Here is a 92,437-nt window from a genome sequence, read left to right as displayed (position 1 = left end):
ATGGCAGACGCGCTCGACTCAAAATCGAGTGGGAAACCGTGGAGGTTCGAGTCCTCTCGCCGGTATACATTAAGCAACAAGACTCCAAGGATATCTATCCTTGGAGTCTTTGCTTTTTAACAGGTTATAACAGGCTATAACCAGCTTTCCTTACTCCGTATAGTTCAAATACTTCATGAAGAAGGAGAGAGTTTGCTCATTGATCGTATGCTGAGTTTCCCGTATGTCGAAATGGCCATTGATCCAGGAGAGTATCGGGAATATCAGATAGAAGTCGCTAAATGTTAAATGATCTGCATGGGGAATGACGAGCTCTTGTCCTCCACTGCGAAGAGCCTGTTGCTTTCGAACGGGAATTTGCTGAAGAAGCCTATATTGGTCGCGTGTTAATCCGTTTGCAGCAAGCACGCTGTCTGAAGGATTGGATAGAAGATCACTGCTCTTAATGGGTGGATCAGAACTCATAAGTAAGAAGGGCCTCGGCAGCCCATGACTTAGATCTCCCGTACCAAAAAAAGTCCCGTCCATATTGATGGCGGCTCGTATCCTAGGATCCACAAGCATAGTCTGGGCTGCATTCGCTCCACCAAAGGAATGGCCGAGCATTCCGATTCGCTGTAAGTCCAGTTTCCCTCCAAACATTTTCTGTGAATCGTACCGATTAAGCTGCTCCAGCTTGTCTATAACGAACTCGGTATCTTTGACCCAAATGCGGCTAATGATCTCATCCCATGCGTTTAGATCGGCATAGTGAGGCAGATTAGGATCAACACCAATATATTTACCTCCGGGGAACACGGTTGTTAATGATCCGTTCGTATGTTCCACAGAGACTACAATGAATCCATGGCTCGCAAGTTCAGTAGTCTGAAAGGTATTCGTATAACGACCGCCAGGGAATCCGTGTGAGAACAGAATGACCGGATAGTTAGTTTTTCGCGCAGAAATAGGTGCCTTCAGATAGGCTGGAGTTTGAACAAGGCCAATGTAATCAAACAGGAATTTGGGAATGGAATAGGTCTTGCTTAGTCCCTCGGCAAGATCGTTCAGGTCGGGAGAGTAGGAAGCATGTGGTCTACCTGCTGTATGATCAGCCGGGTACCATACCTGGATATTCAGTTCTCGATTCCGTGAGGAGTCTGTCCAGTGATATTGAATAGTTCCGACTGCGTAAGACCCCGTGGGTGCCTCGAATCTAAAGACAGGTAAAGCGAGAGGAGGAAGCAGGGTGATTAAACAGCTAATGCCCAGTAGAACGGATTTTCCAATTGCTCGAAGTTTATATTTCTCCGTAGCGACGTTATCTTTAGGTGTATGATTGCCCCTGAATAAAATGTTGATCGCATATAATACCAACCCTATTGTAAGGATATAATTAGGCACCATCTGCCATCTGTAGCTCTCAAACATAATTTGCAGAAGTGCCATAATTAACGAAGTTGCTGCGGATAATACAGACATGGACGTATTTCTGAAACGTCTAAGTATCATAACAGCAAGAAAAAACAAGTTACAGCTAACGGATATCAGTTCAAGCAGTCGCATCAGATGCCTCCTTCAGGCTTTTATAGTTCTGATTATGCACTCCGAATATAAACAGCACTTAAACGAACTCAAGCCTGCGTAGAGTCTGCTGTATATTACCTCAACTCCAAGGTCACAATAAGTAATAAAGCGAGTAAGAAGGGGATTGTCGTGAACATCTTTCGAATTAAGAAGCATTTTAAGAGACGCTGGAAAAGATGGAGAAGGGCGATATGGACCATTTCGGCATGCAGTATTGTAGCTTTGTTGGCTTGGTTGGGCGTACCCCTTTCAGATAAATTAGAGGCTGCGATGACCCGGGAAGAACCGGCTGTTCTTGAGACATTGGCTGATCTTCAAACCGCATATGATCAGGTGCCGTCCAAGGAGTTCAGGCAAGCCATTAATGAGGCGGATCAGGTGAGAATGGTTCATCTGAATAAAATATATACATGCGGGGAAGAGAGCCAGGTTCTGGGGAAGATGAGAGGCAAGGAAATTATCGAGCTGCAGAACAAGCATCCGGATTGGACTGGACATATAGATACTGGGGGAGAAGTATGGTTCGATCACCATATTGAGGACCTGTCTGATATATGTAAGAGATCGGGCTATATTGGCTTGGATGCTAAAGGAAACCTCAGCCTATTTGAAGGACCGCCGAAGGATGAGAAGGTTATGCGTACTTTTTTTCAACTGGATATTGAATCCATGGAAAGTGCCCTTCCGGAGGATGTCGTCAATCAGATCAGACAAGGTATCCGAATTCAGGATGTTGAGGAATATAACAGTGTATTGTCTACTTTCAGCGACTATGCCGCAACGGATTCACAGAAGGCGATGAAGTTAAACTAAATAACTGTTATTTAAAGCAGAACAGTGAAGAGACGCGATCAGCGTCTCTTTTTGTGTTTTAGCTGAATCGGATATCAACTTTTTCCGCTATACTGCTCTATCTTTTGTTATAATAGAGTGAATACATATGTTCGCTTTATGAACTATAGGAGAGATTGCATTTGCGTATTTTAGGTATAGACCCCGGAATTGCGATTGTCGGTTTCGGTTTTATTGATAAGCAGGGAAGCCGGTGTATCCCGGTTCAGTATGGGTGTATTCAGACAGAGAAGAACACGCCGGAAGAAGAAAGACTGCTGCATGTATATGAGGGAATCGGGCAGCTCATGGACAAGTACAAGCCGGATGCGGTGGCACTGGAGAAGCTGTTCTTCAATCGAAATGTGACCACGGCTATGTCGGTCAGTCAGGCTAGAGGTGTGCTTGTGCTGGCAGCCATACAGAGAGGACTCCCAATCGGGGAGTATACACCGATGCAGGTGAAGCAGGCCATTGTCGGTTACGGCAAAGCTGAGAAGAAGCAGGTCCAGGAGATGACGAAAATCTTCTTGAAGCTTCAGGCTGTTCCCAAGCCGGATGACGTTGCAGATGCTTTGGCGATTGCCATTTGCCATGCGCATTCCAGCACATTAAATTCCAAGATAAACGAGGTATTGCGTTCATGATAGATTATTTAAAAGGGCACATTGTCCACTATGAAACAGAGTACGTTGTAATAGATGTGCAGAATATAGGCTACCGCGTGTTCTGTCCCAACCCGTATGCTTTTGCCAAAAGTGAAGAGGTCGTTACAGCTTATATTCATCACCACGTACGGGAGGATGCCATTCTGCTGTTTGGATTCCCTACCCGGGAGGAGCAGAAGCTGTTCCGCAAGTTAATTGAAGTGTCGGGAATAGGACCACGTGTGGCACTGGGTATCCTTGCTGGGGGTACGCCTGACAGTGTAGTAGCAGCGATATATCAAGAGAACATAACATTCCTTACTAAGCTTCCCGGAATCGGCAAGAAGACGGCGCAGCGTATCATTCTTGATCTGAAGGACAAGCTGGACGGGATTGCGAATACCCCATTATTTGTTCAGGTTGATAGCGAGCAGCATGATCTGTTCAATCCGGTCTCTACGGGCTGGCATGAAGCCAAAGAAGGGTTGAAAGCTCTAGGTTATACGGATGCAGAGCTGGACAAAGTATGGCAGAACCTGAAAGACGGAATTGTACCGGATGAGCCGGTGGACTCCGTAATGAAGAAAGCACTCAGAATGCTGTATGCGGGCTAAGTAAGGACAGATAGGGGGATTACACTGATGGATGACCGCATTATTTCGGCCAATCTAATGATGGAAGACCAGGCGGTTGAATTGAGCCTTCGTCCCCGTTATTTAGCTGAATATATTGGGCAGGACCAAGTTAAGGAAAATTTAAAAATATATATTGAAGCCGCCAAGATGCGAAAAGAAGCACTGGACCATGTGCTGCTCTATGGCCCTCCGGGTCTTGGAAAGACAACCTTGGCGAATATTATCGCCAATGAACTGGGTGTCAACCTGCGGACCACCTCTGGCCCAGCAATTGAGCGGCCAGGTGATCTTGCTGCCCTGCTGACAAATCTGCAGGAAGGGGATGTCCTGTTCATCGATGAGATACACCGTCTCCACCGGACCGTTGAGGAAGTGTTATACCCGGCCATGGAGGATTTTGCACTGGATATCATGATAGGCAAAGGGCCCAGTGCCCGTTCGGTTCGCCTGGATCTTCCCCCGTTCACCTTAATAGGAGCAACGACTCGGGCTGGGCTCTTGTCCGCGCCGCTTAGAGACCGTTTCGGAGTGGTCAGCAGGCTCGAATTCTACAACGTGGACCAGCTTAGCTACATTGTGAGCAGGGGAGCAGATATCCTTGGAATTGAAATCCTAGGAAATGCCGCGGAGGAAGTTGCCCTCAGATCAAGAGGAACCCCGCGTATCGCTAATCGTCTGCTAAAAAGAGTACGGGATTACGCGCAGGTACGTGGAGACGGTATAATCACAGCGGATATTGCCAATGAGGCACTTAAAATGCTGCAGGTAGACCCTATGGGGCTCGACTTGATTGACCACAAGATGCTAAAAGCTATGATTACCAGCTTCCGGGGAGGTCCTGTTGGTCTGGATACCATCGCCGCTACGATTGGGGAAGAGAGCCAGACGATTGAAGATGTGTATGAGCCGTATCTGCTGCAGATCGGTTTTCTCCAGCGGACTCCGCGTGGCCGGATGGTTACCGCCGCCGCCTATGCTCATCTTGGACTGCCTGTACCTGAGAAGATGTAATAAATGGATGGGAACACATCCGTGAGGGAGGATTACCATGGAGCAATCACGTAACAAGAGCAAGCTGCTAAAAGTAGGAAAAATTTTACTAGCAGGCGTACTTTTTCTCGGTCTGATCCAACCATCTGCTTATGCCGCATCATCCACTCCGGACACGGTCCGTGTTGCTTTGTTTGTGGACGCAGGCAGTACTTATAAATCCACTGTACCAGCAGTAACCTTCATATCCTCATCGGCCTGGATAGCTGCTCCTAAAGGAGACGGGGGATCTTGGGTTAATCTTGCAGCGGGTGAGAAGGCTAGATTCAGTCTGGACGGATTCAAAGTCAAGGTTATGGAGACCGCAGATTGGAAAAAGGCATCGGATGCAGCGAAGAAGCTTCAGTCCACGGCCGATAAGCCGTTGATCTTCGCTGTCAGCCTATCTGGAACTACATTGTACCAAGTATATACTGGACCTTATCTTTCCGCTTCTGAAGCTCAGAAGGCGGCAGCAAGGACTGGACAGACACTTGGTCTAAGCGGTGCAGGAGCTCCAGTGGCCAAGGGGGGAATGTATCTCTCGGCAGGAGCTTTCGGGAGCCAGCAGGAAGCGGACAAGATAAGGGAGCAAATAGAGTCACAAGGAACTGATGCTGTTGTCGTGATGACAGCTCCATCTATATTTGAAGTATGGACTGGAGATACTTCAACTTCTGAAGAACTCGATCAAGTGGAAACCCAGCTGCTTGCCAGTGTTCCGGGATTATCTCTCCAGCCAGCCAAGCAGACACGCACGAGCGTTATTATTCGGTCTGACGTTACGTTGAATTTATCATCCCCAGCTCCAGTCAAGCACTTCTTGGTGAACGGAACTGAGCCCTTATTGTGGATTCAAGGAAGTGATCCAGCATCAGGCAGCATTCAGCTGGTGGAGCGTTCTTCACACAAATATAGAGGCGGCTTTGAACTCAGTCGTGTGAACGGGCAGTTGGCTGTGGTCAATGAGCTGCCTCTTGATAAATACCTGTACTCTGTTGTCGGAGGAGAGGTCTATTCATCCTGGCCTCAGGAAGCCCTTAAAGCCCAAGCTGTGGCTGCCAGAACGTATGCTTTGTATCAGGGGGCTGCTAAGTTTAAGGTGGCCGGGCTTGTAGATACGACGCTAAGTCAGGCCTATAACGGGGTTGAAAAAGAGGCTGCCAGTATTATAAAAGCGGTTGACAGCACTTCAGGTGAAGTCCTAAAAAGCAACGGGAAGCTGATAGAAGGTCTGTTCTCTTCCAACAGCGGCGGGATGGCGGCCGATTCTACCGAGGTGTGGAAAAATATCGACCCTACTTATAAAGCTGTAAAGAGTGACGAGGACACAGCCGCGCAGGCTGGACTCAAAATGTGGTATCACGTTCTTCTCGCAAATGGCAGGACGGGGTATATTCGTGAGGATAATACGAAGCTAACGGGGACTCAGAACCCGGCTGGATTGCCTTATCTGACCGTGACAGCAAATGATACGAATGTAAGAGCCCTACCGGTAATCCAATCTGGAGAGACACCCGTATCCAAAATGAACCCTGGCGATCAAGCCATTGTTCTAGAGAAGGTGAATCAGTCGAATGAATACGCCTGGATCAAAGGTCCGTTTACCTCGGATCAATTAATTCAGTCTCTCAAAGGCAGAACTTCGACATCGGTTACTTCGCCTATATTGTCACTTGAGGTGGCCCAGCGTGGCCCTTCCGGACGTGCCATCCAAGTAAAGGCTAATGGTCAGGTTCTGGATGTGAAATATCCGGATCTGTACCGCTCAGCACTGGGCAGCTTGCCTAGTACGCTGTTTGATATTACAGCAACCGGAAGGTATACTGTACTAGGTGCCGGGAATCTAACGGGTACAGGCACCGCGCAAGCGGGTACCAAGGTTCTATCCGCATCAGGAACACAAAGCCTAAGTGGAGGTAATATGGTTGTTCTCGGCGCTTCGAATGAAGCTAGGGTCGTAGATGAGAGCAATGCGTTTATGTTCACCGGTCGTGGTAACGGTCATGGAATCGGGTTGTCTCAATGGGGCGCCAAAGGAATGGCTGATGCCGGCAAAGATTACAAAGCTATTTTGCAGCGTTATTACCAAAATGTGACTATAACGAAGGAATGAAGCAGCATCATGAACGTAGACTTGTATGATTTTGAATTGCCAGAGGAGCTTATAGCCCAGACGCCTTTACTGGAAAGGACGTCTTCACGGCTGCTTACTCTGAACAAGAAGGATGGAAGCACGGAGGATCATATTTTCTCCGATATTGTAGATTATCTGAACCCTGGGGATACACTGGTGCTTAATGACACACGGGTAATCCCGGCAAGGCTCTTTGGGGTAAAGGAAGATACCGGAGCCAAGGCAGAAGTTCTACTGCTTAAGAGCTTAGGGGAAGATCAGTGGGAAGTTCTTGTTAAGCCTGGTAAAAGACTGAAAAAGGGCTCCGTCATCGTATTTGGTGATGAGCTTAAGGCAACAATTATAGAAGAGGGCGAGCTGGGCGGACGAGTTATGAAGTTCTCTTACGAGGGAATATTTAATGAAATCCTGGATCGCTTGGGTCAAATGCCTCTTCCGCCCTATATCAAAGAAAAGCTTGAGGATAAAGAGCGCTACCAGACGGTATATGCTCGTCACGAAGGTTCAGCTGCTGCTCCTACAGCGGGTCTTCACTTCACAGAGGAGCTGCTAGACCAGATTCGGGCCAAGGGAGTTTCAATTGCCTTTGTAACTCTGCACGTGGGATTGGGAACTTTCAGACCTATGTCTGTTGACCGTGTTGAAGATCATGTTATGCATGAAGAGTATTATATTCTTCCACAGGAAACAGCAGACATCTTGAATGAAACCCGCGCTCATGGCGGTAGAGTGATTGCGGTAGGAACCACCTCTGCCAGAACGCTGGAGACCGTAGGCCAGATTTGTGGGGACGGACCCATTGTGAAGAGCAGCGGCTGGACGCAAATTTTCATCTACCCTGGCTACAAGTATGGTCTTGTAGACGCCTTAATTACGAATTTCCATCTTCCTAAGTCAACGCTGGTTATGCTGGTGAGTGCACTGGCAGGGAGAGACAATATATTAAACGCATACCGGGAAGCGGTGGAGAAGAAATACCGATTCTTCAGCTTCGGTGATGCGATGTTTATTTACTAAGCCTTAGAGGATGGTTGATGATATTGACAGCAGCTGTAACCTACGAACACATTAAGACATGTAAGCAATCCGGTGCGAGACTGGGACGAGTTCATACTCCCCACGGAATTATAGAGACACCTACCTTTATGCCTGTAGGAACTCAGGCTACGGTGAAGACGATGAGTCCTGAAGAGCTTAAGGAGATGGATGCCAAGATTATTCTCAGCAACACCTATCATCTATTCCTTCGCCCTGGACATGAGATCATTCGTGAAGCCGGTGGACTTCATAAATTCATGAATTGGGACCGTGCTATTCTGACGGACAGCGGTGGATTCCAAGTCTTCTCCTTGAGTGAAATGAGAAAGATTACGGAAGAAGGGGTTCATTTCCGTTCCCATCTCAGCGGCGAGAAGCTGTTCCTTTCTCCCGAAGTAGCTATGGAAATTCAGAACGCCCTGGGTTCCGATATCATGATGGCCTTCGATGAATGTGCTCCTTATCCGGCAGAGTATGATTATGTGAAGAAATCTCTCGAACGGACTTCCCGTTGGGCTGAGCGATGTCTGGAAAGTCACGCAAGACCACATGACCAAGCCTTGTTCGCCATCGTTCAGGGGGGAATGTATGAGGATCTGCGAAGACAGAGTGCTGCCGATTTGACTTCCCTGGATTTTCCGGGGTATGCTATTGGTGGACTGAGTGTAGGTGAGCCCAAACACCTAATGTATGAGGTGCTGAACTATACAGTACCGCTGCTTCCCGAGAACAAACCTAGGTACTTAATGGGTGTTGGCTCGCCGGATGCGCTTATTGAAGGCTCAATTCGGGGAATTGATATGTTCGATTGTGTGCTTCCTACCCGGATTGCACGCAATGGCACAACCATGACGAGTCAGGGCCGGCTTGTTGTTCGTAATGCCAAGTATGCCAATGATTTTGGACCTTTGGATCCAGAATGCAGCTGTTATACTTGCCGAAATTATTCTCGTGCCTATTTGCGTCATCTTATCAAAGCGGATGAGACTTTCGGGCTCCGGTTGACGACGTATCATAATCTACACTTCCTGCTCGATCTTATGAAGAACGTGCGTCAAGCAATTATGGATGATCGACTGCTTGACTTCCGGGATGAATTCTTCGAACAGTATGGTCTGTTAGACAACGACAAAGGCTTCTAAAGGGGATTTTCATCAGAGAAGAAAGGGGGGAATATAAATGTTTCATTATGCAGCTGCCGCCGCAGCGCCAGGGTCGGATTTGTACAGCATTATCATTCCGTTTGTTCTGATGTTTGTTGTGTTCTACTTCCTGTTGATTCGTCCACAGAAGAAGAAGCAAAATACCAGAAAAAACATGCTTAGTGCTTTGAAGAAGGGCGATAGAATCGTAACCATCGGAGGTTTGCACGGTACGATTACCGAGCTTACAGATGATACGGTCGTGCTAAAAGTGAACGATGTAACGAAGCTTACATTTGAACGAAGCGCAATCAGCCACAGTATCAGTACAGCCGATACGACTGGATCTGCCAGCTAATACATAAATGAGCCTGCTCTAAATAGAGCAGGCTCATTTTTATGGAGTACGGATAAATTGAAATGTGATTTATATTGAGGATTCCATATTCAAAGGCAATCTTGCTGGCTGCGCCGAGCGCTGAGCCCATCTTACCGCCAAGGTTGTGGCTATTGTAGCTAAGACCAGTCCCCCAATCATATCCGTAAGCCAATGAATACCCATATAGAAAATGGCAAAGACAATGATAAAGGCACTCACGCAAGCTGCAAATGCCCAACGGCGATTGCCCGAACGAACGGCGAGAATAGCCATCGAGACAGAAATAGACGTATGCAGGCTTGGGAAACAGTTGTTTATCCCAGATAATGGCCGGTAGGCCGCATCAAAGTTAGGGAAAACTTCATACATATAAAATTCGGCACCCGATGGAGCATAAGACCATACTTCACTAATTGGAAAGAACAGGTAGAAAGGGATGGCTACCAGATAATTTATAATGACTGTGTAACATACCGCATGAACAAAAACAGTATTCTTGCCGCTCGCATAAATTCCTAGTGAAGCAATAAGAAGCGCCTGAAAAACAACAACATAAAAAAAGGCAGTGACTTCAGTTATCCAATGAGCATGGAAAAACTGTTGGAAATACTGAACAAAATGTCCCTCTATAGCAAGAAACCAAGGTGTGAAATCTGTGGTTGTTCCCAATTCAGCTTCCCATTTAAGCTCAAAACTGTTAACGAGCAGGACGCCGACCATTAAGGCAAACAAGACTAGAAATTTTCTCGAAAATATAAGCTCACGTATAAACGCATACGCCGCTACAAACGGATTTTTCGCGGAACCAAACCAGATTAGCAGTATAGCCACACCAGCTGTGAACAGCGAAACGGTTGTCATGGAGTGATAAAGCAAAGCCGACTTTTCCCCCTTATATTTAACACGGATTACATCAGTTTAACATATTTCGGGGTAATCAGAAATAATCCTGAGTCTACCAACCGTTTCGGGAATTTTGTATTATTTGTGTAAATTGACACCCATGACTCCCCCAACCATCCCAATAAGGGAGGCGGGTATGAGCATTACAAAGTCGTTCAGAGTGAATTGGGAGTCGAGAGCCAAGAAACTGATTAGCAGTACAATAACGCAATACAGAAAACCAACCAGCCCCCCTTGATACCATCCCTTTCGGCTTGATCTTTTGCCAGCAGCAATGCCTCCAAATCCAATGGATAAGGCATGAATCAGATAGGTGTATACAGCCAGGTTCTCCTCTGGCATTTGACTAATATGAAGGAATAAAGACAGAATCAATGCCCCAATCATCATCCATAAGAAACCATACCAGAGACCGGATACGGTCGGGTGAGAGATACGAAAAGGAAGCATACGGCGCTTGTACTCCATGAATAGATCCTCCTTAGATCAAGCTTTGATATTTCATTCTATGGTCAAGCCTAATCTGTTATTACCAAGAGGTTAAGGTTATTTGATTATTCTGTAAAAACCACCGCTATTTAAAGAATTTATATCTGCATCAGCCGGAAGGGTAGGGGAAGAATACTTGTACTTGGATATCCGAAAAAACAAGCTGGATAGGGAGGAAATGACGTGCCTGCACAAATCAAATATGCCTCGCTGCCTTTACCCTTGATTATGAATGGCAAAGTAATGGATAAAAACCTGGAGCAGATTAGCCAAACCCGTTTTTGGCTAAAAAATCAAATTCAGTTCCGAGGGCTAAAGCACTTTAAGGAAATCAATCTGTGTACGCTGGATCATAAAGGCCGAATGTACATTGTAACGGGTGAATAAGTGCATTTTACAAATCTGAAATAGATAATGATCAGGTAAACCACTTTCCAATATAAGGCACCCTCTGTAAATCACTGCGGTCAACAAGTCCGAGCAAAGCTGTAAGGAGGAGATAGAGGATTCCCCCAAGTGCAGCGGATGCCGTAAACTTTAGCCATATCTGAGATCCTAGAGAGACTTCATGATAGATGAGGCTGACCGCTCCCGCCATAATGATCATCACTCCGGCTATTTTAAAGAAATCGAGCCAAGGTACATGATATTTGAGAGCAACTGCCACAGTGACCGCATGAAGAAGCGTGACGATAATAATATTGACGATAATCGCAATGATGGCTCCATAGATGCCAAGTGCCGGATTTGATGCCAGATAAAGGATCAAGCCTATTTTTACGACTGCACCAATTAGGGTATTCGTTAATGCTCTTCCGGGTTGATCTAAAGCCTGAAGAGCAGCCTGAAGCGGTCCCTGTAAATAAATCAGCAGCGCAAATGGGGCCATCAGCTTTAACATACCGGCGATTTCACTATTCTTATATAGCAGAACGCACAAGGGTTCTGCCATTACATACATAATTACAGCAAAGGGAGCTCCTGATACTAAGGCGAGCTTGATGGATTGATGCAGTCTTTTGTGAATGGTCCGCATATCTCCACGGGCTTGAGCTTCTGCAAGAGAAGGAACCAAAGATACGGCCAGAGAGGAAGTCAGGGCTCCAGGCAGCAATAATAGCGGGATAACCATCCCCTGGAGAGCTCCGTATTGAGCGGTTGCAATTGCTGTAGCTATTCCAGCCATGGCCAAACTTTGAGCAGTGGTAATGGATTCAAGCAGGTAAGAGAGTGAGCCGACGAGCCGCCCACCTGTCACTGGCAAAGCGATCCCGAGAATCCGTCTTAAGGTTCTTCGGGTTGAATTGGGATGATTGGACTGTATCGGCTCTACCGGGATTTCAGGATGCTCATTTCGATTAAGACGCTTCAATCTTCTCATCTGCCACAGCAGCACCAGCATGCCAACGATTTCACCCGCTACAACGCCAAGCATGGCCCCTGCTGCTCCATAGGCGACACCCATAGGAAATAATAAATAGGAGAACCACAATACACATAGAATACGTGTTAATGTCTCCATAATGGATGAGGTGGCCGATGGAATCATATCCTGCTTGCCCTGGAAATACCCCCGATAGACTGAAGATACAGCGATAATAACGATCATGGGGCTCATACTGATAAAGGTATGGTATACCCGGCTGTCCGGCAAAATGTTCTGGGTAATCCAAGAGGCTCCGAACAGGCATAAGAAGGTGAACACAAACCCCGCACTTATCGAGAAAATAAGACTCGTCCGGAGAATGATCCTGGATCGTTCTGGCTGTCCTGCCGATTCTGCTTCAGCTACAAGCTTACTTATTGCAAGCGGTATTCCACCCGAGATGATCGTGACTATAACCAGGAAGAATGGATACCCCAACTGGTATAACCCAACACCTTCAGCCCCAATGATACGCGGCAGAATGATGCGGGGGATGAAACCAAGAATACGATTGATTAGACCCGCTGCAAGTAGAATCATTGTCCCATGGATAAAAGATTGCTTATTCACATTTCTCCCTCTTCCCCCATGTGTCTTCTCCTAAACATGTATATAGACATGCTCTAACCTATCCATATGCTGGAGCTGTCCGGGTTCATGACACCGTTTCGCAAAAATCAGAATACAGCTTATACGTCCAGAATCAGGATATCCCCAAAATGCCTGGACTTGTCAGGCAGGAATTAGTAAGATGAAGTGGAATGTAATAGAGATGAAAGCTGCAGAGATGTGGTTAAGAAGGAGGACTCCCATGGACGAAGAAGATATCACCGAAGCACAGCTGATCCAGTCTATTGAGCAGCTTTGCCGGAGCAAAGCGGAGGAATTCCATTTGATTGGCTATGAGCACGTTACCCATTCGGACATCTGGGATTGTATCAGTTCAAAATATGAGAAGTCAGGCATCCCGCCACTTCACCAGCTTGTGAATGACATCATGTCACTGAAAGCGACACAATTTATGAATTTTTTAACGCTTTCCGCCTATCGTGGATCCCGTTTTGATTAATGGGATTTTTTTTGTCCGACAATATTTGATAAATTGACGGTCTTTTACCACGTGATATAATAGGAATATTGAGAATGAAAGGGGAACAAAGAACGGGATGAAAAGAATCATCACATTCCTAGTCGTTGTGGTTGTGACCACGGCGGTTATGGTTGGGACAACCCCCAATTTGCTTAAAGACATTAACCTTGGCCTAGATTTAAAGGGAGGCTTCGAGATCCTGTATGAAGCTACACCGATCGAAGCTGGTGGCAAGGTAACGAAGGATGCTTTGCAAGAGACCGCTAAGAGCATTGAGAAACGGGCGAATAAGCTCGGAACAAGTGAACCTGACGTTACGACAGAAGGGACGAACCGCATTCGTCTGAAGATGCCTGGTGTAACCGACGAGAAGGTTGTTCGTGAAAAAATGCAAGAACCTGCAACACTAACGTTCCGAAGCAAGGATGGAACAGAGAAGAGTGCAGATCAATACAACAAAATTGAATTGTACGGAAATGAGTTCGCCGAGAATGGTGCCTCTTACCATCCGGACCAATTGAACACATTTTATGAAGTAAGTATTAAAGTTAAAGATAAGTCGAAGCTCGCAGATATCACGAAGCGTCTCCTTAATAAGGAGCTTGCAATCTTCATGGACGATACGCTGCTCTATGCTCCAGTAGTACGAGCTGTGCTCTCTGACGGAACGGCTTCCATCAGCGGAGGATATACGAAGGAGCAGGCCAAGGATTTGAGTGACAAGATCAATCTGGGTGCGCTGCCGCTCAAATTGACAGAGAAATATTCACAAAGTGTCGGTGCTACGCTGGGTAAATTGTCGCTGGATCAAACTTTGCAAGCGGGTATCATTGGCTCGCTGATCATTCTGGCGTTCATGATTCTGGTGTACCGGATTCCTGGATTGGTCGCAAGCTTTACCTTGATTGTGTACACCTGGTTGCTAATTGCATTCTTCTATTTTGCAGGTGTAACGCTAACCCTGCCGGGTATTGCGGCATTTATCCTGGGTATAGGTATGGCTGTAGATGCCAACATCATCACTGACGAGCGGATTAAAGAAGAGCTTAGAAGCGGGAAAAGCATTCTGTCCGCAGTGAAAGCCGGCAGCAGAATCTCCTTCCGTACCGTTATGGATGCTCACGTAACCACCTTTATCGCGGCTGCAGTTATGTTTGGTCTAGGTACGGGTGCTGTTAAAGGCTTTGCTTTTGTCCTGATGCTCGATTTAATTGTAAGTATTATTACGAACATTTTCTTCTCCCGATATCTCCTGCATCTTCTGGTTAAGGGGAACATTATCAAGAGCCCGAGAATGCTTGGTGTAAAGGAGAGTGAAATCAGTGCGCTCTAAATGGAATTATGACTTCGTTAAAGCAAGTAAGTATTTCTATATTTTTTCCATCGTACTAACGATTGCCGGTATTATCAGCCTCTCCTTATTCAAACTGAATTATGGCGTAGACTTCCGTTCTGGTTCTAATGTGGACGTTAAGGTCTCCAAAGACGTGACTAAACAGGATATCGAGAAGGTGCTTGCAGAGACCAAGCTCAATCAGAAGGATGTTCAGATCACACCTGGCAGCGGACGCGTGAATATTCGTTTCCCTGAGGTGCTGACTTCTAACCAAGAGTCTGATCTTAAAGCGGCACTGGTAAAAGATATCGACAAGAACGCTTCGGCCGAAGTCAACACGGTTGATCCGGAAATGGCTCGTGAACTTCAGCAGAACGCGATCTACGCGGTATTGCTGGCGAGCTTAGGTATCATTGTATATGTCACGATCCGCTTTGAATGGCGGTTTGCGGTTGCTGCGATTGTTGCGCTGCTGCATGATGCTTTTCTGGTCATCAGTATATTCTCGATCCTTCGCCTGGAGGTTAATCTAACCTTCATCATTGCGGTGCTGACTATTGTTGGTTATTCCATTAACGATACCGTCGTTATATTTGACCGTGTTCGTGAGAATATGCGTTTTGCCAAAATCAAAACCCATACGGATTTGCATGATGTCGTGAACAAGAGTATTTCTCAAACCATGACGCGTTCAATCAATACCGTATTTACCGTGTTTATTGCCTCTGTATGTTTGCTTATCTTCGGAAGTGAGTCGATCCGTATGTTCTCACTTGCCATGGTAATCGGACTTTTGTGCGGTGCTTATTCATCTATCTTTATTGCGAGCCCACTCTGGTATGGTCTTAAAGGCTTGCAGAAGAATGTTAAATCCAAACCGTCCAAAACAACGACTTAATCAAATGATCCGCCAGAGCATGAGAGAAGGCCGCGTCTGCGTGTGACGCGGCTTTCTGCTCTCTCGCGGTCATGTCAGTGACCCAGGAGGGGGATTCTATGACTAGCAAGTATGCCGCTCATTCCGAAGCTGCTGCATGGACCGGAATCATAAACAATTTTACATTGGCTATATTTAAAGGTGTAGTGGGACTGTTATGTGATAGTAAAGCTTTAATAGGGGACGCGCTTTACTCAGCTTCTGAAGCGGCTGAAGGGTTGTCTGGGAAGATCCAGCTGCCAGGATTCAAAGAACGCAGCATTCAGAGGGGACGGTATTTGAAATCGTCTAACGAGGGGGATCCGCTCCTCACCATTATTTTCACTGTTTTTCTACTAATGGGTGCCTTACAAATGGCCATTTCAGCCATTAAAGAAATGTCGAGCGGAGATGTTGCGGCTCCGGACTATATGTCTGGAGTAACTGTAGTTATAGCTGTAGCACTCAAAGAGGCCGTATTTCAGTATCAGTCCCGTCAGTCTAAGAAATATGAGGAAGAACCAAGCAGTGCGTTTGTGGAGACTCGCCGTTTCTCTTTGTACTCTTCCATTGTCCTGCTGATTGGCGTGTTCGGATCTATGGCTGGTGGCGCCCTTGATATTGAGGGTTTATTGTATCTCGATCCGGCTGCCGGGCTTTTAATTGCCTGTTTTGTGTTGTGGAAAGGCTATCGTATGGTTACGTCATCAATCTATGGAACCTTGATACAGGAGCTCCAGGATGAGGATGCAGCTAGTTTCATTGAAACCGTACAGCGGGTGCATGGAGTCATTATGGTCGAGGATCTTCGGGCACATGAGCATGGCCACTACGTTGCTGTTGAAGCCAAAATATGTGTGAATCCCCGGATCACGGTTATGGAAGCAAAGGATATTGCTACCCGGGCTAAAGTTCTGCTGATGCATCGCTTTACTCATGTGAGTGATGTGAATATCCACGTTATTCCCTATGATCCGGTCTATCCGTACAAATCGAACCATGAGAATTCTAATACAGACATACCTACCTTGCTTCAATAGCAATTCCGGTTTGTTGTAAGGAAGGGGAGTTATGATGTGATCAAATCCAAATACAATTGGAAATGTCTGCAGTCGGAGCGGCAGAAGGCAGAGCAGCTTGCATCGGATATGAACATATCAGTTGTTTTTGCGGAGCTGCTTCTTCGCCGTGGATTGGTTGATCCAGAATCGGCAGACAAGTTCATACGCGGGAGCCTGGGCGAACTGCATGATCCTTTTCTGTTAAGCGGAATGCAAGAGGCTGTTCCGCGGATTCTTCGTGCCATCGAGTCGAAGGAGCATATTCTTATCTATGGAGATTATGACGCAGATGGCGTCTCGTCTACTTCGCTAATGATCCGGTTAATGCGCCACCTTGGTGCCTCTTTCGACTACTACATTCCCCATCGTTCCAAAGAAGGGTACGGATTGCATATTCATGCTGTCGATGAAGCCAAGCGAAATGGAGTTTCTCTGATCATTACGGTAGATACCGGTATAAGTGCAGTGAACCAGATCGAACATGCTAATGCGCTCGGGATGGATGTGATTGTTACCGATCACCACGAGCCGCCCGCTCAGCTTCCGGAGGCCTATGCTCTCATTAATCCGAAGCTGCCAACCTGTCCATATCCCTTTAAGGGGCTGGCTGGAGTAGGTGTAGCTTATAAGCTGGCTTCCGCTCTTATCCGGCAAGTACCGGAAGATTGGCTTCAATTGGTTGCCTTAGGAACCATAGCGGATCTGATGCCGTTAGTGGATGAGAACCGCGTCTTGGTCAGCAGGGGACTGCAGTCTATGACGGAGCAGCCTATAATCGGCGCAGCTGCATTGTTGAGGGTAGCCGGTGGAAAAGAAAGTTCGGTAAACTCAACAACGGTAGGTTTCAGTATGGCGCCACGGATTAATGCGAGCGGCAGGCTCAGTCATGCCAAGCGCGCAGTGAGCCTACTCACAACAGAAGACCATGATGAGGCCGAAGAAATTGCAACCGAACTGGACCTTCTAAATCGGGAACGACAGCAGATGGTAGAGAATATGGTGCAGGAAGCTGTCAGGCGCCTGGACGATGATATTCAGAACGGAAAGAAAATTCCTGACGTCATAGTTATCGCAGGTGAAGGCTGGAATGTGGGAGTGGTGGGAATTGTGGCTTCCAAAATTCTGGAACGCTATTATCGTCCAACGATTATTCTAGGTATTCATCCCGAGACGGGAGAATGTAAGGGCTCTGCTCGTTCAATCCCTGGGTTCGATCTCTATGAAGCTCTCACTGAATGTGCAGACCTCCTGGACCATTACGGGGGACATACGGCAGCAGCTGGAATGTCGCTTCATAAAGATTCGCTAAAGGCTTTCGATCAGCGTTTGAATGAGTATGCGGCAGGCATTCTGAACGAGGAGCACTTCATTCCGGTTATTACAGCTGATCTGGAATGTACATTGGATGAAATCTCGATACCCTTGATTAGAGAGCTTGAGATCATGGCACCTTTCGGCATGGATAATCCAAGCCCTCGGATGGTTATTCGGGGTGCGGCTCTTGTAGAGAGCCGCAAGATGGGAAGAGAGAGCAATCATTTGAAGCTTAGCTTAAGGCAAAATGGGGCTGTTATAGAAGCAATTGCCTTTGGGAAGGGCCATCTTGCAGATTTTCTGACAGAGAGTGCCCGTATTGACCTTGTTGTTGAGGCCGGAGTTAACGAATGGAATGGTTCAGTTAAACCTCAGTTGATGATTCAGGATTTAGCTGTTTCTCATTTACAGGTCTTTGACTTCAGGTCATCTCCATCACCACTGGGTATTATTGATGAATTTGCTAAGAAGTTGGAGAGACTGAAATCCGGGCAATCTGCAGGGAGTGCTGCTTTATGCAGGCAGGCATCCGCGGATCGCTACCGCAGTAATTTGGAGGATTCTATCCTTTGGGTATATGATAAAGACGCTGGATTAATCCAGCCTCATGGATATTCCGATAATAATAAAGAAGCTGCCTCGATCACCAGCTTGTTCATGCTGGAGCTTCCGGAAACTACGGAGCAACTTGATTCCGTATTTGCTTCTTTTCCACAGCTTGAGCGTGTTATATTAGTTCATGGACATCAAGACAAGTATGAACGGATTGAGATTCCAACACGAGACAGCTTCAAGCAGGTATATGCCATGATTCGTGCATTTGCATCTGCAGCCATGACGGAGGAGCAGCTTCTAAACCGCTTGGCCCGCCAAACAGGAATGTCTAACCGAATGCTTAGACTTACACTGGAAGTATTTGAAGATCTCCAATTTTTAAGCAGGGATAATGGCAAAATTGTGCTTAATCCTAATCCGTTCAAACAGCCGCTGGATAGTTCGCTTCGATATAGAACAATAGGTTCAATGGCCGAAATGGAACACATGCTGTTACATGGGAAATCCGCTCAAGTGGCAGAATGGATAATAGCTAGAAATGCTGCTGGGGTTTCTTGATCCATGCTTGTGCAAGCTGCCTACAATTTAGATTGGTTAAGACTAGAAGGAGAGATTAGAATGAGTTTCAAAGATTATATCCGAGTGATTCCGGACTTCCCGCAACCGGGGATCAGCTTTAAAGATATCACCACCTTGTTGAATGACGGGGACAAATATCGTCAAGCGATTGATGAACTAAAGAAAATGGTCGCCCATATGAAAATTGATCTGATTGCCGGTCCGGAAGCTCGTGGATTCGTTGTAGGTGCACCGCTTGCTTATGCTTTGGGTGTTGGTTTTGTACCTATTCGCAAGAGCGGCAAGCTCCCCTCGGATACGATAGAGATTGAATATGATCTGGAATATGGCAAGGACCGTCTGGCCATGCACAGTGATGCCATCAAGCCAGGTCAGAATGTTCTGATTGCTGATGATCTACTGGCTACAGGTGGCACAATCTCTACTTCTGTTCAGCTGGTCAAGCAGCTCGGAGGTAACATTGCAGGGGCCGCATTCCTGATCGAACTTGCAGATTTGAACGGACGTGCGAAGCTTCCAGGAGTCGATATTGTATCCCTGGTTACTTATTAATTATTGAGTTGCGGAAGGCGTAACTTTCCCGGGAAATATCCCAGCCGTAAAGGTAGACCATCCGCAAGTCTGATCTGCAAAGAGAGCCCGACTAAAGCTATTGCTTTTAGTCGGGCTCTCTTTAAGTTGTTTAATAAGTCTTAATGTGAAGCTTCTTCCTTGTCGTTTGACAGTCCTAAGACTTCAATCAGCTTGAAGAACAGGGAGAACAGGATTCCCACTATGGTGGCCAGTGCCATTCCTTTTAGTTCAACGGTTCCAATTGTAAGCTTGGTGCCGCTGATTCCGATTACAAGAATCACGGTAGCAAGAATCATATTAGTTGCTTTAGAGAAGTCGACTTTCTGTTCGACGAAGATGCGGAGACCTGAAGCCGCAATCACGCCAAAGAGCAGCATGGAGACCCCGCCCATAACAGGTGTAGGGATGTTGGCGATAACAGCCGAGAACTTCCCTGAGAAGGAGAGCAGGATTGCAAAGATTGAAGCTCCTCCAATGACATAAATCGAGTACACTCTGGTCAGAGCCATAACACCAATGTTCTCACCATAGGTGGTATTTGGAGTTGAGCCTACGAAACCGGACAGAATGGTCGAGATCCCGTTGCCGAGCAGCGAACGATGAAGTCCTGGATCCTTGGACAAATCCTTGCCCACGATATTGCTGGTCACTAGAAGGTGACCTATATGCTCTACAATAACAACCAGCGCTACAGGAACTATAGTTATAATCGCTGAGAGATCAAAGTGAGGGGTAGTTACCTTAGGGAAGGATAACCAGTGCGCCTCTGCTATAGCGTTCGTGTTCACTCTTCCCAGAGCGTAGGCGAGCAAATAGCCTGTTACAATACCGATCAGAATGTGAATGATTTTGGGGAATCCTCTGAACAATACAGCCCCAATGATGGTTACTCCCAAGGTTACGAGGGAGAGGAGAATTGATATCATGTCGGGTATCCAGGGCTTGGTAGGATCCGGATTGATAATGCCCGCCATGCCTGCGGCTACCGGAACAAGCTCGAGACCAATAATCGCGACAATAGCTCCCATGGCCGCCGGAGGGAATACCACATTAATCCAGGAGGTTCCAGCATATTTCACCAGCAGACCTACCAGGACGAAGATGATGCCTGTAATAATAAAAGCACCTAGTGCCATACTGTATCCTTCTCCGGGATGTGCCCCAAGGACTACCAGAACTGGAGAGATAAAGGCAAAGCTTGAACCCAGATAGGCAGGAATTCTGCCTTTACAGATAAGAATGTACAGCAGGGTTCCAATCCCGTTCATCAGCAGGATCATACCCGGGTCTACGTGGAACAGATTGGGCACAAGCACGGTGCTGCCGAACATGGCGAACAAATGCTGCAGGCTCAGTAAGACCCCTGGCCCAAAAGGTACTTTCTCATTCACTTGTATTTCGCGCTGCAAAATTAAAGTCACTCCTCTTTTTTAGCTTATGTGGGATGAACTAAAGAGCAAGAAGACGATCACGGAGTCTTTAGTCCAATTCACATAGTCTGTGCATCTTTAATAGATTAATGACATCATCGACATTTTACAACAACAAATATCAAGAAATTCCCTCCTTTCTAGCAAATTACCTGCCGTATTGATGGCTCAAGAGTTGACGTGGTACCTCCCAAGCGTCATAATTATAGAAAATAAAAATAGGGATACGGCTTCTTGAAGAGGCGTATGCCTTGTTACCAGGAAAGGAAACGAATAAGATTCAATGGGCATTGAGCGATTACTCGAAAAGGCATCTGCCTACATTAACGAACAGGATATGATCTGTATCAGGGAAGCCTATGATTTCGCTGAACAAGCCCATCACGGACAAGTGCGGAAATCCGGCGAACCTTATATACTGCATCCGCTGGCGGTTGCAGAAATTGTCGTGGGCATGCAGATGGACTCCTTGTCCATTATCGCAGCTCTGCTTCATGACGTCGTGGAGGATACTACCGTATCTCTTAAGGAGATCAAGGAGAAGTTCGGCAGCGACTGTGCCATGCTCGTGGACGGCCTGACGAAGCTTGAACGAATCCGGTTTCAATCCAAGGAAGAGCAGCAAAATGAAAACTACCGCAAAATGTTCATCGCGATGGCACAGGATATCCGGGTCATCGTTATTAAGCTTGCTGACCGGCTGCATAATATGCGGACGCTTAAGTATCAATCTGAGGAGAGCCAGCGCAGAATCGCCTATGAGACGCTGGAGATCTTTTGCCCGATTGCACACAGACTTGGTATTTCGGCTATCAAATGGGAGATGGAGGATATTTGCTTAAGATATCTAAATCCCCAGCAGTATTATCGTATCGCTAATTTGATGCATAAGAAGCGCGCAGAACGCGAGGAATATATTGAGAATGTAATCTCACGAATCTCAGAAAAGCTGGCTGAAATGGGAATCTCGGCGGACCTCTCCGGCCGTCCCAAGCACCTGTACAGTGTATATAAGAAAATGTCCACGAAGAACAAGCAGTTCAACGAGATCTACGATCTGCTTGCAATTCGTATTATTGTAGATAATATCAAGGATTGCTACGCTACATTGGGAATTATTCATACCTTGTGGAAGCCGATGCCCGGCAGGTTCAAGGATTATATTGCCATGCCGAAGGCGAACATGTACCAATCTCTTCATACTACGGTGGTTGGACCTACTGGAGAACCGACAGAGGTTCAAATCCGCACCTATGAAATGCACAGAACTGCAGAATTCGGGATCGCGGCGCACTGGGCTTACAAAGAGGGATCCGAGAATGCGGGACCTCAAAAGATGCCGTTCTTCAGAGAGATCCTCGAGCTCCAGCACGAAGCCAAGGATGCTTCTGAGTTCGTCGAGTCGCTCAAGATGGACTTCTTCTCAGATCTAGTCTTTGTGTTTACACCGCAGGGGGAAGTTATTGAGCTTCCAGCCGGATCTGTGCCGCTCGACTTCGCTTACCGGATTCATACCGAGGTAGGGAACAGAACGATAGGAGCCAAGGTGAACAGCCGCATCGTTCCACTTGACCACAAGCTGAAGACCGGGGACATTGTAGAAATTCTGACTTCTAAGCACTCCTACGGACCGAGTCAGGACTGGCTCAAGATTGCCCAGTCTTCTCATGCACGGAGCAAAATCAAGCAGTGGTTCAAGAAAGAGAAGCGGGAAGAGAACGTAGAGAAGGGCCGGGAAGCGGTCGAGCGTGAATTGAAGCGTGCAGGTGTTGACCCATCCCAGTATATGTCGGATGACAAACTGATGGAGGCAGCCAAGAAATTTGCCTTCAACGATGTGGAAGATATGCTCTCTGCTGTTGGTTTTGGCGGACTTACTGCCTCACAGGTATGTACCAAGGTAACTGAGAAGCTCCGTAAGGAGCAGGAAGAGGCCGGCATTATCCAGCTGACTTCGGAAGTCAAGGAAATGAAGGCCCCATCTGCGGAGAAGAAGCGGCCGACGAACGGGGTTACCGTAAAAGGAATAGATAATCTGCTCGTCCGGTTCGCCAGATGCTGCAATCCGGTTCCGGGCGACGATATCGTTGGGTATATTACTCGCGGCCGAGGCGTTTCGGTTCACCGGACCGACTGCCCGAATATTCCTTCTCAAGAGGACGGGGAGGAAGCCGCAAGGGTGATCGAGGTCGAGTGGGAAGAATCCATTGAGGCCAACTACAGTGTGGACATCGAGATTACCGGGCACAGCCGCCGTGGATTGTTGAATGAAGTACTGCAGGCTGTATCGGAGAGCAAGACGAATATGTCTGCCGTGTCCGGACGTTCGGACAAGAACAAGATGGATTTGATTCACATGACGATTCTGATCCGCAATACAGAGCATTTACAATCCGTAGTCGATAAAATTAAGCGGATCAAGGATGTTTATACCGTTCACCGGATTATGCAATAAAGGGGCAGCTTAAGACATGAAAGTGGTCATACAGAGATGCAAGCAGGCTCAGGTTAAGGTTCAAGAAGAAGTAGTCGGCGCGATCGGCGCGGGGCTCATGCTGCTGGTCGGCATCACACATGAGGACACAGAGAAGGATGCGACGTATCTGGCGGATAAGATTGCGGGGCTCCGGATTTTTGAAGATGATGATGAGAAAATGAATTTGAGCGTCCAGGACATCAGCGGGAGCATTCTCTCTGTCTCGCAATTCACACTTTATGGAGACTGCCGTAAAGGCAAGCGTCCCAACTTCATGGCTGCTGCCCGGCCTGAGACGGCTGAGGTGCTCTATGATCGGTTCAATGAGCTGCTAAGGGCTAAAGGCCTTGAAGTACAGACAGGCCAATTTGGAGCCGATATGGACGTGGAGCTGACCAACTGGGGACCAGTAACCATAATCTTGGACAGCCCTCAAGCCTAAGTAGCTCTATAAGTGCAAAGTTGTTCATGGATTCAACCGCAGTTCCTTCGGGAGAGGCGGTTTTTTTATAGGTTATGTTAAACTTCATAAGAACATTTCTTTGTAAAAAATTAATAAGTGAGGTGTTATACATGAATGTTAAACGGGGTTCAACCAACTTCTTAAGGGCGGTTATTGTTCTGGCAGGAATTGCAGTGCTTGCTTTGTGTATATTCTTAGTACCCCATATGGCAAATTTTGCAGCAAAATTGTATCCAAATTTTGTCCCGATGGAATATCTCGTTTTCATTGTGATGTATGGAGCGGCTGTGCCTTTTTACTTTGCTCTCTATCAGAGTTTTAATCTTTTACGGTACATTGATGAGAACACAGCGTTCTCGGAATTATCTGTAAAGATGTTAAAGAACATAAAGTACTGTGCTATTACAATCAGTAGTTTGTATGTATTAGGATTGCCGCTCTTTCATTTTATAGCGAAGAAAGTTGACCCACCTATTGCAATAATGGGACTCATCATCATTTTTGCTTCGTTGGTAATCGCCGTATTTGCTGCTGTCCTCCAACGGCTTCTACAAGAAGCAATTAACATGATATCAGAAAATAATTTAACAATAGCCCAATGAACCGCCTTTTCTCCAAGGCGGTTTTCTTATGGTCAAATAACAACATTAAAATTTAGCATAGCTTACTTATAAAGATTAACAAGGACTTTAGCTCGAACAGCAAGCCTCTCTTGTTATAAATGACAGCCAATCGGGTAATAACAAGCGAAGGACAGTCACGGAAAGGAGATTGACATACCCATGAGCAAAGTAGCTTTTTTACTGGCCAATGCGTTTGAAGATTCCGAAATGCAGGTTCCTTATGACGAAGTTAAGAAAGCCGGACATGAGGTTGAAATTATAGGATTGAAAGCTGGAGAGACACTGAAAGGCAAGCAGGGACAAGCAGAATATACAACCGATAAATCGATCTCTGACGTTAGCGCGGCGGATTACGATGCGGTTGTTATTCCCGGTGGTTCTTCTCCAGAGAATCTCCGTTTGGACTCAAATGTTCTCAGCTTTGTTAAGAAGGCAGATGAGGCCAAGAAACCGATCGCAGCCATCTGTCACGGACCTCAAATTTTGATCAGTGCCGGGCTTGCCAAAGGACGGACGTTAACCTCGTACCCACCACTCAAGGATGATGTGGTTAATGCGGGAGCTAATTTTGAGGATAAGGAAGTTGTCGTGGATGGGAACTTCATTTCCTCACGTACCCCTAAAGATGAACCTGCTTTTGTTCGGGAAATACTAAGAAAATTATCGTAATCTAGGAGCTAAAGCCTCACCATCCAAATGTGACAAAGGAGAGATTAATATGAGTAAACATATCCAAGCGTATTTTGAGACGGAAAGCCAGGCTGAAGGGGCTAAGACAAGTCTGCTCTCTTTCGAAACAGAGCATTTGGAGACTGGGGTCCTGGAAAATACATTGACAAGCAATAACAATCTGCTCGGCCCCGTGATAGCTTCGAATAGTCTGGGAACATCGATTGTCGGAGGTGCGGTTCTGGGCAGCGGAGCATATGGAGCTTCCGGCTTCACAGGTACGAATGGTCCTCAGGCCATTATCCCACTTGCTGCCCTAAGCGATGAGGCGAATAATCGAACAGATAACGGCTATATGGATACAGAGAATGATGAGCATCAGCGTGACCGCAGGGAAGATGGCCAAGTCTCATCTAACTATAACTATGATGATCTGAAATATGTGCTTAGTGCTACGGTTAAAGAGACAGAAGTGGACAGTGTTATTAACAAGCTTCGCTCCCAAGGAGCCTATGTGGAACTGCTTGATTAATCAAGAGCCTAGGTAAAAATTTAGCGGCAAGACGGTTCTAAGAGAATTAGACAGCTTGTCGTGTAGATAATTAAAGACGCCTTCAAATGATATTCCGTCATAAGACCGGAATGATTTTGAAGGTGTTTTTTACGACACCAGGATTATGTTTAAAGTTACAAGTCAGCAAGGTTAATCATACAAATAAAACGCTTTCTTTTATGTAACATAACTGTAATCTGCACTTCATGATTCCTTAACATTGGCTGTCTATAATAAAAGCATGACCCCCTTTTAATATATCATGACTGGACCTGCGGCGATGCCGACAGGTTTTTTTCTTTCCTAGAGTCTTGACTTTGTGGTCTGTGTTTCTTACAATGATAAAAACTTCTATGTATCACTAACCATACTTTAACTTCTATGACGGGACAAAGTAATCCAGCTCCAAGCCCACAGAGAGGAATTCCAGAACCTTTATTGTGAAATATTCACTTGATGAGGTCCGGCTGTAAGAATTCCGGTGATGACTGTATGAAAAGACCTCCCAGAGAATCGACAGCGAACCATGAACCATCTTAGTAGCTGAAGACGTAGGCGGGCGTTAACCGTATAAAGCGGATAATGGCATGTAACTTTCTTGTAATCAGGCTTTGATTAGAAAGTTGACTGCGGTTGTTCGGAATGTGGGTGGCACCACGAGTGATGGATATCCAGTCTCTCGTCCCTGTTGTTATAACAGGGGTGGGAGACTTTTATTTTTTACACGGACTTTGAGATATGCTGATTACTCAGCGGGCTTGCTCATCCGTTATTACGATAATAAAGTGGAGGATAAACCATGGGCTTTCAAAAACCAACAGGTACCCAGGATCTGCTGCCTGGCGTAGTGGAGCGGTGGCAGTTCATTGAAGAAAAAGCTAGAGATCTATGCCGGCGCTTTAATTACCAAGAGATCCGCACACCTATATTCGAGCAGACCTCGCTTTTCGAACGCGGTGTTGGCGAGACCACAGACATAGTCGAAAAAGAAATGTATACCTTCCTCGATAAAGGAGATCGCAGTATGACGCTCCGACCTGAGGGAACAGCAGGGGTCGTTCGTTCTTATGTGGAGAACAAGCTGTACGGGGAACCCGATGTAAGCAAGCTTTATTACATTGGTCCCATGTTCCGTTATGAGCGTCCTCAGGCCGGCCGCCAGCGCCAGTTCCATCAGTTCGGGATTGAAGCCATTGGTGCGATTGATCCTGCAATCGATGCGGAAGTGATCTCGCTGGGATATGAGCTGTGCAGAGAACTGGGGCTGCAGGGCGTCACAGTTGAGATTAACTCGGTCGGCAATCCATCAAGCCGCGCGGATTACCGCGAGAAGCTGATTGCTTTTCTGACACCTATGAGGGAAAGCCTCTGTAAGGATTGTCAATCCAGAATCGACCGTAACCCAATGCGGGTGCTCGATTGCAAGGTAGATCAAGACAAATTCACGAACGCACCTTCTATTCTGGACAGCCTTGATGAAGAATGTCTGAGCCATTTTGAACGTGTAAAGGCCTATTTGACCGAGATGGGGGTAGATTACAGCATTAACCACCGTCTGGTACGCGGGCTCGATTATTACACCCTGACTGCGTTTGAGTATAAAGCCCAAGGTATTGGGGCTATTGATACGGTTGGCGGCGGCGGACGTTACAATGGCCTGGTCGCTGAGGTGGGAGGACCAGATCAGCCAGGAGTAGGCTTGGCCATTGGTCTGGAGCGCATTCAGCTGATTCTTGAGAATCAGAACATCCAGATTCAAGGCATCAAGCCGCTGGATGTGTATCTTGTTGCCCTTGGTGAGGAGGCCGACAAAGAAATCACCAAGCAGCTGTTCAAGCTTCGCCAAGCGGGCATATCTGCTGAGCGGGACTATCTGGGCCGCAAAATGAAAGCTCAGTTCAAATCAGCTGACCGTATGCAGGCCCGTTATACCGCCATTCTTGGGGATGACGAACTGGCCCGTGGTGAGATCGCGGTTAAATTCATGGAGACCGGCGAGCAGCGCACGGTAAAGCTGGAGGATCTGGCGAACGAGCTCAAGTAGGAGTAAGAATGAAGAGAACACTGTCGAGTATCTCCCGTAAGGCAAGGGTCTCAGCTTCGTAGCATTAACATGCTCGTCGCAGTGACCCGTGCCAGAGGGGGAGCACTTGCTCGGTGCATCACTACTATAAAGCATTACCGCCTCCCAGCGAATCCCGCGGGAGAGAGTTCCACTCGCGAAGTGGCACTAAATAGCTCGCACAGGAGCCCCAGCAAATCCCGCAGGGAGAGCGCACCACGCACGAAGTAGAACTCAAAACTGCAGCATCAACGTAGAGCGGGTCCCAACGGGACGGCAAGCGGCTATTACGTCAACATATACACCAGTGCACCAAATTATCACTATCCGCCAACGTTTTATTCGTATCCAAGTACGAACTAAGCCAAGCGGGTCCCGTTAGGGACGACAAGCGAATCCATGCTCCCCCTATCCAAGAAACCGCCCCACCTGGCTCCCTCATCAAAATTCAGGGTGTCCAGAGGGCAGAGCCCTTGGGGCCCTCCCTATTAGGGAGGGTTTGGGAGGGTCAACCACTCAAGGAGGAATATACAAGTGAAAAGAACACATCAAAGCGGCTCTCTGAGCAACGCGAACATTGGAGAAACAGTAACACTGAACGGATGGGTGCAGACTCGCCGTGACCTTGGAGGCGTGCTCTTCATCGACCTTCGTGACCGTAGCGGGATTGTACAGGTCGTGTTTAACCCAGCATACTCCGGAGAAGCTCTCCAGATTGCTGACCGCGTCCGCAGTGAATATGTCATTGCCGTTCAAGGTAAAGTTGTCAAGCGTGCTGCCGAGACCGTCAATCCGAACCTGCCTACAGGTGAAATCGAAGTACAGGTTACTGAAATCGAAGTACTTAACGCAGCCAAAACACCTCCGTTCTTCATCGAAGATGGGGTGGAAGTAGATGAATCCGTTCGTCTGAAATACCGTTATTTGGACCTGCGCCGTCCGGAAATGCAAAAAACGCTATGGATTCGTTCCAAAGCAGCCAAGGTATTCCGTGACTTCCTGGATAATGAGGAGTTCATTGAAGTAGAAACACCGATTCTGACCAAGAGCTCACCTGAAGGCGCAAGAGACTATCTGGTGCCAAGCCGTGTGCACGCCGGGGAGTTCTTTGCACTTCCGCAATCTCCACAGCTGTACAAGCAGCTGCTAATGGTATCTGGACTGGAGCGTTATTACCAAATCGCTCGTTGTTTCCGTGATGAGGATCTCCGCGCAGACCGTCAGCCTGAATTTACTCAAGTAGACATCGAGACTTCCTTCCTGACTCAGGATGAGCTGCTGGGCATGATGGAGCAGCTGGTGGTTCGTGTGTTCAAAGAGACGATCAATGTCGATATTGAAGCACCTTTCCAGCGTCTTAGCTATGCAGATGCCATGGGCAAATACGGCTCGGACAAGCCAGACCTGCGCTTTGATATGGAGCTTATTCAGGTAAGTGATATTGTAGCTACAAGCGGCGTTAAAGTATTTGCTTCCGTCATCGAAAAAGGTGGCGAGGTTAAAGTTCTTAACGCAAAAGGCTGTGGAACCTGGAGTCGTAAAGAAATTGACGATCTTGGACCGTTCGCTGCGCGCTACGGTGCCAAAGGTCTTGCCTGGATTCAAGTCAAAGACGGCGAGTTCAAAGGGCCTATCGTGAAGTTCTTTACACCAGAAGAGATCGAAGCCGTTAAGGAGCGTACAGGAGCTGAAGAGGGAGACCTGCTGCTGTTCTCTGCGGATACGAAGAAAGTGGTTGCTGACGTGCTCGGGAACCTTCGTCTCAAAATCGGACGCCAGCTGGGTCTGATCGATGACAGCAAATTCAAATTTGCATGGGTTGTAGACTTCCCGCTTCTTGGCTGGGATGAAGAGCAGAAGCGTTATGTCGCTGAGCACCATCCGTTCACAAGTCCGCGCGAAGAGGATATCGCCCTTATGGATACAGATCCGGGTAAAATTCTTGCCCAGGCGTATGACCTTGTGCTTAATGGTTATGAAGTGGGCGGCGGTTCCATGCGTATCTACAAACGTGAGATTCAGGAAAAAATGTTCAGAGCACTGGGCATTTCCCCAGAAGAAGCACAGGATAAATTCGGATACCTGCTTGATGCATTCGAATACGGAACTCCTCCACACGGGGGAATGGCCTTTGGCTTCGACCGTCTTATTATGCTCTTAACTGGCCGTACGAACCTGCGTGAGACTATTGCCTTCCCGAAAACAGCAAGTGCTACGGATCTGCTGATGAACGCTCCTTCCGAAGTGGATGCAGCACAGATCGATCAGCTTCACATCAAGCTGGCCAAAAAGCCGGTAGAAGAGAAGAAATAAATAATAATTTAACTTATCCCCCGGGTGATCTCTTTATCATTCGGGGTTTTTTGTATGGGCTTTGGGGAATTACAAAAAAGTAATTGACAATTATTTATCTCAGTGATTTAATCTAATTAATTGATGTAACGTTTAATCAAGTTAGGAGCCAACATGAACAATAAAGTATCAATCAAGGACATTGCCAGAATTGCAAACGTATCCATCGCAACCGTGTCGAATGTCATCAACGGAACAGGGAGGGTATCTGCCAAGACGATCAGCAGAGTGAATCAAGTCATACAAGAGCAGCAATATGTGCCGAGCGCTTCGGCGCGCAGCTTGAAGGACAAGAACTCACACCTCATTGCGATTGTTGTTCCTTTTATCGAGAAGGGGATGCTGCAGGATAATCTGTTTTATTGGGAGCTTGTTCGCGGTGTAGAGAATGGAGCTAGGCATCATGAAGTGCAGGTGATTCTGGTAGGTATTGAAGATGACGAAGACTTCTCATTTGTACGTCAACGCCACTTGGACGGAATGATCGTAGTTGGTGGATATGAGCAGTCAGACGCATACCGCAAAATATTAGAGACGGGAATCCCTTGCGTTTTTCTGGATAGCCATTTAACTAATCCTGATTTGTATCAAATAGATCTGGATGATGAGGTTGGAGGATATTTGGGGACCAAACACTTAATTGGACTCGGCCACGAAGCAATTGGTGTGCTTACCGGAAAGCTGGAAGAGGGCGGGGTTAACTATCTCCGATACCAGGGCTATTTGCGGGCTATGAAAGAATCCGGCATAGAGAGCGATCCGAATCTTATATTTGAGCAGGCATCCTCCATACAAGGCGGATATCAGGCGGCACAGAAGATAGTTGGATTTAAGGAGAGCATTAGCGCGATTTTTGCCTTTTCCGATGTTACCGCTATGGGTCTGATCCGGGGTCTGCATGATATCGGACTCCATGTCCCGAATGATATTTCAGTCGTTGGCTTCGATGATATCTTTTATGCACATTACATGATTCCTTCATTGACCACAATCAAGCAGGATGTTGTGAGTAAGGGGCAGATCGCGGTATCGATGCTTTTGGATCAAATTAAGGGTAACGAATCATCTATGAAACGGAGTGTCGTGCTTCCGGTAAGTCTCACAGTTCGCCAAAGCACGATTCCATACAAAAAATATAGTTAACCTATATTTTTTTGCTAGATGATTAAACGATTAATCAAAATTCAAATTCTAAATTCCATGAAGGAGGTGATCCATTCGTCTGGATTCTTAAATACAAAGAGAATTTCATAAAAGTAGTATGATTAAATGTTTCATCTTATAATCGATCATTTGAAGGGTGGTTATTTAATGAAGACAAAGAAATGGAGTTTCCTATTATTATCTATCATTCTTGTGTTTAGTTTGGCAGGCTGTTCAGGGAATGAGAATGGCGGTAACCCCGTGAAGCAAACGAGTCAGACAGAACAGACCGCAGTAACTGCCGAAGGGCAGGAAGAACTGACCCCCGAACCGGGAGCCAAGCTGCTGGTATGGGATGGCAAGGACGGGGTTCCTTTTCTGAACGAAATAGCTAAGGAATTTAGCGATAAATACAAAGTACCGGTGCAGGTTCAGGAGCAGGGTGCACCCGAGCAGATGAAAAAAATGAAAACAGACGGTCCAGCAGGGCTTGGTGCTGATGTTCTGGTGCTTCCGCATGATAATTTGAGTGAGGCCGTGGCCGGCGGATTTGTACTCCCGAATGATTTCTATGAGGCCCAGACTCGGGAGGAATTTCAAGAAACAGCGGTGAACGCGGTGACCAAGGATGGCATTCTGTACGGTTATCCAAGAAATATGGAGACCTATGCCTTGTACTACAATAAGAAACTGGTAAAAGAAAGTGATTTGGCCAGCTGGGATGATATCATCAGCTTCTCTAAGAAATTTACAGATGTCAAAAATAAAAAATACGGATTTATGATGCAGCTGAACAATTTGTATTATGCATTTCCATTCTTCTCCGGCTTCAAAGCGTATATTTTTGGCAAAGACAATACCGACCCGAATGATATTGGTCTGAACAGCCCGGAAGCGGTTGAAGCGATGAAATATTATCAATCCATGCGCGAAATCCTGCCTATGGAAGCTGCTGATGCAACTACGGATGTGAAAACGGCCTTGTTCCAGGAAGGCAAGCTGGCGATCAACCTGGATGGGGTATGGAACATCGGCAACTTCTCTAAATTGCCTTTTGAAGTTGGCATGATCCCTCTGCCTAAATTCCCGAACGGAGAGATTCCTAAGACCTTTGCTGGTGTCAAAGCCTATTATGTAAGTGCTTACTCCAAGTATCCGAATGCAGCTAAGTTATTCGCAAGATATGTTACAACCCAGGAAGCTCTGCTCAAGAACTTTGAGAAGACCGGATTTATTCCTGCTCGCAAGGGCATGGAGAATGAGCCTGCGATCAAGGCAAATCCAATGGTAACCGGAGCGATAGAACAATTCAAACATTCCGTAGCTATGCCGACCTTGTTCGAGATGCAGCAGGTGTGGGCTCCAATGGCTAATGCGCTGGAACTCATTTGGAAAGGAAATGATGCAAAGGCTACGCTGGATAATGCAGTTAACAGCATGAAGGAAGGGATGAAGACGCTGCATAAATAATGTCCTTTATTTCAGAATGACGTCATTCGGGGTTCATTTTCCTTCGGATGACGTCCCCACTTTTAGCCATACGGGAGATGAGGCATAATGATCCAGCATCGAAAATGGGCGATGGTTTTATCGCTAATTGGGATGGGACTTGGACAAATTTATAATCGCCAGTTAATAAAGGGAGTTCTATTATTTATAGTACATTTGGTTGCCCTCCGTGTTGCGCTGTATGTTCCAAGGGCGATCTGGGGGATTACAACGCTTGGAGAACGGGCGGATCACCTGGAGAAGGTGGGGAGATTGTATGTCAATGTACGGGGGGACCATTCTATCTTTCTTATGATTGAAGGTATGGTTGTATTTCTGGCCGCCCTCGTACTGCTCGTTGTCTATGTAATGAACGTTCGGGATGCTTATGTTGTAGGCAAGCTGCGTGAGAGCGGCACTGCAGCACCGAATTTCAAAGCTACCTGCCAGCGTATCACCGGCAAGCATTTTCCGCATCTGGTCATTTCCATGCCTATCCTGCTGGTAATTTTCTTCACGGTAATGCCGATTTTGTTCATGATTTTCCTTGCGTTCACGAATTATTCGTCCCCGAATTACCTGCCGCCAGCAAAGCTTGTGAATTGGATTGGTTTTGGTGGTTTCAAAGACATTTTTACGATAAAAGCTTGGAACCACACGTTCTTCGGTGTTGTATTATGGACCGCAGTCTGGACAATCTGCGCTACGCTAACCACGTTTATCGGGGGCTTTGGTGTAGCCTTGATGGTGCAAAAACGGGGAATCCGGCTTAAGGGATTTTGGCGGACGTTATTCATTATCCCCTACGCCATTCCACAGTTCATTTCTCTGCTTATCATGCGCAATATGTTCAACGGGGAATTTGGACCGATCAATCAATACTTGAATTACTTTGGCCTGAGCGATCTGCCTTGGCTGACGGATCCGTTCTGGGCCAAGTTAACCGTGATTATGGTGAACGTTTGGATCGGCTTTCCAATCACGATGCTTATGGTTATCGGTATTCTTTCTACAATATCACGAGATTATTACGAAGCTGCTCAAATTGATGGAGCGACCTCGTTCCAGCAATTCAGAGCGATTACACTACCAACGGTCATGTTCTCATTTGGCCCGCTGCTGGTCATGTCCTTTGCAGGGAATATCAACAACTTCAATTTGATCTATCTATTGACTAACGGAAACCCGGCAAATCCGGATTATCAGTCTGCCGGAGATACAGATATTCTGATTACCTGGTTGTACAAATTGACGATTGATACCGGTAAATACAATTTTGCGTCCATTATCGGGATTTTCATCTTCATCCTTGTGGCATCCTTTGCCATTGTGAACATTCGAAGAACCAAAGCCTTCAAGGAGGATGAGATTAACATATGAGAACAGGAGCCAAAGTAAAGAGCCAGATTGGAAATCTAGCTTGTTATGTGGGGCTGATCCTGGTTGGTTTAGCCTGTATTTACCCTGCTTTATGGGTAGTCATGTCTTCCTTCAGGCCCGGAACCGCATTGTACAGTGAACAATTGATCCCTACAACTTTTACGCTTCAGCATTATAAAGAATTGTTCGATACGTATCCCTTTGCCCAGTGGTTTGTCAATACACTTAAAGTTGCTTTCTTCACCATGATCTTCAGCACCTGCCTAGTTACTATCACGGGTTATGTATTCTCCAAATTTAGATTCAGAGGGCGCAAGAACCTGATGCTTAGTCTGCTGGTAATCGGGATGTTTCCTGGCTTTATGAGTATGATTGCGGTGTATATTCTGCTGATGCAGCTCCACCTGCTTGACACGCACTTCTCGTTAATTCTTGTCTATTCGGCGGGAGCGCCAATGGGCTTTCTATATGTAAAAAGTTACTTCGATACGATTCCCCAAAGTTTAATTGATGCTGCACGGATTGATGGTGCCGGACATTTCACGGTATTTCGAAGCATCATGCTTCCACTGTCCAAGCCGATGCTGGTCTTTATTGCTCTAACCTCGTTCACGGGCGGCTTTGTTGATTTTATATTTGCCAATATGGTGTTAAGTACACCGGAGAAACAGACCCTTGCGGTTGGACTCTTCAAAATCGTACAAGGTAAATTTGCAACAGAATTTACGCTGTTTGCTGCCGGTTGCGTTCTGGTAGCCGTTCCGCTCACCCTATTGTTTGTTGTCTTGCAGAGATTCTTGGTGGAGGGGCTGACGGCAGGAGCCGAGAAGGGCTGACCGAGCCGGGAGTTCTGAGCAGCAATATGAAAAGGAGCTGGAGAGATCTGATGTTAAAAGAAGCGGTATATCATAGACCCGGAGATTGCTGGGCTTATGGATATGATGGGCAAACGGTTCATTTGCGCCTACGGACGCGAAGAGGGGACCGGCTTACGGTAGAGGTGCTGTACGGGGATAAATGTAAACCATGGATTCACATGCAAAAAGCCGAAATGAAGCACTTGTCCAGTGATGAGTTATTTGACTATTGGCAGGCAGAGGTACATCCGAAGTATGGAAGGTTGTCCTACGGTTTCCTCCTGACGGAAGGCAGTGAGAGCGTATGGTTCACGGAGAGAGGGTTCCTCAAAAGCCCGCCAACAGAGCACCTGGGGCTGTTCGAATTCCCATACCTGCACCCCGTTGATATTCATACGCCGCCGGAGTGGGTGAAGGAATCGGTATTCTATCAAATCTTTCCTGAGAGATTTGCCAACGGGGATGTGAGCAATGACCCGGAACAGACGGAAGTGTGGGGAGGCAAGCCAGAGTATCATAACTTCTTCGGAGGGGATTTACAGGGTGTACGCGATCATCTGGACCACTTAACAGAGCTGGGTGTTAACGTGATTTATTTTACCCCCATATTTGAATCACCGACCAATCATAAATACGATACACAGGATTATTACCGGATCGATCCGCATTTTGGGACAAAAGAAACACTGCGAGATTTGGTCAAAGACTGCCACGCCAGGGGAATTCGCGTCATACTGGACGGCGTATTCAATCATTCCGGGTTTACCTTTCCATACTTTCAGGATGTGTTAGAGAAGGGCAGGGAATCAAGGTATTATGATTGGTTCCATATACAGGAATGGCCGCTGCAGGTCATTGAGGGAATACCTACCTACAAGACTTTTGCATTTGAGAGAACGATGCCCAAACTCAATACGGCGAATCCGGAGGTCAAGGATTATTTTCTTAAGCTGGGGCGGTACTGGATTGAGGAGACCGATATCGACGGGTGGCGTCTGGATGTTGCCAACGAGGTGGATCATGCCTTCTGGCGGGATTTCCGCAAAGTGGTCAAGGAAGTCAAACCAGATGCCTATATTCTGGGGGAAGTGTGGCATGACGGAATGAGCTGGCTGCTCGGGGATCAGTTTGACGGTGTGATGAATTATCCGCTATGTAATGCGATTCTCGATTTCTTCGTATTTGAACATGATGATGCTTATTCCTTCGCAGCCAAAGTCGGCGGTTATATAGCCCGCTATCCCAAGCAAGTAACTGAGGCATCGTTCAATCATCTGGATACCCATGATACAGTACGGCTGCTAACGCTGTGCAAGGACGACATCCGCAGGATGAAGCTGGCAGCGACCTTCCAGCTCACACACATCGGAGCTCCAAGCATTTATTACGGAGATGAGATCGGCCTTGCCGGAGAGTTTGATCCAGATAATCGCCGGCCGATGATCTGGGATCGGGAGAAGATGAACCGGGAATTGTTTGAATTTTACCGGACTATGATTGCTTTGCGCCGGGAGCACGCTGCTCTATTTAATGGATCATTTCAAATTCAAAGTGCCGAGAAGGGTTCCAGGGTTCTTGTCTATGAGCGGCAGCACGAAGATGAACACTTGATTGTCGCGATGAATACGGGATCTGAGCAAGCGAATGTCCAAGTATCTTTTGCGGAAGGACGATGGGTTGATGTCTTCAGTGGTGAGAAGCAGCTAATGGATGGAATCTGTGAGCAGATCCTGGCTGCCTATGAATTCAAAGTCTGGTTGAATCAATAGACAAATAAGGAGAGTGGAGAGGCGCATGCACACCAGTGAGGAAATTCATCCGGATCAAATCGGAATAGAGGATACACAGGCATACCGGAGTCTGGGTCCCATGACCGGCAGCAGTTCTCATGAATCGGGTGCGAGTTTTACGGTCTGTGGAAAAGGAGGGAATCTCAGCTTCTGGAGAGTCTCGCCTCAAGTACTGAGAGTGGCCTGTTCGCTGCATGGAGATTCGGCTCAAATGGTCCCGTCTCAGGCGCTGCTTCCGCAGCGTTCACTGGAAGGCTTTGATATTAAGGATCATCAGCGGGAATTGATTATTCGTACAGGGGAATTTCATGTGGTCCTGGATAAAGAGACGTTATCTATTCAGATTAGGCACGGATCAGATCTGGACTGCGGAAACTATTCATTCAGTTATACTGAATCACGTCTGCGCTGCCGGGGAGGTATGAAGGAGGAAGCTGCCATCTTCGGGCTGGGAGAAACGACGGGGTATTTGAACAAGCGTGGTGACCGCTATACGATGTGGAACTCGGATATCCTTGATCCGCATGTGCCGGACATGGAATCACTTTATCAGTCGATTCCGCTGCTGATCCATCATACCGGGCAGAGCTCGCTGGGTCTGTTCATCGATCATCCCGGAAGAATGACGGTCGATATGCGGGAGTCCGGCGATAACTACGACGTAGAGACGATAGATGGCGAGATGGACTTATATATTATTGCGGGCGAGGGTCTCCGCGAGGTAGTGAGTTCTTATACCGCCTTGACGGGACGAATGCAAATACCTCCACTGTGGTCGCTGGGCTACCAGCAGTCCAGATTCAGCTACATGAATCAGGACGAAGTGCTTGAGCTGGCCAGAACGTTCCGGGCAAAGGAGATTCCGTGTGATGTCATCTATCTGGATATCCACTATATGGATAATTACAAAGTATTCTCATTTGATCCCGAGCAGTTCCCTGATCCAGAAGGGATGATGAACGAGCTTGCGCAAATGGGGCTGCGTGTTGTTCCGGTCGTCAATCCCGGTGTCAAGATAGATGAAGGCTATAAGGTATATGAAGAAGGGGTAGCGGAGCGGCACTTCTGCCAGCTTCCGGACGGAGAATTGTATCGTGGTCATGTGTGGCCGGGTCCAAGTATGTTCCCAGATTTTACAGAAGAGCGCACCCGGGAATGGTGGGGGGCTCTGCACCAGTTCTACGTGGATCATGGGATCAGCGGGATCTGGAATGACATGAATGAGCCAAGTGTCTTTAATTCTCCGACGAAGACCATGGATGAAGAAGTTCTTCACGGGAACAACGGCCAGCCGAGAACTCACGGAGAATTACACAATCTATACGGAATGCTCATGTGTAAGGCGACGAAGGAAGGTCTGGATACACTGCTGCAGGGTGAGAGGTCCTTTGTCTTGACACGTGCGGGATACGCCGGAATTCAGCGATATGCAGCCGTGTGGACCGGGGATAATCGCAGCTATTGGCAGCACATGGAGATGTTCATGGCGATGGGAATGAATTTGGGGTTATCAGGTGTCGCCTTTTGTGGGGCGGATGTCGGAGGATTTATGCATCATGCTTCGGGAGAGCTGCTGGTCAGATGGACACAGCTGGGGGCATTTACCCCCTTCTTCCGGAATCATAGCGCTATTGAATCGAGAAAACAGGAGCCTTGGTCTTTCGGTGAGCAGGTAGAGGAAATTTGCCGGAAATTTATCGAACTGAGATATTCTTTGCTTCCTTACATGTACACCTTGTTCCATGAAGCAGCCGAGACCGGACTCCCGGTCATGCGGCCTCTGGTGCTTGAATATCCGCAGGACAGACAGACGTTCAACCTATCAGATCAATTCCTGCTTGGAGGTCAATTGCTTGTTGCCCCGATCTGCAGACCAGGGGCAGAACACCGGTCCGTCTATTTGCCGGAAGGGGTTTGGTACGATTACTGGACTGGGTCCAGACACGAGGGAGGCTACCACCATTTAGCACACGCTGCAATAGACAGAATTCCACTCTTCGTGAAATCCGGTGCGGTCATTCCGATGACGAGCGGATTACAGCATACCGAAGGGGCGGTTTGGACAAATCTAAATGTTCATATCTATGGTAAGGGAATTGGGACTGATCCCGGGCAATCGGTTACGGGGGAATATACACTGTACGAAGATGATGGGATCACACACGCATATGAGGCAGGCGAATTCAGCCGCCTGAAGGTTGATTTTCTGGAAAGTAACGGTGTGATGGAGATCAGCGCAGGTTACGATTATGCGGCTATCTCGGGCTCAGGGAATGAACGGGAGATATTGTTCACCATTCATCAATTATCCTTCATTCCAGAGAAGATCGAAGGATTGAACGAGGCACGGAGTCTCTCGCATCTTGAGGTGCAGACGGCGGGATGGTATTATGACAGACAGGGCAATCATCTGTTTGTTAAAGTGCCGTTAATGGCCGGGCACGGAGTAAAGGTCTCTGTCTTAGGATGATACCCTGCCATGATTCATTTTCCGGAAGGAGTAATGGGTCCAATGTATATGGGGGGTTGAAGATACATGCTTAATCAATTTTCACGAACAGAGCTGGCAATCGGTCCGGAGGGCTTAGAGATTCTGAAGAACAGTACAGTTGCTGTTCTGGGTATCGGGGGCGTAGGTTCGATCGCTGTCGAGTCGCTGGCTCGGGCGGGGGTAGGACGGATCATTCTAATCGATAAGGATGTCGTAGACATCACGAACGTGAACCGTCAGATTCATGCACTGACCACTACGGTGGGCCAAAGCAAGGTGGATTTGATGTGTGAGCGCGTTAAGCTGATTAATCCGGAATGTGAGACGGTAGCGCTCAATATGTTTTACACGGAAGAGACGTACGAAGAGCTGTTCAAATACAAGTTGGATTATGTGCTTGACGCTTCGGACACGATTATTTATAAAATCCATTTGATCAAGGAGTGCCGCGAGCGCGGTATTCCGATCATCTCAAGCATGGGCGCGGCTAACCGGATGGACCCGACGAAGTTCCAGGTTGCGGATATTTCGAAGACCCATATGGATCCGATGGCCCGAGTTATTCGCGGCAAGCTGCGCGAGATCGGCATCAAGAAAGGCGTTAAGGTAGTGTTCTCCACAGAACCTCCGGTAAAACCTCGGGGAGATGTGATTGAGCGAATAGTCCCTGAGAATGCGCCGGATCGCCGCAAAGCCAAGCAGCCGCCTGCCAGCATCTCGTTTGTTCCGCCAGTGGTTGGACTAATTATGACTAGTGTAGCGGTTCGGGAAATGTTGGAGACAGGCAGGAAATAAGCGATGAATGAACCACTTGCGCGCAAGCTGAGGTTACCCGCACAGGGAGAGCTGCTCATACTTAACCCGCCTGATGGCTACCTGCAGGATTTAGAACTGAATAATCAAGTTACAGAGTATGCAGAACTAAAGGCACAAAGCTGTGACTTTGTTCAGGTCTTTGTTCACTCTGTCCAAGAAGTGGATGAGCTTGCACCCACCGCAATTCGCGCGATCAAAGATGACGGACTGCTCTGGTTCTGTTACCCGAAAGGCGGAGCTAAAGCGGGAACAGACCTGAACCGGGACAAGGGCTGGGACACGGTCCAAGATTTGGGATACGAGGGCGTCTCGCTCATTGCGATTGATGACAAGTGGTCAGCCATGCGTTATCGTCCCGTGGGAGCTGGAAGCTCCGCACCGAGAAAGAAACGGAATGTTGGAACTCCGGTGCAGAAGGTGGACAAAGCTTCACCGGGACCTGAGATCATCCCGGCTGATTTACTAACGCTGCTGGATCAATCTGCTCAGGCCGCTGCATTTTTTGCTGGCCTTGCTCCTTCACATCGCAAAGCTTATATTCAGTGGATTGAGGAGGCAAAGCGGCCAGAGACGCGTGATGCGAGAGTTCGCAAGACCATTGAGAAATTAACACAGGGCCAGAAAAGGCCCTAAATAAGTTGAATTTAGCAGGCTGAAATTGGGACGACCGTTCCCCTGGACATATCCGGGGGGCGGTTGTTTTTCATTTCACTTTTCGCCAAAGGCTTGTTCATGATCGCTTTTTCGTGGGCTGAGTGGTATACTTAAACTCCTTTTTTACAAAATTTATCTTAGGAGGTAACTGAAATGGAAGATTTTCAAAGTGCCTATCAAGAAGAGAAGGCGCGGCTGGACCGCACCTTGGACACGATAGACAAGGAACTGAATAGATTGCGCGGCATCCCTATGTATACGGGACATGACTATACCGAGCAGGTGCTGGAAGCGGGGCGGGATACTCAGCGAAGACAGCTGGCCCAGTCGGGGCAGGAGCCGTATTTCGGAAGGCTTGATTTCGAAGAGCAGGGCGGAACAAGGACCCCCCTGTACATAGGTAAGGTAGGCGTAGGCGGAGATACCGCACAGCCCATGGTCATTGACTGGCGAGCTCCGGTAGCCAGCTTGTTCTATTCTTTTACCGGGGGGGATTCGGCCTCTTATGAGGCGCCGGAAGGGCTGATCGAAGGACTCGTCTACCTGAAGCGCAACATCGTGATTCGCAAGCAGATCCTTGAACGGGTGGTCGATACGTTTAACTCGGAAGAAGAAGGACCTGCTGTGTCGGATGAATTCCTGCTCTATCGGCTGGGAGAGAACAAGGACAATAAGCTTAGGGACATTGTCTCCACAATTCAGGCTGAGCAGGATCAGATTATTCGTGCGGGCAGGAACAGCGCGCTGATCATCCAGGGTGTGGCAGGGAGCGGGAAGACGACTGTTGCTCTCCATCGGCTGGCTTACCTGCTGTACCAATACAAAGAGCAGATTTCCGCGGAGAAAATGATTATTTTTGCGCCTAACCGCATGTTCATCAATTACATTTCCGAAGTGCTTCCTGAGCTTGGAGTGGGAGACATCCAGCAGAATACATTCAGTGATTGGGCTTCCAAGGTACTGGGTCTGGATGAAGCTCCGAGTGACGGGCCTGAAGCTTTGACGGAGTGGTTCGATCATACCGTGAAGAGCAGGTTGGATGATAGCGAGCTTCCAGGAAGGTTTAAAGGTTCTCTTTTATTTCGAGATCAACTTGACCGGTTCGTGGAGCAGCTGGAATCAGCTTGTCTTCCTGAAGAGGATTTCATGCCTTGGGATGGTGCGAAGCTTCCATTAAGAACGATTAGGGAATGGTACGAACAAGAATATAAGCCTTACCCTATAGCAAGGCGTAAAGACCGGGTGCTTGCCCGTATTCACCGCTGGGTCGAGATGGAGCTGAAGAAGTCCCCATCAGCAGCAGCGCTCAAGGAACGTAAGTCCAAAGCTTCCCAAAGAGAGAAGGCTTACGCCAAGAAATGGCCGGATCTCTCTCCGCTGGCCCTGTATAAAGCTTTTATGGGAGTCAAGAAAATGCAGGGTCTTAAGTTTGAAGATATCGTAGCTGAGATACCTAAATCCATTCTCAAAATGACGCAGGCCAATCTCAAGAAGAATGTGATCAAGGAAGAGGATCTCCCAGCACTTCTGTATCTGTTCACCCGCGTGGATGAGATTGATGGAAACCTTCGGTTCGACCATGTTGTGATCGATGAAGCCCAGGACTTTTCTCCTTTCCAGATCGCGGTACTGGACCGGTTCTGCAAAGGTCATTCCTTTACGATCCTTGGCGATTTATCACAGGGTATCCACTATTACAAAGGCATTCGGGAATGGGCCGAGATGCAGGTGCTGTTCAAGCCGGATGAGACGGCCTATTTCGCGCTTACCCGGAGCTACAGGTCCACGATGGAGATTATCACTTTTGCAAATGATATCTTGAGACATGGCGTAGGAACCGATCTTCTGGCTGTACCTGTATTCCGGAGTGCGGAACCGGTTCGGATTATCCAGGCTGCAGGAGCTGAACGCCTCTCTACAATTAGAAAAGCCTTGGACCGAATCCAAGACGGACCTTATAGGACGGCCGCATTGCTCACCCGGAATTTAGGCGATGCGCAGCAGCTTCATGCTGAACTCAGTGGGCTAGGGTACGAACTGAACTTGATTGACGGCCGAAAAAGTGAGTACGAGGGAGGAATATCTGTACTTCCTGTATATCTGTCCAAAGGGCTGGAGTTCGATGCGGTCATCGTAACCGATGTCGATGAAGATCATTATGGAGAGCGGGACGCCAAGCTGCTGTATGTAGGCTCGACCCGGGCGCTGCATGAGTTATGGCTGCTGGCCGGAGAGACTCTGCCTGCTTATGTTACAGCAAATGACCCTGAAATCGCGGTTACTGTGTGGCCGGAGAAGTAGATGAAGTAAGGGCCTTCCCCAGAGGATGTAGGATAACATCCCTTAAGGAAGGCCCTTTATTATATTGCTTCATGGCTCAGGAACGGTAAGAGGAATTCAGCGTTCCGGCACTGCTGAACCCGCCATTCACAGCCTGTTTCTGTTCCGAATGTCTGGCTGCTGAGCGCATTTTGGTAATGATTTTACGAATACTGTCTATGGATAAATGATAAGCTGACGCCAGCTCGGTTGCTGAGAGCCCACCGCAGTACGATTTGAAGATTTCTTCATTTCGACGTGCGATCAGCTTGCGTGATCCGCTGACTTCGCCCCATGGGGCCCGTTTGCTTTCCAGCTTGGGCACATATACGAGTTCGCCCTGAATATAATGCTGCAATTCCTTCAGCAGCCTAGGGGGAAGCACATCCTTCCCGTTTCTGTAATTCACGTTCAATTTCCTCCTTAAATCGTTGTCCGTCCGCGTCATTCTTAGCGATAAAAGTCACCATTGCCGTGATCCTCCTTTCGTATTTTAAATTCATCATTGTTATAGGTTCTTATATGTGAGGTATGTCTAAGATCCAAGTGAGACAGTAATTATGCCTGAACAACCGGGAAACTTCGGATGGCACACAACAATTGAATCATTTTCAGCACCTCTTTCCAGAGTTATGTAATTTATATTAAGAATAACTTATAGTCGATCGTAAAAACAACACTTCATGTTTGAGCAAAATAGGAATCCATAACCTTGCAGCCTGTAATAATCAAAAGGGAGGCCATACGGCCCCCCGGTTTGTGGTTCCCGCTTACGCGGAAGCCACCTCGTTCACTGTGATCAATTCGATCAGCCCCCTTTCCCAGCTGTTTTTGTCGGCCCGACACCTATATTAACTCATATCCTAAGCTGGGAATAAAGTGAAAGAATAGTTATAAATGTTCTTTACGGTGTCCTATCCCTGCTGATGAACAAACATCAGTTCGGAAAATGGGCTGCATTATGATAAAATTATAGAGAAAATAGGGACTCGCAAGTCACGCAAGTTACGTAAGGAAGTGAGCATTTATGGATTTATTCTCATATGGAAGGGAAACGGACCCGGGAACGCGGCTTCTGGCCGACCGGATGCGTCCGACCACACTTGATGAATATATTGGTCAAGAACATATTGTAGGCCAGGGCAAGCTGCTCAGAAGAGCTATTGAGGCTGACCAGGTCTCTTCCATTCTGCTGTATGGTCCTCCAGGCTGCGGGAAGACTACCTTAGCCCATATTATCTCGAACCAGACCCAGGGAGAATTTGTGAGGCTGAATGCGGTAGATGCTTCAGTCAAGGATGTTAGGGCTGTTATCGAGAAGGCACAGACGGACAAGTCTATGTATGGTACGAAGACGATTCTATTCCTTGACGAGGTACACCGTTTCAACAGCTCAAGGCAGGACGCGCTGTTGCCCGCTGTCGAGAAGGGCACAATCATCTTCATTGGAGCTACGACGGAGAATCCGTTTCACTATGTGAACGGTGCCTTGCTCAGCCGCTCGACCCTGTTCCAGCTTGAGCCGCTGACCAAGGAACATTCGCTGATTGCTATGAAGAGAGCGCTGTCTGATTCGGAAAAGGGCCTTGGCTATATGAAGCTGCAGGTGGATGAGGAAGCGCTGGAGCACATTGCCTGGGTGTCTAACGGCGACATCCGCAGGGCGCTCAATGCGCTGGAGCTGGCTGCACTGACGACCCCGCCGCAGGCGGACGGCAGCGTGCATATCACCTTGGACGTGGCGGAGGAATCCATCCGCCGTCCGATTGTCAAAGCCGACGAATCGACACAGTACGATGTCTTGTCGGCCTTCCACAAGAGCATCCGCGGCTCCAGCGACGCGGCGCTCTTCTGGTTCCTCTATGCCGTCGAGAAGCTCGGCATGGACCCCATGGTGTTCCTGCGGCGGCTGATCGCAGCCAGCAGTGAAGACATTGGCCTGGCCAATCCCCAGGCCATGGTGCAGGCGGTCAGCGCGCTGGACGCTTACCGCAATAACGGCTGGCCGGAGGCCAAGCTGAACATTGCGCAGGCGATTCTGTTCGCGGTGGAGAGCCCGAAGTCGAATGCGGTATATACCGCAATCTCCAAAGCCATGGGCGCGATGGACCGCATGCAGTCCGCGGAGGTTCCGCTGCATCTGCGGGACGGCCATTATTCAGGGGCCATGAAGCTGGGGCATACCGGATATAAGTATCCGCACGATTATCCGGGTCATTACGTGAAGCAGGACTATCTGCCGCCCGAACTGGCGCGCACTGTCTTCTATGAAGCGACGGAGCAGGGGAATGAGAGCAAGATCAGGCATAACCAGGAGCTTAGACGCGGACAAGGCCGGGAGGGCGGACGGAGCAGCTGAACGGCTGACTTCGAACTAACTGAACTATCCTAAACATCTGAACGCCCCCGAACACCCGCAACACCGTAGCTCGGACTACCGGACCGCCGAAACATCTGACCGAATCGTACAACCTGAACACTGAAACACGTGACACAGGAACATCGGACCCACGAAACAAAGGCCAACGGAACCATCGGGATCATCGCGACCCTCTGGACACCCTGGGCGATCCAGACCCGCCCAGACCCGCCCAATATCCAGCAGGTCTGTCCCTGGTGGAAGGTGAACTGACTATCCCAAATCAATAATAAAGAAGCCATTCTCTCAGATTCATACCTGAGCTGGAATGGCTTCTTTCTAGTTTATTTATTCAAGTGAAGTTCCCGCTGAACCACTTTCTCCACAACATCAATGGTTCCGCCGCCAAGACATACATCACCGTCATAGAATACAACCGCCTGCCCCGGCGTGATCGCTTTCTGAGGCTGATCAAAGGCAACATACACATTGCCGTCTTCGCGAAGAGTTAGAGTTACGCCTTGGTCCGGCTGACGGTAGCGGAATTTGGCTGTGCAGTGGAATGAATCCTTCGGCATATTTTCGTTGCCGGCAATCCAGTTTATACCTGAAGCAATGAGCCCGGTCGAATACAGGCTGGGATGCTTGTCTCCCTGAACGACATAAAGAATATTTTGCTCAAGATCTTTATCAGCGACGAACCAAGGTTCACCATTACCTGACCCTGTTCCGCCAATACCGAGCCCCTGACGCTGACCCAACGTGTAATACATAAGCCCATCATGACGGCCCTTAACCTCGCCTGTGGCGATGTCTACCATATCACCGGATTTAGCCGGAAGGTACCCGCTCAGGAATTCACGGAAGTTCCGTTCCCCGATGAAGCATACCCCTGTACTATCCTTCTTCTTGGCCGTGTAGAGACCCGCTTCCTCAGCAATTCGTCTTACCTCCGGCTTAGGGAGATGCCCGATCGGGAACATTGCTTTGGACAGCTGGTTCTGATTCAGGGCGTTGAGGAAATAGGTCTGGTCTTTATTCGAATCGACCCCGCGTAGAAGCTCGAAGCGGCCATCTTGTTCCACCACGCGTGCGTAGTGTCCGGTTGCCACGTAATCTGCACCCAAATCCAGGGCTTTGTTCAGGAACTCGCCGAATTTAATCTCGCGATTGCACATCACATCAGGGTTGGGTGTGCGTCCGCGTTTGTACTCTTCCAGGAAGTAGGTGAACACTTTATCAAAGTATTCTTTCTCGAAATTAACTGAATAATAAGGGATGTCGATTTGCTCGCACACCCGGCGGACATCTTCGGAATCCGCTTCAGCTGTACAATGGCCGAATTCATCGGTATCATCCCAGTTCTTCATAAATATGCCTACCACATCGTAACCCTGTTGTTTAAGAAGCAGCGCGGTAACGGAGGAGTCAACGCCTCCAGACATCCCGACAACTACCCGGGTTTCACTGTTGGTTTTAGACATGATTTCCACTCCTTTAACAATTGTTATAAAATGTAAAAAAATCTAAATGAACATCGCGATTTCTTTTCCAAAATCGCTGGAGATATGTTACGATAAGCTGAGATCAAAGATCGGAATAGGGCGATATAACAAGTATACTCCAGTTGAAATTAGTTTTGCCCCGTTTCTAACTTTTATAGGTTCAAAGATCTATTATATAAAGATTATGCGAAAATTGAAAGAGGTGGCTTCTTTGAAAATATCCACTAAAGGACGCTATGGATTAACAATTATGATGGAACTCGCGGCTAAATTTGGCGAAGGACCGACCTCGTTAAAGAGCATTGCTGAGAAAAATCAACTTTCCGAACATTATCTGGAGCAATTGATAGCTCCACTGCGTAACGCGGGGCTGGTAAAGAGTATCCGCGGAGCTTACGGCGGGTATATTCTTTCCCGTGAAGCAGCTGACATTACAGCAGGAGATATTATCCGGGTGCTCGAAGGCCCGATTTCTCCGGTTGATTTTACCGAAGAGGATGATCCTGCTAAGCGGGATTTATGGCTTCGCATCCGTGACAGCATCGCTGAAGTACTAGATTCCACAACCCTGGACAATCTGATTAACTTTGAAGAGCAGGGTGCCAAAGAGAATTACATGTTCTACATCTGATTTGTTAACCAGCTTCCTCTAACGGAAGCTGACCATACAGATCATCATCAGCAGCCCGTTCTCTATGAGGACGGGCTGCTTTTCTTGAACAGGAGGATTACTCCTATCCATTTCGGCTGCATTCTGTCTATGGCTGCAAGTGAACAAAATTTACCTACTTAAGCAGTGCTCATTTAGGCAACAAATAGGTATGCCGACGCTCGAAGAGCAGGCTTGTTAGAAGTATGCTGGAATTATTGTTAGCATTAATTTAGGACCAATCCACTTTTAAGTAGAAGGATGCGATAGTCGTGAACAAACGCAAGGTTATTTTGTTTCAGGGAGATTCCATCACGGATGGCGGCCGCGGCCGTAATGACGATCCTAATCATATCCTGGGACATGGTTATGCCTATCTTATCGCAGCCAAGCTGGGGTTGGAGATGGCCGAGCAGGAGCCTTACTTCGTCAACCGAGGCGTTAGCGGAGACCGTATTTCCGATCTGTATGCACGCTGGAACGAGGACGCAATCAGCATAAAGCCGGATATTCTGAACTTGCTGATTGGGGTGAATGATCTATGGAGATGGATCAGCGGCGAAGCAAGTGGGGTTACAGACCGGTTTGAACGGGCCTACCAGCATCTGCTTGAGGAGACAGCCGAGGTGCTGCCCGAGGCGAAGCTGGTACTCTGTGAGCCTTTTATTCTTAGAACGGGTGCAACACTTGAGAAATGGGATGCTTGGGAGCAGCGGATCACTCAGTATCAACAGATCGTCTGCCAGCTCGCTGACCGGTTCGGAGCCGTCCATGTACCTTTGCAGAAGATTTTCAACGAGGCATGCCAGAGAGCGGATGCAGACTACTGGATTTGGGATGGCGTTCATCCAACGGCAGCGGGACACGCTTTGATTGCGGAGCAATGGCTAAACATAGTTCGGCAGCACGAGCTGTTGAAGAACTAGCTTCGCAAGTCTTAGTTTTCCACCTTTACGACACAGGTAATTTAAATATCGGTAAGAGGCGGGTGTATCTTACGGGCATCCCTCATTCGGGCATATATTGCTGTATAAGTCATATATGAGGAGATGGATAAGAAGTGCCATTCCGAAGAATTCAAAGCAAATTGCTCAAGGATAGGACGATGCGGAGATCCCCTTTGCTTCGCCGTCATCTTCCCGAAACCCGTCCTTATCATCCTTATGTCCTTAAGAGAATGCTGAATCAACACTCTACCGTATTTGTTAAGCCTGATACGGGCAGTCAGGGCAGGGGGATAGTAAGATTAAAGCGGATAAAGAATAAAGGTGTTCATATTTCATGGGGACTAAATAATAGGAAAGTAAGCCGGAAATTCGTCATTCGCGAACTTCATCAACGGCTTAGTCCTTATCATTCTTATTTAGTACAGCAGGGTCTTCACCTCACCAAGTATCATCATCGGCTGGTTGATATTCGTGTCTTTCTTCAGAAGCCCGGAACCAAATGGCTGATCTCGGGTAAAGTAGTTCGGGTTGGAGCTGCCGGGAGGTTTGTGACCAATTACAGCCAAGGGGGAAGGCCGGTTCATCTGCCTAAAGTTCTGAATTCCATCTATCACCATAATCCGCAGAAGGTTCATAGAACCATCCAAAAGATCGACCAGATCGCATACCATGCGGCAGCTGCTTTGAATCGCAGATTCCCTGGAATTCGTGTTCTTGGAATTGATATTGGACTTGACCGTTCAGGCCGGATTTGGATTATAGAGGCGAATACTAGACCCGGGACCCAACTTTTTAAGAATTTGGGAGATCAGTCGATGTATCATGCCATTGTCACAAGACGTGAGCTCATAGATCGCCAGTATAAAGGCCGGAGAAGGAAATAGATTTTATTAACTCCTTGATTATTTATGATAACATCTATAGAATAAGGTCTCGCGAAGTTGCGAAAGGTTTGGCCTGTAAGCATGAGAGTCTATATTAAATAAGGGTGAATTCTACGTTGAGAAATATATATCTAGATCATGCAGCCTCCACTCCGATTCATCCGGAGGTGGCGGAGGAAATGCTGCGGGTCATGCAGGGACAGTATGGAAATGCATCCAGCATCCATGCATTCGGCCGGGCAGCCAAACGTACAGTCAATGGGGCACGGGATATTCTCGCTGCCTCTTTGCACTGCCGTCCTGATGAACTGGTGTTCACCGCCGGCGGGACGGAAAGTGATAATTTGGCCCTCTTTGGAGTGGCGGCCGCCAGCAAGAAGAAGGGTAGACATATTATCACCACTGCAGTAGAGCATCACGCTGTGCTTCATGCTTGTCACCGTCTGGAGGAGAATGGATACAAGGTCACATATCTGCCCGTAGATACCCATGGATGGGTGGATCCTAATCAGGTTAAGGAAGCAATTACAGATGAGACGATACTGATCAGCGTAATGTATGCGAATAATGAAGTAGGAACCGTAGAGCCGATTGTGGAGATCGGGGAAATCGCCCGTGAGCATGGGATTGTTTTTCATGTTGATGCTGTACAGGCGTTCGGTTCTCTGGAGATTTCCTGTGTAGACCTGCCCGTGGATCTCATGAGCTTCTCCGCTCACAAAGTCAACGGCCCCCAAGGCATTGGCGCACTCTATGTTCATCGGAACATTGCACTGGAGCCGCTTCTTTATGGCGGGCTTCAAGAGAGAAAGCGGCGTGCAGGAACAGAGAATCTGGCTGGAATAACTGGCTTTGCCAAGGCGGCTGAGCTCACGGTATCTCGTCTTCGGGACAAGCAGGCGGAGGATGAACAGATACGGCACCATTTCTTGGCTGCTCTTGAGCGTTATGTAGGGAAGGAGCATTTTGTACTTAATGGGCATCCCACATCGAGACTAGCTCATATCGTGAATGTCAGCTTCCCTGAAGTGGGAACGGAGACCATGCTGATGAACCTTGATATGGAGGGGATTGCGGTCGCGAGCGGCTCTGCCTGCACCTCAGGCTCGCTTGAACCGTCTCATGTACTTGAGGCTATGAAAGTTCCAGAAAATGTTTTACGTTCTGCGATTCGTTTCAGCTTTGGTTTGGGTAATACTAATGAAGAAATGGAATACGCGGCCAAAAAAGTTGGAACCATTCTGGACCGTATACGTAGTGGGAAATAAGGTCTTCGTTCTTTTTACTACTAACCGGCAGGGAGCGTGTCTTCGTTTTCAAAGGTTAAGGAGGGATCTAGGGCCATGAGACTTCAAGAATTAATTGGTTTATCCGTATTTGACGTTGAGGAAGGCAAGCAAATCGGGAAGGTTCTGGATGTCCTTCTAAGTAGTGACTGGAAGATCGAAGGGATTGAACTGGAGAGCAAAGGCCTCTTCTCGTCCAGTATCAAGGCAGTACTATGGGAAGATATCGTCGCTTATGGCGAAGATGCCGTAATGATTCGTAATCAGCAGGCTGTCCGTAAGATGGAGGCCGAGAATATACAGCTAACTTTTGTCCTGGGTAACAGCAAGCTTAGGGAGCTTCCAGTTCTTACTAGCGATGGGGTTATGATTGGGCATGTAAGTGATGTTTATTTTGACCAGGAACTGGGAAACACAATAGTAGGATTGGAAATTAGTGATGGGTTTATTTCCGATCTGATGGAGGGCCGTAAATGGCTGCCTTTCACTTCAGAGATGACCAAAGGTGAGAGCGCAATTATTGTGCCTCCGCTAAGTGAAGAAAGGCTTGAAAAAGGGATTTATACTGCTAACGAATAGGTGTGATACGATGATGAAATGTCCAAATTGTAGCTCAAAAGATATAGGCAAGATTGGTTCTCACCAGTTTTATTGCTGGGGCTGCTTTATTGAACTAACCGTGAACGGGGAGAAAATGTCCGTGTATCAAGTTGAGGAGGACGGAACACTGAGTTCTTTGGATGATCTGTTCTTTGGCGAGGAAATGGTTCAGGACTTTCCTCATATACACGCATCTTCTTAAGGATTTCCGTTCCTTGTACATATGAGATCCTTTTAGCCGCTTAGCTTGGTGGGCTCCTTGAGTGGAGCTTTCCGGGCAAGCGGCTTTTGTTTTTCGCTTTTTGATCTAACTTGTCCCTTCACCCGATTATTTTCCATTGCCTGCGCATATACTCTCTACATACATACAGCCAGTCCGTCTAGAGGGAGGGAATACGAATGGAACCATTCTGGAACAGCAAGATGTTCCGCTATGGCCTATGGGTACTGCTGGGACTTATCATTGTATACTTCCTGTGGCTGCTCAAGCCGGTTATTGTACTTTTCTTCAGCTTCCTGAAGGTGATCTTTGCTCCATTTGTCATTGCCTTGATTATTTCCTACGTGCTGAATCCGATCGTCAAGCTGCTTGGAGAACGTAAGGTTCCCCGCACTGCAGCGGTACTTCTGATTTACGCTGTATTTCTGACGAGCCTTGCGGTCATTCTGGCCAATATGATCCCCATGTTCATGAATCAGCTTCAGGAGCTTGGTGAGCATCTGCCTGAGCTTACGCTGCATACTCAACAGATCATGAACAGCTGGGATACTTCTTTTTTGCCGAATGGGGTACGTATGGGGATGAACAACTGGTTTTTTCAATTTGAACAAAAGCTCGCAGCCGGAATCTCTGATTTCATGAATAATATAGGAGCGACGATTGGCGTGATTTTTAATGCGTTCATCATTCCGTTTCTTATTTTCTATATGCTAAAAGATTTCGAAGTCATCGAGCGGATGATTATCACCTATCTCCCGCATACAAGACGCAAATCAATCGTGCTGCTGATGAAAGAAATTGACGAAGCGCTGGGAAGCTACATTCGGGGTCAGCTCTTGGTATGCGTCATTATTGGAACCTTTGCTTATATTGGGTATATGATCATCGGAATGCCTTACGCGCTTCTCCTTGCCAGTGTGGTGGCGCTCTGCAATATTATTCCCTATCTTGGCCCTTTCCTTGGTGCTGCTCCAGCAGTACTTATGGCCTCGGCCATTTCATGGCGAATGGTTCTGATGGTGATTGTGGTCAACACAATTTGCCAGCTGCTTGAAAGTAATGTGATATCCCCGCAGGTTGTAGGACGAACGCTTCATTTGCATCCGATGTTTATTATTTTTGCTTTGCTTGTTGGCGGAGAGATTGCTGGCATCCCGGGTCTAATTCTGGCTGTTCCCTGCTTTGCCGTTCTTAAGGTAGTTATTCAGCATTTCTATGCCTATTATGTCCGCAGAAAGACGGTGTAGAGCCAATTGACAGCGTGACATGGGGCTTATATACTTGAGTGTATATGTCAAATCGTTGATGAGATAAAGTACGTCCAGGCCCGGATTCCCCCAGAGAGAAGGTTCCTTCGTTAATTTAGGTGCACAGCATCTGAGTGACGATGGGTGAGAGAACCTGAATTTCGGTTGTGCGGAAAGCAGATCTCAGAGAGCGGGCCAAATCCGCCGGATGGCTTTCGTTAACAGCCAATCAAGGAGATCGTTCTTAAGTTCCCGGATAATCCGGAAGACCAAGAGCGGTAACCAGGGTGGTACCGCGAGTTCATCGTCCCTGATATTCAGGGGCGTTTTTTGTTTTTTTATATAAACGTTTAGGAGGCTGTCCCATTATGAAAGCAAGTGAAATTCGCGCCAAATGGCTGCAATTCTTCTCATCCAAAGGACACAAAATTGAACCGAGTGCATCGCTCGTCCCGCATAACGATCCCTCCTTGCTGTGGATTAATGCCGGTATGGCACCGCTTAAGCCTTATTTTGACGGCCGTGTAAAGCCGGAGAACCCAAGGCTTGCGAACTCGCAGAAATGTATCCGAACCAATGATATTGAGAACGTGGGTAAGACCCGCAGACACCACACTTTCTTTGAAATGTTGGGTAACTTCTCCATCGGAGATTATTTCAAAGAAGAAGCAGTAACTTGGGCTTGGGAATTCCTGACCAGCAAAGAGTGGATCGGCTTCGATCCTGAGCGTCTGTCTGTAACGGTATATCCGGAGGATGAAGAAGCGTACAAGCTGTGGAACGAGAAGCTGGGTCTGCCGGCGGAGCGAATTGTGAAGCTGGAGGACAACTTCTGGGATATCGGCGAAGGACCTTGCGGACCTTGTACGGAAATCTTTTACGATCGCGGAGAAGCTTATGGTGATCTGTCTGATCCCGAATGCTACCCTGGTGGGGAGAACGAACGCTTCCTGGAAGTATGGAATGTCGTGTTCTCTGAATTCAATCATAACAAGGACGGCTCCTATACACCGCTCCCGAACAAGAATATTGATACGGGCGCAGGTCTTGAGCGTTTTGCTTCAATTCTGCAGGATGCTGCTTCCAACTTCGATACGGATCTTTTCCAGCCGATCATTGCCAAGACAAGTGAAATCGCAAAAGTGAAATATGGTGAAAATACGGAGAACGATGTGGCCATGAAGGTCATTGCCGATCATATCCGTACCGTATCCTTTGCAGTTGCTGATGGGGTTCTTCCATCGAATGAAGGTCGGGGTTATGTTATCCGCCGCCTGCTTCGCCGTGCAGTTCGTTATGGCAAGATGCTAGGTCTGGATCGTCCGTTCATGTTCGGACTTGTCGAGGTGGTAGGCGAGATTATGGGCAGTTACTATACTGATGTAGTGACTAAGCGGGAGTTCATCGAGAAGGTCGTTCGTACGGAGGAAGAGCGTTTCCATGAAACCCTTTCGGATGGTTTGGCCATTCTTGCCACGATCAGCGAGGAAGCTAAGTCAGCCGGCAGCAAAGTGATCAGTGGACCAGATGCGTTCAAATTATATGATACCTACGGCTTCCCTCTTGATTTGACTGAGGATTATGCAGCCGAGCATGGATTAGGCGTAGATCGTGAAGGTTTTGAAGCCGCGATGCAGCAGCAGCGTGATCGTGCCCGTGCTGCTCGTCATGACAACGAAAGTATGAAGGTTCAGGGCGGCGTGCTCTCTGACTTTGAGACTAAAACCGAGTTCGTTGGATATAATGAGCTTGTTGCAGAATCGAAAATTGTTGCCATCGTTGTTAACGATGCTTTTGTAGACATGGTATCTGAGGGTGAATCCTGTCAGATTATTCTTGAGCAGACTCCATTCTATGCGGAGAGCGGCGGACAAGTCAGTGATAAGGGCGAGATCCGCAATGCTTCTGGTAATGCCAGAGTGGAAGGGCTGTTTAAGGCTCCGCACGGTCAGTTCGTTCATATGGTTACTGTACAGTCCGGTGAACTGCGTACAGGAGAGTCGGTAACTGCAGCTGTTGACCGCGGTCTGCGCTCTGATATTATCAAGAACCATACCGCTACGCACCTTCTTCATAAAGCGCTGAAAGAGACTTTAGGAGATCATGTGAACCAAGCAGGTTCTTTGGTTGAACCGGGTCGTCTTCGCTTTGACTTCTCTCATCTGGGCAGCATTACACAAGAAGAGTTGTCGACAATCGAACAGCGTGTTAATGAACAGATCTGGAACAGTCTCGATGTAAATATTGAATTGAAGCCTATTGATGAAGCGAAAGCCATGGGAGCCATGGCCTTGTTCGGTGAGAAATACGGCGACGTGGTCCGGGTTGTTCAAGTTGGCGGATACAGCCTAGAACTGTGCGGTGGATGTCATGTCGAGAATACCTCGCAGATTGGTCTCTTCAAATTAATCAGTGAGAGCGGAATTGGCTCGGGTGTACGCCGGATTGAAGCAGTTACCGGTCGTCAGGCTTATGAATATATGGATGGCCAGCTTGATGTTCTCAAACAGGCTGCATCCCTGCTCAAATCTCATATAGGTGAAGTTCCAAAACGGATTGAGGCTCTGCATCAGCAGGTGAAGGACCTTAGCCGTGAGAACGAATCCCTGCAAGGGAAGCTTAGTGGAATTGAAGCGGGCGCACTGACAAGTCAGGTGAAGACGGTTGGTAGTACCCAGCTTCTTGCAGTACAGGTCCAGGCTAATAGTATGGATGCTCTGCGTACACTTGCAGATGAATTGAAACTTAAATTGCCAGAGGCCGTAATTGTATTAGGGGCTGCCGTAGAAGATAAAGTAAACTTTGTAGTGGCTGTACCTCAACAGGAAGTGAAGCGTGGACTCCACGCCGGCAAGCTGGTCAAGGAACTCGCAGCTCTATGCGGCGGAGGTGGCGGAGGCCGACCGGATATGGCTCAGGCCGGAGGTAAGGATGCATCCAAATTGGACGAGGCTCTCAAGCTTTCAGAGCAGCTTATTCAAGCCTCAGCGCAATAAAAAAATTCCATAATCAGGATACTTTCTCGCTTCAAATATTTCCTTAAGGGCTACTCAATATGTTATAGTTAAGAAGGCAGGCTGTAACGCTTGCAATTTCCCGCGGGCAATTGTTCGTAGAAGTGAGGTGTCATCTTGGACTCCATGGATAAAACAGTCAAGTTCAACGTCACAGGCGATGAGCATGAAGCTTCAGCTCAGGAAATTCTTTTGTCGGTATATGCAGCGCTTCAGGAGAAGGAATACAATCCGATTAACCAGATCGTTGGTTATTTATTGTCGGGTGACCCTGCATATATTCCGCGGCATAACAACGCTAGAAGTTTGGTACGTAAGAAAGAGCGGGATGAATTAATCGAGGAATTGGTTAAGTATTATTTAGCCGGTCATAGGTAAGCCGCTCTGTTCTACAGAAATAGGAGAACAGAAATGAGAATATTAGGCTTGGACTACGGGGACCGCAGAATCGGTGCATCCGTCAGCGATGCTTTTGGATGGACTGCCCAGGGGCTCGAGACGATCGAGCGCAGGGGTGACGAATCTGAACTGAAGCGGATTGCCGAACTTGTGAAGGAATACGATGCTGAGGAAATTGTCGTCGGACTTCCGAAGAACATGAACGGTACAGTAGGTCCCCGCGGTGAAATTTGCATGGAATTTGCCGATCGATTGCGGGAAATTCTAGGTTTACCGGTTCACCTTTGGGATGAACGGTTAACAACGGTCTCGGCACATCGAACGCTGCTTGAGGCTGATGTCAGCCGAAAAAAACGCAAACAGGTCGTGGATCAAATTGCTGCGACGTTGATTTTGCAAAATTTCTTAGATTCTAAGAGCAAAAGGTGAGGGTGATGGCAAATGGCTAACGATCGCATGAATAACGAGGAAGAACCGGAAATTATCTACATCCCTGATGAAGAGGGAAATGAAGAAGAATTCGAAGTGATTATGAAATTCGAAGTGGATGGTTCTGACGCAAAGTATATGATGGTCGTTCCTCTTGATTCCGAAGAAGAAGACGAAGATAGCGAAGAAGTGTATGCTTTCCGCTACGAAGAAGACGGTGAAGATCTGAAGCTGTTCACTATTGAAAGTGACGAAGAGTGGGAAATTGTTGAGGAGACCTTCAATACCCTGCTTGACGAATTGGGTGGTGAGGAAGAGCATGACTGAGTTTTCCGCTGAGCATGTGATTTGGAGCTCCCGAGTGAAGGAAGCCTTCGGACCTGTAGTTGAGCTTCAGGACGAGAAAGGGCACACCTCTTATTACCGTGTCGAGAAAGAATTCGATATCGGCGGCCAAGCCTATGCTGTTCTTCTTCCAGATGAAGATGGCAAGTCAGCAGAGCCTGAGATCCTTAAGATCGTTACCTCGCAAGAGGGCAGCCTGGAACTGGTTACCATTGATGATGATGATGAATGGGAGAATGTATCTGAGCTGTACGATGAGCTTACCTTTCCTGAGTAGTCTATACTCTTAAATTGATTAATCCTGCTTTGTTATAGCATTTTACAAGAAGAGCGGAATTTACCGCTCTTTTTGTATGGTATAGAGGAGTTGACATTTTTGAACAAACTAGGGCGACGGCTGGTCACCTTTTTTATCGTGATCTTAATCATACTAGGTGGTGCAGCTGTCTACACTTACAACCAGATGCAGCCTGTAAGCTCTTCTTCGGCGAGTGTGAAGGTGGAGATTAAGTCTGGAGCGGGAACGGCTAAGATAGCGGATCTTCTCAAACAGGAAGGGTTAATCAAGAACTCACTTATGTTCAAGGCATACTTGAAAATGAAGTCAGAGGGAGCCAAATTTCAGGCCGGAATCTATGAATTAAGTCCGGGTATGACCTATGACCAGATTATCGGAAAGCTTAACAGTGGCGATGTCGTGAAAGCGGACATGGTCCATTTTACGATACCTGAAGGTTATACACTAAAGCAAATGGCTGATAAATTAAGTCAGGAAGGTATTGTTAATAAAGATCAATTCCTTAAGCTTGCCAAGAATCCTTCAGGCATTGAAGTACCCGTGCTTCGGGAGTTCCCGGCTAGCGACAAACAGATCTACAGGCTTGAAGGATTATTATTCCCGGAGACCTATGAACTGAAGAAAGGCAGCAGTGAGGCCGATATTATTACCCGAATGCTGGAGGAGCTTCAGGCCAAGCTGGATAGCATTCCAGACTGGAAAGTGAAGCTTGAGAAGAGGAAGCTGACGCTTCCTGAACTACTCACAGTGGCATCACTTGTCGAGCGTGAGGTTGTGGTAGATCCGGAACGCAAAAAGGTAGCCAGCGTCATTTACAACCGCTTAGATAAAGGGATGAAGCTCGAAATTGATGCAACGGTCCAATATTTGCTCGGTAAGCCCAAAGAACGTCTGTTAAATAGTGACCTAAGAAAAAAGGACAGTCCATATAATACTTATTTGTATAACGGCCTTCCGCCAGGTCCCATTGCCAGTCCAAGTGTGAAGTCGATTGAGGCAGCACTCGAACCTGAGAATACCGATTATTTGTTCTATGTTACGAAGAAGGACGGGTCCCAGGAGCACTTATTTGCCAAGACGTACGCAGAGCATCTTAAGAATATTCAAAAAAGTAAATCTACAGTTAAATAAAACCGAGGTGTTTTTAAACATGATGGGGAACAAACCGGAACTTCTCGCAGCAGCGGGATCATTACAAGAGGTTAAGGAGTATATCGCTGCCGGGGCTAACGCGGTGCTGATTGGTGAGGAAAGGTTCGGAACCAGGCTGCCGGGAAATATGAATATTGCTGATATTAGTGAGGCTGTTCGTGCTGCCCATGCTGATCAGGCCAAGGTGTATGTAAGTGTGAATAATTTGATAAGCAATGAAATCCTGGACGAACTTTCGGGGTATGTTCAGGCACTGGCAGCAGCAGGTGTGGACGGAATCGAATTCGGCGATCCGGCAGTTCTGCGAGCGGTTCAGCAGTATGCTCCAAGTCTAAACCTGCACTGGAACGCGGAAATGACCTCTACCAATTATGCAACAGCAAATTACTGGGGCTCTAAAGGTGCTGTTCGAGTGTTGTTGGCACGGGAGCTGAATATGGACGAGCTTACTGAAATGAAGCCGCATCTCCAAATTGAGGCTGAAGTTCAGGTTCACGGAATGACGAATATCTATCACTCCAAGCGTAAGCTGGTACAAAGTTATATGACGCATCAAGGCCGTCCAGTCCAAGGGGAGAATCTGGGACAGGATCGAGGTTTATTTCTTATTGAGGCCGAGCGTCAGGATGAGAAATTCCCGATTTTTGAGGATAGCAACGGCACCCATATTATGAGCTCGGACGATATCTGCATACTAGAGGATCTTCATATTCTACTAGGAGCAGGGATGGACTCACTCAAGATTGAGACCATACTCAAGCCGATAAGTTATAATCGCACAGTCATCCAGGTATACCGGACAGCGATCGATACTTATTTTGAAGACCCGGAAGGCTACGAATTTCAGGAGACATGGATGGATACGATTCGTGAAGTTCAAGACCCGGAGCGCGAGCTTTCATTCGGATTCTTTTACAAAGAACAGGTGTATTAAGGGGGAACGAAATGCATACAACAGAGAAGCACACACCGAAATTTACAGGCAAACGTCACCGCTTGGACAAGCCGGAACTGCTGGCACCGGCAGGGAACCTGGAGAAATTAAAATTTGCCATTCATTATGGAGCAGACGCCGTATACATCGGAGGTCAGAAATATGGACTTCGTTCCAACGCGGACAATTTCAGCTTCGAGGAAATGAAAGAAGGCGTTGAGTTCGCGAAGAAATATGGAGCTAAAGTATTCGTGGCTACCAATATTTACGCTCATAACGAAGATATAGCCGGAATCGAAGAATACTTACGTAATCTGCATGAGGCTGGGATCTCTGCAATTATCGCCGCTGACCCGATCATTGTAGACACGGCGAGAAGAGTAGTGCCCGAGTTGGAAGTCCACTTAAGCACACAGCAATCTACGCTGAACTGGCAGGCTGTACAGTTCTGGAAGGAAGAAGGGCTGCCCCGTGTTGTGCTTGGCCGGGAGACCAGTCTTGAAGTAATCGCAGAAATTAAGAACCATGTTGATATTGAAATAGAGGCATTCATTCATGGAGCAATGTGTTCTTCCTACTCCGGACGTTGTGTATTGTCGAATCATTTCACTGATCGGGATTCCAATCGGGGAGGCTGCTGCCAATCCTGCCGATGGAAATATGATTTGTTCGAAGACGGACGCCCTGAAGAAGTATGGGTCTCTGAAGAAGAAGCCAAGGAGAGCCGGGTTCTCCAGCAGTTTAATCTGGGTGTGAATCAGCATCCGTTGTTCAGCGAAGAGGATAACGCCTTCACGATGTCTTCCAAAGATTTGTGTATGATAGCTCATATTCCCGATCTCATTGATGTCGGGGTGGACAGCTTCAAAATCGAAGGGCGCATGAAGTCCATCCACTACGTAGCTACGGTCGTGAACGTATATCGTCAAGCGATTGATGCCTATATGGCCGATCCTGACAATTATGTACTTAGACCTGAATGGGTTGAAGAGATGAATAAAGCGGCGAATCGCCCTTTAAATACGGGATTCTTCTATGATACACCGGATCATGAAGATCATATTTATGAGCCTGAAGAGAAGGCCGCTCCTTATGATTTTGCAGGGCTTGTACTGGAGTATGATGAAGAGAGTAAGATGGCTACCATTCAGCAGCGCAACCATTTCAAGCCTGGACAGGAAGTCGAGTTCTTCGGACCTGGAGGCTCTGTATTCAAACAGACGGTTGGGCAGATCTGGGACGAGAGTGGCAATGAATTGAATGCTGCTCGGCATCCGCTTCAACGGATCAAACTTAAGGTTGAGCAGCCGGTACGGTATTTTGACATGATGCGTAAAAAGAAGTGAAATCTATTTTTAGACTCTTCCTCAATTTTTTGAGTAAAGGGTCTATTTTTTTTACGTAAACCTGCCGATAAAAGAAATAGGTCCTTTCATAACATCCCATTATACTAGGAATTACTTCCAATATTATTGAGAAAAAATAGGCTATATGATACGATCTAGAGAAATTAATGGTAGGACTGATTAACCAGTGGGATGTCTTTAAATATGAAACTGGCGGGGGAAAGAATATGAAAATAGGTCCGAAGAAGGATAAAAAAGAAAAAGCTATAGCAAATACTAGAAATAATAAAATTCTAGGGCTTAGCAGGAAAGCGGTTACAGGTGTTCAAAACATTAAGCTGGGTCCACTCGATCCTTCCAAATCAGTAGGGGTCCGTCTATTTTTAATTTTCTTTGTCGCAACAATGTTTTTTGTGCTGACTCTCGGTATTGTATCTTACCAGATGGCCAAGAGTACGATTGAGAATACCGCAAAAGATGCGAATCAACAGACCATAATTCAAACTTCAGAGAAGCTGGATATCATTCTTAAGCAGTACGAGGACGGGCTTCAGCAGACTTATCTGGATACAGATATCCAGAGCGCTCTGGTATCCATTGGCAAGGGCGCTAGTGACTATGACCGGTTCTCTATTTTCAATGCCATCTCCAAGAAATTCAACAACTGGGTATTCTCTACGAATGGGATTCAAGGTGTGTACATAATTCCGATCGATGGGTCATTTAGAGGAATTAGTGCAGGGACCGTTGATCAGCAGCTTCTGGCTGATATCAAGTCGAAGTATCCGGGTAAAGAATTCTCCGATCGAGGAATTACCAAATGGGTGAGAGTTGATAATTTCGAAGGAGCTAATATTGAGCCTGTATTCCGTGTTATCAAGACTATGACTACAATTGGCGGTGGAAGTAAGAACTATTATTTGATTGCTGACATCAAGACTCAGGTGCTCTCCGATCAATTGAAGAAAATCAGTCTCGGTGACGATTCCGAACTTCAGTTGCTGTCTCCTGACGGTTTGGTCGTCGCTTCTTCCGATCAAGCTGAAAATAACAAGAAAACAGAATTTCCAGCTCTAACTGGAGAAAAGGCTAACTCGGGAACCTTATTCACTAAAGATCAAGATAAGCAGCCGGTGCTGGCTGTATACAACACCCAGGTCACTTCAGGCTGGAAGCTGGTAGGCATTCTGCCCACAGCCAACTTGGTTAAGGATGCTAAAGGGATTCTGGTTACCACTTTCATTTCAGCTGTAATTGTTGCCCTGATTGCCATACTTATCGGGATCTGGATGGTTAGAATGATTGCCCGTCCGCTTGGGAACATGAAGAACTTAATGCAAGAGGGTGCGAAAGGGAACCTAAGTGTTCGGGTAGCACATAAGTCCAGAGATGAGATTGGTCAGCTTGCATTGAGCTTCAATATGATGATGGAGCATATTACCGAGCTTGTTAAGCAGACAAATGCTTCCGCTCAAGAAGTACTGGATACAGCTACTGAACTGAGCCAGGCTTCAGACAAAACGGCACTCTCCGCCAAGGAAATCGCTATTGCTACGGAAGAGATTGCGAACGGGGCAGGCAGCTTGGCTAATGAAGCTGAGCGTGGAAATGCTTTGTCAGAGAATATTTCCAATCAAATGTATATCGTTATTGATGCGAACCAGTCGATGCAGGCTTCTGCGCGTGAAGTGGAGAAGTCAAGCCACTTGGGTACAGAATATTTGAACAACTTGATGAGCAAAACAAATTCTACAGCTGAGATTACTCAGGCACTTAGCCAGAAGGTAGATTCGCTAAAGAACAGCACATCATCAGTACTTAAAGTGTTGGAGGTTATGCAGAATATTACGAAGCAGACCAATATCCTATCGCTTAACGCAACAATTGAAGCAGCAAGAGCGGGAGCAGCTGGTCGAGGATTCATGGTTGTGGCTGACGAAATTCGCCAGTTAGCCGAGCAATCCCGTCAATCGATTACAATGGTTGCGGAGATTACGGACCAGATTCAGGATGAAATGAATCAGACCGTTACTGCTTTGGCCGCTGCGAATCCATTGTTTGCAGAGCAGATCAGCTCGGTGAAGGAGACGAATGAAATATTCGTATCCGTTCAACAGCAAATGGAGAAGTTCCTGAATCAACTTGGCTCTGTAACAGAGTCCATCGACGCACTGAATCAGTCGCAAACGGTCCTCTCGGATGCCATGGCCAATGTTAGCGCCGTTGCCGAAGAATCTTCAGCTACCTCGGAAGAGGTTGCTTCACTCAGTAACGAACAGCAAAGCGTAGGTCAACAATTGGTTCAATTGTCCAATAAGCTCAGTAATGTTTCGAATGGCTTGAAAGAGTCTCTCTCGAAATTTACAGTCGAATAAATTTAATTCAAACTCACAGCCATACTTACCTTAATCGGTAGGTATGGCTGTTTTCTTTTTTTAAAACCGCTGAGTAATCATCATGTCCCAGGAAATAATAGGGTTAGATCTTCAGGAAATGGGGCGGGTTTGCATGTCTCTGATTCATAAGAAACGAATATTCTATAGTATGTTAATACTCACCTCAGCCCTCGTAATCCTGATGTTCAGACTCGGTTACTTGCAGCTTACAGCTAACAGTAAGCATTGGACCCGTGGAGGACACAGTTTAAATGAAATGGCAGTACGGCAACGCCGACTCGGAATAGAGCTTGATCCGGGACGGGGACAATTTACCGATCGTGAAGGGAGAATGCTGACAGGTAAAGTTATCTGGACCCCTATCCTATTTCCGGTAAGTCCTAAGCCTGATAAGCATAAAATATCCCAATTGGCAGTGTTATTACAGACAACCCCTGCTGAATTGGCTAAGAAATGGGCTGACATAAAACAGCCAATGCCTTGGCAAGATAGAGAAGGCATAGAGCCATTTAAGCTCAGCCCTTCAAAAATACAAGCTTTGTCAGGGCTTAAAATACGTGGAATTGAAGCACTCCCCTTAGTCAAGAGATACATGACTGGTGTCTCAGGGAGCCAGTGGCTCGGCTATGTCTCCGAGCAGCCAGATACGCTCAAGGGGCTGAATGCGGCTTATAATTTCTCTGCTCATCCTCTTCCTTTGAATTTGAAGGTAGGGGGGGCAGGACTGGAGAAAACATTTGACTCCTTTCTAAGAGGAGGCGAATCTACAGAGGCTTATGTAGCTGTAGACGGATATAAGAGGCCAATTGAGCAGATTGGAGCCCGAATTACTGGACCTGATAGTCCCTATTATCCTTTGCAGATCAGAACGACGATTAATAAGGATATCCAGAAAAGTGTTGAGCAGCTGACAGAGCAAAGTAAGCTTAAGGAAGGCGCCGTCGTGGTCCTCGATGTCCAGAATGGGGATATTGTGGCGATGGTATCAAGGCCCTTTTACAATCCAGAACACATTGATCTAATAGGGGGACAATGGAGTAACAGAGCTGTTAGAGCTAGTGTACCGGGCTCCATATTTAAGACGGTTATCGCTGCTGCTGCACTTGAAATGAAAGCGGCTGATCCACAGGAACAATTTATTTGTAAAGGTGATTATGGAAAGTATCATTTGTCCTGCTGGAAACAGGGAGGGCATGGACCAATTACATTTGAACAGGGGTATGTTAACTCCTGTAATACCGTATTTGCGGCTCTTGGGGAGAGGCTGTCCGCTATCCAGATTGAAGAGACTGCACATCGTATGGGGATTGGACGAAGTATCGGCTGGCAGGAGAAGAAATTTCTTGGTGCCTCGGATATAAAGCAAATTGATCAGGAAGAAGCCGGAAAGGTCTTTGACACAAAGGGAGCAATCCCTGATTCAGGTGTACGTGCTCAGACTGCAATTGGTCAGCGGGATGTTCTTATGACCCCCCTGCAAGCGGCGAACCTGGTTGTGACCCTTCTTCATGATGGGACTGTTCTGGCCCCGCGCCTGGTAAGAGAAATAAGATATGCCAACGGAAGTCTGCTGGCAACTTTACAGCCTCATAGTGCTGTCTCACCAGAGGGGAAGATCTCAGCGCGCACGGCCAGAACTCTACTTGGCTGGATGCGTGAAGTAGTGACTGAAGGTACTGGGAGAAAGCTGCGTGACCATATATGGGAACTTGCGGGAAAGTCAGGGACAGCCCAGGTTGTTCGTAATGGACAGAAATTGAACGACCAATGGTTCATCGGGTATGGGCCAGTAGGAAGACCGAGATATGCAGCAGCCGTACTTGTCCAAAGTAAAAAACCAGGAGCAAAGCATCAGGCGACAGAGCTGTTTTATGAGCTAATGGATATATTAGCAAAAAAACTCGCCTAAATTTTAACGTCATATGATAAAATAGATTAGATACAAGGTTATGGTGAGAAGAAAAGTGGGGAGAAGCGACATGGAGACTTTGCTGCTGTGGTTATTCTACATTTCAACGTTGTATGCCTTTATTCCAGGATTGATCAGCCGCATGTTCGGATTTCGTGTCTTTAGAAGAGGGAAGGGAGAGCATGAATTTGCCCTTACCTTTGATGATGGACCTGATCCGGTGTACACTCCGCAGCTGCTGGATCTTTTAAAGAAATACAATGCGAAGGCAACCTTTTTCGTTGTAGGTTCAAATGCGGAGAAGAACCCGGATATCATTAAAAGGATGTACGATGAAGGCCATCTTATTGGTATTCACAATTACGTCCATAAAACAAACTGGCTTATGCGCCCAGGTACAGTGAAGAAACAGATCCTTCGTACAGATAAGATTATTCATAAGATTACAGGATTCAATACGCACTACTATAGACCTCCATGGGGAATCGTGAATTTATTTGATTTCTCAAGGAAGAACGATATTCAAATCGTGTTGTGGTCTTCCATGTTCGGGGACTGGAGATACCGGCTTGGTGCGGATAGCTTGGCTCGGAGGATGCTGAATAAGCTCGCTCCAGGCGAGATATTCCTGCTTCATGATTGCGGCTCAACCTTAGGAGCTAACATGGATGCTCCAGTTCATATGATGATGGCGCTGGAACGTGTGCTCCAAGCTGCTGAAGAGCAGGGCCTGCGAAGTATTCGAATTGATGACATGATTGCCCAGTCCGGTGGCGCAGTGGCGGGATCAGGTTCAATCAATCGGTCAAGGGCTGCTAAGCCAGTTAAATTATCTTGGTTCAAGAAGGCCGTCGTATTCCTGTGGCTGCTGTGGGAGAAGATCTTCCATTTCGTATTTCAGCTCAAAACGACCAATAAGGAAGATCCCATCTTCCACTTCCGAACTCGTACGTATCACGGCAATCCGGTTGACATGCGCGACGGCAGCCGATTGGAGAAGGGGGATCAGATCCTCGAATTGCACTTTGATAACAAAAAGCTCTTTGAGATCGGTTCAACCTCCAAATCTACGGTACAGCTAGCGATACAGATGATTCGTGCGGTTGAAAAGACACTGCCCGAGCTTGCCCAGTATATAATCAAGCATCCTGAATTAGGGGAGATCAAGGCTCTGTATGGAGTAAGCATGATCAATCGTGGACCTGAGCAGTTTGGATTTACGGTAACTGATTTGCCTCAAGGATTCTTTGCTAAATCATCTACGGCCTATTTGAAGCTTCTTATGAGTGTTATTCATCCTGCTGGGCAGCAGCGCTTAAAGCGTCATTCCGAGCAGTTAATACCCAAGCTGATTGTCATGCCTATTAATTTATTACTCAGCCGATTTGCGGTGAGTGGATCACATCGCCAAATCACCGAGCTGGATAATGAACCTACGGAGCCGGCACTTGAAGCAACCATCTCTTACTAATACAAAACCCCTTCATCTTATGGATGAAGGGGTTTTTGTTATATTGATCTAATTAGATCTTCAGAACGCCGCCATTGCTTGCGTTAGTAACAAGTTTGGAATAGCGGGCCAGATAGCCAGTTTTCACTTTCGGCTCGAAGCCCTGCCACTTAGAGCGGCGGACAGCCAGCTCTTCTTCAGATACATGAAGTTCGATCTTGCGGTTGTTAAGATCAAGCTCGATAATGTCGCCATCTTCAACAAATGCAATCGGACCGCCCTCTGCAGCTTCAGGGGAGATGTGACCGATACTGATACCGCGGGAAGCGCCAGAGAATCGTCCGTCCGTAATCAGGCCGACCTTGGCACCCAGTCCCATACCTGCGATTTGTGAGGTAGGAGCAAGCATCTCAGGCATACCCGGTCCACCTTTAGGACCTTCATATCGGATGACAACCACATTGCCTTCTTTAACCTTGCCATTAGCGATTCCTTCAAGAGCTTGATCTTGGGAATCAAAGCAGATTGCAGGTCCTTTGTGGTAACCGCCAACAGATGGATCAACGGCTCCTACTTTGATAACGGAGCCTTCTGGTGCAAGGTTACCGTATAGAATAGCCAGCCCGCCGCGCTCGGAGTATGGATTGTCGATGGCGTGAATAACTTCAAAGTCCTGAATCTCGCAGCCCTCAACATTCTCGCGAATCGTCTTGCCGGTAACTGTAATCCGATCGCCGTGGAAGGCGCCTGGCTTCTTGAGAAGCTCGTTAATGACCGCACTCACGCCGCCAGCCCGGTGAACGTCTTCAATAAAGTAATTGGATGCAGGAGCCAGCTTGGAGATGTGAGGAACCCGGTTGGCAACTTCGTTAATTCTCTCCAACGGGTAATCAATGCCGGCTTCTTGTGCCAGAGCCAGGGTGTGAAGCACCGTATTGGTAGAACCGCCCATAGCCATATCAAGTGCAAATGCGTTATCGATCGCTTCCACGGTAACAATGTCACGCGGCTTAAGATCAAGCTTGATCAGTTCCATCAGCTGCTTCGCAGACTTTCTGACGAAATCACGGCGATCTTCGGAGATTGCCAGGATCGTACCGTTACCAGGAAGTGCGATTCCAAGTGCTTCTGCAAGGCAGTTCATGGAGTTCGCTGTGAACATTCCCGAGCAGGAACCGCAGGTTGGACAGCCGAATTGTTCAAGCTCGAGAAGACCAGCATCATCGATCTTACCTGCTTGATAGGCGCCAACGCCTTCAAATACCGAAGTAAGTGAAAGTTTGTTACCCTTGCTGTCTACGCCAGCTTTCATCGGGCCGCCACTTACGAACATTGTAGGAATGTTCACGCGCAGGGCTCCCATCATCATCCCTGGTGTGATCTTGTCACAGTTCGGGATGCAGACCATTCCGTCGAACCAGTGAGCGGATACAACCGTCTCAAGGGAGTCTGCGATAATCTCACGGCTTGGGAGAGAGTAACGCATACCGATATGTCCCATTGCAATACCGTCATCAACACCGATCGTGTTGAACTCGAAAGGCACACCGCCAGCTTCACGAATGGCTTCCTTCACGATTTTACCAAATTCCTGCAAGTGGACGTGACCAGGTACAATATCAATATAAGAGTTGCATACCGCGATGAACGGTTTGTTGAAGTCCTCTTCTTTAACACCGGCTGCACGCAGCAAGCTGCGGTGAGGAGCGCGGTCAAAGCCTTTTTTAATCATATCTGAGCGCATTTTTTTATCTGCCATGATGTCGGTTATCCCCCTGTATACTATATATTTTAAGAATGTAATCCGCTAAAGCTTTATATCAAAGTCTATCATATATAACATGTTTTTTCTAGCAATTCAGACGGGGTTATAATGGAATATAAAAGACTGACAGCCAAACCGGGGAAGGTTCGTATGTCAGCCGGGATTTGGAAAGCGCTTTAAGGACTGCGTAGGGCAGTCAAGCCAGGATTATTTGCTGCTGCTCTTGCTGCGGGCTTCGCCGCCTTTTTTACCGATTTGACGGTAGAAATCTTTGTCGTGGGCCTCGGAAGTAGCTTCGCCGCCCTTTTGTCCAATTTCTTGATAAAATTCACGGCTGTGATTCCTGGATGTTGCTTTCCCGCCTTTTTGACCAATTTCCTGGTAAAACTCCTTGCCGTGATTTTTGGCTGTAGCTTCGCCTCCCAAACGCCCTGCTTCTTCCCGACTCAGCTTACTTTTGTTGTTACGTGCCATCAAAAATCACTCCTTAGATTAGTTAGTTATTATTTGCGTTAATTTTTATTTACCACTTATCTGGAAACTGAAACATAAAATTCTTGTAATTGGAAAAAAGTTTTTAGTCTATCATCCTCTCTTTGTCACAGACCTGTAAGCGCTGTAAAATAAAATAAAAGTTGTTATTAGGAGGCAGACTATGCCGAATGTGAACATACAAGGACGATCCATACCTATCACAAGTATTCTGTTCGATAAGGATGGTACCCTCCTGGAGTTTCTGATGTTATGGGGACGATGGGCTGAAGCAGTGAATCGATCGATGACCGAGAAGCTGGCTCAATTGGACTTCACCCTTCCCGTGGGACCTGCGGGGCTGCTCGGCACCATCCAAGATGAGCAGGGGAGGGTAACCGGATATGATAAGACAGGTCCGCTGGCCATGGCCTCCGAAGAAGAGACACTGGGACTCCTCGCTTGGCAGTTATATGCTGCAGGTATCCCCTGGAATGAGGCAATCCGGCAGGTTCAAGAAATATGCAGCTCAGCTATGGATCAAGTCAGGACAAGTGGAGAGGTCCAGCCCATGGAAGGGCTAATATCCCTGCTTGATCAATGTAAGGCACTTGGAATTCGGCTGGCAGTGGTCACAACAGATAGCACTGAGAATGCACGTCAGCATCTGCAGGCGATGTCTATTGAGCATTATTTTGACTGTGTAGTAGGACGTGAAAGGGTTAAAAATGGAAAGCCGGCGGCAGATATGGTGGAGCTTGCATGTGCGGAGCTTGGTACCCTGCCGGGGGAGGCGGCTGTCGTTGGAGACAGCAATGCGGACATGCAGATGGGGAAGGCAGCTGGAGCTGCGATAACGATCGGTTATGGCAAGGGAGAAGAAGCCCGTGGATATCTGCTTGATGCCGATTACTTGATCTCCAGTTATTTGGAGCTGGTTATTGAACCCTAGGCTACGTAGAGTCTGACCTTAGGGAATTACAAGGATGGAATAGTAAAAAGATAGCGTATTAGGAGAAAGGTGAGGCGATGGTTATGGACGATATGAAGCTGGATACATTAACGAAATGGATCAGGACAAGCTCCCGGGTGGTCTTCTTTGGCGGGGCCGGTGTCTCCACAGAGAGCGGAATCCCCGACTTTCGCTCCGCGGCGGGTATTTATCAATCCGAGCATAATTCTCCTTATTCTCCGGAGGAAATATTAAGCCGGCGCTTTTTTGACAAGCATCCGGAAATATTCTATGACTTCTATAAATCCAAGATGTTACATCCCGAAGCGAAGCCTAATCCGGCTCACCTGCTTCTGGCTGGTCTCGAGCGGCAGGGCAGGCTTGATAGGGTCATTACTCAAAATATCGACGGGCTGCATCAAATGGCCGGCAGTACCCGGGTTCAGGAACTCCATGGTTCTATCCACCGCAATCATTGCCTGGGTTGTGGCCGATTCTATTCACTGAAAGACATATCCGGGAGTGAGGATGTAGTTCCAAGGTGTACAGCTTGCGGAGGAGTGATCAAGCCGGATGTCGTGCTCTATGGTGAGATGCTGGATGATGAGGTGATCGAGCAGTCGGTTGAAGCGATCCGGCAGGCAGACCTGTTGATTATCGGGGGGACTTCCCTAACGGTTCAGCCTGCTGCCAGTATGGTGACCTATTTCAGCGGAAAACATATGGTGCTCATCAATGCTTCCTCAACGGCCTATGACCACAAAGCGGATTTGTTAATTACAGATCCTATCGGCGCTCTGATGGGCAGCATTGCAGGGAGTCTGGATTTGTAAGTTGACTTTGCAAAGCCCTATCGGATTTAAGGAGCCTTGCAGGGTCACGGTCATTTGGTCCCAAAGAAAACGGTTTCTTGCCAAAGTGATATAGGCAGGCTATGATCTTAATATAATGAATGTACAAAGTTTGATTGTGTGAATTTGCAGCAAAGCTCACAGCAGAAAGGTAGGAGAAAGCATGGTATACACTGCAAGTGAAGACCGCTATGAGAGCATGAAATATAACCGTGTTGGCCGATCCGGCCTTAACCTTCCGGCTATTTCTCTGGGTCTTTGGCATAATTTCGGCGGCGTAGACAAGTTCGAGAACGGACGTGAAATGATCCGTAGAGCTTTTGACTTGGGAATAACTCATTTTGATCTCGCAAATAATTATGGACTGCCTCCAGGATCGGCGGAAGAGCTGTTTGGACAGGTTCTCAAGAAGGATCTGGCTCCCTACCGGGATGAACTGGTCATCTCCTCGAAAGCTGGTTACTATATGTGGCCGGGTCCCTATGGCGAGTGGGGCTCACGCAAATATCTGATATCCAGTCTTGATCAGAGCCTGAAACGGATGGGTCTTGACTATGTGGATATTTTCTATTCTCATCGCTTTGATCCGGATACCCCCCTTGAAGAAACGATGATGGCGCTGGATCATATCGTCCGCTCCGGCAAAGCTTTGTATGCCGGGATCTCCAGCTATTCTGCGGAACAGACCGCAGAGGCGGTCGCCATTCTTAAAGAGCTCGGCACTCCGCTTCTCATCCATCAGCCGAATTATTCGATGCTCGATCGATGGATTGAGAACGGGCTGCAGGATGTGCTTGAAGAGAACGGAGTAGGGAGCATTGCTTTCTGTCCTCTGGCGCAAGGCATGCTCACTTCGAAGTATTTGAATGGTATCCCCGAGAATTCCCGGGCCGCCAGTCCAACTGGAGCGCTGCAGGAGAATCAGATCACCCCGGAGGCTCTTCGCAAAATACGGGCACTGAACCAGATCGCTGCTTCCCGCGGCCAAAGTCTTGCTCAGTTCGCACTCGCCTGGGTGCTTCGTGGAGGCAGGGTGACCTCGGCTCTGATCGGTGCAAGCCGGGTAAGCCAGATCGAAGAGAACGTGGCTGCGCTGAGCAATCTCGACTTCTCGGAGGAAGAGCTGAGCCGGATCGAGACCATACTTAAGACAGACAGTTAAGGTAACCCACACGAAAGTTCAATGGTTAAAAAAAGCTTAAAGCCGTCCCCCTTGTCATGATGGAGGGACGGCTTTTTCGCTAACTCGTTAGACTAATCCGCAGAGACATCTGCTCCAGTTACAGACTTCCGGTAGCTGCTTGGTGATCTGCCCTGCAGGCGACTGAACTGACGAGAGAAATATAGAGCATCTGGCAGGCCGACTGACGCGGCGACCTGTTCAATCGATAACTCCGGGCGGTCACGCAGCAGCTCCCGGGCCTTATCCATTCTAAGCTTCAGCAAATAAGTAACAGGTGAGACACCTATCTGCTGCTTGAATATCCTGGAGAGATAGGCCCGGTTATATCCCATGCTTGCGGACATCTGCTCAATCGAGACAGGATATGCATATTGGCTCGCCATATACTGAATCATCTGCTTGACGACCTGTTGGACTCCTGATTTCCCGCCTGTGTAGCCGGATTGTTCCCTCAGCTTCTCTTCAGCTTCAGCCATTAACATATATAGACATCCGAGCGAGGTAAGATCGGCATTGTTCCTATTCTTGCGGAAAGCGCGAAGCACGGTCTTTAATAGTCCGGGTATCGCACTGTCCGGGGTAGAGCGCAGTATAGGCTGCTGAAGATGGAAGCCGGCACGCTGTACAAGCTCCGCTGCGCCTTCACCGGCAAAAGCAATCCAGCGGTAACGCCAAGGATCGGACCCATCCGAAGCATAGCTGACCAGCTGGTCTGGATGAATCAGGAATCCTTCACCAGCCTCAAGCTGGTAGGAACTGAACTCGGTGCGGTACGTGCCGCGGCCTTTTTCCACAAAATGAAATAAATAAAAATTGTAAACTTTTGGACCAAGGCGGTGGTCCGGCGCAGTCTGGCTCTCTCCCGAGAAGAGAACATGAAGCGCTTCCGTGCCTGAATATAAAGGATTAGCTGCAGCACTATAAGTTTCAGGATTCATCAGGTTATTGCTCCTTTATTATGAACAAGATATATACAGTGTAGCTTCAAAAGTCACATTTATCTATATTTATCTCGCATAGATACATTATCAGCATGAGTAGCCATCTAATATAATTAGGTCATCAAGTACAACTAATAAAGACGGGGTGAGCCCAATTGAGTCAACAACATTTGCAGCAGTCATTTCTAACTGAATTTGGTGAAAGCAGTCAGCCGATCAGGTACTTCGGGGCGCCGGGGCGTGTGAATCTGATTGGGGAACATATTGATTATAATGGAGGTTATGTGCTTCCGGCTGCACTGGAGTTCGGAACAACTTTAGCCATCCGCAAACGGGAGGACAATCGGGTTATCTTTAAATCACTTAACCTTGCTTATGAAGCCGAGATTGAGGTTCAGGATCTGGGCAAGACCAAGACAGGCGAATGGATTGATTATCCGGTTGGTGTGATCGTGGAGCTAGGTAAGCTCGGCATTTCTCTTACCTCCGGCTATGAATTGATGTTTGAAGGAAAGATCCCGAATGGTGCAGGGCTATCATCCTCAGCATCACTGGAGGTCGTTACGGCTTATGCGCTTTTATCCATGGAAGGACAAGAGCTGAGCGGAGTTGAAATAGCAGTGCTGTCGCAGAAGGCGGAGAACCACTATGTTGGCGTGAACAGCGGAATTATGGATCAGTTCGCCGTAGCCAATGGGGCGACGGATCATGCAATCCTGCTTATGTGCGGTACTTTGGAATACCGCCTGGTTCCTTTTGTGACAGGCTCATATAAGCTCGTGATCGGGAATACGAACAAGCGAAGAGGTCTTGTGGACTCGAAATATAATGAACGCCGGACCCAGTGTGATGAAGCACTTGAGCTGCTTAAGAAGAAGCTGCCGGATCTGAAATACCTGGCGGACCTGAGCCCTGAACAATTCTCAGCCCATGAGTCTGAGCTGCAGGATCAAATTCTGAATAACAGAGCCAAGCACGTTGTGGAGGAAAATGCCCGAGTGCTTCAATCGGTGGATGCACTCAGCAGGAATGACCTGGCACTATTCGGTCAATACATGAACGAATCTCATGATTCCCTGCGTGATCTGTATGAGGTGAGCTGCTCGGAGCTGGATATTATGGTGGAGGAAGCAAGACGGATTCCGGGTACGCTGGGTTCCCGCATGACCGGGGCTGGCTTTGGCGGCTGTACAGTCTCCCTCGTACATGAGGATGATGTTGCTTTATTCGTGGAGCAGGTCGGAGAAGCCTATGAGCGCCGTACCGGGCTCAAAGGTGAATTCTATGTATGCGGAGTCGGCAATGGTGTACATGAATTGAAGGAGGAGAAATAACATGGCTATTCTCGTAACTGGCGGTGCAGGTTATATTGGTTCACATACGGTAGCAGAGCTGCTGGCGCGTGGTGAGGAAGTCGTTGTCATTGACAATCTTCAATCCGGACACAAGGAATCCCTTCTTGGAGGCAAGCTGTACGAAGGAGACCTGAGAGACAAGGCTATGCTGGCCAAACTGTTCTCGGAGAATGAGATCGACGCGGTCATTCATTTTGCAGCGAACTCCCTGGTAGGGGAGAGTATGCAGAAGCCGGTCAAATACTATGATAATAACGTCTATGGGACCCTGTGTCTGCTTGAAGCGATGGAAGAAGCGGGAGTTCGGCGGATTGTATTCTCCTCTACGGCAGCTACTTACGGTGAGCCTGAGAAGGTGCCGATTCTGGAGACAGATCGTACCGAGCCAACCAACGTCTATGGAGAGACCAAGCTAACAATGGAGCGCATGATGAAATGGTTCGACCAGGTGCTGGGCATCAAATACGTATCCCTTAGATACTTCAATGCTGCAGGAGCCCATGACAGCGGTAAGATTGGCGAGGACCACCGTCCGGAAAGTCACCTGGTACCTCTGATTCTTCAGACAGCGCTGGGTCAACGTCAAGAGATTGCCATCTTCGGTGAAGATTATTCGACTCCGGATGGAACCTGCATTCGGGATTACATTCATGTAAGCGATCTGGCTGATGCGCATGTGCTTGCCGTACAGCACTTGAGAAGCGGAGCCGAGAGTAATGTGTTTAACCTGGGTAATGGTCAAGGCTTTTCGGTCAAAGAAGTGATTACCAAGGTTAAAGAAGTAACTGGAGTAGACTTCAAGGTTACGGTTCATCCTAGACGTGCAGGAGACCCTGCAGTGCTAGTGGCCTCATCGGAGAAAGCGAGAACGGTCCTCGGCTGGAATCCGTCCCGCAGTGAGCTTGGACATATTATTCAGTCAGCTTGGGAATGGCACAGTGCCAATCCGCAAGGCTATGGCTCGAAGTGAGGGATGCAGAATGAAGCTTGCGAACCTGGAAGGCGGCTCATTTGAACTAACAGAGGTAGAACAAGTACAGCTTGCAATAGAACATCTGGTCCACTATGCCCTTCAGCAGGGACTTATTGAACCGTACGATACAGATTACAGCCGCAATCGGCTGCTGGAGCTGTTCTCGCTGGATGAATCTTACCAGCATGAGTTGAATGCGAATGTGACACATTCGCTTCATACCTTGCTTGAAACTCTGATTGATTATGGCTGCAAGATCGGGCTGGTGCCTGAGGATACGGTGACCTACCGGAATCTGCTCGATGCCAAAATCATGGGCCAAATTATGGCCCGTCCATCAGAGGTAATCCGTTCTTTTCGAGATACAGAACGCAGCGGCGGCATAACCGCGGCTACGGATGCCTTTTACAAGCTCTCCGTAGATTCAAATTATATCCGGATGGACCGGATTGCGGAGAATGTGTACTGGAAGAAGGAGACTCCGTTCGGCGAGATGGAGATTACAATCAATCTGTCCAAGCCGGAGAAGAATCCGAAGGAAATTGCGATGGCTAAGCTCCTGCCGCCTCCCGTGTATCCGAAATGTCAGCTTTGCAGAGAGAATGTAGGGTATGCTGGCAGACTTAATCACCCAGCTCGGCAAAATCTGCGGGTGATCCCGCTTACACTCAATGAGGAGCCTTGGTTCTTTCAGTACTCCCCATATGTGTATTACAATGAACATTCAATCATCTTCCATCATGATCATGTGCCGATGAAGCTGACCAAGGATACGTTCAAGCGGCTGCTTGATTTCGTTGGCCAGTTCCCGCATTATTTCATTGGTTCCAATGCGGATCTTCCGATCGTCGGCGGCTCGATTCTGACTCATGATCATTTCCAGGCTGGACGCCATGTCTTTCCGCTTGAGAAAGCGCCGGTGCAGGCCGAGTTCCAGCATTCGAAATTCAGCGGGGTCACTCTGAATCCTGTGAAGTGGCCGATGTCTGTCGTGCGGCTTGGCTGCAGCAATCCCGAGGTGCTCCTTGAGGCGGCGAATGAGCTGTATGAGCAGTGGAAAGGATACAGCAATCCCGAGGTTGATGTACATGCTTATTCCGAAGAGGATGGAGTACAAGTTCCTCATAATACAGTCACTCCGCTGGTAAGACGCCGGGAGAATGGGGATTATGAGATTGATATTGTGCTCCGCAACAACCGGACAAGTGAAGAGCATCCGGAGGGGATTTTCCATGCACACCGGGAAATGCACCATATTAAGAAAGAAAATATCGGCCTGATTGAAGTGATGGGTCTGGCTATTCTTCCCGGACGGCTAAAGCATGAGCTTGCGGGAATAGCTCGAATTCTGGCTGGAGATAATGAAATCTATGATGCGGTTAAGCAGGGACGTGTTCCTGAGCTGGTTACGCATACCGCATGGATTGAAGAACTGGCTGCCAAGCATGGCAGACAGATGGGGCTTCAGGAAGCGGAAGAGCTGCTTCGTGAAGAGGTTGGCGGTAAATTTGCTGAAATCCTGGGTCATGCAGGTGTGTTCAAACAGTCAGATGAAGGACAACGTGCTCTGCACCAGTTCCTGGAAAGCTGCGGATATGAGAAGTCGTCCTGATCGGGCGGCTTTTCGTTTTGGCCTGATTTGTTTCTCGTGAGGTAAGGAAGTATAATCACATGTGTATTCATTTTTTGCAATTTACCAATGAACGAGAAATGAACTCGGGATCGCCTGGTTTATTTCATCTTCTAGAAGACGGAGGGACTTACAGACATGGAAGCATTTGAATTTCACAATCCGACGAGACTGATCTTCGGAAAAGGACAGCTGGACGCTTTAAAGAAGGAAGTTCCTAAATTCGGCAGCAAGGTGCTGCTCGTATATGGCGGAGGCAGCATCAAACGCAGCGGTCTATATGATCGTGTTATCCATATATTGAACGAGATCGGTGCTGAAGTGACCGAGCTTGCCGGAGTTGAGCCCAATCCGCGCCTGTCCACTGTACATAAAGGTGTGGAGCTATGCCGCACACATGGCACCGAGCTGATTCTGGCTGTGGGCGGTGGCAGTGTTATCGACTGTGCCAAAGCCATTGCGGTAGGCGCCAAATATGAGGGCGATATGTGGGACTTCGCTGAACGTAAAGCGGCTGCCCAAGCCGGGCTTCCGTTAGGTACGGTGCTCACTATGGCAGCGACGGGTTCCGAGATGAATGCGGGCTCTGTTATCACGAATGATCAGACCCAGGAGAAGCTGGGCTGGGGCAGCCCGTATGCGTTCCCTGCCTTCTCTATTCTTGACCCGGAGCATACCTTCTCACTGCCAAGAGATCAGACCGTATATGGTGTCGTGGATATGATGTCGCATGTGCTTGAGCATTATTTCCATGTTCCTACGAACTCCCCGGTGCAGGATGGCTTCTGTGAGACCGTGCTAAGAACGGTCATCGACACGGCTCCGAAGCTGGTTGAAGACCTGCACAATTATGAACACCGTGCGACCATCATGTACTGCGGTACGATGGCGCTTAACGGAATTCTGAATATGGGAACCCGAGGTGACTGGGCTACCCACAATATCGAGCATGCGGTCTCTGCGGTATATGACATTCCTCACGGAGGAGGCTTGGCTATTCTCTTCCCGAACTGGATGAAGCACAACCTGAAGGTAGATGTGTCCCGGTTCAAGCGCCTTGCGGTCAATGTATTTGATATTAAGACCGAGGGCAAATCCGATGAGCAGGTTGCTCTTGAAGGCATCGAAGCACTGCGTTCCTTCTGGAACTCCATTGGTGCACCGAGTACCTTGAAGGATTATGACATTGATGACAGTCAGCTTGAGGTTATGGCTGAGAAAGCTGTTAAATTCGGTCCTTTTGGCAATTTTGCGAAGCTGGACAAACAGGATGTACTCGAAATTTATAAGGCCTCTCTCTAAGAAGAGGATACAGAAGGCCGAGTTAGTGGAGCGCCCCGTGAATTCGGGGCGTTTTTTTGATGGGATGGAAGGATTGACTGCGTAAGCCGCACGTTTATGACGTATAATTTGATTGTTGTTTAAATGTTCAGTTCATTTCATAGGGCTGACGTTTGTGTACATCATGAAATTCAATCTATATAAATGGGGATTATTATGGATAACTACTGCAAAGTTCTGATTGTAGATGATGAAATGCTGGTGAGACAGGGAATCAAGCACTTGTTCGAATGGGAGAGCGAGGGATTTGTGATAGCGGGGGAGGCATCAAATGGCAGGGAAGCCATGGAGAAAATTGCTGAACTTAAGCCCCATATCATCATCACGGATATCGTAATGCCGATCATGGACGGGGAAGAGTTGGCCCGAAAAGTGAAAGCGGATTATCCGGAGATCGAGATCATCGTACTCAGCAGCTTTGGAGAGTTCGAATATGTACGCTCAACTTTTCAAAGCGGTGCCGTCGATTACATATTAAAGCCGAAGCTTGAGGCAGACAAGCTGCTTGATATTCTGAAGAACACCGCACGCCGAATTCCCTCGCTTCAGCATATGGAATCAGCAGCCAAGCAGGAATTCTCTCTGCAATTCATATTGGACAAGCTCATTGCCGGCTACCCTGCAGAATATGATCCAGCTAAAGTTTCGGCGATCCTGCCGTTTCCGCATTTCGCCCTCATGAGCATTAATCCTGGGCATGAAAACGGGCTTAGCGCGCATGACCTTAAAGAATGGTGCATGAATGAGCTTGCACGGATTCAAAGAAATTCCGGTGAGAAATTCATTAGCTGCTTCCTGTCTTCGGAAGGCAAGCAGGTGCGCCTGCTGCTTAACGTGGGTGACGAATATATAGATGAATTAGCCCATACAGCCAGGCTGGTTGTCACGACAGGGGCAGTGAATAATCTGAATATTGTGATAGCGCTTAGCTATGTATTTCAGGATCTCCAGCTCCTTAGTGAAGTCTATACGTCTGGAATTATGAAGCTGCTGGATAACCAATATTTCCTTCCAGGAGTTAATCCACTCATCTGGAGCGAACTTTCGCAGAAGGCTGAAGTCGCTTCGTTTGACAACAAAACCTTCAATGAGCTGTTAAATATGCAGGAATTTCATCAGGCCTTTGAGCAGGTAAGGTCCTATGCGCAATCCTTAACAGGCACACGCGGGGTAGATGTAGAGGAATTCAAATCGTTTCTTGGCCACAGTGTATTCAATATCATTCTCACGCTTCAGAGGTATCAGTACAATGCGGCTCCGCTGGATCAGAGGAAGTATGAGTATTTCCGGCGGATTCACGAATCCCGGGATATTGGAGAAGCTATTCAGATCATGGACAGCTTCCTGGATGAAGCAGACCAGTGCGTACTGGAGCGGATGCGGACCCATGTGAATCCGGCCATGAACAAGCTGCTGCAGTATATCAAGGATCATCTGGATGAACCTTTGAGCCTGACTGAGGTGGCGAAGCAGTTTCACTTCAATCCTTCGTACTTGTCGAACTACTTCACCATGCACAATGACGAGGGTTTCAGTGAATATTTGACCAGAGTCCGTATTGAGCGGGCCAGTGAGCTGCTCCGTGAGGGGGAAGCAACCATTTCTGAGATCAGCAGTAGGGTAGGTTACTCGGATCACAGCTATTTCACGAAGGTCTTCCGCAAGCTTAAGGGAGTATCACCAAGTCAATATCGCCGGGAAGCGCAGGAGGGACATTAGAGAATGAGGTCGTTACTGAACAGATTCAAGCAGCCAAGCTTATTTGGCAAAATATTTGTCATTATGGTCGTCAGTACCATCGCGGTGGCCGTTATGACCTCCTGGGTAACGGTACGTATGTCACAGCAGTTATTTATGGATACGTTCAGTATTACGAATTCCAAAGTGATTCGGCAGATTCAGACGAGCTTTGAGTCGTTTCATTATGCCATTATTATGGCGACCTATGATATTTCCCAGAGTGGAACGATCAAGAATTTCCTCGTACAGGGGGATTCCAATTCTTTAGGGAATGCGAGGGCATTCTACGGTATGAAGGACCAGATGAAGCGAATCCAGGCGAGTCTGGACACCTATGGTGTGGGAACCATTGTCCTGGGGGTTAACGGGAGGAGCTACTCCAATGACCGTTCCTATTGGAACCGCTCCATGACGGAATTGAAGAATAGTCCTCTGACTCAAGAGATGCTGAGAGAACCCGGCCGACTCTCGTATCATTACTTGGGTGGAGGGAGCACGCCGCTTATTGTGGCCACCAAGACTTTACGTGAACCAGATAGCAAACAAATATACGGTACGTTATATATGATGGTTCGAGAGAACAGCTTCAGACAGTTCTATAACAACTTCACCAGTACAGGCAATGATGTGCTCATCCTCAACCGGGATGGAATGGTGGTATCGAGCAACCGGAATGAGTTAGTCGGAACGAAATCTACGCTGCTGCTGGACCATGCCCAGGCCATGAATCAGGATAAGCTGGATTACCAGTCCCTTAAGTACTCTGGCAAAGATGTCGTCATGCTGAGTAACTATCTGTCCTCATATGACTTCTATATCGTTAATCTCATTGACAAGAAAATGGCAATGGGACGGATGCTGCCTACCCGTGAGATTATCCTGATCGGGGCTTGTATCGTCTCGGTAGCTCTGTTGATTCTGCTCATCATAACGCGGAGACTAACCCTTTCGCTTCGAATGCTGGTTAGACAAATGTCCAGTGTGGCCAAAAAGAACTTCGATAATTACCTTCCTGTGTATGGCAGCTATGAGACCCGTCAGCTGGGCCAGGGGTTCAATTACATGCTGGATGAGCTTAATGACTATATCAGCCAGCTTGTGGAGACCCAGAAAGAGAGGCGAAATGCCGAGCTTGCCGCATTGCAGCGGCAGATTAACCCGCATTTTTTATATAACACGCTGGCTTCTGTAAATATACTCGTGCAGCGGGGAAGCAAGGAGAAGGCAACTGAAACGATTCACGCCCTGATCTCTCTGCTGCAGAATACAATCAGCAATGTAAGTGAGACCATCACGGTAGAGCAGGAGCTCGCTAACATGAAGGATTATGTCTTTATCAACCAGGTCCGGTACGGGGATGAGATTCGGGTTGACTATTTCGTCTCTCAGGATTGCATGGAAGCCCAGCTTCCAAAGCTGATCATTCAGCCTTTTATCGAGAATGCGTTCTTTCATGCCTTCAATTTGAAGGATAAGGGATACATCTATATTCTCATTGCGCGGGAGAATGAGGCTCTGATCTGTGAGGTGGTGGATACCGGGGATGGGATGGATCTGGATCAGGATGCGAAGCGGCTGCCGAACTCGAAGAGTAGAAGACAGCTGTTCACGGGGATCGGGATACGCAACGTGGATGAGCGGATTCAGCTGCTGTACGGGGAGCATTATGGAGTATCGATTACGAGTAAGCTAGGGGAAGGAACCAAGGTGAGGATCAAGCTGCCTTGGCTGGTCAATAGCACAGAGACCGACGAAATCTAAAGATAATACTAAATCTAAAGATAATACCAGCAGGTAGTTTGAATGCGCTTGCAACACCCAATAAAAACACCAATCTGGGTAAATTTATTGCTAACTTCAACTTTTATGGAAATATTAAGATAGTTACATCAACAGCAAGCGCTTTCACAAAAATAAACAAAGCCATATGGGGGGACTACAGATGAAAAAAGCTATGATTTTGCTTCTCGCCAGCTTTATGCTTCTAACGGCATGCTCCAGCAAAACCAACGACGGGGCAGCTTCCAGCGGAAGCACGGACACGAAGCAAGCGGATACCAGCTCTAAAGAGGTTACAGTATGGGCATGGGATCCGAACTTCAACATTAAGGCAATGAATTTGGCAAAAGAAGCGTACCAGAAAGATCATCCAGACGCGAAAGTTAACGTTGTGGAGTACGCTCAGGCTGATATCATTCAGAAGCTGAATACGGGTCTTACCTCCGGTACTGACTCAGGGCTTCCCAATATTGTTCTGATCGAAGATTACCGGGCACAAAGCTTCTTGCAGGCTTATCCGGATTCCTTCTATGACATGTCTAGTTCCATCAAAGCGGCTGACTTCGCCGACTACAAGATTGGACCGACGAGTCTTGATGGCAAGCAGTACGGCGTTCCGTTTGACTCCGGTGTTACCGGCTTGTATGTTCGGACAGATTATCTGAAACAAGCTGGCTACACACCGGATGACCTGAAGAATGTTGACTGGGACAAATTCATTGAGGTGGGTAAAGCCGTTAAAGCCAAAACAGGCAAAGACTGGCTTACCCTTGACCCGAGCGACCTGGGTCTGGTTCGCGTCATGATTCAAGGAGCTGGATCCTGGTATCTGAAGGAAGATGGGACAACTCCTAATCTAGCAGGAAATGCAGCACTTAAGGATGCTCTTCAGACTTACAAGAAGCTGATGGAGTCCAACACGGTGAAGATTATTTCTGACTGGAGTCAGTTCACAGGTGCCCTTAACAGTGGTGATGTTGGTTCCGTTCCTACTGGGAACTGGATTACGGCCTCCATTAAAGCCGAAGCTTCCCAATCCGGTAAATGGGCTGTTGTTCCAACGCCTAAGCTTAAGAATACACCGAATGCTGTAAACGCATCCAATCTGGGCGGCAGCTCCTGGTATGTGCTGAATGTTCCTGGCAAGGAAGCAGCAGCAGAATTCTTGGCTAAGACGATGGGTTCCAATGTGGATCTGTATCAGAAGATGAACAAAGAGATCGGTGTCATCGGCACCTTGAAAGCTGCTTCTGGTGGAGAAGCTTACAAGCAGGCGGATGAGTTCTTCGGAGGTCAGAAGGCTATCCAGGACTTCGCAACATGGACAACACAAATCCCTAAAGTGAACTACGGTATGCACACTTATGCAATTGAAGACATTCTTGCAGTAGCACTTCAGAATTACCTGAAAGGTGCAGATCTGGACAGCGTGCTGGCTGAAGCCCAGGCTCAAGCTGAATCACAAGTTAAATAATCACGAAGCAGATTAAATACCTGAGATGGCCTTAATACCAGTTCCCGACTCCTATAAAAGTCATGATTGAATCGGGAGCCTGGGATTAAGGCCTCTCTCTTATATAGAGAAAGGGGTGGTTGGTGTGAGAGGCACAGCCGTTGGACGTAGTAACCGTAATCAGTCAAGGATCATTGGCTGGTTGTTTATCATCTTTGCCGTATTCATGATCGCCGCATTTTATTTCTATCCTATGATTCAAGCTCTATTGCTCTCTTTCAAATCAGGAAGAGGGGCTAATCTACACTTTACCGGGCTGGCTAACTACAAGCGATTGTTCACAGACTCGGTGTTCCTTACCGCTGTGAAGAATACTTTTCTATTCTTGATTGTTCAAGTTCCTATCATGATTGTTCTGGCCATGTTCATATCCGTACTGCTGAATGACAGCAAGCTGCGGTTCAAAGGATTCTTCCGTACGGCAATCTTCCTGCCGTGTGTCACTTCTCTGGTTGCTTATTCTGTTGTGTTCAAATACTTGTTCGGAGCGGACGGATTGATTAATCTGGCTCTCCTCAAAATGCACCTGATCGCTTCGCCCATTATGTGGATCTCCGATCCGTTCTGGGCCAAAATTACGATTATTATTGCTATAACCTGGCGATGGACAGGATATAACATGATCTTTTATCTATCCGCGCTTCAGAACATTGACCAATCCATCTATGAAGCTGCAAGAATTGATGGGGCTTCCTCCATCAGACAATTCCGTTCCATTACGATTCCTATGTTGAAACCGATCATTCTCTTCACTTCAATTACCTCTACGATCGGTACGCTTCAGCTGTTCGATGAAATAGTGAATATTACGAAGGGCGGCCCGGGTAACGCCACGCTCTCCATTTCTCAATATATTTATAACCTGTCCTTTAAATACACACCGGACTTCGGTTATGCGGCAACTGTATCTTATACCATTGTTGCGATGATTATTGTTCTCTCGGTTATTCAGTTCAAAGCGGCAGGTGATAAATAATGACAAGCTTCAAACGTACAGGTACCTATGTTTTCTTGAGTTTGGCGGCCTTGATCTCCATATTTCCGTTTCTGTGGATGATCGTAAGTGCAACGAACTTATCTGTAGATGTCTCGCAGGGAAGACTTCTTCCAGGCCTTCATTTATTCGATAACTTCCGTAAGCTCACAGATTCCATCGATCTTGGCCAGTCCATGTGGAATTCAGCCAAAATCTCCATTACAACCACAGTTCTGGCTCTGTTAATAGCTTCATTGGCTGGTTATGGCTTCGAGATCTACCGGAGCAGAGCTAAGGATATTGTGTTTAACATCCTGCTGTTGTCCATGATGATTCCGTTTGCTGCACTTATGGTGCCTTTATACCAAATGTTTGCTTCGATCTCGCGGTCGGTGCCTTCTATGGGAATAAATACGGTAACTTCAGTAATTCTGCCGACGATGACTACGGCATTTCTGATCTTCTTCTTTCGTCAGAGCACCAAGATGTTCCCAAAGGAGCTCCTCGAAGCAGGGAGAATGGATGGATTGTCCGAACTCGGCGTATTCTTCCGCATCTATGTGCCTACCATGAGAACAACTTATGCGGCAGGTGCCATTATTACGTTCCTGTCGAGCTGGAACAACTATCTATGGCCTTTGATTGTACTTCAGTCTCCGGAGAAAAGAACTATTCCGCTGCTGATCTCCAACCTGGGCTCGAGTTATTCTCCGGATTATGGAGTGATTATGACAGCGATTGTAATCTCTACGCTGCCAACGGCACTGGTCTTCTTCTTGATGCAGAAGCACTTCGTAGCCGGTATGGTTGGTTCGGTTAAGTAAGCGGGATATAGGCTGAATCCTTAATTGCCCATAGGCAAGAGTGTGAAATGATTCTGGAAAAGCGAAGCGCTCGCATTTGTGACTGGATTTCAACCTTATTAATTTCATTCAAGAAATCTGGGAGCAACAGCGATTGGAAGAACATTTCATACGGCTGCCTCTATTGGAAATTCATAAATTCAACAAAATATAGCTCGTCTTAACAGGAGGTTCAGTATATGACAGAGGCAATGAATCCACATCTGGATTGGCTGAGTGATGTATCCATATTTAGAGTAAATCGGCTGGATGCCCACTCGGATCACCGTTACTATCACACGATGGAAGAGGCCGAGGCGGCAGCGCCGATGAAGATGCGGCAGAGCTTGAACGGCAGCTGGAAATTCAGCTATGCAGTGAATGCGGCAAGCCGCCCAGCTTCCTTTTATGAGCAGGATTTTGATTGCAAAGGCTGGGATGAGATCAAGGTACCCGGTCATATCCAGCTTCAAGGCTGGGGATCACCGCAGTATGTGAATACGATGTATCCCTGGGACGGCCTTGACGGGGTAAGGCCGCCGGAAATTCCGCAGGAACATAATCCGGTAGGGAGTTATGTGAAATATTTCGACCTGACGCCGGAGCTTCAGGACGGTCCGGTCTATATTTCTTTTCAAGGTGTAGAATCAGCCTTCTTCTTATGGCTTAATGGCCATTTTGTCGGATACAGCGAAGACAGCTTTACTCCCTCTGAATTTGATCTTACCCCTTATCTGACGGAAGGGAAGAACAAGCTGGCTGTGGAGGTCTATCAGCGGAGTACAGGAAGCTGGCTGGAAGATCAGGACTTCTGGCGCTTCTCGGGGATTTTCCGCGATGTATATCTGTATACGGTTCCCAAGCTGCACATTCAGGATGTGAGAATTCGCACCAAGCTTGATGAAGCGTATAAGCAAGGAACCTTGTCAGTCGATCTGAAGCTCAAAGTCCAGTTGAAAGCAGGAATAACTGCGAATATAGATTTGAAAGATAAAGACGGGGGAATTGTTGCTTCCGCCAAGGGAGAATTTGTGGATGACCGCCTGACCCTTACCTTGCCTGCGGGAGAGGTCAGCTTATGGAGTGCGGAACAGCCTTATCTGTACAAAGTATGTATTTCCTTATTGGATGAGCAGGGTAAGCTAGCAGAGGCTATTGTGCAAAAGGCAGGCTTCCGCCAATTCGAGATGAAGAATAAGGTTATGTGCCTGAACGGTAAAAGGATCGTATTCAAGGGCGTGAACCGTCATGAATTCAACTGCAGACGGGGACGCTCCATTACCAAAGAAGATATGCTGTGGGATATCAAGGTGCTGAAGCAGAACAATATCAATGCGGTACGTACATCCCATTATCCTAATCAGACGTTGTGGTATGAATTATGTGATGAATACGGCCTGTATGTCATTGATGAAATGAATTTGGAGACCCACGGCTCATGGCAGAAAATGGGCGCCGTTGAGCCTTCATGGAATGTTCCCGGCGATAAGCCCGAGTGGCAGGATATTGTCATGGACCGCGCGGTATCCATGCTGGAGAGGGACAAGAACCATCCGTCTATTCTCATCTGGTCCTGCGGTAATGAGTCGTATGCAGGGGAAGTTATTCTGAATGTATCAAAATATTTCCACGAGACAGATCCTGGACGCCTTGTCCACTATGAGGGCGTATTCCATAACCGGAAATTCAATGATACCAGCGATATGGAGAGCCGGATGTATGCGAAGCCGGCAGATATTGAAGCTTATTTGAATGATTCTCCCGATAAGCCTTACCTCAGCTGTGAATATATGCATGCGATGGGCAACTCCGTTGGAGGCCTTCATAAATATACCGAGCTTGAGCAGAAATACCCGATGTACCAAGGCGGATTCATCTGGGATTATATCGACCAGTCGCTGATGAAGAAGAATCGTTATGGCCGGGAGTATTTCGCTTATGGCGGAGATTTCGAAGATCGCCCTACAGACTACAGCTTCTGTGGAAATGGCATTGTATTTGCGGACAGGAAGATTACGCCGAAGATGCAGGAGGTCAAATCCCTGTATCAGAATATTAAGCTGATCCCTTCCAAGACGGACGTTAAAGTAATAAATGAGAATTTGTTCACGGGAACTGAAGGGCTTATCCTGCACTACTGCCTAAGTTATGAAGGCAGGGAAATCCAGTCTGAGCAGTGTGAAATTTCAGTGCCTGCCGGACAGGAAATGACGGTTCCTCTAGCTCTGGCAGAGCTGGCTGCAGAGCCAAGGCTCGGTGAGTATTCCGTTCAAGCCTCGCTTAGACTGAAGGAAGATACGCTGTGGGCGGAAGCAGGATATGAAGTGTCTTTTGGACAGTTTATTTTTAACGTAGAAGAATCGGAATCTCCTGTAACCAAGCCAGTATCCGCTTCAGGAGAGCTGAAGATTACCGAAGGAGATGTAAATATAGGCATCACAGGGGAAGGGTTCGCTGCGCTGTTCTCCAAGCAGGTGGGCTCACTGGTCTCACTCCGTTATGGAGGTCAGGAGATGATTGCGGTTCCTCCGGCCCCGTTGTTCTGGCGGGCAACGACGGACAACGATAAGGGTGTAGGGCTCGGATTCACGGCTGCTGGCTGGTACGCGGCTAGTCTGTCCCGTAGGTGTGTGAACGTAAGCCTCGTGAAAGAAGAGGATGGATCTGCAACCGTAACTTTTGATTACAGATTAAGCATCAGTACAGAGGTATCTGTACTTACTGCCTATACGGTCTGCCCAGATGGGCGCAGCAAGGTACGGACCCAGTACACGGGAGCACCCGGACTGCCGAATCTACCTATACTGGCCTGTTCTTTCAAAATGACAGCTGATTATGCAAATACCTTGTGGTATGCAATGGGACCAGAGGAGAATTACGCCGACCGCAAACACGGGGCTCGTCTGGGGATATTCGAGAGAAGAGTACAGGAGCTCCCGTCGCCCTATCTTGTACCGCAGGAGAGCGGCAATCGTACAGGGGTTAGACGACTGAGGATTACGGATGAGCAGGGATACGGTCTGGGTATTGCAGCATCCCCGTCTGCTCCGGTTGAATGCACGGTGTCTCCATATACAGCTTTTGAGCTTGAGCATGCTGCCCATCCATGGGAACTTCCAGAGGTACATTATACCGTTGTTACTGTAGCTGGCCGGCAAATGGGTGTCGGCGGAGATGACAGCTGGGGTGCACCGGTTCATGCGGAATATCAGATTCCGGCGGATGGAAGAATCGAATTTGAGTTCACACTTTCGAGAGTGGAGCCTTCCGCGAACTGAATGGTGTAGGGGAAGAAATGGATTTTAACAGGGTATAATTCAAGACAACCGGGGACAACAGCGGCCGGAGATCCAAACTAGCTGCACAAATGTTACAATTTCAAGTAGTCTTTATATAGAAGTTCATTCATGTGTAGTAGGAGGATGAGACATTGTCGATTCAATACGATTCCAAGCAGCAAATATTCCATTTGCAAACCAAGAACACCAGCTACATGATTCAAATTGTACGGGGGTATGCCGCACAGCTCTACTTTGGAAAAAGGATCAGAAATCTTTCAGCAGTAAGACCGCTTCGATATATAGACCGTTCCTTCTCACCTAATATCGATCCTAAGGATATGACCTTCTCCCTGGACGTTCTTCCCCAGGAATATCCGGCATACGGCCATACGGATTTCAGAAATCCGGCCTACCAAATTCAGTTGGAGAATGGAACCACGGTCACGGACCTGAAATACAGCAGTCACCGGATAATTAAAGGAAAGCCCGCATTGGACGGGCTTCCTGCTACTTATGTGGAACATGAGGGTGAGGCAGACACGCTCGAAATCGAACTTGTAGATGCTTTGATCGGCCTTAAAGTAATCTTGAGCTACAGTGTATATGAAGAGATGAATGCGATTACAAGATCTGTAAAATTCATCAATGAAGGCAAGCAGGACTTGAAAATACTGCGTGCGTTAAGTATGAGTGTTGACCTGCCGGATGATCAGTTTGAACTGCTGCACCTCTCAGGTGCTTGGGCTGACGAAAGGAATATCGAGCGAAGACCGCTTACCCGCGGCAATCAATCGATAGAAAGCCGCCGGGGCGCCAGCAGCCATCAACAGAATCCATTCCTCGCGCTACTAAGGCATGGAGCTGATGAGAACCAGGGCGAAGTCTATGGCTTCAGCCTGGTCTACAGCGGCAATTTCGTGGCCGGTGTCGAGGTGGATCAATATCACAGCCCCCGCGTCTCGATCGGAATTAATCCGTTTGACTTCTCCTGGCTTCTGACTCCTGGTGAAGATTTCCAGACCCCTGAAGCGGTGATGGTCTACTCCGATCAAGGTCTTGGAGGCATGTCCCGAATTTATCATAATTTGTACCGGACCCGGCTTACTCGTGGACAATTCCGGGATAAGGAACGTCCCATTCTTATTAACAATTGGGAAGCGACGTACTTCAACTTCAATGCAGATAAGATTGAGAGTATTGCGAAGAAGGGCAAAGAACTCGGAATCGAGCTGTTCGTTCTGGACGACGGCTGGTTCGGACACCGGGACGATGACAAAACTTCTCTTGGGGACTGGTTCGTAGATAAGAAGAAGCTGCCAGGCGGACTGGAAGACCTCGCTGCCCGGGTTACTGCGATGGATATGCAGTTCGGGCTATGGTTCGAGCCGGAGATGGTCTCCGAAGACAGTGAGCTGTACCGCAGCCATCCGGATTGGTGCCTGCATGTGCCGGACCGGAGCCGGTCGACGGGACGGAACCAGCTTGTGCTGGACTTCTCACGCGAGCAAGTTGCCGATGCGGTGATTCAAATGGTAAGCGGGATATTAAGCAGCGCACCGATCACCTATGTGAAATGGGACATGAACCGGCATATGACCGAGGTGGGGTCACCAGCTCTACCGGCCGAGCGGCAGCGGGAGACAGCTCACCGCTATATGCTCGGACTATACCGGGTGATGGAGACGATTACCACCCGCTTCCCGCACGTTCTATTCGAGAGCTGCTCGGGCGGTGGAGGGCGCTTCGATCCAGGCATACTCTACTATATGCCGCAGACGTGGACAAGCGACAATACAGATGCCATTTGCAGGCTTAAGATTCAGTACGGAACAAGCCTGGTATATCCAGTGAGTTCTATGGGATCCCACGTCTCCGCAGTACCCAACCATCAGGTGCATCGGAATACCTCACTGAAGATGCGGGGAGATGTGGCATTGTCCGGGAACTTTGGTTATGAGCTGGATCTGACGAAGTTCTCGGCAGAGGAACAGGAACTGGTGAAGCAGCAGGTGGCATTCTATAAGGAGACGCGCAGCCTGATTCAGTTCGGGGATTATTACCGCCTGCGGAGCCCATTTGAGGGCAATGATACGGCGTGGATGTTCGTGTCGGAGGATCAGACAGAAGCCATTGTTATGTACTTCAAGGTCTTGGCTCAGCCCAATCCTCCTTTTGACAGCCTAAGATTAAGAGGCCTAAATCCGGAATTTGATTACGAAGTAAGCCAGCTGGACCAGCCGGCTGGCGGGGATGCGCTAATGTATGCCGGGCTGAACATTCCAAGGCTGGATGGAGATTTCCAAAGTGTTGTTTGGACGCTGAGAAAGATTTAGTCCGCTAAATATAACTCACTTAGAAATAAAGTTACTTTTAACAATTCTCCAACATAAGCAATTCTTGATCGCGCTGGCTCTTGACTCCTTGGTGATTTATAATATAATTAACTATCCTTATATTTATTGTTGTCAAGGATCGATAGATTATGGCCCCCGATAAAGAGGTGCAAAGGTGAGCAGTTTAGAAGTTGCGAAAGTACTAAATAATAACGTGATTATTGCCAGGCATCCAGAGAACGGTGAGGTCGTGGTGATCGGCAAGGGAATTGGCTTCAACCGAAAGACCGGTCACTACATTCCAATACAGTCAGTAGAGAAGATGTTTATCCTTAAGAACGCTCATGAACAAGAGCAATACAAGCAGCTCGTCCCCCAAGTGGATGAGAAGCTGATTGAAGTAATTAATGAAATTATTCTGTATGTATCCAAGCGCAGCAATGAACCTTTGAATGAACATATACACATTGCTTTAACCGACCATATTTCATTTGCGATCAAGCGGGCTGAGCAGAATATTATCATTCATAATCCTTTTCTCTTCGAGACCAAAGAGATCTATCCTCTTGAATATGAGCTCGCAGAATTCGCGATCAGGCTTATCGACGATAAGATGGGGATTGACCTTGGTGAAGATGAGATCGGTTTCATTGCTCTCCATATTCACAGTGCGCTGACGAATCAGGAGATCACTGAAGTGAAGCAGCATTCGCAGCTTATCTCGGATCTTGTTGTGGTCATTGAGCAGCAGCTTCAAATTAAATTGGCCCGCAGCTCCCTGGATTATTCCAGGCTGCTGACTCACCTTAGATTCGCTATTGAGCGCGTCCGTCAAGGGGAGAAGGTTAGTGAACCGGATAAGCTGGAGGATCTGCTCAAGCAGGAATACCCCGAGCTGTACTTTTTGGCCTGGAAATTAACCAAAATGATGGAGCAGCGTCTCCGCAAGCCGGTCTATCAGGCAGAGGTATCCTATCTTACGATGCATTTACACCGGGTAGCCCCGAAGCATTCGTGAGCAAAATTTAGTGTGCGCAAGGGTATTGCACTACCGAAAATGTGGTGCTATAATACATCTCATAAACGGCAAATAAATTGAATATTCATCAGATGTGTAACTGATTCGATCAGGCATGAGTTGATGAAAGTCTATGATTGTATTGCACCTTAACGGGGTATTATAACCCTGAAGAGAGTGTATACATCATGGCTTTCAGGGCTCATGCTTTTTTATTTGCCATATATAAGGAGGATGCATATGTTCAAGAAATTTTTCGGCGTCTTGCAAAGAGTAGGTAAGGCGCTCATGCTTCCGGTTGCTATATTGCCGGCTGCTGGACTTCTGCTCGGAATCGGCAACATGCTGATAAGCCCAGACTTTCTGAAGCTAGTCCCTGCACTAGATAATCACGGTGTTCATGCCGTAGCTACCATTCTGATGAATGCGGGCCAAATTGTATTTGACAATCTGTCCCTGCTGTTCGCTGTCGGGGTTGCTATTGGTTTGGCCGGTGGTGAAGGGGTAGCAGGACTTGCTGCCATCGTTGGTTTCCTAGTTATGAACATTACGATGGGAACGGTTATCGGGGTTACCCCGGGAATGATCGGACACAACGAGGCTTATGCAAGCGTACTAGGAATTCCGACCCTGGCTACAGGGGTGTTCGGCGGTATTATTATCGGGATCCTGGCAGCCGCGATGTACAAGCGATTCTTCAAAATCGAGCTGCCGTCGTATCTAGGATTCTTCGCAGGTAAGCGCTTTGTCCCTATCATGACAGCGGCGACATCCCTGATTGTCGGATTGCTCATGGTCATTGTATGGCCGCCAATTCAGCATGGATTGAATTACTTGTCTCACAACATGATCGACACGAATCGTACCTTGGCTTCATTCATCTTCGGTGTGGTTGAGCGCGCGCTCATCCCG

The 92,437-nt window shown here is 47.7% G+C and carries 76 protein-coding genes (1 of these 76 running past the window's edge); 66 read left to right on the top strand and 10 right to left on the bottom strand.

Annotated features, from left to right (window positions below):
- Positions 1-150: 150 nt before the first annotated feature.
- Positions 151-1,545 (bottom strand): alpha/beta hydrolase family protein, encoded by a 1,395-nt coding sequence (locus EJP77_RS17280; protein ID WP_127200499.1) that lies wholly within the window; start codon positions 1,543-1,545, stop codon positions 151-153.
- Between the two features lie 150 nt (positions 1,546-1,695).
- Here EJP77_RS17280 and EJP77_RS17275 point away from each other — a divergent pair, with 150 nt between their 5' ends.
- The 8 genes from EJP77_RS17275 (at position 1,696) to yajC (ending at position 9,383) form a co-directional block, all read left to right on the top strand.
- The gene (locus tag EJP77_RS17275; RefSeq protein ID WP_127200498.1) at positions 1,696-2,379 is read left to right on the top strand and encodes a BofC C-terminal domain-containing protein; all 684 of its coding nucleotides are present in this window, start codon (positions 1,696-1,698) and stop codon (positions 2,377-2,379) included.
- A 161-nt stretch (positions 2,380-2,540) separates the two neighbouring features.
- Complete coding sequence (ruvC, locus tag EJP77_RS17270) at positions 2,541-3,044, top strand: crossover junction endodeoxyribonuclease RuvC (protein ID WP_127200497.1); 504 nt, start codon at positions 2,541-2,543, stop codon at positions 3,042-3,044.
- Positions 3,041-3,658, top strand: coding sequence for a Holliday junction branch migration protein RuvA (gene ruvA, locus EJP77_RS17265; protein ID WP_127200496.1), 618 nt, complete (start codon positions 3,041-3,043; stop codon positions 3,656-3,658). Before ruvC ends, ruvA begins: the two co-directional genes overlap by 4 nt.
- Positions 3,659-3,685: 27 nt before the next feature.
- Complete coding sequence (gene ruvB, locus EJP77_RS17260; RefSeq protein WP_127200495.1) at positions 3,686-4,690, top strand: Holliday junction branch migration DNA helicase RuvB; 1,005 nt, start codon at positions 3,686-3,688, stop codon at positions 4,688-4,690.
- Between the two features lie 37 nt (positions 4,691-4,727).
- Complete coding sequence (locus tag EJP77_RS17255) at positions 4,728-6,824, top strand: SpoIID/LytB domain-containing protein (RefSeq protein ID WP_127200494.1); 2,097 nt, start codon at positions 4,728-4,730, stop codon at positions 6,822-6,824.
- A gap of 9 nt (positions 6,825-6,833) precedes the next feature.
- The gene (queA, locus tag EJP77_RS17250) at positions 6,834-7,862 is read left to right on the top strand and encodes a tRNA preQ1(34) S-adenosylmethionine ribosyltransferase-isomerase QueA (RefSeq protein ID WP_127200493.1); all 1,029 of its coding nucleotides are present in this window, start codon (positions 6,834-6,836) and stop codon (positions 7,860-7,862) included.
- 17 nt (positions 7,863-7,879) lie between these two features.
- Positions 7,880-9,025, top strand: coding sequence for a tRNA guanosine(34) transglycosylase Tgt (gene tgt / locus EJP77_RS17245; protein WP_425464262.1), 1,146 nt, complete (start codon positions 7,880-7,882; stop codon positions 9,023-9,025).
- A gap of 37 nt (positions 9,026-9,062) precedes the next feature.
- Positions 9,063-9,383: a preprotein translocase subunit YajC gene (gene yajC / locus EJP77_RS17240; protein WP_127200492.1), complete on the top strand. Its 321-nt coding sequence runs from the start codon at positions 9,063-9,065 to the stop codon at positions 9,381-9,383.
- 69 nt (positions 9,384-9,452) lie between these two features.
- Here the strand turns inward: yajC and EJP77_RS17235 are convergent, their stop codons facing one another.
- Positions 9,453-10,280, bottom strand: a complete 828-nt coding sequence (locus EJP77_RS17235) for a phosphatase PAP2 family protein (protein ID WP_127200491.1) — start codon at positions 10,278-10,280, stop codon at positions 9,453-9,455.
- 105 nt (positions 10,281-10,385) lie between these two features.
- On the bottom strand, positions 10,386-10,775 hold the full coding sequence (locus EJP77_RS17230) for a TIGR04086 family membrane protein (protein ID WP_127200490.1): 390 nt from the start codon (positions 10,773-10,775) through the stop codon (positions 10,386-10,388).
- A gap of 204 nt (positions 10,776-10,979) precedes the next feature.
- Here EJP77_RS17230 and EJP77_RS17225 point away from each other — a divergent pair, with 204 nt between their 5' ends.
- A complete protein-coding gene (locus EJP77_RS17225) occupies positions 10,980-11,183 on the top strand; it encodes a YetF domain-containing protein (RefSeq protein ID WP_127200489.1) in 204 nt (67 codons plus the stop codon).
- A gap of 31 nt (positions 11,184-11,214) precedes the next feature.
- On the opposite strand, the gene spoVB is transcribed toward EJP77_RS17225, so the two are convergent.
- Positions 11,215-12,792 carry a stage V sporulation protein B gene (spoVB, locus tag EJP77_RS17220; protein ID WP_127200488.1) on the bottom strand — a complete coding sequence of 526 codons (1,578 nt, stop codon included), beginning with the start codon at positions 12,790-12,792 and terminating at the stop codon, positions 11,215-11,217.
- 241 nt (positions 12,793-13,033) lie between these two features.
- Between spoVB and EJP77_RS17215 the strand changes: the two genes are divergently transcribed.
- From EJP77_RS17215 to EJP77_RS17190, 6 genes are all read left to right on the top strand, one after another.
- Positions 13,034-13,291, top strand: a complete 258-nt coding sequence (locus EJP77_RS17215; RefSeq protein ID WP_127200487.1) for a post-transcriptional regulator — start codon at positions 13,034-13,036, stop codon at positions 13,289-13,291.
- Between the two features lie 97 nt (positions 13,292-13,388).
- Entirely contained in the window at positions 13,389-14,645 is a 1,257-nt protein-coding gene (gene secD, locus EJP77_RS17210) for a protein translocase subunit SecD (protein WP_127200486.1), read from the top strand.
- Entirely contained in the window at positions 14,635-15,546 is a 912-nt protein-coding gene (gene secF / locus EJP77_RS17205) for a protein translocase subunit SecF (RefSeq protein ID WP_127200485.1), read from the top strand. Before secD ends, secF begins: the two co-directional genes overlap by 11 nt.
- Positions 15,547-15,644: 98 nt before the next feature.
- Positions 15,645-16,604, top strand: coding sequence for a cation diffusion facilitator family transporter (locus tag EJP77_RS17200; RefSeq protein WP_127200484.1), 960 nt, complete (start codon positions 15,645-15,647; stop codon positions 16,602-16,604).
- A gap of 36 nt (positions 16,605-16,640) precedes the next feature.
- Positions 16,641-19,052: a single-stranded-DNA-specific exonuclease RecJ gene (recJ, locus tag EJP77_RS17195; protein WP_127200483.1), complete on the top strand. Its 2,412-nt coding sequence runs from the start codon at positions 16,641-16,643 to the stop codon at positions 19,050-19,052.
- Positions 19,053-19,112: 60 nt separating this feature from the next.
- The gene (locus tag EJP77_RS17190; RefSeq protein WP_127200482.1) at positions 19,113-19,625 is read left to right on the top strand and encodes an adenine phosphoribosyltransferase; all 513 of its coding nucleotides are present in this window, start codon (positions 19,113-19,115) and stop codon (positions 19,623-19,625) included.
- Positions 19,626-19,765: 140 nt separating this feature from the next.
- On the opposite strand, the gene uraA is transcribed toward EJP77_RS17190, so the two are convergent.
- The gene (gene uraA, locus EJP77_RS17185; RefSeq protein WP_127200481.1) at positions 19,766-21,055 is read right to left on the bottom strand and encodes a uracil permease; all 1,290 of its coding nucleotides are present in this window, start codon (positions 21,053-21,055) and stop codon (positions 19,766-19,768) included.
- 304 nt (positions 21,056-21,359) lie between these two features.
- Between uraA and EJP77_RS17180 the strand changes: the two genes are divergently transcribed.
- From EJP77_RS17180 to EJP77_RS17105, 16 genes are all read left to right on the top strand, one after another.
- Positions 21,360-23,531, top strand: a complete 2,172-nt coding sequence (locus EJP77_RS17180) for a RelA/SpoT family protein (protein WP_127200480.1) — start codon at positions 21,360-21,362, stop codon at positions 23,529-23,531.
- 16 nt (positions 23,532-23,547) lie between these two features.
- Positions 23,548-23,994, top strand: coding sequence for a D-aminoacyl-tRNA deacylase (gene dtd / locus EJP77_RS17175; protein WP_127200479.1), 447 nt, complete (start codon positions 23,548-23,550; stop codon positions 23,992-23,994).
- A 131-nt stretch (positions 23,995-24,125) separates the two neighbouring features.
- A complete protein-coding gene (locus EJP77_RS17170) occupies positions 24,126-24,617 on the top strand; it encodes a DUF2975 domain-containing protein (RefSeq protein WP_127200478.1) in 492 nt (163 codons plus the stop codon).
- Positions 24,618-24,797: 180 nt separating this feature from the next.
- A complete protein-coding gene (locus EJP77_RS17165) occupies positions 24,798-25,307 on the top strand; it encodes a type 1 glutamine amidotransferase domain-containing protein (RefSeq protein ID WP_127200477.1) in 510 nt (169 codons plus the stop codon).
- A gap of 49 nt (positions 25,308-25,356) precedes the next feature.
- Positions 25,357-25,839 (top strand): hypothetical protein, encoded by a 483-nt coding sequence (locus EJP77_RS17160; RefSeq protein WP_127200476.1) that lies wholly within the window; start codon positions 25,357-25,359, stop codon positions 25,837-25,839.
- Between the two features lie 820 nt (positions 25,840-26,659).
- Entirely contained in the window at positions 26,660-27,904 is a 1,245-nt protein-coding gene (gene hisS, locus EJP77_RS17155) for a histidine--tRNA ligase (RefSeq protein ID WP_127200475.1), read from the top strand.
- Positions 27,905-28,456: 552 nt separating this feature from the next.
- Positions 28,457-30,235 (top strand): aspartate--tRNA ligase, encoded by a 1,779-nt coding sequence (gene aspS / locus EJP77_RS17150; RefSeq protein WP_127200474.1) that lies wholly within the window; start codon positions 28,457-28,459, stop codon positions 30,233-30,235.
- A gap of 153 nt (positions 30,236-30,388) precedes the next feature.
- The gene (locus EJP77_RS17145; protein WP_127200473.1) at positions 30,389-31,417 is read left to right on the top strand and encodes a LacI family DNA-binding transcriptional regulator; all 1,029 of its coding nucleotides are present in this window, start codon (positions 30,389-30,391) and stop codon (positions 31,415-31,417) included.
- Positions 31,418-31,585: 168 nt separating this feature from the next.
- Entirely contained in the window at positions 31,586-32,887 is a 1,302-nt protein-coding gene (locus EJP77_RS17140; protein ID WP_127200472.1) for a sugar ABC transporter substrate-binding protein, read from the top strand.
- Between the two features lie 87 nt (positions 32,888-32,974).
- Positions 32,975-34,285, top strand: a complete 1,311-nt coding sequence (locus tag EJP77_RS17135) for a carbohydrate ABC transporter permease (RefSeq protein ID WP_127200471.1) — start codon at positions 32,975-32,977, stop codon at positions 34,283-34,285.
- Positions 34,282-35,121, top strand: coding sequence for a sugar ABC transporter permease (locus tag EJP77_RS17130; protein ID WP_127200470.1), 840 nt, complete (start codon positions 34,282-34,284; stop codon positions 35,119-35,121). The genes EJP77_RS17135 and EJP77_RS17130 overlap by 4 nt, the downstream gene beginning before the upstream one ends.
- Positions 35,122-35,171: 50 nt before the next feature.
- Complete coding sequence (locus EJP77_RS17125; RefSeq protein WP_127200469.1) at positions 35,172-36,911, top strand: alpha-glycosidase; 1,740 nt, start codon at positions 35,172-35,174, stop codon at positions 36,909-36,911.
- 25 nt (positions 36,912-36,936) lie between these two features.
- The gene (locus tag EJP77_RS17120) at positions 36,937-39,402 is read left to right on the top strand and encodes a glycoside hydrolase family 31 protein (RefSeq protein ID WP_127200468.1); all 2,466 of its coding nucleotides are present in this window, start codon (positions 36,937-36,939) and stop codon (positions 39,400-39,402) included.
- Positions 39,403-39,468: 66 nt separating this feature from the next.
- The gene (locus tag EJP77_RS17115) at positions 39,469-40,218 is read left to right on the top strand and encodes a tRNA threonylcarbamoyladenosine dehydratase (protein ID WP_127200467.1); all 750 of its coding nucleotides are present in this window, start codon (positions 39,469-39,471) and stop codon (positions 40,216-40,218) included.
- A gap of 3 nt (positions 40,219-40,221) precedes the next feature.
- A complete protein-coding gene (locus tag EJP77_RS17110; RefSeq protein ID WP_127200466.1) occupies positions 40,222-40,872 on the top strand; it encodes a YdeI/OmpD-associated family protein in 651 nt (216 codons plus the stop codon).
- A 174-nt stretch (positions 40,873-41,046) separates the two neighbouring features.
- On the top strand, positions 41,047-43,194 hold the full coding sequence (locus EJP77_RS17105) for a HelD family protein (RefSeq protein ID WP_127200465.1): 2,148 nt from the start codon (positions 41,047-41,049) through the stop codon (positions 43,192-43,194).
- A gap of 76 nt (positions 43,195-43,270) precedes the next feature.
- Here the strand turns inward: EJP77_RS17105 and EJP77_RS17100 are convergent, their stop codons facing one another.
- Positions 43,271-43,621 carry a CD3324 family protein gene (locus EJP77_RS17100; RefSeq protein ID WP_127200464.1) on the bottom strand — a complete coding sequence of 117 codons (351 nt, stop codon included), beginning with the start codon at positions 43,619-43,621 and terminating at the stop codon, positions 43,271-43,273.
- Positions 43,622-44,239: 618 nt separating this feature from the next.
- Here EJP77_RS17100 and EJP77_RS17095 point away from each other — a divergent pair.
- Positions 44,240-45,571 carry a replication-associated recombination protein A gene (locus EJP77_RS17095; protein WP_127200463.1) on the top strand — a complete coding sequence of 444 codons (1,332 nt, stop codon included), beginning with the start codon at positions 44,240-44,242 and terminating at the stop codon, positions 45,569-45,571.
- Positions 45,572-45,915: 344 nt separating this feature from the next.
- On the opposite strand, the gene mnmA is transcribed toward EJP77_RS17095, so the two are convergent.
- Positions 45,916-47,055 carry a tRNA 2-thiouridine(34) synthase MnmA gene (mnmA, locus tag EJP77_RS17090; RefSeq protein WP_127200462.1) on the bottom strand — a complete coding sequence of 380 codons (1,140 nt, stop codon included), beginning with the start codon at positions 47,053-47,055 and terminating at the stop codon, positions 45,916-45,918.
- A 232-nt stretch (positions 47,056-47,287) separates the two neighbouring features.
- Between mnmA and cymR the strand changes: the two genes are divergently transcribed.
- The 18 genes from cymR (at position 47,288) to EJP77_RS17000 (ending at position 66,602) form a co-directional block, all read left to right on the top strand.
- Positions 47,288-47,707, top strand: coding sequence for a cysteine metabolism transcriptional regulator CymR (cymR, locus tag EJP77_RS17085; protein WP_127200461.1), 420 nt, complete (start codon positions 47,288-47,290; stop codon positions 47,705-47,707).
- Between the two features lie 290 nt (positions 47,708-47,997).
- Positions 47,998-48,651: an SGNH/GDSL hydrolase family protein gene (locus tag EJP77_RS17080; protein WP_127200460.1), complete on the top strand. Its 654-nt coding sequence runs from the start codon at positions 47,998-48,000 to the stop codon at positions 48,649-48,651.
- A gap of 134 nt (positions 48,652-48,785) precedes the next feature.
- The gene (locus EJP77_RS17075) at positions 48,786-49,556 is read left to right on the top strand and encodes a YheC/YheD family protein (RefSeq protein ID WP_127200459.1); all 771 of its coding nucleotides are present in this window, start codon (positions 48,786-48,788) and stop codon (positions 49,554-49,556) included.
- A gap of 116 nt (positions 49,557-49,672) precedes the next feature.
- On the top strand, positions 49,673-50,824 hold the full coding sequence (locus EJP77_RS17070) for a cysteine desulfurase family protein (protein ID WP_127200458.1): 1,152 nt from the start codon (positions 49,673-49,675) through the stop codon (positions 50,822-50,824).
- A gap of 75 nt (positions 50,825-50,899) precedes the next feature.
- Entirely contained in the window at positions 50,900-51,421 is a 522-nt protein-coding gene (locus tag EJP77_RS17065) for a PRC-barrel domain-containing protein (protein ID WP_127200457.1), read from the top strand.
- 13 nt (positions 51,422-51,434) lie between these two features.
- Positions 51,435-51,644: a hypothetical protein gene (locus EJP77_RS17060; RefSeq protein ID WP_185897386.1), complete on the top strand. Its 210-nt coding sequence runs from the start codon at positions 51,435-51,437 to the stop codon at positions 51,642-51,644.
- Between the two features lie 197 nt (positions 51,645-51,841).
- The gene (locus tag EJP77_RS17055) at positions 51,842-52,909 is read left to right on the top strand and encodes an AI-2E family transporter (RefSeq protein WP_127200455.1); all 1,068 of its coding nucleotides are present in this window, start codon (positions 51,842-51,844) and stop codon (positions 52,907-52,909) included.
- A 368-nt stretch (positions 52,910-53,277) separates the two neighbouring features.
- Complete coding sequence (gene alaS / locus EJP77_RS17050) at positions 53,278-55,905, top strand: alanine--tRNA ligase (RefSeq protein WP_127200454.1); 2,628 nt, start codon at positions 53,278-53,280, stop codon at positions 55,903-55,905.
- Positions 55,906-56,040: 135 nt separating this feature from the next.
- Positions 56,041-56,301 carry an IreB family regulatory phosphoprotein gene (locus tag EJP77_RS17045; RefSeq protein ID WP_127200453.1) on the top strand — a complete coding sequence of 87 codons (261 nt, stop codon included), beginning with the start codon at positions 56,041-56,043 and terminating at the stop codon, positions 56,299-56,301.
- Positions 56,302-56,334: 33 nt separating this feature from the next.
- On the top strand, positions 56,335-56,751 hold the full coding sequence (ruvX, locus tag EJP77_RS17040; RefSeq protein WP_127200452.1) for a Holliday junction resolvase RuvX: 417 nt from the start codon (positions 56,335-56,337) through the stop codon (positions 56,749-56,751).
- A 12-nt stretch (positions 56,752-56,763) separates the two neighbouring features.
- Positions 56,764-57,078: a DUF1292 domain-containing protein gene (locus EJP77_RS17035; protein ID WP_127200451.1), complete on the top strand. Its 315-nt coding sequence runs from the start codon at positions 56,764-56,766 to the stop codon at positions 57,076-57,078.
- Positions 57,071-57,373: a DUF1292 domain-containing protein gene (locus EJP77_RS17030; RefSeq protein WP_127200450.1), complete on the top strand. Its 303-nt coding sequence runs from the start codon at positions 57,071-57,073 to the stop codon at positions 57,371-57,373. The genes EJP77_RS17035 and EJP77_RS17030 overlap by 8 nt, the downstream gene beginning before the upstream one ends.
- A 99-nt stretch (positions 57,374-57,472) precedes the next feature.
- Positions 57,473-58,525 carry an endolytic transglycosylase MltG gene (mltG, locus tag EJP77_RS17025; RefSeq protein ID WP_425464261.1) on the top strand — a complete coding sequence of 351 codons (1,053 nt, stop codon included), beginning with the start codon at positions 57,473-57,475 and terminating at the stop codon, positions 58,523-58,525.
- A 22-nt stretch (positions 58,526-58,547) separates the two neighbouring features.
- A complete protein-coding gene (locus EJP77_RS17020; protein ID WP_127200509.1) occupies positions 58,548-59,480 on the top strand; it encodes a peptidase U32 family protein in 933 nt (310 codons plus the stop codon).
- A gap of 11 nt (positions 59,481-59,491) precedes the next feature.
- Positions 59,492-60,826: a peptidase U32 family protein gene (locus EJP77_RS17015; RefSeq protein ID WP_127200449.1), complete on the top strand. Its 1,335-nt coding sequence runs from the start codon at positions 59,492-59,494 to the stop codon at positions 60,824-60,826.
- A 227-nt stretch (positions 60,827-61,053) separates the two neighbouring features.
- Positions 61,054-63,201, top strand: coding sequence for a methyl-accepting chemotaxis protein (locus EJP77_RS17010; RefSeq protein WP_127200448.1), 2,148 nt, complete (start codon positions 61,054-61,056; stop codon positions 63,199-63,201).
- Between the two features lie 277 nt (positions 63,202-63,478).
- Positions 63,479-65,131, top strand: coding sequence for a peptidoglycan D,D-transpeptidase FtsI family protein (locus tag EJP77_RS17005; RefSeq protein ID WP_342773032.1), 1,653 nt, complete (start codon positions 63,479-63,481; stop codon positions 65,129-65,131).
- Positions 65,132-65,201: 70 nt separating this feature from the next.
- Positions 65,202-66,602: a polysaccharide deacetylase family protein gene (locus EJP77_RS17000; RefSeq protein WP_127200447.1), complete on the top strand. Its 1,401-nt coding sequence runs from the start codon at positions 65,202-65,204 to the stop codon at positions 66,600-66,602.
- A 52-nt stretch (positions 66,603-66,654) separates the two neighbouring features.
- Here EJP77_RS17000 and ilvD read toward each other — a convergent pair whose 3' ends face one another.
- The gene (ilvD, locus tag EJP77_RS16995; protein WP_185897385.1) at positions 66,655-68,340 is read right to left on the bottom strand and encodes a dihydroxy-acid dehydratase; all 1,686 of its coding nucleotides are present in this window, start codon (positions 68,338-68,340) and stop codon (positions 66,655-66,657) included.
- Between the two features lie 213 nt (positions 68,341-68,553).
- On the bottom strand, positions 68,554-68,820 hold the full coding sequence (locus EJP77_RS16990) for a KGG domain-containing protein (protein WP_127200446.1): 267 nt from the start codon (positions 68,818-68,820) through the stop codon (positions 68,554-68,556).
- Between the two features lie 181 nt (positions 68,821-69,001).
- Here EJP77_RS16990 and EJP77_RS16985 point away from each other — a divergent pair, with 181 nt between their 5' ends.
- The 3 genes from EJP77_RS16985 to mgrA all read left to right on the top strand — a co-directional run bounded on the left by EJP77_RS16985 (position 69,002) and on the right by mgrA (position 71,782).
- Positions 69,002-69,769, top strand: coding sequence for an HAD family hydrolase (locus tag EJP77_RS16985; protein ID WP_127200445.1), 768 nt, complete (start codon positions 69,002-69,004; stop codon positions 69,767-69,769).
- Between the two features lie 83 nt (positions 69,770-69,852).
- Entirely contained in the window at positions 69,853-70,602 is a 750-nt protein-coding gene (locus EJP77_RS16980) for an NAD-dependent protein deacylase (protein WP_246021926.1), read from the top strand.
- 181 nt (positions 70,603-70,783) lie between these two features.
- The gene (mgrA, locus tag EJP77_RS16975; RefSeq protein WP_127200444.1) at positions 70,784-71,782 is read left to right on the top strand and encodes an L-glyceraldehyde 3-phosphate reductase; all 999 of its coding nucleotides are present in this window, start codon (positions 70,784-70,786) and stop codon (positions 71,780-71,782) included.
- A 92-nt stretch (positions 71,783-71,874) separates the two neighbouring features.
- Here mgrA and EJP77_RS16970 read toward each other — a convergent pair whose 3' ends face one another.
- Positions 71,875-72,741: an AraC family transcriptional regulator gene (locus EJP77_RS16970; protein ID WP_127200443.1), complete on the bottom strand. Its 867-nt coding sequence runs from the start codon at positions 72,739-72,741 to the stop codon at positions 71,875-71,877.
- A 158-nt stretch (positions 72,742-72,899) separates the two neighbouring features.
- Between EJP77_RS16970 and EJP77_RS16965 the strand changes: the two genes are divergently transcribed.
- From EJP77_RS16965 to ptsG, 13 genes are all read left to right on the top strand, one after another.
- Positions 72,900-74,078, top strand: a complete 1,179-nt coding sequence (locus EJP77_RS16965; RefSeq protein WP_127200442.1) for a galactokinase — start codon at positions 72,900-72,902, stop codon at positions 74,076-74,078.
- 1 nt (position 74,079) lies between these two features.
- Positions 74,080-75,069: a UDP-glucose 4-epimerase GalE gene (gene galE / locus EJP77_RS16960; RefSeq protein WP_127200441.1), complete on the top strand. Its 990-nt coding sequence runs from the start codon at positions 74,080-74,082 to the stop codon at positions 75,067-75,069.
- Between the two features lie 10 nt (positions 75,070-75,079).
- On the top strand, positions 75,080-76,684 hold the full coding sequence (locus EJP77_RS16955; protein WP_246021925.1) for a UDP-glucose--hexose-1-phosphate uridylyltransferase: 1,605 nt from the start codon (positions 75,080-75,082) through the stop codon (positions 76,682-76,684).
- A gap of 156 nt (positions 76,685-76,840) precedes the next feature.
- Positions 76,841-78,004 (top strand): iron-containing alcohol dehydrogenase, encoded by a 1,164-nt coding sequence (locus EJP77_RS16950; protein ID WP_127200440.1) that lies wholly within the window; start codon positions 76,841-76,843, stop codon positions 78,002-78,004.
- 195 nt (positions 78,005-78,199) lie between these two features.
- The gene (locus tag EJP77_RS16945; RefSeq protein ID WP_185897384.1) at positions 78,200-79,762 is read left to right on the top strand and encodes a response regulator transcription factor; all 1,563 of its coding nucleotides are present in this window, start codon (positions 78,200-78,202) and stop codon (positions 79,760-79,762) included.
- 3 nt (positions 79,763-79,765) lie between these two features.
- Positions 79,766-81,544 (top strand): cache domain-containing sensor histidine kinase, encoded by a 1,779-nt coding sequence (locus EJP77_RS16940; protein WP_127200438.1) that lies wholly within the window; start codon positions 79,766-79,768, stop codon positions 81,542-81,544.
- Between the two features lie 181 nt (positions 81,545-81,725).
- On the top strand, positions 81,726-83,036 hold the full coding sequence (locus tag EJP77_RS16935) for an ABC transporter substrate-binding protein (protein WP_127200437.1): 1,311 nt from the start codon (positions 81,726-81,728) through the stop codon (positions 83,034-83,036).
- A gap of 124 nt (positions 83,037-83,160) precedes the next feature.
- Positions 83,161-84,051, top strand: a complete 891-nt coding sequence (locus tag EJP77_RS16930; RefSeq protein ID WP_246021924.1) for a carbohydrate ABC transporter permease — start codon at positions 83,161-83,163, stop codon at positions 84,049-84,051.
- Complete coding sequence (locus tag EJP77_RS16925) at positions 84,051-84,875, top strand: carbohydrate ABC transporter permease (protein ID WP_127200436.1); 825 nt, start codon at positions 84,051-84,053, stop codon at positions 84,873-84,875. Before EJP77_RS16930 ends, EJP77_RS16925 begins: the two co-directional genes overlap by 1 nt.
- A 218-nt stretch (positions 84,876-85,093) precedes the next feature.
- Positions 85,094-88,171, top strand: a complete 3,078-nt coding sequence (lacZ, locus tag EJP77_RS16920) for a beta-galactosidase, LacZ type (RefSeq protein WP_127200435.1) — start codon at positions 85,094-85,096, stop codon at positions 88,169-88,171.
- A 152-nt stretch (positions 88,172-88,323) separates the two neighbouring features.
- Complete coding sequence (locus EJP77_RS16915; protein ID WP_127200434.1) at positions 88,324-90,507, top strand: alpha-galactosidase; 2,184 nt, start codon at positions 88,324-88,326, stop codon at positions 90,505-90,507.
- 175 nt (positions 90,508-90,682) lie between these two features.
- Positions 90,683-91,525 carry a glucose PTS transporter transcription antiterminator GlcT gene (gene glcT / locus EJP77_RS16910; RefSeq protein WP_127200433.1) on the top strand — a complete coding sequence of 281 codons (843 nt, stop codon included), beginning with the start codon at positions 90,683-90,685 and terminating at the stop codon, positions 91,523-91,525.
- A 240-nt stretch (positions 91,526-91,765) separates the two neighbouring features.
- Positions 91,766-92,437, top strand: the start of a protein-coding gene (gene ptsG / locus EJP77_RS16905) for a glucose-specific PTS transporter subunit IIBC (protein WP_127200432.1). 1,434 nt of this gene lie beyond the right edge of the window; 672 of the gene's 2,106 nt are visible here — the first part of the coding sequence; it begins with the start codon at positions 91,766-91,768; its stop codon lies off the right edge, out of view.

Origin of the sequence: Paenibacillus zeisoli (assembly GCF_003994465.1) — a bacterium.
Classification (GTDB): Bacteria; Bacillota; Bacilli; order Paenibacillales; family Paenibacillaceae; genus Fontibacillus; species Fontibacillus zeisoli.
The sequence above is the reverse complement of the archived record's forward strand: the minus strand, read 5'-3'. Positions and strand labels throughout refer to the sequence as shown.

Coding starts and splice junctions, on each gene's coding strand:
- EJP77_RS17280 (WP_127200499.1), bottom strand. CDS start 1,545: ATGCGACTGCTTGAACTGATATCCGTTAGCTGTAACTTGTTTTTTCTT.
- ruvA (WP_127200496.1), top strand. CDS start 3,041: ATGATAGATTATTTAAAAGGGCACATTGTCCACTATGAAACAGAGTAC.
- ruvB (WP_127200495.1), top strand. CDS start 3,686: ATGGATGACCGCATTATTTCGGCCAATCTAATGATGGAAGACCAGGCG.
- EJP77_RS17255 (WP_127200494.1), top strand. CDS start 4,728: ATGGAGCAATCACGTAACAAGAGCAAGCTGCTAAAAGTAGGAAAAATT.
- queA (WP_127200493.1), top strand. CDS start 6,834: ATGAACGTAGACTTGTATGATTTTGAATTGCCAGAGGAGCTTATAGCC.
- tgt (WP_425464262.1), top strand. CDS start 7,880: ATGATATTGACAGCAGCTGTAACCTACGAACACATTAAGACATGTAAG.
- yajC (WP_127200492.1), top strand. CDS start 9,063: ATGTTTCATTATGCAGCTGCCGCCGCAGCGCCAGGGTCGGATTTGTAC.
- EJP77_RS17230 (WP_127200490.1), bottom strand. CDS start 10,775: ATGGAGTACAAGCGCCGTATGCTTCCTTTTCGTATCTCTCACCCGACC.
- EJP77_RS17215 (WP_127200487.1), top strand. CDS start 13,034: ATGGACGAAGAAGATATCACCGAAGCACAGCTGATCCAGTCTATTGAG.
- secD (WP_127200486.1), top strand. CDS start 13,389: ATGAAAAGAATCATCACATTCCTAGTCGTTGTGGTTGTGACCACGGCG.
- EJP77_RS17200 (WP_127200484.1), top strand. CDS start 15,645: ATGACTAGCAAGTATGCCGCTCATTCCGAAGCTGCTGCATGGACCGGA.
- EJP77_RS17190 (WP_127200482.1), top strand. CDS start 19,113: ATGAGTTTCAAAGATTATATCCGAGTGATTCCGGACTTCCCGCAACCG.
- EJP77_RS17180 (WP_127200480.1), top strand. CDS start 21,360: ATGGGCATTGAGCGATTACTCGAAAAGGCATCTGCCTACATTAACGAA.
- dtd (WP_127200479.1), top strand. CDS start 23,548: ATGAAAGTGGTCATACAGAGATGCAAGCAGGCTCAGGTTAAGGTTCAA.
- EJP77_RS17170 (WP_127200478.1), top strand. CDS start 24,126: ATGAATGTTAAACGGGGTTCAACCAACTTCTTAAGGGCGGTTATTGTT.
- EJP77_RS17165 (WP_127200477.1), top strand. CDS start 24,798: ATGAGCAAAGTAGCTTTTTTACTGGCCAATGCGTTTGAAGATTCCGAA.
- EJP77_RS17160 (WP_127200476.1), top strand. CDS start 25,357: ATGAGTAAACATATCCAAGCGTATTTTGAGACGGAAAGCCAGGCTGAA.
- hisS (WP_127200475.1), top strand. CDS start 26,660: ATGGGCTTTCAAAAACCAACAGGTACCCAGGATCTGCTGCCTGGCGTA.
- EJP77_RS17145 (WP_127200473.1), top strand. CDS start 30,389: ATGAACAATAAAGTATCAATCAAGGACATTGCCAGAATTGCAAACGTA.
- EJP77_RS17140 (WP_127200472.1), top strand. CDS start 31,586: ATGAAGACAAAGAAATGGAGTTTCCTATTATTATCTATCATTCTTGTG.
- EJP77_RS17135 (WP_127200471.1), top strand. CDS start 32,975: ATGATCCAGCATCGAAAATGGGCGATGGTTTTATCGCTAATTGGGATG.
- EJP77_RS17130 (WP_127200470.1), top strand. CDS start 34,282: ATGAGAACAGGAGCCAAAGTAAAGAGCCAGATTGGAAATCTAGCTTGT.
- EJP77_RS17125 (WP_127200469.1), top strand. CDS start 35,172: ATGTTAAAAGAAGCGGTATATCATAGACCCGGAGATTGCTGGGCTTAT.
- EJP77_RS17120 (WP_127200468.1), top strand. CDS start 36,937: ATGCACACCAGTGAGGAAATTCATCCGGATCAAATCGGAATAGAGGAT.
- EJP77_RS17115 (WP_127200467.1), top strand. CDS start 39,469: ATGCTTAATCAATTTTCACGAACAGAGCTGGCAATCGGTCCGGAGGGC.
- EJP77_RS17110 (WP_127200466.1), top strand. CDS start 40,222: ATGAATGAACCACTTGCGCGCAAGCTGAGGTTACCCGCACAGGGAGAG.
- EJP77_RS17105 (WP_127200465.1), top strand. CDS start 41,047: ATGGAAGATTTTCAAAGTGCCTATCAAGAAGAGAAGGCGCGGCTGGAC.
- EJP77_RS17095 (WP_127200463.1), top strand. CDS start 44,240: ATGGATTTATTCTCATATGGAAGGGAAACGGACCCGGGAACGCGGCTT.
- mnmA (WP_127200462.1), bottom strand. CDS start 47,055: ATGTCTAAAACCAACAGTGAAACCCGGGTAGTTGTCGGGATGTCTGGA.
- EJP77_RS17065 (WP_127200457.1), top strand. CDS start 50,900: ATGAGACTTCAAGAATTAATTGGTTTATCCGTATTTGACGTTGAGGAA.
- EJP77_RS17060 (WP_185897386.1), top strand. CDS start 51,435: ATGAAATGTCCAAATTGTAGCTCAAAAGATATAGGCAAGATTGGTTCT.
- EJP77_RS17055 (WP_127200455.1), top strand. CDS start 51,842: ATGGAACCATTCTGGAACAGCAAGATGTTCCGCTATGGCCTATGGGTA.
- alaS (WP_127200454.1), top strand. CDS start 53,278: ATGAAAGCAAGTGAAATTCGCGCCAAATGGCTGCAATTCTTCTCATCC.
- ruvX (WP_127200452.1), top strand. CDS start 56,335: ATGAGAATATTAGGCTTGGACTACGGGGACCGCAGAATCGGTGCATCC.
- EJP77_RS17035 (WP_127200451.1), top strand. CDS start 56,764: ATGGCTAACGATCGCATGAATAACGAGGAAGAACCGGAAATTATCTAC.
- EJP77_RS17030 (WP_127200450.1), top strand. CDS start 57,071: ATGACTGAGTTTTCCGCTGAGCATGTGATTTGGAGCTCCCGAGTGAAG.
- EJP77_RS17020 (WP_127200509.1), top strand. CDS start 58,548: ATGGGGAACAAACCGGAACTTCTCGCAGCAGCGGGATCATTACAAGAG.
- EJP77_RS17015 (WP_127200449.1), top strand. CDS start 59,492: ATGCATACAACAGAGAAGCACACACCGAAATTTACAGGCAAACGTCAC.
- EJP77_RS17010 (WP_127200448.1), top strand. CDS start 61,054: ATGAAAATAGGTCCGAAGAAGGATAAAAAAGAAAAAGCTATAGCAAAT.
- EJP77_RS17005 (WP_342773032.1), top strand. CDS start 63,479: ATGGCAGTACGGCAACGCCGACTCGGAATAGAGCTTGATCCGGGACGG.
- EJP77_RS17000 (WP_127200447.1), top strand. CDS start 65,202: ATGGAGACTTTGCTGCTGTGGTTATTCTACATTTCAACGTTGTATGCC.
- ilvD (WP_185897385.1), bottom strand. CDS start 68,340: ATGGCAGATAAAAAAATGCGCTCAGATATGATTAAAAAAGGCTTTGAC.
- EJP77_RS16990 (WP_127200446.1), bottom strand. CDS start 68,820: ATGGCACGTAACAACAAAAGTAAGCTGAGTCGGGAAGAAGCAGGGCGT.
- EJP77_RS16985 (WP_127200445.1), top strand. CDS start 69,002: ATGCCGAATGTGAACATACAAGGACGATCCATACCTATCACAAGTATT.
- EJP77_RS16980 (WP_246021926.1), top strand. CDS start 69,853: ATGGACGATATGAAGCTGGATACATTAACGAAATGGATCAGGACAAGC.
- mgrA (WP_127200444.1), top strand. CDS start 70,784: ATGGTATACACTGCAAGTGAAGACCGCTATGAGAGCATGAAATATAAC.
- EJP77_RS16970 (WP_127200443.1), bottom strand. CDS start 72,741: ATGAATCCTGAAACTTATAGTGCTGCAGCTAATCCTTTATATTCAGGC.
- galE (WP_127200441.1), top strand. CDS start 74,080: ATGGCTATTCTCGTAACTGGCGGTGCAGGTTATATTGGTTCACATACG.
- EJP77_RS16955 (WP_246021925.1), top strand. CDS start 75,080: ATGAAGCTTGCGAACCTGGAAGGCGGCTCATTTGAACTAACAGAGGTA.
- EJP77_RS16950 (WP_127200440.1), top strand. CDS start 76,841: ATGGAAGCATTTGAATTTCACAATCCGACGAGACTGATCTTCGGAAAA.
- EJP77_RS16945 (WP_185897384.1), top strand. CDS start 78,200: ATGGATAACTACTGCAAAGTTCTGATTGTAGATGATGAAATGCTGGTG.
- EJP77_RS16940 (WP_127200438.1), top strand. CDS start 79,766: ATGAGGTCGTTACTGAACAGATTCAAGCAGCCAAGCTTATTTGGCAAA.
- EJP77_RS16935 (WP_127200437.1), top strand. CDS start 81,726: ATGAAAAAAGCTATGATTTTGCTTCTCGCCAGCTTTATGCTTCTAACG.
- EJP77_RS16925 (WP_127200436.1), top strand. CDS start 84,051: ATGACAAGCTTCAAACGTACAGGTACCTATGTTTTCTTGAGTTTGGCG.
- lacZ (WP_127200435.1), top strand. CDS start 85,094: ATGACAGAGGCAATGAATCCACATCTGGATTGGCTGAGTGATGTATCC.